This window comes from Rhizobium sp. GCM10022189, from assembly GCF_042656325.1.
Taxonomy (GTDB): Bacteria; Pseudomonadota; Alphaproteobacteria; order Rhizobiales; family Rhizobiaceae; genus Rhizobium.
In genome coordinates this window covers 340,835-451,784 of the sequence record NZ_JBHSOR010000039.1, presented here as the reverse complement: position 1 = coordinate 451,784, position 110,950 = coordinate 340,835, and the positions used below count along the sequence as shown (strand labels likewise).

Annotated in this window: 109 protein-coding genes (2 of these 109 cut by a window edge); 46 read left to right on the top strand and 63 right to left on the bottom strand. The window is 61.8% G+C overall.

Annotated features, from left to right (window positions below):
* A protein-coding gene (locus ACFPWW_RS17135) for a hypothetical protein (RefSeq protein WP_377312628.1) crosses the window boundary here: on the bottom strand, positions 1–213 show its 5' portion. 18 nt of this gene lie to the left of the window's left edge; 213 of the gene's 231 nt are visible here — the first part of the coding sequence; the start codon lies at positions 211–213; the stop codon falls past the left edge of the window.
* 111 nt (positions 214–324) lie between these two features.
* Between ACFPWW_RS17135 and treZ the strand changes: the two genes are divergently transcribed.
* From treZ to ACFPWW_RS17120, 3 genes are all read left to right on the top strand, one after another.
* On the top strand, positions 325–2,175 hold the full coding sequence (gene treZ, locus ACFPWW_RS17130; protein WP_377312627.1) for a malto-oligosyltrehalose trehalohydrolase: 1,851 nt from the start codon (positions 325–327) through the stop codon (positions 2,173–2,175).
* A gap of 55 nt (positions 2,176–2,230) precedes the next feature.
* Positions 2,231–3,694 carry a phospholipase D-like domain-containing protein gene (locus ACFPWW_RS17125; protein WP_377312716.1) on the top strand — a complete coding sequence of 488 codons (1,464 nt, stop codon included), beginning with the start codon at positions 2,231–2,233 and terminating at the stop codon, positions 3,692–3,694.
* Positions 3,695–3,784: 90 nt separating this feature from the next.
* On the top strand, positions 3,785–4,627 hold the full coding sequence (locus tag ACFPWW_RS17120; protein WP_112755244.1) for an endonuclease/exonuclease/phosphatase family protein: 843 nt from the start codon (positions 3,785–3,787) through the stop codon (positions 4,625–4,627).
* Here the strand turns inward: ACFPWW_RS17120 and tehA are convergent.
* Complete coding sequence (gene tehA / locus ACFPWW_RS17115) at positions 4,624–5,580, bottom strand: dicarboxylate transporter/tellurite-resistance protein TehA (RefSeq protein WP_377312626.1); 957 nt, start codon at positions 5,578–5,580, stop codon at positions 4,624–4,626. The genes ACFPWW_RS17120 and tehA overlap by 4 nt on opposite strands.
* A 61-nt stretch (positions 5,581–5,641) precedes the next feature.
* Positions 5,642–5,980, bottom strand: a complete 339-nt coding sequence (locus tag ACFPWW_RS17110) for a carboxymuconolactone decarboxylase family protein (RefSeq protein WP_112570434.1) — start codon at positions 5,978–5,980, stop codon at positions 5,642–5,644.
* A gap of 120 nt (positions 5,981–6,100) precedes the next feature.
* On the opposite strand from ACFPWW_RS17110, the gene ACFPWW_RS17105 reads away from it, so the two are divergent.
* Both ACFPWW_RS17105 and ACFPWW_RS17100 read left to right on the top strand, forming a co-directional pair.
* Complete coding sequence (locus tag ACFPWW_RS17105) at positions 6,101–7,042, top strand: AraC family transcriptional regulator (protein WP_112754008.1); 942 nt, start codon at positions 6,101–6,103, stop codon at positions 7,040–7,042.
* A 194-nt stretch (positions 7,043–7,236) separates the two neighbouring features.
* Complete coding sequence (locus ACFPWW_RS17100) at positions 7,237–8,130, top strand: LysR substrate-binding domain-containing protein (protein WP_377312624.1); 894 nt, start codon at positions 7,237–7,239, stop codon at positions 8,128–8,130.
* On the opposite strand, the gene ACFPWW_RS17095 is transcribed toward ACFPWW_RS17100, so the two are convergent.
* The 8 genes from ACFPWW_RS17095 to ACFPWW_RS17060 form a co-directional block, all read right to left on the bottom strand.
* The gene (locus ACFPWW_RS17095) at positions 8,127–8,669 is read right to left on the bottom strand and encodes a transcriptional regulator (protein ID WP_377312714.1); all 543 of its coding nucleotides are present in this window, start codon (positions 8,667–8,669) and stop codon (positions 8,127–8,129) included. The genes ACFPWW_RS17100 and ACFPWW_RS17095 overlap by 4 nt on opposite strands.
* Positions 8,670–8,801: 132 nt before the next feature.
* On the bottom strand, positions 8,802–9,881 hold the full coding sequence (locus tag ACFPWW_RS17090) for an ABC transporter ATP-binding protein (RefSeq protein ID WP_377312622.1): 1,080 nt from the start codon (positions 9,879–9,881) through the stop codon (positions 8,802–8,804).
* A 1-nt stretch (position 9,882) separates the two neighbouring features.
* Entirely contained in the window at positions 9,883–11,811 is a 1,929-nt protein-coding gene (locus ACFPWW_RS17085; protein WP_377312621.1) for a glycoside hydrolase family 127 protein, read from the bottom strand.
* Between the two features lie 27 nt (positions 11,812–11,838).
* Positions 11,839–12,702 (bottom strand): carbohydrate ABC transporter permease, encoded by an 864-nt coding sequence (locus ACFPWW_RS17080; RefSeq protein WP_377312620.1) that lies wholly within the window; start codon positions 12,700–12,702, stop codon positions 11,839–11,841.
* The gene (locus ACFPWW_RS17075) at positions 12,702–13,613 is read right to left on the bottom strand and encodes a carbohydrate ABC transporter permease (protein WP_112570421.1); all 912 of its coding nucleotides are present in this window, start codon (positions 13,611–13,613) and stop codon (positions 12,702–12,704) included. Before ACFPWW_RS17075 ends, ACFPWW_RS17080 begins: the two co-directional genes overlap by 1 nt.
* A gap of 82 nt (positions 13,614–13,695) precedes the next feature.
* Positions 13,696–14,934 (bottom strand): ABC transporter substrate-binding protein, encoded by a 1,239-nt coding sequence (locus ACFPWW_RS17070; RefSeq protein WP_112570419.1) that lies wholly within the window; start codon positions 14,932–14,934, stop codon positions 13,696–13,698.
* A gap of 40 nt (positions 14,935–14,974) precedes the next feature.
* Positions 14,975–16,048: a LacI family DNA-binding transcriptional regulator gene (locus ACFPWW_RS17065; RefSeq protein ID WP_377312619.1), complete on the bottom strand. Its 1,074-nt coding sequence runs from the start codon at positions 16,046–16,048 to the stop codon at positions 14,975–14,977.
* A gap of 134 nt (positions 16,049–16,182) precedes the next feature.
* On the bottom strand, positions 16,183–16,536 hold the full coding sequence (locus ACFPWW_RS17060) for a hypothetical protein (protein WP_377312618.1): 354 nt from the start codon (positions 16,534–16,536) through the stop codon (positions 16,183–16,185).
* A gap of 295 nt (positions 16,537–16,831) precedes the next feature.
* Here ACFPWW_RS17060 and ACFPWW_RS17055 point away from each other — a divergent pair, with 295 nt between their 5' ends.
* A complete protein-coding gene (locus ACFPWW_RS17055) occupies positions 16,832–17,803 on the top strand; it encodes an alpha/beta fold hydrolase (RefSeq protein ID WP_377312617.1) in 972 nt (323 codons plus the stop codon).
* Between the two features lie 57 nt (positions 17,804–17,860).
* On the opposite strand, the gene ACFPWW_RS17050 is transcribed toward ACFPWW_RS17055, so the two are convergent.
* Positions 17,861–18,757: a LysR family transcriptional regulator gene (locus tag ACFPWW_RS17050; RefSeq protein ID WP_113497255.1), complete on the bottom strand. Its 897-nt coding sequence runs from the start codon at positions 18,755–18,757 to the stop codon at positions 17,861–17,863.
* A 69-nt stretch (positions 18,758–18,826) separates the two neighbouring features.
* The gene (locus ACFPWW_RS17045; protein ID WP_377312615.1) at positions 18,827–19,165 is read right to left on the bottom strand and encodes a hypothetical protein; all 339 of its coding nucleotides are present in this window, start codon (positions 19,163–19,165) and stop codon (positions 18,827–18,829) included.
* Positions 19,166–19,480: 315 nt separating this feature from the next.
* Between ACFPWW_RS17045 and ACFPWW_RS17040 the strand changes: the two genes are divergently transcribed.
* Positions 19,481–20,584, top strand: coding sequence for an NADH:flavin oxidoreductase/NADH oxidase (locus ACFPWW_RS17040; protein ID WP_112703424.1), 1,104 nt, complete (start codon positions 19,481–19,483; stop codon positions 20,582–20,584).
* Positions 20,585–20,617: 33 nt separating this feature from the next.
* On the opposite strand, the gene ACFPWW_RS17035 is transcribed toward ACFPWW_RS17040, so the two are convergent.
* Positions 20,618–21,607: an aminoglycoside phosphotransferase family protein gene (locus ACFPWW_RS17035; RefSeq protein WP_112755260.1), complete on the bottom strand. Its 990-nt coding sequence runs from the start codon at positions 21,605–21,607 to the stop codon at positions 20,618–20,620.
* A gap of 312 nt (positions 21,608–21,919) precedes the next feature.
* On the opposite strand from ACFPWW_RS17035, the gene msrA reads away from it, so the two are divergent.
* Positions 21,920–22,432 (top strand): peptide-methionine (S)-S-oxide reductase MsrA, encoded by a 513-nt coding sequence (gene msrA, locus ACFPWW_RS17030; RefSeq protein ID WP_112570406.1) that lies wholly within the window; start codon positions 21,920–21,922, stop codon positions 22,430–22,432.
* Positions 22,433–22,547: 115 nt separating this feature from the next.
* On the opposite strand, the gene ACFPWW_RS17025 is transcribed toward msrA, so the two are convergent.
* Entirely contained in the window at positions 22,548–23,429 is an 882-nt protein-coding gene (locus ACFPWW_RS17025; protein WP_112755262.1) for an MBL fold metallo-hydrolase, read from the bottom strand.
* A gap of 267 nt (positions 23,430–23,696) precedes the next feature.
* On the opposite strand from ACFPWW_RS17025, the gene ACFPWW_RS17020 reads away from it, so the two are divergent.
* The 7 genes from ACFPWW_RS17020 (at position 23,697) to pepT (ending at position 31,183) form a co-directional block, all read left to right on the top strand.
* On the top strand, positions 23,697–24,419 hold the full coding sequence (locus tag ACFPWW_RS17020; RefSeq protein WP_112570402.1) for a FadR/GntR family transcriptional regulator: 723 nt from the start codon (positions 23,697–23,699) through the stop codon (positions 24,417–24,419).
* Complete coding sequence (locus ACFPWW_RS17015; RefSeq protein WP_112755264.1) at positions 24,416–25,582, top strand: PLP-dependent transferase; 1,167 nt, start codon at positions 24,416–24,418, stop codon at positions 25,580–25,582. The genes ACFPWW_RS17020 and ACFPWW_RS17015 overlap by 4 nt, the downstream gene beginning before the upstream one ends.
* A gap of 36 nt (positions 25,583–25,618) precedes the next feature.
* Positions 25,619–26,878, top strand: a complete 1,260-nt coding sequence (locus ACFPWW_RS17010; protein ID WP_112570398.1) for an ABC transporter substrate-binding protein — start codon at positions 25,619–25,621, stop codon at positions 26,876–26,878.
* Between the two features lie 93 nt (positions 26,879–26,971).
* A complete protein-coding gene (locus ACFPWW_RS17005; protein ID WP_112570396.1) occupies positions 26,972–27,907 on the top strand; it encodes a carbohydrate ABC transporter permease in 936 nt (311 codons plus the stop codon).
* A gap of 3 nt (positions 27,908–27,910) precedes the next feature.
* Positions 27,911–28,741, top strand: coding sequence for a carbohydrate ABC transporter permease (locus ACFPWW_RS17000; RefSeq protein WP_112570394.1), 831 nt, complete (start codon positions 27,911–27,913; stop codon positions 28,739–28,741).
* 4 nt (positions 28,742–28,745) lie between these two features.
* Positions 28,746–29,804 carry an ABC transporter ATP-binding protein gene (locus tag ACFPWW_RS16995; RefSeq protein ID WP_112570392.1) on the top strand — a complete coding sequence of 353 codons (1,059 nt, stop codon included), beginning with the start codon at positions 28,746–28,748 and terminating at the stop codon, positions 29,802–29,804.
* 146 nt (positions 29,805–29,950) lie between these two features.
* A complete protein-coding gene (gene pepT / locus ACFPWW_RS16990; protein WP_112570387.1) occupies positions 29,951–31,183 on the top strand; it encodes a peptidase T in 1,233 nt (410 codons plus the stop codon).
* A 90-nt stretch (positions 31,184–31,273) separates the two neighbouring features.
* Here the strand turns inward: pepT and ACFPWW_RS16985 are convergent, their stop codons facing one another.
* From ACFPWW_RS16985 to ACFPWW_RS16965, 5 genes are all read right to left on the bottom strand, one after another.
* A complete protein-coding gene (locus tag ACFPWW_RS16985; RefSeq protein ID WP_112753982.1) occupies positions 31,274–32,083 on the bottom strand; it encodes a cell wall hydrolase in 810 nt (269 codons plus the stop codon).
* Positions 32,084–32,242: 159 nt separating this feature from the next.
* Positions 32,243–33,283, bottom strand: coding sequence for a sulfate/molybdate ABC transporter ATP-binding protein (locus tag ACFPWW_RS16980; protein ID WP_112753980.1), 1,041 nt, complete (start codon positions 33,281–33,283; stop codon positions 32,243–32,245).
* A gap of 10 nt (positions 33,284–33,293) precedes the next feature.
* Positions 33,294–34,181: a sulfate ABC transporter permease subunit CysW gene (cysW, locus tag ACFPWW_RS16975; RefSeq protein ID WP_112755269.1), complete on the bottom strand. Its 888-nt coding sequence runs from the start codon at positions 34,179–34,181 to the stop codon at positions 33,294–33,296.
* The gene (cysT, locus tag ACFPWW_RS16970) at positions 34,171–35,028 is read right to left on the bottom strand and encodes a sulfate ABC transporter permease subunit CysT (protein WP_112570379.1); all 858 of its coding nucleotides are present in this window, start codon (positions 35,026–35,028) and stop codon (positions 34,171–34,173) included. Before cysT ends, cysW begins: the two co-directional genes overlap by 11 nt.
* A gap of 8 nt (positions 35,029–35,036) precedes the next feature.
* The gene (locus ACFPWW_RS16965; RefSeq protein WP_112570377.1) at positions 35,037–36,062 is read right to left on the bottom strand and encodes a sulfate ABC transporter substrate-binding protein; all 1,026 of its coding nucleotides are present in this window, start codon (positions 36,060–36,062) and stop codon (positions 35,037–35,039) included.
* Positions 36,063–36,417: 355 nt separating this feature from the next.
* Here ACFPWW_RS16965 and ACFPWW_RS16960 point away from each other — a divergent pair, with 355 nt between their 5' ends.
* Positions 36,418–37,434, top strand: coding sequence for a porin (locus ACFPWW_RS16960; protein WP_112753974.1), 1,017 nt, complete (start codon positions 36,418–36,420; stop codon positions 37,432–37,434).
* Between the two features lie 87 nt (positions 37,435–37,521).
* Here the strand turns inward: ACFPWW_RS16960 and ACFPWW_RS16955 are convergent, their stop codons facing one another.
* From ACFPWW_RS16955 to ACFPWW_RS16900, 12 genes are all read right to left on the bottom strand, one after another.
* Positions 37,522–37,977: a PTS sugar transporter subunit IIA gene (locus ACFPWW_RS16955; RefSeq protein ID WP_112703436.1), complete on the bottom strand. Its 456-nt coding sequence runs from the start codon at positions 37,975–37,977 to the stop codon at positions 37,522–37,524.
* Positions 37,978–38,006: 29 nt separating this feature from the next.
* Positions 38,007–38,699 carry a response regulator transcription factor gene (locus tag ACFPWW_RS16950; RefSeq protein ID WP_112703437.1) on the bottom strand — a complete coding sequence of 231 codons (693 nt, stop codon included), beginning with the start codon at positions 38,697–38,699 and terminating at the stop codon, positions 38,007–38,009.
* Entirely contained in the window at positions 38,696–41,407 is a 2,712-nt protein-coding gene (locus ACFPWW_RS16945; protein ID WP_112753970.1) for a DUF4118 domain-containing protein, read from the bottom strand. Before ACFPWW_RS16945 ends, ACFPWW_RS16950 begins: the two co-directional genes overlap by 4 nt.
* A 65-nt stretch (positions 41,408–41,472) precedes the next feature.
* A complete protein-coding gene (gene kdpC / locus ACFPWW_RS16940; protein WP_112570366.1) occupies positions 41,473–42,042 on the bottom strand; it encodes a potassium-transporting ATPase subunit KdpC in 570 nt (189 codons plus the stop codon).
* A 12-nt stretch (positions 42,043–42,054) separates the two neighbouring features.
* Positions 42,055–44,115, bottom strand: a complete 2,061-nt coding sequence (kdpB, locus tag ACFPWW_RS16935) for a potassium-transporting ATPase subunit KdpB (protein WP_377312613.1) — start codon at positions 44,113–44,115, stop codon at positions 42,055–42,057.
* 45 nt (positions 44,116–44,160) lie between these two features.
* Positions 44,161–44,316: a hypothetical protein gene (locus ACFPWW_RS16930; RefSeq protein ID WP_377312612.1), complete on the bottom strand. Its 156-nt coding sequence runs from the start codon at positions 44,314–44,316 to the stop codon at positions 44,161–44,163.
* Positions 44,317–44,326: 10 nt separating this feature from the next.
* A complete protein-coding gene (kdpA, locus tag ACFPWW_RS16925) occupies positions 44,327–46,030 on the bottom strand; it encodes a potassium-transporting ATPase subunit KdpA (protein WP_113497238.1) in 1,704 nt (567 codons plus the stop codon).
* Positions 46,031–46,082: 52 nt separating this feature from the next.
* Positions 46,083–46,172: a K(+)-transporting ATPase subunit F gene (locus ACFPWW_RS16920; protein WP_007825856.1), complete on the bottom strand. Its 90-nt coding sequence runs from the start codon at positions 46,170–46,172 to the stop codon at positions 46,083–46,085.
* Between the two features lie 350 nt (positions 46,173–46,522).
* The gene (locus ACFPWW_RS16915; RefSeq protein WP_162702903.1) at positions 46,523–46,795 is read right to left on the bottom strand and encodes a transposase; all 273 of its coding nucleotides are present in this window, start codon (positions 46,793–46,795) and stop codon (positions 46,523–46,525) included.
* Positions 46,796–46,802: 7 nt separating this feature from the next.
* On the bottom strand, positions 46,803–48,248 hold the full coding sequence (locus tag ACFPWW_RS16910) for an HlyD family type I secretion periplasmic adaptor subunit (RefSeq protein WP_377312611.1): 1,446 nt from the start codon (positions 48,246–48,248) through the stop codon (positions 46,803–46,805).
* Between the two features lie 14 nt (positions 48,249–48,262).
* Positions 48,263–49,978 carry a type I secretion system permease/ATPase gene (locus ACFPWW_RS16905; protein ID WP_377312713.1) on the bottom strand — a complete coding sequence of 572 codons (1,716 nt, stop codon included), beginning with the start codon at positions 49,976–49,978 and terminating at the stop codon, positions 48,263–48,265.
* Positions 49,979–50,081: 103 nt separating this feature from the next.
* The gene (locus ACFPWW_RS16900) at positions 50,082–50,657 is read right to left on the bottom strand and encodes a PE-PGRS family protein (RefSeq protein WP_112570354.1); all 576 of its coding nucleotides are present in this window, start codon (positions 50,655–50,657) and stop codon (positions 50,082–50,084) included.
* A gap of 562 nt (positions 50,658–51,219) precedes the next feature.
* Here ACFPWW_RS16900 and ACFPWW_RS16895 point away from each other — a divergent pair.
* Together ACFPWW_RS16895 and ACFPWW_RS16890 are read left to right on the top strand one after the other, a co-directional pair.
* Entirely contained in the window at positions 51,220–52,308 is a 1,089-nt protein-coding gene (locus ACFPWW_RS16895; RefSeq protein WP_377312610.1) for a hypothetical protein, read from the top strand.
* Between the two features lie 487 nt (positions 52,309–52,795).
* A complete protein-coding gene (locus ACFPWW_RS16890) occupies positions 52,796–53,575 on the top strand; it encodes a LuxR C-terminal-related transcriptional regulator (RefSeq protein WP_377312608.1) in 780 nt (259 codons plus the stop codon).
* A 102-nt stretch (positions 53,576–53,677) separates the two neighbouring features.
* Here the strand turns inward: ACFPWW_RS16890 and ACFPWW_RS16885 are convergent, their stop codons facing one another.
* On the bottom strand, positions 53,678–54,040 hold the full coding sequence (locus tag ACFPWW_RS16885) for a copper resistance CopC family protein (RefSeq protein WP_112703446.1): 363 nt from the start codon (positions 54,038–54,040) through the stop codon (positions 53,678–53,680).
* 74 nt (positions 54,041–54,114) lie between these two features.
* On the bottom strand, positions 54,115–54,315 hold the full coding sequence (locus tag ACFPWW_RS16880) for a hypothetical protein (protein ID WP_112570346.1): 201 nt from the start codon (positions 54,313–54,315) through the stop codon (positions 54,115–54,117).
* A 238-nt stretch (positions 54,316–54,553) separates the two neighbouring features.
* Between ACFPWW_RS16880 and ACFPWW_RS16875 the strand changes: the two genes are divergently transcribed.
* On the top strand, positions 54,554–55,597 hold the full coding sequence (locus ACFPWW_RS16875) for an NAD(P)-dependent alcohol dehydrogenase (protein ID WP_112570344.1): 1,044 nt from the start codon (positions 54,554–54,556) through the stop codon (positions 55,595–55,597).
* Between the two features lie 6 nt (positions 55,598–55,603).
* Here ACFPWW_RS16875 and ACFPWW_RS16870 read toward each other — a convergent pair whose 3' ends face one another.
* The 4 genes from ACFPWW_RS16870 to ACFPWW_RS16855 form a co-directional block, all read right to left on the bottom strand.
* On the bottom strand, positions 55,604–56,173 hold the full coding sequence (locus tag ACFPWW_RS16870; protein WP_112703447.1) for a DedA family protein: 570 nt from the start codon (positions 56,171–56,173) through the stop codon (positions 55,604–55,606).
* A gap of 34 nt (positions 56,174–56,207) precedes the next feature.
* Positions 56,208–57,569, bottom strand: coding sequence for an FAD-containing oxidoreductase (locus tag ACFPWW_RS16865; RefSeq protein WP_377312607.1), 1,362 nt, complete (start codon positions 57,567–57,569; stop codon positions 56,208–56,210).
* Positions 57,569–58,027 carry a DUF4126 family protein gene (locus tag ACFPWW_RS16860; RefSeq protein WP_112570338.1) on the bottom strand — a complete coding sequence of 153 codons (459 nt, stop codon included), beginning with the start codon at positions 58,025–58,027 and terminating at the stop codon, positions 57,569–57,571. The genes ACFPWW_RS16865 and ACFPWW_RS16860 overlap by 1 nt, the downstream gene beginning before the upstream one ends.
* A 96-nt stretch (positions 58,028–58,123) precedes the next feature.
* Complete coding sequence (locus ACFPWW_RS16855) at positions 58,124–59,311, bottom strand: acyl-CoA dehydrogenase (RefSeq protein ID WP_112570336.1); 1,188 nt, start codon at positions 59,309–59,311, stop codon at positions 58,124–58,126.
* A gap of 182 nt (positions 59,312–59,493) precedes the next feature.
* Between ACFPWW_RS16855 and ACFPWW_RS16850 the strand changes: the two genes are divergently transcribed.
* Positions 59,494–59,832: a cupin domain-containing protein gene (locus tag ACFPWW_RS16850; RefSeq protein ID WP_112570334.1), complete on the top strand. Its 339-nt coding sequence runs from the start codon at positions 59,494–59,496 to the stop codon at positions 59,830–59,832.
* On the opposite strand, the gene ACFPWW_RS16845 is transcribed toward ACFPWW_RS16850, so the two are convergent.
* The gene (locus ACFPWW_RS16845) at positions 59,833–60,780 is read right to left on the bottom strand and encodes a LysR family transcriptional regulator (RefSeq protein ID WP_112570332.1); all 948 of its coding nucleotides are present in this window, start codon (positions 60,778–60,780) and stop codon (positions 59,833–59,835) included.
* A 252-nt stretch (positions 60,781–61,032) separates the two neighbouring features.
* On the opposite strand from ACFPWW_RS16845, the gene ACFPWW_RS16840 reads away from it, so the two are divergent.
* The 7 genes from ACFPWW_RS16840 (at position 61,033) to mmsB (ending at position 68,219) form a co-directional block, all read left to right on the top strand.
* A complete protein-coding gene (locus ACFPWW_RS16840; protein ID WP_112570330.1) occupies positions 61,033–62,244 on the top strand; it encodes an ABC transporter substrate-binding protein in 1,212 nt (403 codons plus the stop codon).
* 3 nt (positions 62,245–62,247) lie between these two features.
* Positions 62,248–63,033, top strand: coding sequence for an ABC transporter ATP-binding protein (locus ACFPWW_RS16835; RefSeq protein WP_377312606.1), 786 nt, complete (start codon positions 62,248–62,250; stop codon positions 63,031–63,033).
* Complete coding sequence (locus ACFPWW_RS16830; protein ID WP_112703450.1) at positions 63,033–63,734, top strand: ABC transporter ATP-binding protein; 702 nt, start codon at positions 63,033–63,035, stop codon at positions 63,732–63,734. Before ACFPWW_RS16835 ends, ACFPWW_RS16830 begins: the two co-directional genes overlap by 1 nt.
* Positions 63,735–63,738: 4 nt before the next feature.
* Positions 63,739–64,626, top strand: coding sequence for a branched-chain amino acid ABC transporter permease (locus tag ACFPWW_RS16825; RefSeq protein ID WP_112570324.1), 888 nt, complete (start codon positions 63,739–63,741; stop codon positions 64,624–64,626).
* A gap of 1 nt (position 64,627) precedes the next feature.
* Entirely contained in the window at positions 64,628–65,617 is a 990-nt protein-coding gene (locus ACFPWW_RS16820; RefSeq protein WP_377312605.1) for a branched-chain amino acid ABC transporter permease, read from the top strand.
* Positions 65,618–65,732: 115 nt separating this feature from the next.
* Positions 65,733–67,328, top strand: a complete 1,596-nt coding sequence (locus ACFPWW_RS16815; RefSeq protein ID WP_377312604.1) for a GMC family oxidoreductase — start codon at positions 65,733–65,735, stop codon at positions 67,326–67,328.
* A 9-nt stretch (positions 67,329–67,337) separates the two neighbouring features.
* The gene (gene mmsB, locus ACFPWW_RS16810) at positions 67,338–68,219 is read left to right on the top strand and encodes a 3-hydroxyisobutyrate dehydrogenase (protein ID WP_377312603.1); all 882 of its coding nucleotides are present in this window, start codon (positions 67,338–67,340) and stop codon (positions 68,217–68,219) included.
* Positions 68,220–68,226: 7 nt separating this feature from the next.
* On the opposite strand, the gene ACFPWW_RS16805 is transcribed toward mmsB, so the two are convergent.
* The 14 genes from ACFPWW_RS16805 to ACFPWW_RS16740 form a co-directional block, all read right to left on the bottom strand.
* Positions 68,227–69,276, bottom strand: a complete 1,050-nt coding sequence (locus ACFPWW_RS16805) for a DUF2218 domain-containing protein (protein ID WP_377312602.1) — start codon at positions 69,274–69,276, stop codon at positions 68,227–68,229.
* On the bottom strand, positions 69,273–71,270 hold the full coding sequence (fhuB, locus tag ACFPWW_RS16800; RefSeq protein WP_377312601.1) for a Fe(3+)-hydroxamate ABC transporter permease FhuB: 1,998 nt from the start codon (positions 71,268–71,270) through the stop codon (positions 69,273–69,275). Before fhuB ends, ACFPWW_RS16805 begins: the two co-directional genes overlap by 4 nt.
* Entirely contained in the window at positions 71,254–72,129 is an 876-nt protein-coding gene (locus ACFPWW_RS16795; RefSeq protein ID WP_377312599.1) for an ABC transporter substrate-binding protein, read from the bottom strand. The genes fhuB and ACFPWW_RS16795 overlap by 17 nt, the downstream gene beginning before the upstream one ends.
* Before the next feature lie 3 nt (positions 72,130–72,132).
* On the bottom strand, positions 72,133–72,912 hold the full coding sequence (locus ACFPWW_RS16790; RefSeq protein WP_112703455.1) for an ABC transporter ATP-binding protein: 780 nt from the start codon (positions 72,910–72,912) through the stop codon (positions 72,133–72,135).
* A gap of 90 nt (positions 72,913–73,002) precedes the next feature.
* The gene (locus tag ACFPWW_RS16785; protein WP_377312598.1) at positions 73,003–75,165 is read right to left on the bottom strand and encodes a TonB-dependent siderophore receptor; all 2,163 of its coding nucleotides are present in this window, start codon (positions 75,163–75,165) and stop codon (positions 73,003–73,005) included.
* Positions 75,166–75,327: 162 nt separating this feature from the next.
* Complete coding sequence (locus tag ACFPWW_RS16780; protein WP_377312597.1) at positions 75,328–76,212, bottom strand: helix-turn-helix domain-containing protein; 885 nt, start codon at positions 76,210–76,212, stop codon at positions 75,328–75,330.
* A 116-nt stretch (positions 76,213–76,328) separates the two neighbouring features.
* Positions 76,329–77,084 carry a fumarylacetoacetate hydrolase family protein gene (locus ACFPWW_RS16775; protein WP_377312596.1) on the bottom strand — a complete coding sequence of 252 codons (756 nt, stop codon included), beginning with the start codon at positions 77,082–77,084 and terminating at the stop codon, positions 76,329–76,331.
* A gap of 78 nt (positions 77,085–77,162) precedes the next feature.
* Positions 77,163–78,530 carry an FGGY-family carbohydrate kinase gene (locus ACFPWW_RS16770; protein ID WP_377312595.1) on the bottom strand — a complete coding sequence of 456 codons (1,368 nt, stop codon included), beginning with the start codon at positions 78,528–78,530 and terminating at the stop codon, positions 77,163–77,165.
* Positions 78,527–78,847 (bottom strand): L-rhamnose mutarotase, encoded by a 321-nt coding sequence (gene rhaM, locus ACFPWW_RS16765; RefSeq protein WP_112753938.1) that lies wholly within the window; start codon positions 78,845–78,847, stop codon positions 78,527–78,529. Before rhaM ends, ACFPWW_RS16770 begins: the two co-directional genes overlap by 4 nt.
* Entirely contained in the window at positions 78,844–79,854 is a 1,011-nt protein-coding gene (locus ACFPWW_RS16760; RefSeq protein WP_112753936.1) for an ABC transporter permease, read from the bottom strand. Before ACFPWW_RS16760 ends, rhaM begins: the two co-directional genes overlap by 4 nt.
* Positions 79,851–80,840, bottom strand: a complete 990-nt coding sequence (locus ACFPWW_RS16755; protein WP_007825791.1) for an ABC transporter permease — start codon at positions 80,838–80,840, stop codon at positions 79,851–79,853. Before ACFPWW_RS16755 ends, ACFPWW_RS16760 begins: the two co-directional genes overlap by 4 nt.
* Positions 80,841–80,849: 9 nt before the next feature.
* Positions 80,850–82,385: a sugar ABC transporter ATP-binding protein gene (locus ACFPWW_RS16750; RefSeq protein ID WP_112703564.1), complete on the bottom strand. Its 1,536-nt coding sequence runs from the start codon at positions 82,383–82,385 to the stop codon at positions 80,850–80,852.
* A gap of 73 nt (positions 82,386–82,458) precedes the next feature.
* Positions 82,459–83,454 carry a rhamnose ABC transporter substrate-binding protein gene (rhaS, locus tag ACFPWW_RS16745; RefSeq protein WP_112570298.1) on the bottom strand — a complete coding sequence of 332 codons (996 nt, stop codon included), beginning with the start codon at positions 83,452–83,454 and terminating at the stop codon, positions 82,459–82,461.
* A 46-nt stretch (positions 83,455–83,500) separates the two neighbouring features.
* Positions 83,501–84,313: a DeoR/GlpR family DNA-binding transcription regulator gene (locus tag ACFPWW_RS16740; protein ID WP_112570296.1), complete on the bottom strand. Its 813-nt coding sequence runs from the start codon at positions 84,311–84,313 to the stop codon at positions 83,501–83,503.
* A gap of 197 nt (positions 84,314–84,510) precedes the next feature.
* Between ACFPWW_RS16740 and ACFPWW_RS16735 the strand changes: the two genes are divergently transcribed.
* Both ACFPWW_RS16735 and rhaI read left to right on the top strand, forming a co-directional pair.
* Positions 84,511–86,607 (top strand): bifunctional rhamnulose-1-phosphate aldolase/short-chain dehydrogenase, encoded by a 2,097-nt coding sequence (locus ACFPWW_RS16735; protein WP_377312593.1) that lies wholly within the window; start codon positions 84,511–84,513, stop codon positions 86,605–86,607.
* A 49-nt stretch (positions 86,608–86,656) separates the two neighbouring features.
* Positions 86,657–87,949 (top strand): L-rhamnose catabolism isomerase, encoded by a 1,293-nt coding sequence (gene rhaI, locus ACFPWW_RS16730; protein WP_112570292.1) that lies wholly within the window; start codon positions 86,657–86,659, stop codon positions 87,947–87,949.
* Positions 87,950–87,967: 18 nt separating this feature from the next.
* Here rhaI and ACFPWW_RS16725 read toward each other — a convergent pair whose 3' ends face one another.
* The 3 genes from ACFPWW_RS16725 to ACFPWW_RS16715 all read right to left on the bottom strand — a co-directional run bounded on the left by ACFPWW_RS16725 (position 87,968) and on the right by ACFPWW_RS16715 (position 90,006).
* Positions 87,968–88,426 (bottom strand): carboxymuconolactone decarboxylase family protein, encoded by a 459-nt coding sequence (locus ACFPWW_RS16725; RefSeq protein WP_112570290.1) that lies wholly within the window; start codon positions 88,424–88,426, stop codon positions 87,968–87,970.
* Between the two features lie 186 nt (positions 88,427–88,612).
* Positions 88,613–89,311: a RibD family protein gene (locus ACFPWW_RS16720; RefSeq protein WP_377312592.1), complete on the bottom strand. Its 699-nt coding sequence runs from the start codon at positions 89,309–89,311 to the stop codon at positions 88,613–88,615.
* 32 nt (positions 89,312–89,343) lie between these two features.
* Positions 89,344–90,006: an HAD-IA family hydrolase gene (locus tag ACFPWW_RS16715; RefSeq protein ID WP_377312591.1), complete on the bottom strand. Its 663-nt coding sequence runs from the start codon at positions 90,004–90,006 to the stop codon at positions 89,344–89,346.
* 165 nt (positions 90,007–90,171) lie between these two features.
* On the opposite strand from ACFPWW_RS16715, the gene ACFPWW_RS16710 reads away from it, so the two are divergent.
* The 7 genes from ACFPWW_RS16710 (at position 90,172) to ACFPWW_RS16680 (ending at position 96,419) form a co-directional block, all read left to right on the top strand.
* Positions 90,172–91,041, top strand: coding sequence for a sigma-70 family RNA polymerase sigma factor (locus tag ACFPWW_RS16710; RefSeq protein WP_112755319.1), 870 nt, complete (start codon positions 90,172–90,174; stop codon positions 91,039–91,041).
* Between the two features lie 246 nt (positions 91,042–91,287).
* On the top strand, positions 91,288–92,004 hold the full coding sequence (locus ACFPWW_RS16705; RefSeq protein ID WP_112755321.1) for a c-type cytochrome: 717 nt from the start codon (positions 91,288–91,290) through the stop codon (positions 92,002–92,004).
* 8 nt (positions 92,005–92,012) lie between these two features.
* Complete coding sequence (locus ACFPWW_RS16700) at positions 92,013–93,263, top strand: c-type cytochrome (RefSeq protein ID WP_377312590.1); 1,251 nt, start codon at positions 92,013–92,015, stop codon at positions 93,261–93,263.
* A 7-nt stretch (positions 93,264–93,270) separates the two neighbouring features.
* Positions 93,271–93,438, top strand: coding sequence for a hypothetical protein (locus ACFPWW_RS16695; RefSeq protein ID WP_377312589.1), 168 nt, complete (start codon positions 93,271–93,273; stop codon positions 93,436–93,438).
* The gene (locus ACFPWW_RS16690; RefSeq protein ID WP_113497205.1) at positions 93,438–93,995 is read left to right on the top strand and encodes a cytochrome C oxidase subunit II; all 558 of its coding nucleotides are present in this window, start codon (positions 93,438–93,440) and stop codon (positions 93,993–93,995) included. Before ACFPWW_RS16695 ends, ACFPWW_RS16690 begins: the two co-directional genes overlap by 1 nt.
* Positions 93,985–95,607: a b(o/a)3-type cytochrome-c oxidase subunit 1 gene (locus tag ACFPWW_RS16685; RefSeq protein WP_377312588.1), complete on the top strand. Its 1,623-nt coding sequence runs from the start codon at positions 93,985–93,987 to the stop codon at positions 95,605–95,607. The genes ACFPWW_RS16690 and ACFPWW_RS16685 overlap by 11 nt, the downstream gene beginning before the upstream one ends.
* Positions 95,607–96,419, top strand: a complete 813-nt coding sequence (locus ACFPWW_RS16680) for a c-type cytochrome (RefSeq protein WP_377312587.1) — start codon at positions 95,607–95,609, stop codon at positions 96,417–96,419. The genes ACFPWW_RS16685 and ACFPWW_RS16680 overlap by 1 nt, the downstream gene beginning before the upstream one ends.
* Positions 96,420–96,487: 68 nt before the next feature.
* Here ACFPWW_RS16680 and ACFPWW_RS16675 read toward each other — a convergent pair whose 3' ends face one another.
* Both ACFPWW_RS16675 and ACFPWW_RS16670 read right to left on the bottom strand, forming a co-directional pair.
* Positions 96,488–97,321, bottom strand: a complete 834-nt coding sequence (locus ACFPWW_RS16675) for an IclR family transcriptional regulator (RefSeq protein WP_112570273.1) — start codon at positions 97,319–97,321, stop codon at positions 96,488–96,490.
* 512 nt (positions 97,322–97,833) lie between these two features.
* Entirely contained in the window at positions 97,834–98,049 is a 216-nt protein-coding gene (locus ACFPWW_RS16670; RefSeq protein WP_112570271.1) for a hypothetical protein, read from the bottom strand.
* 130 nt (positions 98,050–98,179) lie between these two features.
* On the opposite strand from ACFPWW_RS16670, the gene ACFPWW_RS16665 reads away from it, so the two are divergent.
* Together ACFPWW_RS16665 and ACFPWW_RS16660 are read left to right on the top strand one after the other, a co-directional pair.
* Positions 98,180–98,803: a TetR/AcrR family transcriptional regulator gene (locus tag ACFPWW_RS16665; RefSeq protein ID WP_112570269.1), complete on the top strand. Its 624-nt coding sequence runs from the start codon at positions 98,180–98,182 to the stop codon at positions 98,801–98,803.
* Positions 98,804–98,877: 74 nt separating this feature from the next.
* Entirely contained in the window at positions 98,878–99,063 is a 186-nt protein-coding gene (locus ACFPWW_RS16660) for a hypothetical protein (protein WP_377312586.1), read from the top strand.
* Here the strand turns inward: ACFPWW_RS16660 and ACFPWW_RS16655 are convergent.
* Positions 99,060–99,500 carry a DUF1810 domain-containing protein gene (locus ACFPWW_RS16655; protein WP_377312585.1) on the bottom strand — a complete coding sequence of 147 codons (441 nt, stop codon included), beginning with the start codon at positions 99,498–99,500 and terminating at the stop codon, positions 99,060–99,062. The genes ACFPWW_RS16660 and ACFPWW_RS16655 overlap by 4 nt on opposite strands.
* 76 nt (positions 99,501–99,576) lie before the next feature.
* Positions 99,577–99,870 (bottom strand): hypothetical protein, encoded by a 294-nt coding sequence (locus ACFPWW_RS16650; RefSeq protein WP_377312712.1) that lies wholly within the window; start codon positions 99,868–99,870, stop codon positions 99,577–99,579.
* 272 nt (positions 99,871–100,142) lie between these two features.
* Between ACFPWW_RS16650 and ACFPWW_RS16645 the strand changes: the two genes are divergently transcribed.
* Entirely contained in the window at positions 100,143–101,513 is a 1,371-nt protein-coding gene (locus ACFPWW_RS16645) for an amidase (RefSeq protein WP_377312583.1), read from the top strand.
* A gap of 70 nt (positions 101,514–101,583) precedes the next feature.
* Positions 101,584–102,444 carry a sugar phosphate isomerase/epimerase family protein gene (locus ACFPWW_RS16640; RefSeq protein ID WP_377312711.1) on the top strand — a complete coding sequence of 287 codons (861 nt, stop codon included), beginning with the start codon at positions 101,584–101,586 and terminating at the stop codon, positions 102,442–102,444.
* Here ACFPWW_RS16640 and ACFPWW_RS16635 read toward each other — a convergent pair.
* Positions 102,441–103,331: a helix-turn-helix domain-containing protein gene (locus ACFPWW_RS16635; RefSeq protein ID WP_377312582.1), complete on the bottom strand. Its 891-nt coding sequence runs from the start codon at positions 103,329–103,331 to the stop codon at positions 102,441–102,443. The genes ACFPWW_RS16640 and ACFPWW_RS16635 overlap by 4 nt on opposite strands.
* Positions 103,332–103,447: 116 nt before the next feature.
* Between ACFPWW_RS16635 and pobA the strand changes: the two genes are divergently transcribed.
* The 6 genes from pobA (at position 103,448) to ACFPWW_RS16605 (ending at position 109,277) form a co-directional block, all read left to right on the top strand.
* Positions 103,448–104,620, top strand: a complete 1,173-nt coding sequence (gene pobA, locus ACFPWW_RS16630; protein ID WP_112703474.1) for a 4-hydroxybenzoate 3-monooxygenase — start codon at positions 103,448–103,450, stop codon at positions 104,618–104,620.
* Positions 104,621–104,688: 68 nt separating this feature from the next.
* A complete protein-coding gene (locus ACFPWW_RS16625; RefSeq protein WP_377312581.1) occupies positions 104,689–105,861 on the top strand; it encodes an ABC transporter substrate-binding protein in 1,173 nt (390 codons plus the stop codon).
* 93 nt (positions 105,862–105,954) lie between these two features.
* Positions 105,955–106,818, top strand: coding sequence for a branched-chain amino acid ABC transporter permease (locus ACFPWW_RS16620; RefSeq protein WP_377312579.1), 864 nt, complete (start codon positions 105,955–105,957; stop codon positions 106,816–106,818).
* Positions 106,815–107,819 (top strand): branched-chain amino acid ABC transporter permease, encoded by a 1,005-nt coding sequence (locus tag ACFPWW_RS16615; protein WP_112753900.1) that lies wholly within the window; start codon positions 106,815–106,817, stop codon positions 107,817–107,819. Before ACFPWW_RS16620 ends, ACFPWW_RS16615 begins: the two co-directional genes overlap by 4 nt.
* Positions 107,816–108,580, top strand: a complete 765-nt coding sequence (locus tag ACFPWW_RS16610) for an ABC transporter ATP-binding protein (protein WP_377312578.1) — start codon at positions 107,816–107,818, stop codon at positions 108,578–108,580. Before ACFPWW_RS16615 ends, ACFPWW_RS16610 begins: the two co-directional genes overlap by 4 nt.
* Positions 108,561–109,277, top strand: coding sequence for an ABC transporter ATP-binding protein (locus tag ACFPWW_RS16605; protein ID WP_377312577.1), 717 nt, complete (start codon positions 108,561–108,563; stop codon positions 109,275–109,277). The genes ACFPWW_RS16610 and ACFPWW_RS16605 overlap by 20 nt, the downstream gene beginning before the upstream one ends.
* A 7-nt stretch (positions 109,278–109,284) precedes the next feature.
* On the opposite strand, the gene ACFPWW_RS16600 is transcribed toward ACFPWW_RS16605, so the two are convergent.
* Positions 109,285–109,974, bottom strand: coding sequence for a GntR family transcriptional regulator (locus ACFPWW_RS16600; RefSeq protein WP_377312575.1), 690 nt, complete (start codon positions 109,972–109,974; stop codon positions 109,285–109,287).
* 144 nt (positions 109,975–110,118) lie between these two features.
* Positions 110,119–110,950, bottom strand: partial view of an ABC transporter ATP-binding protein gene (locus ACFPWW_RS16595; RefSeq protein WP_112753896.1) — the 3' portion only. The gene runs 260 nt beyond the window's last position; 832 of the gene's 1,092 nt are visible here — the last part of the coding sequence; its start codon lies beyond the right edge, outside the window; its stop codon occupies positions 110,119–110,121.

The window sequence follows — 110,950 nt, the reverse complement described above, 5'->3', positions numbered from 1 at the left end:
CGAACGCGATACTTGTAGAAAAGTTCCAGACTCCGGAGCCGGTTTCAAGCGTATTTGCCAAGTACATCGGGAATATTTTTGCGTTGCGGCATTTATAGGCAATAACAAGTCCTGGTTGCCTTGATATTGCGCAATTCGAGGCAGAGTGGGGGCGCTGGCGCTTTCGCCTGCGAAGATGCGGCCGAATTTTGGCGCGACGCCGCTGGCCGCCATTCCTCCGTCTTCCTCCTCAAGCGCTCCTGCTGCGGCTTGCCGCTCATCCTTCGGAACAACCCGCGGCTTCAGGAATTTGATGCTGATTGGAAATCGCACGGGGCACGAGGGATGAACCAGATTTCGAAGACCGGCACGAAGGCGCAAGGCGCGGGACGCTGGGGCGCAGAACCGCTTGCTGGAGGAGGCGTGTGTTTTCGCCTCTGGGCGGAGGGCGAGAATGCCGTCGCGCTGCGGCATCGCGGCCGCGATATCCCGATGCAGGATGCCGGTGACGGCTGGTTCGAGGCCAGGGTGGCGCAGGCCTTCGCCGGCGACGACTATATGTTCGTCCTCTCCGACGGAAGGGCCGTGCCGGATCCGGCCGCGCGGGCACAGGCCGGCGACGTGCATGGCCCGTCATTGATCGTGGATCCCGGCTACCAATGGCGGAATTCGAACTGGCGCGGACGCCCGTGGGAGGAGGCCGTCATCAGTGAAATCCATATCGGCACCTTTACGCCCGAGGGGACATTCCGTTCTGCGGCGGAAAAGCTCGAACATCTTGCGCAAACCGGCATCACGGCTGTCGAAATAATGCCCGTCGCGCAATTTGCCGGCAATCGCGGCTGGGGCTACGATGGCGTGCTCCACTATGCCCCGCATTCGGCTTACGGCACCCCGGCCGATTTCAAGGCCTTCATCGATGCGGCGCATGGCTTCGGCATCATGGTGCTGCTCGACGTCGTCTACAATCATTTCGGACCCGAGGGCAATTATCTCCACAGCTACGCACCGGGTTTCTTCCGCAAGGATCGGGAGACGCCCTGGGGCGCGGCGATCGATTTCGGGCGGGAGCCGGTGCGGCGTTTCTTCATCGAGAATGCGCTCTACTGGATCGGTGAGTTCCGACTGGACGGGCTCAGGCTCGATGCCGTTGAGCAGATCCATGATACGTCCGAAAAGCACGTGCTCCTGGCGATCGCCGAAGACGTGAAAGCCGCCTTCGCCGACAGGCAGGTCCATCTCGTCGTCGAAGACCAGCGTAATCTCGTGGAACTGCTGGCTCGTGACGAGAACGGCGCTCCCCGAGCCTACGAGGCCGAGTGGAACGATGATTTCCACCATGCGGTCCATATTATCGCAACCGGAGAAACCGGCGGCCATTACAAACCTTTTGCCGGTCAGCTCTGGCATAAGCTTCGCCTGGCGCTCCAGCATGGCTTCATCTATCCGGATCGCGCCGATCCGCCGCAACTGCCTGCCGGCGCGCGTCGCTACCTGCCGCCGACCGCCTTTATCGATTTCCTGCAGAACCATGACCAGATCGGCAACCGTGCCTTCGGCGAGCGGCTGGTCAGCCTTTGCGATCCCGATATGCTGGATGCGCTGACGGCGATACTCCTGCTTTGCCCGCATATCCCCTTTCTCTTCATGGGAGAGGAATATCGGGAGAGGCGCCCTTTCTTTTTCTTCACCGATTATACGGGAGAGCTCGCCAGAATGGTCCGCGAGGGCCGCGTGGCGGAAGCCGAGGGTTTTGGTGGGTTGAAGGCCGGCCGGACTGCGGCCGATCTGCCCGATCCCAATGCCCTTTCGACCTTCGAAGGTTCGAAACTCGACTGGCAATGGCGCGAGAGCGAAGAGGGCCGGAAAGGCCTGGCTTTCGTCGAAAGGCTCCTGGATGTGCGCAAGACCTATATCGTGCCGCTCTTGCGACAAAGCTGGGCGATCGAAAGCGGCGCGCTGGAAGTGCCCGAAGGCGCGGTCGCCATCTGGTGGAAGTTTGCCAACCTGACGCTGGCGCTGCGCGCCAATCTGTCCGGGCAGGCGCTGGTCTTGCCGTCGCTCGCAGGCACCGTGATCTACGAGCGCTACGGCAAGGAAGAACGGCCGGCCGAAAATGGCGCGCTGTCGCCGCATTCGGTCGTCTTCGCCATCGATATCGAGCCGGCAAACCGGACATCTGAAAGATTCGCGTAGAAAGCGAAGCGCGGGCTGATTGAACGCAGACGATTCACGGCTATATCCTGTGGCGATGTTTCAGCTGCTGTCGATCTACTGGCCGCATATCCTTTTCGTCATCTCGATTGCCATGGGGGCAGCCGCGGCGATCCACGCCACCATGACCAAGGAAGAGGTCCGGGCGGCGACCGGCTGGGTGGGCGTCATCATCCTGTCGCCGATCGTCGGTGCGCTGCTCTACATGATTGCCGGCATCAACCGCATCCGCCGCAAATCGCTGAGCCTTCGCCGCGATGCCCTGCTGCCCGCCGCCGATCTGGACGAGCTCGAGAAATTCGACGCGGAGACCGATTGCGTCATCAGCCAGTTCGGCCGGCGTTTTGCGGCCCTGCAGACGCTTGGCGATCGCGTCACGCGCTACCCGCTGACGACCGGCAACACCATCGACATGCTGGAAAACGGCGACGAGGCCTATGCGGCGATGAAGACGGCGGTCGAAACCGCCGAACGCAGCATCCTGCTCGAAACCTATATTTTCGACCGCGACAGGGTCGGGCTTCGCATCGCCGATGCACTGATTGCGGCCGTCAGGCGCGGCGTGGAGGTGCGCGTGCTGATCGATGCGGTCGGCGCGCGCTATTCGGTGCCGAGCATTCTCGGATACCTGCAGGAGGGCGGGGTAACGGTCGACGTCTTCAACGGCAACGTCATCATGGGCCTGAGGCTGCCCTATGCAAATCTGCGCACGCACCGGAAGATCCTGATCGCGGATGGAAAGACCGCGCTGACGGGCGGTATGAATATTCGCGAAGGCTTCAGCGAGGAAATGGTCGGAGCGAATTTTGCCCATGACACGCATTTCAGTATCAGTGGCCCGGCCGTTGCCGATCTCTTCGACGTCGCGGCCGAGGACTGGCGTTTCACGACGGGCGAGATTCTGAACGGCGAGGCCTGGCGCATCGACCGGCCGGAGCGCAAACGCGGCGATCCGGTCTTCATGCGTATCGTTGCTTCCGGGCCGGACCGGAGCGTGGAAACCAACCACAAGATGCTGATGGGTGCCTTTTCCGTGGCGCGCCAGTCGATCCGGATCATGTCGCCTTACTTTCTGCCGGATCGGGAACTGATCAGCGCGCTGACGACGGCAGCCCGGCGTGGCGTGGAGGTTGATATCGTCGTGCCTGCGGCCAACAATCTCGTTCTGGTCGACCGGGCGATGACGGCGCAGTTCGACCAGATCGTCAAGAACTACTGCCGTATCTGGCGTTCGACCGGCAGCTTCAGCCATTCCAAGCTTCTCTCTATCGACGGAACCTGGGCCTATGTCGGCTCCTCGAATCTCGATCCGCGCTCGCTGCGGCTGAATTTCGAGGTCGATCTCGAAGTGCTGAATGCCGGTTTTGCTGCCGAAATAGACGAGCGCATCGACGATGCCATCAAGTCGGCCACGCCGGTCACGCTCGAGGGCCTGTGGTCGCGGCCCTTTCTGGTGCGGCTGCTCGAAAGGGTGTTGTGGCTGGGTTCGCCATATCTTTGAGTTTTGACAATTGCGGCATGGCAAGTTTTGCTGCGCTGCCTATAATCCTGGAAAAGAGCTTTTCGAGCTACGGAGCCGGCGTTCCTTCCGATGCAAGCCAAGAAGAAAGACAGTCTCCCCGCCAGTATCATCGCTTCCATCAAGAACAGGAAGAAACGCGCCGAGGCCTGGCGTGCGGGGCCGAAGCCGCGCAGTGACGGCACGCTGATCGCCTCCTACAATGTCCATAAATGTGTCGGCACCGACCGGCGCTTTGATCCCGAACGCACCAGCCGTGTCATCCATGAGATCGATGCCGATGTCATCGCGCTGCAGGAGGCCGATACGCGCTTCGGCGAGCGCACCGGTATTCTCGATCTCGCCCGGCTGGAGCGCGAAACCGGGCTCGTTCCGGTTCCGATCTCGGGGGCGGTGAAGGCGCATGGCTGGCACGGCAATGTGGTGCTTGTGCGCAAGGGACTGGTGCATGATGTGCATCAGGTGAAGCTGCCGGGGCTGGAGCCGCGCGGTGCGCTGGTTGCGGAAATAGAGCTGGAAGCCGGCGGGAAGCTGCGCATTATCGCGGCCCATTTCGGCCTGCTGCGCCATTCGCGCGCGCAGCAGGCAAAGACGCTGGTCGATCTCATCAGCGACCGTCACGAAATGCCGACCATCCTGCTTGGTGATCTCAACGAATGGCGGCTCGGCGACCGCTCGTCCCTCAATACGTTCCAGATGGCCTTCGGTCCGCTGCCGCCCGCCGTTCCAAGCTTTCCTGCGGGCCTGCCGGTCCTGGCGCTCGATCGCATCATTGCCAATCGCGAAGGCATCATCTCCGCCGTGGAAGTGCACGACACCCCGCTCGCGCGCATGGCATCCGACCACCTGCCGATCAAGGCGGTGGTCGACCTGCAGCAGGAACTGGCGAAAGCGGCCGTCGGCCCGGGCGTCTAGGCCCGGACGGGTGCAGGAAGAAGCTTGCCTCTGATCAGCAGCCACAGCGTACCGATTGCAACCAGCGCAAGCGCGATGTTGACGAGCACGAAGATCACGGGAGCCAGATGGCCGATCGCTCCGGTATCGCCGCGCGCCGTCATCCGCAAGGCGGCAGTCGAAAGTGCCGTCAGTCCGAAGGTGAAGGCCCAGTAGGACCCCGCGAAAGGCTGCTGCATGATCCATGGCAACTGACGGGCGATGACCAGCACCTGCAGGATGGCATAGCCGAACATCGCATGCGCGAGCATATCGGGTGCTCCGGTCGTGACACTGAGATAAGCGACGCTGCCGACAGCAGGCGGAGCGATCTGGATGCCGAGCGTCGGGCGCAGCGGCGCCGCAAGCTCAGGGGCCATCAGCAACCGGTGCAGAAGCACGGATTCGACCGCGAGCCAGGAGAAGAAACCGGCCCCGAAGGCGAGCTGCCCCCAATCGGCATAGCCAAGCGTGCCGGCTGCGATAGCCGTCACGAAAGAACCGGCAACAGTCGGCAAGTAAAGAACCGGCGTGTTGCTGGCCGGATCACGTCCGCCACGCCACAGAAGCCCGGTCCGCCACAGCAGGAAGAACAGTGCGATGGCGAAGCCCGCCAGGGCAAGCGCTTCGGCTCCGATACGCGAATAGGGAAGGATGGAAAGCCCCGCCAGCATGGTCGCAACGCCGATCAGGCCGACGAAGCAGCATTGGATCGGATGTTCCAGCTCCGCCGTCGCCTCCTTCGGCGCGACAAGCCACTTTGCGGCATAGAGAACGATGAGGACGAGCCATATGGCAAAGCCGACGAGGTTGATCGCCTCGCCCACATCCGGTGCGATGGGCCAGACGGCAGCGGCGGCGCGCCAGCTGTTGCCGAGCCCGGCAACACCGAGAACAATGCCAAAGAATGCAGCGGGTATGCGGGGCAGCGACATTTTCGTTTCTCCGTGTTGGTCCGGCAGGATCAGGGTCCTGCCGGCGAGAGGGGCGGTCCGTTCACTTTGCGATGGCGTCCGCAGCGTCCATGACGCGGGCAGAATAGACAAGGGCTGCGCCGGCATTCACCGAGATCGCCACGCCGAGGGCTTCGGCAATTTCCTCCTTGGTGGCGCCTGCCTTCTGGGCCTCGGTCGTATGCACCACGATACAACCGTCGCAACGGACGGTCACGGCTACGGCAAGGGCGATCAGTTCGCGCTGCTTGGCGTCGAGATGATTGGTCTTCTGCCCGGCAGTGGAGAGGGTCTGGTAGCCCTTGATCGTCTCAGGCACGACCTTAGAGAGTTCGCCGATCCGGCCGAAGAGTTCGCCCCGATATTCCTTCCAGTCCAACATGACAGTCACTCCTTCTGAAATCAGCGACGGCATCATTGCCTCGGCTGTTGGAAGCGACTATGACCTTGGGTGCCGATACTTTGAATGCTTGGGAAGCTCAATTTCTAGCGCGATCGTCTCATGGATGTTTTAAGCCGCCTTATCGAACTTGCCCGCCTGAAGCCAACGCTCGACATCCGCTGTCGCCTGCAGGGCACATTCGCGATCGATCATGAGCCGGCGGCGACCGGCACGCTGCCGTTCCACCTCATCCTTGGCGGAGATTGTCTTATTCGTCTCCGCTCCGGTCGCGAGATCACCCTGCGTTCCGGCGATTTCCTGCTGCTGCCGCGAGGGGATGCGCATGTGATCGTCGGTTTGCGGCCACGGGGCGAGACAGGGCCTTTGCGTGTTACGACGGGCGGCATGTTGCCTTTGCGCGAAAACGGCGACGGCGACGCCGACCTTGACCTTCTTTGCGGTCATTTCGATTGCGCCCCGGGATCGGCAGCCCTGCTGCTCGACAGCCTGCCTGACGTCTTTCACGTATCGCTCGCCGCGGAATCGGAGGAATTGCTGAAGACCCTGGTCGCCATGCTTTACAGGGAAACGGCTGAGGAGAAGCCGGGAGCATTGGCGATCATCACCGCAACCTGCCTTTCGCTCTTCATCATGGCGGTGCGGGCAGGCAGGGCGTCGCCCGTCGCGTCGTCTGGGCTGCTGCAATTGCTCGGCGATGCAAGGCTCGGCAAATCCGCCGCGGCAATGATGTCCTCGCCCGCCTTTCCCTGGACGATTGATGAACTTGCTCGCCATTCGGCCATGTCGCGGGCCACCTACGCCCGACAATTTCGTGAGCGCGCAGGAATGACGGTGGGTGCATTCCTGACCGATATCAGGATGATGCTGGCAAGCGACCTGCTGGTCCGGACGCGGCGGACGATTGCGGATATCGCTGCGGAGGTCGGCTATGAATCGGAAGCCGCATTCGGCAAGGCTTTCAAAGGTCGCCGCGGCATAACGCCGGCCCGATACCGTTCTGCGGAACTGGCCGCCCGCATGGAGGATCCAGGCGAGCGCTAGGTTCGCGTTCAGCAGTCCGGCCGCCGACGGTTGTTCTTGCCGTGCGATGTGAAGGTGACGAGCTGAAGGGCATCGATCAGGACGGAGATGATCTGCTTCCACATGGCTATTCTCCTTTCCCAACTGTTCTCCTCCCCTTGCGCCCGGTCTTCAAACGAGCTTATCGTTCGCTTCGAATGACTTGAGGTTATAGGATGAAGCGTGGTCGGCTGCCTCTGACGGCATTGCGCAGCTTCGAGGTCGCGGGGCGGCTCGAAAGCTTCACGCATGCGGCCGAGGAGCTGTTCATCTCGCAGGCGGCCGTCAGCCGTCAGATCCGTGAGCTGGAACACCTGTTGGGTGAGCCGCTCTTCGAGCGCCGGCATCGGAGCGTCGCCCTGACGGCCAGTGGCCGGACGCTGCTATCCGTGCTGACATCGTCCTTCGACCGGATCGACGAGTGTCTGGAGGATATTCGAGGCACTTCACGCTCCACCGATCTGAAGATCAGTGTGGAGCCTTCCTTTGCCGCATGCTGGCTGGTGCCGCGCCTGCCGGAATTCCGCAGGCTTCACCCGGATATAGAAGTCTTGCTCGATGCGGATTCGCGGCTTGTCGAGTTCCGCACCGGCCAGGCACAACTGGCGATCAGGCACAGCGCCACCGTCACGGCATGGCCGCGGACAGAAAGCCGGCACTTGCTCGATGTGCGCATGCTGCCGGTGATTGCCTCTGATCTTCTGGAGCGCGGCCCGCCGATCTCTTCTCCGCGCGACATTTTTGCTTACGGGCTTTTGCATGAGGAAAACCGCGACGCCTGGAGCCGGTGGTTTGAGGCGGCCGGTATCGCCATGCCCGAGACGGCGAGGGGGCCGGTCTATGCCGATGATGGGCTGGTCCTGCAGGCGGCGCTGCGTGGCCAGGGCGTTGCACTAATGGATGCGGCCTTTGCAGAGGAGGAAATCCGTGCCGGCCGCTTGCGCCAGCTCTTCGACCTTACAGTTCCGAACGGCGCCTATTGGCTGGTTGCCCGCAACTTCGACCGGCTTGCGCCCCCGGCTGCGGATTTTGCGCGCTGGGTGCTTCAATCCAATCAGGAAAGGCTCTAGCTGCCTGTCGCCATCCGCTTTCTGGCCGCCTCGCGCACAAGCTTCCATCGGGTAAGCTCAAGCATGGCGTCCGCCAATGCCCGATGCACCGGGACGGCCTCCTTGCTCTCCTCGACGATGTCATCGACGAGCGCCGATAGTTCTGTCTCCGTGACGGCCGCTCCGGCTACGTCGCGCGCTGTGGCCATAAAGGCATCGCGCGATTTGCCGAGCCGCAGCGCATGCCGAGGAAGGCCGGCGGCGCGCAGGAGAACGCTCAGCCATTTTCCATCCCACGAAGGGGCGCTCGCATAAAGATCGTGGCCGGTCAGGACCTCGACCATTTCACGAGCGACCTGCTCCACCGGCACGCCCTCCGAGGCAAGCAACTCTCGCGAAATCCCGTGAATTGCTTCTGCATCTGCCGCCCAGTCGTCCCAATCGGCGGCGGGCCGGATCAGGGCGGAGTGAGAACGGCCGTCTTCGAACACCCAGGCAATTTCGATCGGAACGCTCTTCTTGCTGAGGGACGAGGCCTCGAAATCCAGGAAAACGATCAAGGCGACACGACAGACGGGGCTGTCCTCCAGCGAAAGACCCGTTCCCATCGACCGGCATCTGTCGCCTCGAAACCTGTTTGGGCATCGGGGACCGGTTCGAGCGAACGGGGCGCAGCCTACAGCTGCCCGTGTTTATTTGTCGAGCCGCATGCCATCGGCATCGAACACATGCAGATGGGCGGGATCGCTGCTGAAGGCGAGCTGGCTGCCGGTCTCGATATCGGAGGATCCCCTATATTCGACGGTCAGGGGCTGACCGTCACTAAGCTGGCAATAGAGAAATTGGGTGCCGCCGAGATATTCGTCGAAATCGACCCTCGCCAGCAGCGCCTCATCCTGCGGTCCGGCGACGATAGCAAGATGTTCCGGCCGCGCGCCGAGGGTGATCTTCTGGCCCGGTGTCAGGCCGGCACCGCCGATCGGAGAGCGAATGCGGTTGCCGGCCACCAGAATGCTGCCGTCGCCTGCCCAGCTTGCCTCCAGAAGGTTCATGCGGGGTGAACCGATGAAACCGGCGACGAAGACATTGTTGGGTCGCTCATAGATCTCGCGCGGTGTCCCCGCCTGTTCGATCCGCCCGTCACGCAGCACGACGATCTTGTCGGCAAGCGTCATGGCTTCGGTCTGGTCGTGCGTGACATAGATCATCGTATTGCCGAGCTCACGGTGGAGCCTGGCAATTTCGATGCGCATCGAGACACGCAGTTCCGCATCGAGATTGGACAGCGGTTCGTCGAAGAGGAAGACCTCCGGCTTGCGCACGATCGCGCGGCCGATCGCCACGCGCTGCCGCTGCCCGCCCGAGAGCTGTCCCGGCCGGCGGTCGAGCAAGTGGTCGATCTTCAGGATGGCCGAGGCCGCCTTGACGCGGGCCTCGATCTCCGAGGCCTGCGTCCTTGCCATTTTCAGGCCGAAGGCGAGGTTGTCGCGCACGCTCATATGCGGATAAAGCGCGTAGGACTGGAAGACCATGGCGATGCCGCGATCGGAAGGATCGAGATCGGTGACATTGCGGCCCTTGATCTCGATTTCCCCGTCCGTGACATCTTCCAGCCCGGCAATCATGCGCAGGAGCGTCGATTTTCCGCATCCCGAGGGGCCGACGAAAACGACGAAGGATCCCTCCGTTATGGTGAGGTCGATGCCATGGATGACCTGCAGATTGCCGAAACTCTTGCGAATTTCGGTCAGCACAACGCCCGTATCCGCCATGTTATTCACCGCACGCCTCGCCGGCTCTCACCCAGACGAGCATCTCGCCCGGCTCGCGATTGTCCCAGAAAGGATAGGGCACGAAGCGCGCGCTTGCCTGCTTTGTCGCCGGCGGAGAGGTGCGGTAGAGCGCCGAACCCCAATCGGCCGTGTCGCGGTTGACGGGAAGCTCGAGGGCGACTGCACCGCGGAGGCCGGACATTTCCGACGTTTTCGCCTGGGACACATCGCCCGACAGCGAAATGCCGTTCAGTCCGGCGCCGTTATCGGTCTCCTCGATGCAATAGACCATCGGGCCACGCATCAGCGCGGTGCGGCCGGCATCCTGGCGGACCAGCGGATTGGCGAAGAGCTTGCGGGCCGTCAGCGGGATCGACAGATCGACCCTGTCGCCGCTCTTCCAGTCGCGTTCGATGCGGGCATAACCATCGGCCAGCACCGATGGCAGATCGAGCCTCTCGCCGTTGACGGAGAGCGCAGCACCGTCGGCCCATTCCGGAATGCGCAGCGACAGCGCGAAGTGAGCGGGGCGGTCGAGCGCAAGGTCGAAACGGATAGCGCCATCCCAGGGGTAACGGGTCTGCTGTGAAAGCTCGACCTTGGCGCCGGCAAGATCGAAGCGCGCCTTGCTTTCTCCGTAGAGGTGGACGGCAATCTCGTCCTCGGCGATCGCATACATGTAGGAGCCGACGGAGGCGAGCAGGCGGGCGATGTTCGGCGGGCAGCAGGGGCAATGGTGCCAGATCCAGCGATGGTGCTTGCCGGCGCTCTCCAGCGGGTTCTCGTAGAAGAAGCGCGTGCCGTCGAGCGAAAGCCCGGCCATGGCGCCGTTATAGAGCGCCTGTTCCATGATATCCGCATAGCGCCGGTTCGGGCCGCGGCCGAGCATGCGGTTCGCCCAGAAGACGAGGCCGACCGAGGCGCAGGTTTCGGCATAGGCGCTTTCGTTCGGCAGGTCGTAATAGTCGGTAAAACCCTCGTTGGCGGCGGCCGGGCCGATGCCGCCGGTGATGTACATCTGCTTGGTCGTCAGGTCGTCCCAGAGCGTTTCGAGGGCTGCCGTCAGCGTGTCGTCGTTATATTCCGTGGCAATATCGGCCATGCCGGCATAAAGGTACATGGCGCGCACCGCGTGACCGACCACCTTCTTCTGCTCGCGCACCGCCACATGCGCCTGGCCGTATTCATAGGTCTTCTGGTGAAAATCGGCCGCGCTGCGGCCGTCGCGTATGGCCTCTTCGGTGAAGAAATGCGGCTCGGTGCCGCGCTCGTCGATGAAGAATTTGGAGAGGTCGAGATATTTCTTCTCGCCGGTCACACGCGCCAGCTTGACGAGCGCCAGTTCAATCTCCTCATGGCCGCAATAGCCGGGGATCTGGCCAGGGCCATGGCCGAAGACGGTGATCAGGTAATCGGCGTAACGGCACATGATGTCGAGCAGTTTCCGCTTGCCGGTCGCCTGGTAATAGGCAACGGCGCCCTCGATCAGGTGGCCGGCGCAATAGAGTTCGTGATGGTCACGCAGGTTCGTCCAGCGCCGTCCCGGCTGCACGCGCTGGAACCAGGCGTTGAGATAGCCGTCCTCGTCCTGCAGTTTCTCATACATGTCGATGATCTGATCGACGCGTGCCTCAAGCTTCGGATTGGGCCGGCGGTAGAGCGAATAGGCCACGGTCTCGATCGATTTGCCGAGGTCGCTGTCCCAGAACATCTGCGTCGACCCGCCCCAGGGACCGATCGGGATGACCACGCCGGGGCTCGGCTGGGTGACGTCGATCGCCTGCAGCATGCCGGCCTCGACGCAGCGGTCGAGCAGCGTTTCGGCGGTGGAATCGCAGATTGTATCCTGGCGATCGCCAAACAGACCGTGCAGCTCGACGCTCGGCACGGGCAGGGGACGGAACTGGCGGTCTCTCTTCAGCTTGTTCATGGCTTCATCCATTTCGTTGAAAGGTCGTTATTTCACCGCGCCGGCCATCAGCCCGCGTATGTAGTAGCGTTGCAGGAGCAGGAAGACGATCAGGCAGGGGATCGTCATGACGATGACGCCGGCCTGGACCGCGCCCCAGTTGATGGCGCCGAGGCGACCGGCGCGCACCGCCGTCATGAGAACGGGAAGCGTGTATTTCTCGTTGCTGGAGAGCAGCACGAGGGCGGCCAGGAACTCGTTCCAGGCATTGAGGAAGGCAAAGATCGCGACCGTTGCAATGCCTGGCAGCACCAGCGGCAGCAGCACACGGATCAACAGCTTAAGGTCCCGTGCGCCATCGATGCGCGCCGCCTCTTCGATCTCCTTCGGCACGGCGTCGAAGGCGTTGCGCATCATGAAGACGGAGAAGGGCAGCTGCAGCGTGACATAAACGAGGGTGAGGCCGAGCAGGGAATTGTTGAGTCCGAGCCTCGCCAGGATGATGAAGAGCGGCGTCAGGATCGATTGGAACGGGATCATCAGCGTTGCGATGATCAGCACGAAGAGCGCGTTCTTCATGGGAAAGCGGTAGCGCGAGAAGCCGTAGCCGGCGAGCAGGCTCACCGTGACCGTCAGCAGCACGGTTGCCAGCGAAACGAAGAGCGAGTTGATCATGTGCTGCCAGATGCCGGCGCCGAACGTATCGAGCAGCGCATAGGCGTCGAAGCTGACCCCGGTCGTCGGCCATGGCGGCAGCGGCGGCAGGCTGGCCTCCGTACCGTGCCGGAAAGAGGCGAGCAGTGTGATGATGAAAGGCGCCAGGAAGAAGATCGAGATCGCGATCCCGGCGACATGATAGGCCGATTGCGACCTGAAACGCTTGCGAGCGCGACGCTGCCTGGAGGAGACCATCAACGTTCCTCCCCGACACGCAGCAGCCAGAGCTGGACGATGGAGATCGCCACCAGGATTGCCAGAAGCACGATCGAAAGGGCGGATCCGTAGCCCAGATTGAAGGACACGAAGGACTGGTTGAAGATATAGTAGACGACCGAGATCATCTTGTTCTGCGGCCCCCCGGAGGTCATGATGTAGAACTGGTCGAAGGCGAGGATCGAGCCCGTGACCGAAACGATCAGCGCCAGCGCAATCGTCTTGCGCATCAGCGGCAGCGTCAGGTGCCGGAAGCGCTGCCAGCGGCCGGCGCCATCGATGCGGGCGGCCTCCGTCAGTTCGGACGGAATGGCCTGCAGGCCGGTCAGCAGAATGATCATCGTGAAACCGGCGATCTTCCAGACGACCATCACGATGATCGTCGCGAAGGCGGTATCGAAGCTCGCCATGATATTGGGGCTGCGCTCGACGAGGCCGAGGGCGCGAAGGGCCGGGCCGAAGAAGCCGCTATCGACATTGGCAAGCCAGACCCAGAGCAGCGATGCCGTTGCGAGGCCGACCACGACGGGCAGGAAGATGATCGTCCGGTAGGTGCTGACGAAGCGGCGTTCCTTCTCGACGAAGATCGCCAGGGGGAAGGCGACCGCAAAGATCGCGATTGTCACGATGACGGTGTAGTAGGCGGTGAAGTTCAGGGCCGCCATGAAGCGGCTGTCGTTCCACATGCGGATATAATTGGCAAAGCCGATCCAGCGCGCCGCACCCATCAGCGGCCAGTTGTGCAGGCTCATCCAGCCTGTGAAGAGAACAGGCATCACGAAGAAGACGATGACGAGCGCCATGGCCGGCGCGATATAAAGAAAGCCGCGCCATTGCGACCTCCGCCGTTTTCGGGCAGCGCGCGTACGCTGTGGACCGGAACCGGTCATCGAAACCTCCGCATCTTAAAAAAGCTCAGTCTGTGGATCGGCCGGGGAACAGCCACCGTCCCCCGGCCCACGGCCGGGAGAGTTATTGGCCGCTGTCGATGATGGACTGCATCTCGGACTGAGCGTTCGAGAAGGCGCCATCGACGTCATCGCCGAAGATTGCGGCGTTGGTGAAGGTTGCCCAGGGGCCGTTGGCGCTGTTGATCAAGTCGTTGAACTGCAGCGTGTAAGGTGTCTTGGCAATCGAGATTGCCTTGAGGCCCACTTGCATGCGCGGATCGAGGCCGGCAAGGACCTGGTCGGCAATGTCGCCGCGCGTCGGCAGGCTGCCATATTTCGCCATGACCTTCTGGCCGTCCATCGAATAGATATATTCGAGGAATTCCTTGACGGCATCGATCTTCTTCGTGCCCTTGGTGATGACGAAATTATCGCCGCCGGCAAAGGAGGAAGCCTTGCCGTCGACGCTCGGGATCAGCGTCACGCCGAAATTGATATCGGGATATTGCGTAACCAGCGTGCCGATGGCGAAGGCGCCGAGGCTCTGCTGGCCGATCTTGCCGTTGGTGAAGGTCAGGAAGTTCGTGCCGTTATCGCTTGCCGCACTTGCGGGGACGAGATCCTTCTTGACCATGTCGCGATAGTAGCCGACGGCCTTGCGCATCTGCGGCGTATCGAGCGTCGCCGTCTTGCTGTCTTCGGAGAGAATGTCGGCGCCGGCGCCCCAGACAAGCGGGGTGAAGGTGAAGATCATGCAGCCGCCGCAGCCGCCGCCGGAGAAATAGAAGCCGTAAGTATCGTCCCCGAGCTTGCGGATCTTCTCCGCATTGGCTTCGATTTCCTCCCAGGTCGTGGGCGCCTTGTCCGGGTCGAGACCGGCCTTCTTGTAAAGGTCCTTGTTCCAGGCAAAGACAGAGGTTTCGACAGACAGCGGCAGACCGTAGATCTTGCCCTCGTAGGTGCCGAGTTTGACATGCGACGGCGACAGCGAATTGAAATAGGGCAGGCTCTTGGCCCAGTCGGTCAGATCTTCCAGCTGGCCGGCGGCGGCGAAGGCCGGGTTATAGATCAGGTCCATCGACAGGGCGTCAGGCGCCTGGCCGCCGGCAATTGCGGTCGCGTATTTCTGCACCAGTTCGCTGAAGGGCACTTCGGTTGCGACGACCTGGTTCTCATGGCTTGCATTGTAGGACTCGACGACCTTCTTGAAGGCGTCGCCGATTCCGGACCGGACCCACATTTCGATCTTCTCGGCAGCCGAGGCCGTCGAGACCAGGCAGAGTGTGGCAAGGCTCGTTGCCACCAATAGACGCTTCATCATGGCTCTCCTCCCAAGTTGGCGCGTCTCCTTCGCGCCGTTGCTATATTCCGAGGGTGTCACCCCCGCACGATTGCCGCACGACGAGACGGCATGGCAGTTTCCTGATGCCGGGCTCCACCGAGCGTCCCTCCGCAAGCGCCAGAACCGTCAATCCGGCCTGCCGCCCCAGTTCCTTCAATTCCATGTCCACCGTTGTCAGCGGCGGCCGGGTCTGGGCGGCGACGATCTCCCAATTGTCGAATCCCACCACCGAAACATCCTGCGGCACCCGGACGCCGCGCTCGCGCAGCGCGTCGATGACACCGCGTGCAATCTGGTCGTTGCCGCAGAAGATGCCGTCGGGCCTCTCGCCGCCGCTCCACAATTTCGCCACCGCCTCGTGGCCCCAGCTTTCGGACCAGACCCCGAAAAGCACCTGCTGCTGCCCGCCCGCCACCTTGCGATAGGCATTGGCGCGCTCGCGCACCGAGAAGAAACTCTCCGGCCCCGTGACATGCACAAGGCGTTTGCGTCCAAGCTTTGCCAACCACTCGACGGCAAGCTGCGCACCCTGCGCATCGTCGGAGCGGAAGGTTACGCTTCCCGGCGCCCCCTCCGTGAAGGCGTAGACGACGGGTACGTTCAGGTTCGACAGATCGAGCGGCAACCGTCGGTCCAGACGCTTTCCTGTCGCGATAATGCCGTCAACCTGTTTGTCGAGCATCGCCTCGACATGAATCTGCGCCAGCGCCGGGTCCTCTTCGATGGCGCACAGAAAGACCGAAACACCGTGGTCGACGAGAGCATCGGATATGCCCGCCATGACCGGCAGCGTGAAGCGGCCATAAGTATCGTTGGTCAGAAGTCCGATCGTGAAACTGCGTTTGCTGAGCAGACCCCTTGCCAGTGCGTTCGGCCGATATCCGATCTCTGCCGCGATGCGCTTGACCCGCTCTCGCGTCTCCAGCCCCATCCGGCCCGTGTCGTTCAGCGCTTTCGATGCAGTCGAGATGCTGATGCCGGCCGCTGCCGCGACATCGTGGATGGTGATCCTGCCTCTTTTTCCTCCCGTCGTGTCCAGTCGCTCCTCCCTAGAACTTGCGGTGAGAAAAGCTTTTCCCAGAAAAATTGTCAAGTGAGAAAAGGTTTTCTCACATGTAAAAGACTTTGGCCGGGAGCAATCGGAAGGGCAATTGCGGCAATAATGATGAGCCGGCTTTCGACCGAAGGCGGGGCGCGGGGAGCCTGTCAGCGTGCGATCGCAATCACTTACAGATATCCGGTGTGCTCGCCGAACGGTACATCCTCATCTAGGTTGCCGGTACCGATGCGGTCGCTTTCGCCGGAGAGGCGTTCCTCATCCCGGCTGGTCTCGTCCGGGTGCGACTGCGTGGAATGATGGTCGAGATGCCGATCGGCGGCAGGATCCTCGTTGCCGTCGGTGCGCTCTTCGTCGCCGGCATTGGCGTGATGCCCGCCTTTTCCCTCTCTGCCGGCGGTGATTTCCGCCTGCCGCCCGGCGACCCAGGCATTGTCCGGCTCGGAGCCGATGGACGTACTATGGTTTATGTGCGTCGCCGAGGAAGCCGTGGCCGGTGAGGTGGGGGCAATCTTTTCGACCATTTAAATCCCCTGATCTGGCATCGGGGTGGGTGGGCTCCGATGCCGCTATGCATATAACACATCATGACCGAGTGGAACTGCACGACAGTCCGGGACTGATAGGGCGGATCGTGTTGTCGTCTGCGTGTCGACCCCGGATTTGGATAACGTCGTGGCCTGGGTCTTGGGAACAATTATTCCAGTAATCGGAATAATAACTTCCGCATTCTGTCGATTAACGGATTCCGGTGAGTAGCTATTGTTGGCGGCGGGCCAGCAAGGATTGTTGGCGGATTTCGTTAAAAGGAGAATTGAGATGAACCGACTGATCCTTTCCCTGATGCTGGCAACCGCCAGCTTCGCTCCTATTTCTCACGCAGTTGCCGCCCCTGCCAAGCAGGCTGCCGTCGTCCGGCAAGCACCGGTAACGGTCCACTATCGCACGACCGAGATCGACGGCGTGAACATGTTCTACCGCGAGGCCGGGCCGGCCGACGGCCCGGTCGTCCTGCTCCTGCACGGCTTTCCGACATCCTCGCACATGTTCCGCAATCTCATTCCGCTGCTTGCCGATCGCTATCACGTGATCGCCCCCGACTATCCCGGTTTCGGCCAGAGCGACGCACCCGATCACACCAAGTTCGCCTATACGTTCGGCCATTATGCCGACATGGTCGATACGCTCATGACGCAACTCGGCGCCAAGTCGTATGCCATGTATGTGATGGATTACGGCGCCCCGGTCGGCTACCGACTGGCTCTCAAGCATCCGGAACGGGTAAGCGGGCTGATCGTCCAGAACGGCAACGCCTATGAAGAGGGCCTGCGCGAATTCTGGGATCCGATCAAGGCTTACTGGGCTGACGGCTCCAGCAAAAAGCGCGAGGCGCTGTCGAATCTCGTGGTCCTCGAGACGACCAAGTTTCAGTATACGGATGGCGTCAAGGATCTCACCCGCATCAGCCCCGACAATTGGGTCCACGATCAGGCGCTGCTCGACCGGCCGGGAAACAAGGATATCCAGCTCGATCTCTTCCACGACTACGGCACCAATGTTCCGCTCTACCCGCAGTTTCAGGCCTTCTTCCGTGAACGCAAGCCGCCGACGCTGATCGTCTGGGGCAAGAACGACAAGATTTTCCCGGAGGAAGGCGCGCATCCTTATCTGCGTGATCTGCCGGATGCCGAAATGCATATCCTCGATACCGGCCATTTCGCCCTGGAAGACAAACTGGACGAGATGGCGCCACTCATTCACGACTTCCTCGACCGCAAGGTCGCGAAGTAACAACCGCCTGTATGAAAGACCCGCGTATTCGCTGATGAATACGCGGGTCTTTCGCTTCTAGTTGAAGTGCCTGTTGGACCTCAGCCTTGCTACGGCAAAGTCGATGAAACTCCGCACCTTTGCCGAAACATGGCGTCCTTCCGGATGAACGACATGGATCGGCAAGGCTTCCTCTTCATAGTCGGACAGGATCGTGCGCAGCTCACCAGCCTCAAGCTGCGGCGCAATCTGATAGGACAGGACGCGCGTCAAACCCCAGCCGCCAGCCGCCGCCGCAATCGCGGCCTCATTGGTGCTGCAGAAGAGACGGGGGGTGACGCGGATGGTCGACTTCTTCTGCACCCCGAAACGCCATTCAAGCGACGTCCACGCGCTGGTTGAAGCGACAATGCGATGGTCCGACAGATCGTCGGGGGTCATCGGCACGCCATGCTTCTCGAAATAGGAAGGGGATCCGCAGATGACGCGTCTCACCTTGCCGACGCGTGTCGCGGTAAGTCCGGAATCGGGCAGATGGCCGATGCGGATCGCAACGTCGATGCCTTCGTCAACCATGTTTACGACCCGATCGACGAACAGGCCACGACCGGTCACATCGGGATGGAGATCCAGATATTCGCTCATCAGCGGCAGGACGAACATCGTGCCGAACATGGCCGAGGTCGTGACGGTGAGCGTGCCAGTCGGTTTGCCGTAGGCGCCGGCTGCGGCAGCTTCCGCCTCCGAGAGGTCGGCGAGAAGCCTCTGGCAATCTGCAAGATAGCGGGCACCGGCTTCCGTCAGTTTGACGGACCGGGTCGTGCGCGTCAGTAGGCGTGCGCCGATAACGTCCTCCAGCGCGGACACGATGCGCGTCACTGCCGGAGGGCTCATGTGGAGTTGTCGCCCTGCCTCTGCAAAGCTCTCGGCCTCCGCGACCTTCACGAAAACCCTCATTGCCTGCCATCGGTCCATGCGGTTCACGTCGTCCAGAAAAGCTCAAGTCAAAGACAGAGGTTTAAACGCTTCTGTTCCGATCGCAATCTATCGGTCCGATCGGACCAAGCCGCTGAATGGCGGTCTTTCGTTCGCCGGCGACAGTTCCGGTCTCGTGACCAGGGCGCGCAGTTGCGAAGCTATGTCGGGAATGCCGAAAGCTGCAAGTCGCCGCCTGGCGGTCGCGCCCGCTTCTTCGTCACCCACGTCGATCGCCAGCGCGAATTTGACGGCGATGTCGGCAAACAGGTCGAAACTGCCTCCGCGTTTTGCTGCATCGATTTCCGCACCGCTGAGCGCCATGTGTTTCGCCTCGATCTCGAGGGATCGAAGAGCGGCGAAATCGCGTCTCGAAACGGCAAGTGCAAGCTCGATCTGGATGCGCATGAGCGGGGTCACGAGGTCTTTGCGCATATCATTTTCCGAGGCTGCCAATAGCATCGTCTCTTCCGCACTGTTTCGAGCCCGCGGGACACTCCCCCGACACGATATAGCCGGCCGCAACGCGACTGAACCGACGTTCTGCTAAAGGCTTTGTTGCATGTGACGCAACAATCGGACGAAGCTGTATCGCGGGGCCTTTTCGCAATAGGGACCCACACCAAAGAACAGTTCCTGACGGCGGGAAGCTCTGCTAACCGTCGTAAAGATCCGACAGAGTGCTATAAGCCGAGACAACCGAATTCCGCTTGGAGGAACGCCATGTCCCAACCCGTCCTGTTTTCTCCCTTCGCCGTGCACAATCTCGAACTCGCCAACCGTATCGTGATTGCGCCCATGTGCCAGTATTCGGCCGTCGACGGCTGCATGACGGATTGGCATTTGATCCATCTCGGGCAGCTGGCGCTTTCCGGCGCGGCACTCCTGACCATCGAGGCGACCGCCGTCGTTCCAGAGGGACGCATCACCTTTGCCGATGTCGGCCTCTATGATGACGCTTCCGAAGCCGCAATGGCCCGCACGCTCGAGAGCATCAGGAAGTGGTCGGACATGCCGATTGCCGTGCAACTGGCGCATGCCGGCCGCAAGGCTTCGACAGAGGTTCCCTGGAGAGGCGGCGGCCAGTTTCCGCCGACCGATCCGAACGGATGGCAGACCGAAGCGCCTTCCGCCATCGCCTTCAACCCGAACTACGTGCCGCCGACCGCACTTGACCGGGATGGCATGAAGCGCGTGCGTGATGCCTTTGCCGCTGCCGCGCAGCGGGCGGCCAGGATCGGCATCGACGCCGTTCAGATCCACGGTGCCCATGGCTATCTGTTGCACCAGTTCCTGTCGCCCTTGTCTAACCGGCGCACCGACGAATATGGCGGTTCGCTGGAAAACCGCGCCCGGTTCCCGCTGGAAGTTCTCGAAGCTGTAAGGGATGCCTTTCCCTCCGACCGGCCGGTGACGATGCGCGTTTCCGCCACCGACTGGGTCGAAGGCGGTCTGGAGATTTCAGAGAGTGTCGAATTTGCCGGGATGCTCGAGGAAAGGGGCTGCAGTGCCATCCACGTCTCGAGCGGCGGCCTGCATCCCTCTCAGGCGATCCCGGTCAGCCCGAGCTACCAGGTGCCGCTCGCCCGCGCGATCAAGAGCGCCGTCAAAATGCCGGTCATTGCCGTTGGCCTGATTACCGAACCGACGCAGGCAGAGGCTATCGTTGCAACCGGTGATGCGGACCTGATCGCGCTTGCCCGCGCCATCCTTTACGATCCGCGCTGGCCGTGGCACGCCGCCGCCGAGCTCGGCGGACAGGTGAAAGCGGCCAATCAGTATCTCCGCTGCCAGCCGACACAATTCAAGACGTTGTTTGCCAGGTAAGGCGAGGCCCGCCCGCGTTGACTGCACGGACTGTCATGCCTCATCGTAACAACGGCCAGGCCGCGTTGTCATCTTGCGAATATCCCGTATAAGCTCGCCAGGGCCGTTGTCGCTCTTCGAATCGAGACCGAGCTTCGTCAGCCAGCACCACATGCTGAGCCGGTGGAAAAGCGTATACAGCCAAAGAGCCCGTTCGATATCGGGATGATCGGTTGGACCATAGCCTTGAAGAATGGAGCGATAGCTGCGCGGATCTTCGTGTGCGGAGCAGAAGAGCGCCTTGGCAAGATCGAAGAACCTGTCCGCTGCCCGCGCATTGCCGAAATCGATAAGTCCGCTGAGCCGAAGTCTGCCCGTGCCGTCGCGAAGGGCAAGCACGTTACCCTGGTGAAAGTCGTCATGACAGAGCACGGCACCGCTGCTTTCCCGCAAAAGGTCGAAACTTCCTTCCGCCAGCAGTTGGAGATGGCGCCCGAGATCGGCATCGCCGCCGAAGTCGCGGAACCGCCGGAACACATCTTCGAACGCTGAAGTGATATATTCCGTATTCGTGGATTTTGGTCTGTCGATCCCTTGGCCAACTATATAGCCATAGGCCGGCATCGGCATCTCATGAATACTTCTCAGCAGCTCGCCCATCTGTTGATAGGCTTCTTCAATATCGGGTGCGACCATCCAGTCGCGCAAGGAGCGGCCGGGCAGCAAAGGCAGCAGGGCGTAGCGCAACGGCAGGAGGGTTCGCGACTGGTCGATCTCTAGCCAGTTTGGCGCAAGTTGTGTCAGCTGTGAGAACCAGCCTGCCACAAGTTTCTCCTTCGCCGGTCCCCATTCGGGTTCGTCAGGATAAATCTTGAGCACCAGCGATTCGCGGCCTGTGTTGGCAAGATCGATCCTGTAGACCTCCGTGCTGCCACCGTGCAGGCGGGCAAAACCACTCGCGACGAAGCCGGGATTGAGGTCTTGGATGATCTGCTGAACGGTTTCGCTATCAAGCTCTAGGGTCGTCCGTCTTACCGGCGCCATGTCAAAAGCCTTTTTTGCGCGACGCCGCAGCCACTCTTGAGGAGCCGCGCCAGAATCTGCGAACAGGACGCCTTCCGGGGAGCTGGGTCACGGAGACTTAGCTCAGAGTGATTTGATCTATCTCGCCAGTCAAGCTCGCTCGGTGAAGCTCGAACCTTGAGGGGGCGAACTGTTGGAGGTTGGAATATGTCCCGGGAGGATGCCGATACCGCTGTTGCGGACTGGCGATCATTGGGCCGAGTACCCATATACGCGTCAGCGAAGCGCACCTGACGATTCACGTCCATCTCGCGCATCAGGAAAGGACATTCTATGACGACAGAACGTGCGGTACTTGCTGGCGGCTGCTTCTGGGGAATGCAGGACCTTATTCGACGGTTTCCCGGCGTCGTTTCCACGCGCGTCGGCTATACGGGCGGCGAAGTTCGCAACGCCACCTATCGTAATCACGGCAGCCATGCCGAAGCGATCGAAATCATCTTCGATCCGCAAAAGACGAGCTATCGCGACATCCTGGAATTCTTCTTCCAGATTCACGATCCGACCACGGTCAATCGCCAGGGCAATGACATTGGCACCAGCTATCGATCGGCGATCTTCTATGTCGATGAAAATCAGCGGCAGACGGCCGAGGATACGATCGCCGATGTAAATGCCTCCGGCCTCTGGCCGGGCAAGGTGGTGACGGAAGTCGTTCCCGTCAGCGATTTCTGGGAAGCCGAGCCGGAACATCAGGATTATCTCGAACGCATCCCGAACGGCTATACCTGCCATTTCGCACGTCCGGGCTGGAAGCTGCCGAAGCGGCAGTCGAACGTCGCTTAAGCCTGCTACCTGTCAGGCATATTCACCGGATTTGATCGGCGGCGGCCCCTTGGGCCGCCGTTTCGATTTGAGATCACGTGGCCTGCTTCGGCGTTTGCCTTGCAAAGCCCATTGCTCACTTACCGGCCGCAAGTGTCGGATCCCACTTGAAGTGGTCGCCGTCCGACTGGATATGGCCGACCCCTGGGAAGGGGAAGTGAGGGGCAAAGATGAGTTCCTGCGACTGTGCAAGGGTCGTCAGCGTCCCGATCCGGTTCTTTTCACCAGTCGGCGCGTCGGTGTCGAAGCCAATTGGCCAGTCCGGCTTGGCCAAAGAGACAATAGAGCTGTGTGCCGTGTCGCCGATATCGAGCATCTTCTCGTCCCCCGAGGCAATCTGATAGCCGACATGGCCGGGCGTATGGCCCGGCAATTCCACCGAAGTGATGCCAGGGACCACCTCGGCACCCGGCTCGAACGTCTTCACATGGCCCTCGACCGTCTTGACGACATCGGCAAGCTTGTCGTTCTTCCTGGCGAATTCCCACTCGGCGGCTGACAGGCGTATGGTCGCGTTCGGAAAGGCCAGTTTGCCATCCTTTACCAGTCCCCCGACATGGTCGGGATGCGAATGGGTGATCAGCACGTCTGTGACGTCGGCGGATTTGTAGTCGGCCTGCGAGAGGCTTTGCTGCAGCGCGCCGCCGACGCCGGTGTCGATCAGCACCAGTCGCTCCGGCATCTTGACGAGCAGCGCATCGACGCTGAGCGTCACGGTGTCCGTCGGTGCGCCGGCGCCTTTGAGGACTTCGGCCGTTTCTTCCGGACTGTGACCGACCCCGAAGACCTTGCCGTCGTTCGGCAGGACGAACTGGGCGTCATGCAAGGCCACGAGATCGAAGGATCCCAATTTGAAGGCTTTGGCATCGGGCTGTTGCGCCGGCATCTGCGCGAAGGCTGCACCGGCCAGCATGGTCGCGCCCGCGACTATGGCAAGGGACGCTCTGTGGATGGACATGATGGCGATCCTTTCAATGGGTCTTGGTGGTGAAAGCGGTGATGTCCATTCATAGGGCTCCTGCCTTCCAAGGTCATCTCAAACTATCGTCAGCATTGACGGTCCGGAGGAATTCGGTGCGGCGTCCCGTTGTGTCGCGGATGCTCAGGCGAAAGGGAATTGCCTTTTCCACACACGACCGCCTTGACGGCGCCGGCCCTTTGAGAAATGCTAAGATGTCAGACCAATTTTGAAGGTCGGCTGCCTTGGAAAAGAATTTGGGGAACCATGAAGGCAAATGACAGCGACAGGCCGGTGATCCGGCCGCTTCCGGCGATCGACCGCGCCCGGCAGGTGACGGACGCTCTGGCGCATTATGTCGAGGATGCCCGGCTTCAGGCGGGTGATCGGCTACCGGCCGAACGCGAGTTGATGGCCGCCCTTGCCGTCGGGCGCTCCACCATTCGCGAGGCAATCCGGCATTTTCAGGCGCTCGGCGTAATCGAGACGCGCAAGGGCAGCGGGACTTATCTGCTGAAACCGGTTTCTCGCGACACGATCCATGTGCCGCTTTCCTTCGAGACGCCGCATCTGCGCGATGTGCTGCTGCAGACGCTGGAGGTGCGCCGCGGCATCGAATGCGAGGCCGGCATGGTGGCTGCGCGGCGGCGCACGGCGGAAGATCTCATCGTCATCGAGGAAAAGCTTGACGAGATGGAACGGGTGCATCTTTCAAAGGGAGCATCCGGCCCGGAAGATCTGGCCTTCCATCTGGCTGTCTACGATGCCACGCACAATCCGCTGTTCCGGCAGCTTCTCGAGCAGATGCGCGAGACCTTCGAGCGGTTCTGGACGCATCCTTTCGACCGGCAGGATTTTGCCCGCCGGTCCTTTCCCTTCCACCGCACCCTTTTCAACGCCATCGCCGCCCAGGATACCGAAGCGGCGCGGCGTGAGACATTGAAAATCCTCGACGTGGTCGAGGAAGACATCAAGGAAATGTCCCGATGACTGACGGCCTCGAACCGTTCGACCTCGCCTCGCTGATCACCGCCCATGACGAAGGCAACTTCGCCGAAGCGGTCGTTCCGCCGATCTTCCAGACCTCGCTTTTCACGTTTTCCGACTATGACGACATGATCGCCTCCTATCGCGGCGAAAAGGTGCGGCCGATCTATACGCGCGGCCTCAACCCGACCGTGCGCATGTTCGAGGAAATGCTGGCAAAGCTCGAAGGTGCCGAGGATGCGCTGGGTTTTGCAAGCGGCATGGCGGCGATCTCGTCTGCCGTCTTGAGCTTCGTGGAGCCGGGCGACCGCATCGTCGCCGTCAAGCATGTCTATCCGGATGCCTTCCGCCTGTTCGGTACCATCCTGAAGCGCATGAAGGTCGACGTGACCTATGTCGATGGCCGCGACGAGGAGGCTGTCGCCAAGGCGCTGCCGGGTGCGAAGGTCTTCTACATGGAGAGCCCGACGAGCTGGGTGATGGAAACCCATGATGTCGGCGCGCTGGCAGCGCTTGCCAGAAAGCACGGCGTCGTCACCATGATCGACAACAGCTGGGCAAGCCCGATCTTCCAGCGGCCGATAACGCTCGGCGTCGACCTCGTCATCCATTCGGCCTCCAAATATCTCGGGGGACATAGTGACGTCGTGGCCGGCATTGTTGCCGGCTCGAAGGAGATGATCGCCCGGATCAAGGCCGAATCCTATCCCTATCTCGGCGGCAAGCTTTCGCCCTTCGATGCCTGGCTGCTGATCCGTGGCTTGCGCACCCTGCCGATCCGCATGAAGGCGCATGAGGCAGCCGCCATGACGATCGCCCAGCGCCTGCAGGCGCTCGACGTGGTCGAGCAGGTCTGCCATCCGGGCCTTGCCAACCGTCTGCCAGCCGGCCTGAACGGCACGTCCGGACTCTTCTCCTTCATATTCCGCGAAGGCATCGATGTCAGAGCCTTCGCCGATCACCTCAAGCTTTTCAAACTGGGTGTAAGCTGGGGTGGACATGAAAGCCTGATCGTACCGGGCGAAGTGGTGCTGCAGCAGAAAGCGCAGCCGAATTCCGCGCAGGCCTTCGGCATCAGCCCGCGATCTGTGCGCCTCCATATCGGCCTCGAAGGAACCGAGGCCCTGTGGAGGGATATCGAGGAAGCGATCGCGGTCGCTTCATAACCAAACCTCACAAACAACGACGGAGGGGAACCGAAAATGAAAAAGCTCATTCTTTCAACGCTCTTTGCCACGATGATGGCAGGCACGGCTTTTGCGGACACGACGCTGAAGCTCGTCGAAGTCATCACCAGCCCGGAGCGCACCGAGACGCTGAAATCGATTGTCGGCAAGTTCGAGGCCGCCAATCCCGGCACGAAGGTCGACATCATCTCGCTGCCCTGGAACGAAGCCTTCCAGAAGTTTGCGACCATGGTTTCGGCCGGCGACGTGCCTGATGTGATGGAAATGCCGGATACCTGGCTGTCGCTCTACGCCAATAACGGCATGCTCGAAAGCCTCGAGCCCTATCTTGCAAAGTGGGAACACACCAAGGAGCTGACGCCGCGCGCCCTCGACCTCGGCCGTGACGTCAACAACACGGCCTATATGCTGCCCTACGGCTTCTATCTGCGCGCCATGTTCTACAACAAGAAGCTGCTTGCGGAAGCCGGCGTCAAGGAACCGCCGAAGACGATGGAGGATTTCACCAAGGCCTCCGAAGCCGTGTCCAAGCTGCCGGGCAAATACGGCTACTGCATGCGCGGCGGTCCGGGCGGTCTGAACGGCTGGATGATCTTTGCCGCCTCCATGGCCGGCGACAACACATACTTCAAGGAAGACGGCACCTCGACCATGAACAGCGAAGGCTGGGCAAAGGGTATCGAGTGGATGGTGGACCTCTACAAGAAGGGCTATGCGCCGAAGGACAGCGTCAACTGGGGCTTCAACGAAGTCGTCGCCGGCTTCTATTCCGGCACTTGCGCCTTCCTCGACCAGGATCCGGACGCGCTGATCGCGATCGCCGAGCGCATGAACAAGGACGATTTCGGCGTCATTCCGCTGCCGAAGGGCCCGGCCGGCAAGTCCTATCCGACCATCGGCTATGGCGGCTGGTCGATGTTCACGACGAGCCAGAACAAGGATCTCTCCTGGAAGCTGATCGCTACTCTTGAGGGGCCGGAAGGCAATATCGAGTGGAACAAGAAGATCGGCGCGCTGCCGGCCTACACGGCTGCGGAAAAGGATCCGTTCTACGCCGGTGATCAGTTCAAGGGCTGGTTCGAGGAACTGGCCGACAAGGACACCGTTCCGACGGTCATGCCGACCTATCTCGAGGAATTCGCCTTCTTCAAGGATTCTCTGGCGATCAAGACCTCGCAGCAGGCGCTGCTCGGTGACATTTCCGCCAAGGATCTCGCCGACCAGTGGGCCGACTATCTCACCAAGGCCCAGCAGAAGTTCCTGGCAAAGAAGTAGGGCCGACACCGCAAACGGCGGCGGAGACTTTCCGCCGCCGCTCATGCAACGACAGACGGCGCGCCGAAGCGCTGCAAGGGGAATTATCGGGTAATGACCATCACCGCCGAAACGCTTCAGATGCGCCACGACCGCCGGCCATGGCTGCGTCGTCTGGCCGAGGCTTCCGAGCCCTATCTCTATAGCGCGCCTTCGCTGATCCTGATCATTGCGGTCATGCTGGTGCCGCTTGTCGTCGGCGTCTCCTATGCCTTCCGCGACATCCAGCTTCTCAACCCCTTCTCCGGCGGATTCGTCGGCATCGAGCACTTCCGCGCGCTTTCCCAGGACAAGGCCTTTTACGGCGCGCTTCGCAATACGCTCTGGTGGACCGGTGCTTCTGTCATCCTGCAATTCATCTTCGGCCTCATCCTGGCTCTGCTGCTCGACAAGCCGTTCTGGGGCAGGGGTGTCATCCAGGCGCTGGTCTTCCTGCCCTGGGCCGTACCGTCCTTCCTTGCGGGCCTCAACTGGGCCTGGCTTTTCAACCCGGTCATCGGGCCGATCCCGCACTGGCTCTTTGCACTGGGATTGATGAGCGAACCGGGCAATATTCTTTCCGATCCGCAATATGCGATGTGGGGGCCGATCATCGCCAATGTCTGGTGGGGCATTCCCTTCTTCGCCATCACGCTGCTTGCTGCGCTGCAGGCGATCCCGCGCGATCTCTATGAAGCGGCGTCCATCGACGGCGCCGGCTGGTTCCAGCGCTTCTGGTCGATTACCTTGCCGTTCCTGGCGCCGACCATCGCCATAACCGTGATGCTGCGCACGGTCTGGATCTCGAATTTCGCCGATCTCATCGTCGTCATGACCGGCGGCGGGCCGGCGGACAGGACGCAGATCGTCGCCAGCTACATTTTCACCCAGGCCTTCAAGCGGCTGGACTTCGGCTATGCCTCGGCGATCGCGCTGGTGCTGCTGGTCCTGCTTCTGGCCTATTCCATGCTGATTATCCTGCTGCGGCAGAGCCTGCTTGCAAAGGATTGAGCCATGAGACGCTCCATTCTCCCCGTTGTCGCGCACCGTCTGGCGATCCTCGCCTACGTCGTTTTCGCACTCTTCCCGCTCTTCTGGCTTCTGAAAGTCTCGGTCACGCCGAACGACCTGCTCTACACGGAGGGTGTGCGCATGTGGCCGTCGCGCACCACATGGGAACATTACAGCTTCGTGCTGGAACACAGCGCCTTCCCGACCTTCTTCAAGAACAGCCTGATCGTCTCGGCTTCGACGGCGGTCACGGTGACGATCTGCGCCTCGCTGTCCGGTTATGCGCTGTCGCGTTTCACCTTCCGGGCGAAATACTGGATCGTGGCGCTGATGCTGCTGACCCAGATGTTTCCGCTCGTCATGCTGGTGGCTCCGATCTTCAAGATCCTGTCGCCGCTGCACCTGACGAACAGCCTGACCGGTCTCGTCATCGTCTACACCGCCTTCAACGTGCCCTTCGCGACCTTCCTGATGCAGTCCTTCTTCGACGGTATCCCGAAGGATCTCGAAGAGGCGGCGATGATCGACGGCGCCACCCAGTTCATGGCTTTCCGCCAGATCATCCTGCCGTTGACGCTGCCGGGTATCGCGGCGACCCTCGGCTTCGTCTTCACCGCGGCATGGAGCGAGCTGCTCTTCGCGCTGATGCTGATCAACGGCAATGATGCGGCGACCTTCCCGGTCGGCCTTCTTACTTTCGTTTCGAAATTCTCCGTGGATTTCGGGCAGATGATGGCGGCGGGCGTCATGGCGCTCATTCCAGCCGGCCTCTTCTTCCTCCTCATCCAGCGTTATCTCGTCCAGGGCCTGACGGCCGGCGCGGTCAAGGGTTAGTCACATGGCATCGATCGACATCAAGAATATCCAGAAATCCTACGGTCATTTCCCGGTGCTGCACGGCGTCGATCTGGAGATCAAGGACGGCGAATTCGTCGTTCTCGTCGGCCCCTCCGGCTGCGGCAAGTCCACCCTGCTGCGCATGATCGCGGGCCTCGAGGACGTGACCGGCGGCGAGATCCGCATTGCCGGCAACCGTGTCAACGAGCTGCATCCGAAGGATCGCGACATCGCCATGGTGTTCCAGTCCTATGCGCTCTATCCGCACATGAATGTCGCCGGCAACATGAGCTACAGCCTCAAGCTCAGGAAGACGGCCAAGGAGAAGATCGCGAGCGCCGTTGCGGGTGCTGCCGCCAAGCTTGGCCTCGATCCCCTGCTCGAACGCCGGCCGAAGGCATTGTCCGGTGGCCAGCGCCAGCGCGTGGCCATGGGCCGCGCCATCGTGCGCCAGCCGAAGGCCTTCCTCTTCGACGAGCCGCTGTCGAACCTCGACGCAAGGCTGCGCGAACAGATGCGCGCCGAAATCAAGAAGCTGCATGGCGACCTCAAGGCGACCTCGATCTACGTGACCCACGACCAGATCGAGGCGATGACGCTGGCGGACCGCATCGTCGCCATGCATGGCGGGGTCGTGCAGCAGGTCGGCAGCCCCCTGGAGCTCTACGACCGCCCCGCCAACCTTTTCGTCGCGGGCTTCATCGGTTCTCCGGGCATGAACTTCCTGGAGGCGAGCTATGAGACGGGCGGCGTGAAGCTGAAGGACGGCACGATCGTGCCGCTCGACAAATCGCTCTCCTTGTCGAACGGCGAAAAACTCACGCTCGGTATCCGGCCGGAGCATGTCGTCATGACGGACAACGGAGCCGGGATCGCCGCCGATGTCGAGCTCGTCGAGCCGACCGGCTTCGGCATCATCCTGCATCTTTCGCTGCACGGCCTTCCGTTCAAGATATTCACGCTCGATCGCGAGGCCCTGAGTGCCGGGCCGAAGGTCAAGGTTGCCTTCCCCGCCAAGCATCTGCATGTCTTCAACGGCGAGGGCAATCGCGTCGACTGAACGCAGCAAGGCGATAGAGCATCGCCGTCGCTGCCGACATATTGCCTTCCTCGTGGATGTCCGTCTGCCTGGAGTTGAAAAGAGCTTTCATCACAGGACCTTCGGTGGCTATATGATCGGACGATGATCATGCTGGACTGGACAATATGACAAACGCCGTTATCGACCGCTTTCTCCGCTATGTCGTTATCGATACGCAATCCGATCCTGCCTCGTCCACGCAGCCGACCACCGAAAAGCAGAAGGATCTCGGCCGGGTCCTGGTTGCGGAACTCCTGGAGATCGGCCTTTCGGATGCGCATCTGGATGAGCATGGTTACGTCTATGCGACCATCCCGGCCAATACCGACAAGAAGGTGCCGGTCATCTGTTTTTGCTCGCATATGGACACGGCGCCTGATTTCACCGGCAAGAACGTCAAGCCGCAGATGGTAAGAAACTATGCCGGCGGAGATATCCAGCTGCCGGGCGATCCGAGCCGGGTGATCCGTGTTTCCGAACATCCGGAACTCAAGAACCAGATCGGCAACGACATCGTCACGACGGACGGAACGACGCTGCTCGGCGCCGACGACAAGGCCGGCCTGGCCGAAATCATGGCCGCAGCGCAGATCCTCGTCGATAATCCGCAGATCAAGCACGGAGTGATCAAGATCCTCTTCACCCCTGATGAAGAGGTTGGCCGCGGCGTCAACAAGGTCGACCTGAAGAAGCTCGGCGCGGATTTCGCCTATACGATGGATGGCGAAACCGCCGGTCATATCGAGGACGAGACCTTCTCGGCTGATAGTGTCGATATCGTTATCGCCGGCGTGGCGATTCATCCGGGTTTTGCCAAGGACCGGATGGAAAACGCCATCAAGATCGCCGGCGCGATCATCGACCGGTTGCCGAAAGAGATCGCCCCGGAAACGACTGAGGGCAAACAGGGCTTCATCCATCCGACGGGTGTGGCGGGTTCCATGGAAAAGGCTGCGATCAGCCTCATCATTCGCGATTTTACCGACGAGGGCCTGACCGAAAAGGAAGCCATGCTCGAAGCGATCGTCAAGGATGTGATGAAATCCTATCCGGGATCGACCTACCGTTTCGACGTGAAAGAACAGTACCGCAACATGAAGGTGGTGCTCGACCGTCATCCCGAAATCGTCGAAAATGCCGTCGAGGCGGTGCGCCGGGCGGGCATGACGCCGGTGCGCGGCAGCATTCGAGGCGGCACTGACGGCTCCCGTCTTTCCTTCATGGGCCTGCCGTGCCCCAACATTTTTGCCGGCGGCCACGCTTTCCACTCCCCGCTCGAATGGATCAGCCGTCAGGATATGGAAAAGGCTGTCAGCACGATCGTGGAGCTTGCGAAAGTCTGGGAAGAGCGCGCCTGAAGCGTCTCGCCATCCTTTCAGATCCGCCTGCCACGCCTTGGCTTCGCGTTTTTGCGATGACGCGCTTTCGCGCTCTTTGATCTTCCCGGGTCAGCCGCCGTTTGCCGGAATGCTCGGTCGCAGCATCACGCTGTCATAAGCAGGGCGCGGCGTCGGGATGGCGATGGGCGTGCCGGGTTCGGGCACGATCGCGGTCGCCGCTGCCGGCATCGGCAAGGGGCTGATGCTTGCCGTCGGTGTTGGGTCGGGAGACGGGAGCGGTACGGGAACGTCCGAGGGAATCAGCACCTCGAACTGCGGCGGGAGCATGCTCTCGCCGGGTATGTAGTTCATTGCAACTTCGTAGGAGGGCAATGGCGGCGGCGTTTCGAGCGTGCCGTCCTCGTCGCGCTTCTCGTAGAAGGCGTTGCCGCCGGCGACCGTCACGTAGTGCATGTTGTTGTAGGGAAATTTCAATCCTGCCGTGTGGAAGAACATCGCGTCTCCGACTGCCGGATGGCGTTCGCCGCTCAGGATAGCATCGGCTGCGGTCGTCAGCTCCGGTTCTGCCTGGGGCTTGACCTCGCGCGTCATGACGCCGGGCGCGAATTGTTTCCTCTGGGCTACGACGCCGCAGATGGAGTCGGCATAGGCGCCGGAGGTCAGCCGGTTCATGACGACGCTGCCGACGGCCATGTACCCGGCCTCATCCGAAGGCCGCGATTCGAAATACATGGCCCGCTTCAGGCAGTCGCGATCCTTGGTGGTGTAATTGAATGTGACCTTTGCCGGTTGAACCTGTTTCGGTTTGGTTTTGACCGACGCAGTTGCCGGTTTCGGTGTCGTCGTGCAGCTCGCGGCTGCCAGTCCTACGAACAAAATCCCAACCAGGGATTTTCCAAAGGAAATCTCCGCCCTCAACGCCAGGTGCCTCCTATTGGATTAGTCCAGCCCTTTTCGATCCAAGCGAAAACGTTTTACCCGGCATGTGACAAAAATACAAACAACCGGAGATCACAAAAATAACAAAGGGTTCCCGCCGGAAATACGATTCTGGCGGGAACCGTTGTTGCGGCAATATCAATGCCGGAAAAGCTTCCAGCGCGTCGGCTTGAAGGCAACGCGCGAGCGATCGAGCCTGTCGGCCTCGCTCGGCGGAAGCTCGATCTCGATATGCGGGCGGTCCTTGCCGATGTCGAGTTCGATATGGCGGGTGCCCGCGACGCGCCGGCTGGAGACCGGCTGGCCGGCAATGCAGTTCTCGGCCGATTCGCAGAGCCGGACGTCGTGCGGGCGGAAATAGAGCTGTGCCGCTCCATCTGCCTCACCTTCGGCGTTGAGACCCAGTGAGCGGCCTTCGAAGCGGATATCGCCGCCGGCGATTTCCACCTGCAGGCAGTTGGACTGGCCGACGAAGCCGAAGACGAAAGGCGAGTTGGGGCTGTCGTAGACCTGGTCCGGCGTGCCGACCTGTTCGATTGCGCCCTGGCTCATGACGACGACACGGTCGGCAAGCTCCATTGCCTCGTCCTGATCGTGGGTGACGAAGACGGTTGTATGGCCGGTGCGATCGTGGATTTCGCGCAGCCATTTGCGCAGGTCCTTGCGCACCTGCGCATCGAGCGCGCCGAACGGTTCATCGAGCAGCAGCACGTTCGGCTCGACCGCCATGGCGCGCGCCAGCGCCACGCGCTGGCGCTGGCCGCCGGAAAGCTGTGCCGGATAGCGTCTTTCGAGGCCGGAAAGCTGCACGAGATCGAGCAGTTCCAGCGCCCGCTTGCGGATCTCCGCCTTCGGCGGACGGCGCGACGCATTGCGCACCTTCAGGCCGAAGGAGACGTTGTCGAGCACCGTCATATGCCGGAAAAGCGCATAATGCTGGAACACGAAGCCGATATTGCGCTGCTGGACCGTCTTTCTCGACGCATCTTCCTCGCCGAAGAAGATCTGGCCTTCGGTCGGGCTTTCAAGGCCGGCGATGAGGCGCAGCAGCGTGGTCTTGCCGGAGCCCGACGGGCCGAGCAGTGCGATCAGTTCTCCGGAGCGGATGCTAAGCGAGACATCGTGCAGGGCCGGAAAGCGATCGAATTCCTTGCGTAGGTTTTGGACGCGTACTTCCATTCTATTTCCTTCAGTGCCGCCGGCTGGCGGCGATTTCCGCGCTGTAGCGCATTTCCAGCAGCGTCTTCAAAACAAGGGTGACAAGCGCAAGCAGGGCCAGAAGCGAAGCGACCGCAAAGGCCCCGGTGAAATTATACTCGTTATAGAGGATTTCGACCTGCAACGGCATCGTGTTGGTCTGGCCGCGGATGTGGCCGGAGACGACGGATACGGCGCCGAACTCACCCATGGCGCGCGCGTTGCAGAGGAGCACGCCGTAGAGCAGGCCCCATTTGATGTTGGGCAGCGTGACGTGCCAGAAGGCCTGCCAGCCGCTCGCGCCGAGCGAAAGGGCAGCCTCTTCGTCCTGTGTCCCCTGTTCCTGCATGAGCGGGATGAGTTCGCGCGCCACAAAGGGAAAGGTGACGAACATCGTCGCCAGGATCAGCCCCGGCGCCGCAAACAGGATCTTGATGTCGTTGGCGCTCAGCCACTGGCCAAGCCAGGTATTGGCGCCGAAGAGCAGCACGAAGACGAGGCCCGAGATAACAGGCGAGACCGAGAAGGGCAGGTCGATCAGTGTCGTCAGAAACGCCTTGCCCTTGAATTCGAATTTGGCGATCGCCCAGGCAGCGGCGATGCCGAAGACAAGGTTCAAAGGTACGCTGATGCCCGCCACGATCAGCGTCAGGCGGATTGCCGAAAAGGTCTCGGCATCCTGAAGGGCTGTCAGGAAGGAGCCGGCTCCCTTGCGGAAGGCCTCGACGAAGACGGCTGTCAGCGGCAAGAGCAGGATCAGCAGCAGGAAGACGAGCGAGATGACCACGAGTGTGATGCGGGCGATCCTGCTTTCGGTGACGGCCGAGTGGACCTTGCGAGGCTCGGCGGCAGAAGCGCTTGCGAAACGATCAGACGCCATAACCGTACCTCCGTCTGCTCCAGCTCTGGATAAGGTTGATGACGAGCAGCATCGTGAAAGAGATGATCAGCATGATCGCGGCAATGCCCGTCGCTGCCGCGTAGTTGAACTCTTCGAGCTTGATGACGATCAAGAGCGGCGCGATCTCCGATTTGAACGGCAGGTTGCCGGCGATGAAGATGACCGAGCCGTATTCGCCGACGGCGCGGGCGAAGGCGAGCGCGAAGCCCGTGAGCACGGCCGGGGCAAGGCCCGGCAGCAGCACGCGGGTGATCGTCTGGAAACGGTTGGCGCCAAGCGTGGCGGCAGCCTCTTCGACTTCCTTGTCGATCTCTTCCATGACCGGCTGCACCGTTCGCACGATGAAGGGCAGGCCGACGAAGATAAGGGCGACGACGATACCGGCCGGCGTGAAGGCGATCTTGATGCCGAGCGGCGTCAGGAACTGTCCTACCCAGCCGTTCGGCGCGTAGAGGGTTGTCAGCGCAATGCCGGCGACGGCCGTCGGCAAGGCGAAGGGCAGGTCCACCATGGCGTCGATGATGCGCTTGCCGGGAAACCGGTAACGCACCAGCACCCAGGCAAGGACGACGCCGAAGACGGCGTTGAGACAGGCAGCGATGAAGGCGCATCCGAAGCTGATGCGCAGTGCGCTCAGCGTTCGCTGGTCGAACGCAATGCCGAAGAACTTTTCCCAGCCGAGTGTGCTCGACCGCCAGGCAAGGCCCGACAGCGGGATAAGGACGATGAGGGTCAGCCAGATCAAGGTAAGGCCGAGCGCCAGTCCGAAACCCGGAATGACGCTCGGCCGCTTGAACCGCCACCGTGTGGGGTTATGTGCGCTCATAAGACCTATTATTGGGCAGGCTTGTAGATCTGGTCAAATATGCCGCCATCGCCGAAGAATTTCGGCTGTGCATCCTTCCAGCCGCCGAAGTCGTCGATCGTGGCAAGCGTCAGCTTCGGGAAGCGGGCAATATCGGCCGGGTCGGCAGCTTCCGGCTTGATCGGGCGGTAGTAATGCTTGGCCGCGATCTTCTGGCCTTCATCCGAATAAAGGTAATTCAGATAGGCTTCCGCGACCTTGCGGGTCCCCTTCTTGTCGACGTTGCCATCGACGATTGCGACAGGCGGGTCGGCGCGGATGGAGAAGGTGGGAGTCACGATCTCGAACTGGTCGGGGCCGAGTTCCTCGAGCGAGAGATAGGCCTCGTTTTCCCAGGCGAGCAGCACATCGCCGAGACCGCGCTGCACGAATGTGGTGGTCGCACCGCGTGCGCCGCTGTCGAGAACCGGAACGTGCTGCAGGAGCTTGGTCACATAGTCCTGCGCCTTGGCTTCGTCGCCGCCGTTTGCCTGCTTGGCCCATGCCCAGGCGGCAAGGAAGTTCCAGCGGGCGCCGCCCGAGGTCTTCGGGTTCGGCGTGATGACCTGGACGTCGTCCTTGATGAGATCAGCCCAATCCTTGATACCCTTGGGGTTGCCCTTGCGCACGAGGAAGACGATCGTCGAGGTGTAGGGCGTCGAATTGTTCGGGAATTTGGTCTTCCAGTCGGCAGGGATCTTGCCCGTCGCCTTGGCGATCGCGTCGATATCGCCTTCGAGAGCCAGGGTCACGACGTCGGCGTCGAGACCGTCGATGACCGAGCGCGCCTGCGCGCCGGACCCCCCGTGGGAGGCCTGGATCGTTACGGCTTCGCCAGTGTCGGTCTTCCACTTCGCAGCGAAGGCAGCGTTGAAATCCTTATACAATTCGCGCGTCGGATCATAGGATACGTTCAGAAGCGTCTGGTCGGCGAATGCCGGTGCGACGCTGCCGATCGCAAAACTGCCCGCCATGACCGCGGCCGCGATGAGCCGGGTGAACCGTAAAGTCTGCATAGGAACCCTCCGTGGTTATACGCTAAACTCTATCAACTAAGTCGTATAATGAAACGAAGATTGTTTCGGTTCCGGGGACCAACCTTAGAAAGCCATCCCATTTTCAGCGGGTGATTGCGAACGGGACATGCTGTCAGTTGGCCGCGGCCAATTAAGGCGCTGCGCCACAGCCGTGATTTTTCTGCCACAGTTCGACCCCGAAAGTGTCATTGGTGTGTCGATTTTTAGTCTTCTTTTGCAGCGCTGACGTTTTCGAATGCCTACATGGACTTCCGGTCGTTGGGATTCGGCGACCGATGGCAGGGGTGCCCTTGAAGCATTGCTTGCCTCTTTCAAACCGTAAAAGGTCTTTCTGATGTCTATTAAAACTATCCTTCTTGGCTCTGTTGCCGCCCTTGCAGCGGTTTCCGGAGCACACGCAGCAGACGCTATCGTCGCAGCTGAGCCGGAGCCCGTAGAATATGTTCGCGTTTGCGACGCCTACGGGACTGGCTACTTCTACATCCCCGGCACCGAAACCTGCCTCCAGATCAGCGGTTACATCCGTTTCCAGTTGAATGCTGGTCCGGGCCAGAGCGGCGACGCTGACTGGGATGCCACTACCCGCGGTCAGGTCACCTTCCAGACCAAGAACGACACCGAGTACGGCACGCTCACGGGCGTTATCACGCTGCGTACCAACGCTGACAACGCTACCGACCAGGTCACCACGCTCGACGAAGGCTACATCGACATCGCCGGCTTCCGCGTTGGTAAGCAGTACAGCTGGTGGGATGACGATCTGAGCGGCGAGACGGACACGCTCTCGAGCAACGAAACGACTCACAACTCGATCCGTTACCAGTACGAGACCGACACGTTCGCGGCCGGTGTCTCGCTCGACGAACTTGAATATACCTACGACGAGAAGCCCGGCGAAGGCCCGAACAACTTCGGCGTCGCAGGTCAGGTTTCGTTCAAGAGCGGCGCATTCAGCGGCTACCTGCTCGGCGGTTACGATACCGACAACGAAGAAGGCGCCATCCGCGCAATCCTCTATGCCGACATCGGCCCCGGCACCCTCGGCCTCGCTGGCATCTGGGCTAGCGGCGCTAACTACTACTACGAAGAGTCCGAATGGACGATCGCTGCCGAGTACAAGGTCAAGCTCACCGACAAGTGGGCCGTTACCCCGGCCTTCCAGTACTTCGACAAGATCGAACTCGATGCTGACGGCAAGGGCTTCAGCGGCGGCAGCGCCTACACGACCGGCGTCACCGTCGATTACCAGATCGTTGACAACCTGCGCAGCAAGCTCAGCGTTCAGTATCACGACGAAGAAGACGGCGACGACGAAACCTTCGGTTTCCTGCGTCTGCAGCGCGACTTCTAATAAAAAGGGGCCGAAGTGGCCCCTTGTTTCCGCTTTGCCTTCTCCCCGCCACGGCGGGGAGAAGGTCGAAAGTTAAGCGAATTTTCCTCAGACGCGCGAATCCGCGATGAAATCCGAATAGAATTCATCGGTGCTTCTGGCCTTGCGCATGGCCGCCAGCACGCCATCCGATTGAAGCCTGCGGGCGATGGCGGCGAGCACGTTCAGATATTCCCCGCGATTGTTTTCCCCGAAAAGCAGCACGACGGCGATATCCGTCGGGATGTCGTCGATCGCATCAAAATCCAGCGGCTGGGCAAAGCGGATCAGGAGACCGCGCGGGCTTGTCATGCCGTCGATGGCTGCATGGGGAACGGCAATGCCGTTGCCGATGCCGGTGGAGCCGAGCTTCTCCCGGGATTCGAGCGCTTTCAGAACGGTCTGGCCGTCAATTCCGAAGGCGTTGCCGGCCTTTTCGGCGATGGCCTGCAGCGCGCGCCACTTGGTCGTCACCGACAGGCCAATGAAGGTGTGCTCCGGCCGGATGATGTTGGGGAGGTTCATTTCATTCTCGATGCTATTCTTGGCAGGTATCAGTCGGGCTCGCGGAGCCGATAGCCGACCCCGGTCTCTGTGGTGATATAGTGCGGCTGGTCGGGAATCTGCTCGACCTTTTGCCGCAGCTGGCGCACATAGACGCGCAGGTACTGCACGTCCGCCGCCGGACCCCACACCTGCTTCAGAAGAAATTGATGTGTCAGTACCTTGCCGGCATGCTGGGCGAGCACGCGCAGGATGTCGTATTCCTTCGGTGACAGCTTGATCTCCCTGCCATCGACCTTGACGATGCGCTTGACAAGGTCGATCGAAAGGCCGCCGGTCTGGAAGATCGCCTTTTCGCCCTGCTGCTGCAGCCGGTGGCGGAGCGCGACGCGGATGCGGGCGCCGAGTTCGTTGATACCGAAAGGCTTGGTCACATAGTCGTCGGCTCCGGTTTCCAGGGCCTTGACGATGCCGGCTTCGTCGGTGCGGCTCGACAGGATGACGACGGGCATGGTCAGCCCGTCCTCGCGCCATTCCTGCAGGAGATCGTGGCCCGGCATGTCGGGAAGGCCGAGATCGAGCACGATGAGGTCGGGCTGGTCGTCCTTGACAGACTGGCGGGCCGCACCGGCGTTCGGCGCCTCGTGGACTTCATAGCCTTGCGCGGTGAGGCCGACACGCAGGAGCTTGCGGATGGGTGGCTCGTCATCGACGACGAGGATCTTGACGGCTGAACCGGTCATTTGAGTTCATCCAGTTTGGGAATGTCATTCGGTTTGGGAAGGCGGATGGTGAAGACGGCGCCGGACCGGTCCGTCCGGTTGCCGGCGGTGATCGTCCCGCCCATCGCCTCGATGAAGCCCCGGCAGATCGAGAGGCCGAGGCCGGTGCCGGCGCGCACCTGATCGCCCTTGCGCACGCGGTAGAAGGTATCAAAGACACGGGTAAGGTCTGCAGGCGGGATGCCCGGGCCTTCGTCGGAGACCTGTACGACGACGTTGTCGGCATCCGCCCAACCTTCGATGCGGATGACGGAACCTTCGGGCGCATATTTCGCGGCATTGTCGAGCAGGTTGAAGAGCACCTGCTCGAAGAGAACAGGATCGACGCGGACCATGGGCAGGTCGGCCGGGATCGCCATCTCCGTCCTGTGATGATCGAGGATCTTTGCGGCGCGGCGCAAGGCGCTGCCGGCGATGTCGCCGGCATAGTGCAATGCATAATTCGGTTCCATGGCGCCGGACTCGATCTTCGTCATGTCGAGCAGGTTGGCGATGAAGCGGTTGAGCCGTTCGGATTCGTCGACGACCGTCGAGAGAAGGTCGGCGCGATCGTCTGCCGACATGGAATCGAAATAGTCGCGCAGCGTGCCGGACGCGCCGAGAATTGCCGCAAGCGGCGTTTTCAGATCATGCGAAATCGAGGTCAGCAGCGCAGACCGCAGGCGGTCGGCCTCGGCTGCAAGTTTCGCCCGGTCGACATCGGCGACGAGCTGGACGCGCTCGATGGCGAGTGCCGCCTGGTCGGCAAGAGCATCCAGAAGACGCTGCTGCTCGGGCGTCAGCAGCGGGCCGTCACGGCGGTCGCTGTCGAGGCCGATGACGCCGACGGCGGTGCGGCCGGTGCGCAGCGGTACATAGAGGCGCTTGGCGCCCGGCAGCGTATCGGCGCCGCGACCGGCGGCATGATTGTGCTCCCATGCCCAGCGGGCGGCGGCAATATCGGCATCGTCGAGCGTATCGTCGGGCGGATAACCGGCCTTGACCGCAATGGAATTGTCCTCCGGCAGCAGCAGAACGACACGCACCTTCAGCATCGAGGCGATCTGGAAGGCAGTGGCCCAGAGAACGTCGTCCAGCGTGCCGGTGCCGGCGAGCTTCTTGGAAAAGAGGTAGAGATCTTCCGTCGTTCGCGCCCTCTGTCGGGCCGCGGCCGCCTGCCTCTGCACGGTTGCCGTCAGGTTGGAGGCGATGACGGCGACGCCGAGGAAGAAGAAGAGCGCCAGCACGCTCTCGGGGTCGCTGATCGTCAGCGTATAGCGCGGCGGCAGGAAGAAGAAGTTGAAGGAGAGAGCACTGGCGATACAGGTGTAGAGCGCCGGCCTTAGCCCGTGGATGACTGCCGATGTCAGCACCGCCATCAGGAAGACGAGCGCCAGATTGCGCACGTCGAGGACCTGATCGAGCACGACGCCGACAGCCAGCGCAATGGCGACATAGGCTGTCGAGACGATATAGGCCCTGAAATTCAGCGCCGGGGCAGCCGCCGCGGCCTTGACGCCACGCTGGGAGCTTGTGTCCTTCTCGTTTCCGGAGATGACGTGAACGCTGATGTCGCCGGCCCGCCGGATCAGCTCGTCGGTCGTCGAGCGGCTCCACCACCATTCGCGCCATGTCGGCGTCTTCGGCGCGCCGATGACGATGTGGGTGACGTTGTTGGCGGTGGCGTGACGCACCAGCTCCTCGGTTACTTCGCGGCCGGGAATGGTGATCGCTTCGCCGCCAAGCTGTTCGGCCAGCCGGAGTGTCGCGGCAATCGTATCGCGCTGTGTTTCCGAAAGATTGATCGAGCGGTTGGTCTCGATATAGACGGCTGCCCAGGGTGCGCGCAGCCGCGCGGCCATGCGGGAGGCGTAGCGAACCAGCGAGGCGGAGCGGGGATGATCGTCGATCGATACCAGCACGCGCTCGCCGGCCGCCCAGGGACCGGAAATGGCGTGCGCCTGCATATGGTTGAGCAGCTGGTCGTCGACGCGCTGGGCGGTCTTGCGGAGCGCAAGCTCGCGCAGCGCCGTCAGGTTGCCGGGCGTGAAATAGTTGGTCAGCGCCCGCTCGGCGGTCTTTGCCACATAGACCTTGCCATCGTGAAGGCGCTTGATGAGGTCGTCGGGCGTCAGGTCGATGATCTCGATATCGTCGGCCATATCGATCACGGAGTCCGGGACGGTTTCGCGCACCCGGATGCGGGTGATCTGCGAAACGACGTCGTTCAGGCTCTCCACATGCTGGATGTTCAGGGTCGAATAGACGTCGATGCCGCGGTCGAGCAGTTCCTTGACATCGAGATAACGCTTCGGGTGGCGGCTGCCCTCGGCATTGGTATGGGCAAGCTCGTCGACGAGAACGAGATCGGGCTTGCGGGCGAGAATGGCGTCGAGATCCATCTCTTCGAGCGACTGGCCGCGATAGGCGATCTTCACACGCGGTACGATCTCGAAACCGGCAAGCAGCGCCTCGGTCTCCTTGCGGCCATGGGTTTCGACGACGCCGATCACCACATCGAGGCCGTCGGCCATCTTGGCGCGGCCGGAGACCAGCATTTCATAGGTCTTGCCGACGCCGGGGGCGGCACCCAGAAAGATTTTCAGGCGCCCGCGCGACTCCGCCCGGGCCTTTTCGAGAAGCGCATCGGGCGAGGGCCTGCCGGCCTGGTCGCGGTTGTCGTCTGGCATGCGGTTCGGTCTTTCTTCGCAAGCAAGCCCCGGCGCGCCTTGCAGCGCTCCGGGGCTCTCAACCTTCACTGAGTCATAGAAGCATCAAGGCTCTGGTTCAACGCCAGAACATTGACGGTCGGCTCCCCGAGCAGGCCGAGTTCGCGGCCGGTGACGGCCGCATCGACCAGCGCCTTGACCTTAGCTTCATCGACGCCGCGGGCCTTGGCGACGCGCGGCACCTGGAAATAGGCGGCATCCGGCGAAATATGCGGATCGAGCCCGCTACCCGAGGCGGTCACGAGGTCGGCGGGAACCGCGGCATTCGGGTTGGCTGCTTTCGCCGCTTCATAGTCGCCCTTCACGCGGTCGATCAGTTTCTGGCTGGTCGGGCCGAGGTTGGAGCCGGAGGAGGAGGCGGCATTGTAGCCGTCGCCGGCAGCCGAGGGGCGGCCGTGGAAATACTTGTCGCTGGTGAAGGCCTGGCCGATCAGCTCGGAACCGACGACCTGGCCGTTCTTTTCGACAAGGCTGCCATTCGCCTGGAAGGGGAAGAGAGCCTGGGCGGCTCCCGTCATCGCAAGCGGGTAGAGAAGGCCGGTGATGGCGGTAGTGGCAACGATCATGACGATTGCCGGGCGAAATTCTCTAAACATTGTCTGGACTCCTTAGGCGAGGCCGACGGCCGTGATGACGATGTCGATCGCCTTGATGCCGATGAAGGGGACGATGATGCCGCCGAGGCCGTAGATCAGCAGGTTGCGGGAAAGCAGCGCGCCGGCACCGATCGGGCGGTAGCGGACACCCTTCAGCGAGAGCGGGATCAGCGCGATGATGATCAGCGCATTGAAGATGATCGCCGACAGGATGGCGCTCTGCGGCGTGGCAAGCCCCATGATGTTGAGCACGCCGAGCTGCGGATAGAAAGTGAGGAACATCGCCGGGATGATGGCGAAATACTTGGCGATGTCGTTGGCGATCGAGAAGGTCGTCAGCGCGCCGCGGGTCATCAGGAGCTGCTTGCCGATTTCGACGATCTCGATGAGTTTCGTCGGGTCGGAGTCGAGGTCGACCATATTGCCGGCTTCGCGGGCAGCGACCGTGCCGGTGTTCATGGCGACACCGACGTCGGCCTGGGCGAGAGCCGGGGCATCGTTCGTGCCGTCGCCGCACATGGCGACGAGCTTGCCCTTGGCCTGTTCCTCGCGGATCAGCTGCAGCTTGTTTTCAGGCGTTGCCTGGGCAAGGAAGTCGTCCACGCCGGCCTCGGCTGCGATGGCGGCCGCCGTCATCGGGTTGTCGCCCGTGATCATGACGGTGCGGATGCCCATGCGGCGCAACTCGTTGAAGCGCTCGCGGATGCCGCCCTTGACGATATCCTTGAGCTGGATGACGCCAAGCAGCCTGCCGTCGCGGGCAACGGCGAGCGGTGTGCCGCCGGCCTTGGCGATCTCGTCTGCGATCGACTGCAGTTCGCGCACGACTTCGGCGCCGTTCTTCGCGGAGGCATCGCCGTTCACATAGGCGAGTACGGCATCGACGGCGCCCTTGCGGATGGCAGAACCTTCGAGATCGACACCGCTCATGCGGGTCTGGGCGGTGAAGGGCACGAAGGTAGCCCTCAGGCCGGCCATGTCGCGGCCGCGGATGGCATATCTTTCCTTGGCGAGCACGACGATCGAGCGTCCCTCCGGCGTCTCGTCGGCCAGCGAGGCGAGTTGCGCCGCATCGGCGAGATCCTGTTCGGAGACGCCGCGCACCGGGCGGAAGCTGGTGGCCTGGCGGTTGCCGAGCGTGATCGTGCCGGTCTTGTCGAGCAGCAGCGTATCGACGTCGCCGGCAGCTTCGACCGCGCGGCCGGACATGGCGAGAACGTTGAAGCGAACGAGACGGTCCATGCCGGCAATGCCGATCGCCGAGAGAAGGGCGCCGATCGTGGTCGGGATCAGCGTGACGAAAAGGGCAACGAGCACGATGATCGGGATCGAGCCGCCGACATAGGCCGCAAAACTCGGGATCGTCGCGGTGGCGAGCACGAAGATCAGCGTCATGCCGGCAAGCAGGATGTTGAGCGCGATTTCGTTCGGCGTCTTCTGGCGTTCGGCGCCTTCGACGAGCGAAATCATGCGGTCGAGGAAGGTCGAACCGGCAGCCGCGGTGATGCGCACGCGGATCCAGTCGGAGAGAACCTGCGTGCCGCCGGTGACGGCCGAGCGGTCGCCGCCGGATTCGCGGATGACCGGGGCGGACTCGCCGGTAATCGCCGCTTCGTTGACCGAGGCGACACCCTCGACGACTTCGCCGTCCGAAGGGATGATGTCGCCGGCTTCGACGAGAACGAGGTCGCCGACTTTCAGGCTGGTGCCGGGCACCATGCGGTAGCCGCTGCCGTTGTTGGCGGTCAGAAGCTTGGCCTGGGTTTCGGTGCGCGCCTTGCGCAGCGAATCTGCCTGCGCCTTGCCGCGGCCTTCGGCGACGGCTTCGGCGAAATTGGCAAAGAGCACGGTGAACCAGAGCCAGAGGTTGATCTGGAAGGAGAAGCCGAGATTGCCGTTTCCGGCGATCAGGTCGCGGACGAAGAGGATGGTGGTCAGTGCCGAGACCGTGGCCACGACGAACATGACCGGGTTCTTGGCGAGGGTGCGCGGGTTGAGCTTGGTGAAAGCAGCACCCACGGCCGGAATGAGGATGCGAGAATCGAGGATACTCGCGGATTTTGCCTGGCTCATGAGAGACTCCAGCTTTGAAACGAGGATGGCGAACCGGACGGCCGGTCAGCCCTGTAAAATTCTGAGGGCGCAGACGATCACGAGCAGGCCTGCCATCATCACCAGGATGATGTCGGAGGCGCGCGGCGCCCGCTGGGCTCCACGCCCCGGCAGACCGGGACGTGGATGGAAGGCTTTTCGGAGCCTGTGGCGGATGAGCATGATGCTTACCTCAGAAGGTCTGGCCGGCGATCATGACCAGGTGCTCGACGATCGGGCCGAGGGCCAGCGCCGGGAAGAAGGTGAGACCGCCGACGATCAGGATCGTGCCGATCAGCAGGCCGACGAAAAGCGGCCCGTCTGTCGGGAAGGTGCCGGCAGAGGCCGGAACCGTTTTCTTCGCAACCAGCGAGCCTGCGATGGCGAGCGCCGGAATGATGACGAGGAAGCGGCCCATCAGCATGCCGATACCGAGCGTGACGTTGTACCAGGGCGTATTGCCGGTCAGGCCACCGAAAGCCGAGCCGTTATTGGCCGCAGCCGACGTATAGGCATAGAGGATTTCGGAGAACCCATGCGGGCCGGCCGTGCCGATCGAGGCAACGGCGGACGGCAGCACTGTCGCGATGGCCGTGAAGACCAGCATGGCGAGCGGCAGGCAGAGGATGGCGAGAACGGCCATCTTCATCTCCTTCGCCTCGATCTTCTTGCCGAGATATTCCGGCGTGCGGCCGACCATGAGGCCTGCCACGAAGACGGCGACGATGATGAAGAGCAGGATGCCGTAGAAGCCGGCGCCGACGCCGCCGACGATGATTTCGCCGAGTTGCATGTTGATGAGCGGGATCAGGCCGCCGAGGGCGGTGAACGAACCGTGCATGGCGTTGACGGCGCCGCAGGAGGCGGCCGTGGTGATGACCGCAAAGAGCGAGGACATGGCAACGCCGAAGCGGACTTCCTTGCCTTCCATGTTGCCGCCGGCCAAGCCGAAGGCATGCATCAGCGGGTTGCCGGCAGCCTCTGCCCAATAGGTAATGCCGACGCCGACGATGAAGAGAACGCCCATCGTGGCGAGGATTGCCCAGCCCTGCCGCTGGTTGCCGACCATGCGGCCGAAGACGTTGGTCAAGGCGGCGCCGATCGCGAAGATGGAGACCATCTGGATGAGGTTGGAGATCGCATCCGGGTTTTCGAAGGGATGGGCGGAGTTGGCGTTGAAGAAGCCGCCGCCATTGGTCCCCAGCATCTTGATGGCGAGCTGGGAGGCAACAGGGCCGACGGCGATCGTCTGCTTGGCGCCCTCAAGCGTCGTTGCGTCCACATAGGGGCCGAGGGTCTGCGGCACGCCGAGCCAGACATAGACGAGCGTCAGCACGATGCAGAGCGGCAGCAGCACGTAGAGCGTGGCGCGGGTCATATCGACCCAGAAATTGCCGATCGCCTTGCCCGATGCGCGCGAGAAGGCGCGGATGAAGGCAACGGCGATCGCTATGCCGGTCGCGGCAGACACGAAGTTCTGAACCGTGAAGCCCATCATCTGTGTCAGATACGACATGGTGCTCTCGCCGCCGTAGTTCTGCCAGTTCGTGTTGGTCACGAAGCTGACGGCGGTGTTGAACGTGAGCTGTTCGGGCACGGCGGCCATGCCGGCCGGATTATAAGGCAGAACCCCTTGCAGGCGCATCAGCGCGTAAAGCACGATGACGCCCATCAGGTTGAACATCAGAAGAGCGAAGGCGTAGGAGGTCCAGTGCTGGTCTTCGCGCTCGCTGGTGCCGGCAACGGCATAAAGTCCCCGCTCGATCGGAACGAGGACCGGTGAAAGGAATGTGCGCTCGCCGCTGAACACGCGCGTCATGTAGCCGCCGAGCGGTTTGACGAGCACAAGGACGATCCCGCAATAAAGCAGGATCTGAAGCCATCCGTTGAGGGTCATGGGAGGAAACTTTCAGTACCCGGCCGCTTCCACAGGAGAAGCGCCGGCGCTTTCAGAAACGTTCTGGGCGGATGAGAGCGTAGGTGAGGTAGACGGTGAGAAACACGGTTACGGCACCGCTCAAGACATAATCGAGGGTCATCGGTTCTCTCCTGTCAGAGCCTGTCACAGGCGCGCGTATAGGCAAAGCAAAGGCCGAAGAATATGATTGCAGTGCCGAGTAGAATTATATCCATCATCGATCGTGACTCCGGTTTGTTATTCTTGGAGTCAGACAAGACAAAGGGCGCCGGCTCCTGGGAGGCGGCACCTTTTATGCTTTCTGGCGTGGAGATGATCTTTGCGATCTCTCGGACATTAATATGCAGCCGAAGCGCATAAAGGTTCGAGATTGAGCCGGAGGCATCAATATAAAAATCTTATAAATGTCTTTATGCGGCAAGGACCAGCCCGGCGCTATCCGGCGACAAGCCCTCTGTCCGGAGGCTCGCCTCACCCTTTCGGTGTCTTCGCCAGCATTTCGCTCAGCGTTGCCGCCGACAGCATGGCTTCGGCCAAAAGCTTCTTGAGCTTCTGGTTTTCTTCTTCCAGTGCCCGCACCCTCTTGGCGTAGAGACCGACATTTCCGGACTGGAGGGATTGCCACCGATAGAAGGTCGGTTCGCTGATGCCATGCTTGTGGCAGACATCCGCCACCGTCACCCCGGCCTGGTGCTCCTTCAAGATGCCCGTGATCTGGTCGTCGTCGAATTTTCTCTTGCCCATCACCGCGTCAGTCCTCACGAAATGCTCTGTTGAAACTGTCGAGGAGCGGTCTGATGGCATAGAGCGCCACGCTGCTTTGGCCGGTTTCGATCAGTGTCTGTGCGGGCATGCCCGCGATCAGTTCGACATTCCTCATTTTCGCCAGCCGTGCGTCCGTCACACGGATCGTCGCGGCAAAGTAGGGCTGGCCGCTCTGCGTGTCGGTGAGACGGTCCGCTGACACATACTCGACCCGACCTTTCAGGAGAGGAACGCGTCGCTGATTGTATGGAAGCAGGTGAACCTGTGCCTCAAGCCCCGCACGCACGAGGTTGATGTCTTCCGGCCTGACATGGGCGGACACGATGAGGCGATCGGCGCGCGGCAGAAGATCGACAAGCGGTTCACCCGCGCCGATCACGCCACCGGTCGTGTGGACGCGCAGGTTCATGATCGTCCCATCTTCGGGGGCACGGATATCGGTTCTCAAGAGCTGGTCGTCGATTGCCCGCAGGCGTTCGCGCAGTTGCATGATCCGGCTTTCCGTATCGCGCATGCCCTGGGCGATTTCGCTCAACCGGTCGCTTTCGAGTTTCGCGATATCGGCCTGTGTCTCGCTGATAACCTGATGGGCGCGAGAGATCTGTGCTTCAATTTCACCCTGCCGACCATCGAGGTCGGCTTTTTCCCGCTGGAGGTTGAGAAGCCTGCTCTTTTTTTCCAGTCCCTTCGTGTTGAGGGTTGTTACCTGAGCCAGTTCCTGCTGCGAGATTGCGGCTCTGTCGGCCAGCGACGCCTTCTGCGCACCAAGCCCGATGATTTCCTGCCGCACCTGCGCGATCTTTTCATTGGCAATCTGGATTTCAGCCTGCATGACCCGGCGACGGGCTTCGAATATTTTCTGCTGGCCGGTCAGGATCGTCCCGACGGAAGGATATCTGTCCATCGCCGCCCTGAGCTCTTGCGGATAGGCGACATGGTCGGCGCCTGTCTGCTCCGCAAGCAGGCGGGCGCGGCTTCCTTCGGCGTCCCAAAGTTGCCCTAGAATGCTGTCGCGCTCCGAGCGAGCCTTCGTGTCGTCAAGTTCAATCACAATCTGCCCGGCCATGACCGTATCGCCGTTTCTGACGAGTATCCGTCGCACGATGCCGCCCTCCAGATGCTGAATGGTCTTGCGGCTGGACTCCGGTTCGATAACGCCCGATGCGATCGCAGCACTTTTTAGCGGTGCCATGGCCGACCAGGTTCCCAATCCGATTATGAAGACCAGGATCAGCATGTTTCCCGTCCAGGCGACGCCCCTGAGCCTCGACATCGGCGACGCGGGGGCGGGCGCGCGCTGTTCCGGTTCGATGACCGGCCAATGGGTCGTCTGCCGTCTGGCTGCCGTTGCCGACCGTCGAGCCAAACGCAGACCCGTCCTCGGCAGGCTTGAAAGTCTCGCCAGCATCGGCTCCAGTTGAACAAGGGTCATGGCGGCCTCGCTCCCTATGTTCCTGTTCGAGACGGTGGCTGAAGGTAGGTTTCATAAATTCGCTCACTGTCCCCGAAGGCGGCCACCGTCCCATTGCGCATGATGGCAATCTTGTCGGTGACGGACAGGATTCCCATCCGGTGGGTTATGATAACGACCGTCATCCGTCTCGATTTCATGCGCTCGATCGCCTGGAACAGCATGCGTTCGCCGTCATAATCCAGGCTTGAATTCGGATCGTCGAGAACGACGAGCGACGGATTGCCATAGGCTGCCCGTGCCAGCCCGAGTTGCTGGCGTTGTGCTCGAAGGAGCAGGTTGCCACCTTCGCCGATATCGGTCTCGTAGCCTCGGGGCAGCCGCATGATCGCCTCATGCAACCCAACCAGCTTTGCGGCGTCGATCGCTTTGCCGGGATCTCCACCGTCCAGCCGACCAATCACATCCTTGATGGCGCCGCCGAAGAGTTCGATGTCCTGCGGCAGGTATCCGACGTGGCGGGTTCCGCCGCAAAGGCGCAGGGCTGAAATATCGACCCCGCCGAGAAGAACGCATCCGCTCGTTGCCGGCAGGACGCCCGCCAGGATGCGGCCGAGTGTCGATTTTCCCGACCCCGACGGGCCGATGAGCGCTATGCATTCGCCTGGCGCGAGGCGCAATGTGATATCAGTCAGTATCGGCCGATTGGCGAATGGCTGAATATAGCTGACATGGTCGAGAACGAGTCCGTTGGGTTCCGGCATCGGCACCATTCGGGCGTCCTGCCCGGATGCGACTGTTATCAGCATTCTGTTCAGGCGATCGAAGGCGCTGCGGGCAAACGCAAAAGAGCGCCATGCGCCGATTGCGCCCTCAATCGGTGCGAGCCCGCGGCCGAGCAGCAAGCTCGCAACGAAGATGATACCCGGACTGCCGTTGCCGGCGAGCACCAGCCATGTGGCGGATCCCATCATGAGGATCTGCGCGAGCGTGCGGATCGACTTGGAGAAACCAAGAATGATCTCCGTCCGGTGCATCGCGACGTCCTGCGATCTTCTTGCCATTTCCGCATCGCGATAGACGATCAGCGCTGCACCGTCCTGCATGCCCATTGCCCGGATCACCTCGATGTTCTTGAGGGCGGTCGCAAACCGCAGGTAGCTCCTTGAAAGGGCGAGATTGGCATGGGCAAGCGGCTCTCGCGTCGCCAGCTCCGTCAGGAGCGCAAACAGAAGGAGCGCAGTTGCGCTCACTAGGCCGATGGTCCCCAGCAGCGGATGAACAAGAAAGAGCAGGAGCAGGAATACCGGCGCCCAGGGAACGTCGAAAAAAAGCGAGCTGGCCGGTGAATCGAGGAACTGGCGCAATGCGGCCAAATCTCGGTAGCATTCCGAGGCGGCCCCCGTATCGGCGCGAGCGGCGTATTCGAATGACGCGGTGAGCACCATCGGCCGCAGCCTGTGGTCCAGCCAGCTGCCGATACGCGAAAGCGCTGCCCTGCGAACGATGTCCAGGGTGGATCCGACCAACACGGCGATGGCAATGATGATCGTCAGCATCAGCAGCGTGTCGGCGCTTCGGCTCGACAGGACCCTGTCATAGATCTGCAGCAGATAGATGGAAGGCGCCAGAAGAAAGAGGTTGTAGCCGCAGCTGTAGAGGAAGACCAACCCGAAGGCTCCGGCGCACGCCCGGAGCGCAACGACCAGATGTGTCTGAGGGTGCGACGGCTTTGTGGAATTCGTTGTCATTATCAGATCTCGCTGCACTTGATACTGACAAGAAGAGGCTGCCTGCTCGTTCGGCAACCTATCGGGGTCGCCGGCCGGAACCGGCGACCCTCGGCACTTGAGTTCATGAGCCAATATGGCTGAGATCGATGTCGCCGAAGGCGTTTACGAAATGATCGAGAGCGTTGTTCACCGTCGTCGTTTCCGGATCCGTGTGAACCAGAGCTGATGCGATATCGCCGCCCCGGGCCATGTTCCCGTTACCACCGTTGCCGCCGACGCCGGCGAGAATCGTGGCATGCTGATCGGCCATCAGTTGCGTATATTGTGTCGCGGTCGTTGCCGCATTCACCGTAGCGGTGTCGCCGCCGCTGGTGTTTCCCTGGTCGCCGTTGGAGTTGGAATCTCCCCCCGCGCCGCCGGAACCGCTGTTCGTGACCGCCGCCAGGAATCCGTTCTGGGCCTGGGCAAAGCCACCGGCTCCGCCATCGCCAGAGCCCCAGCCTGCCGACTGCCAAACGTGATCGCCGTTGTGCAGATCGGTATATGCTCCCTCGACCGTTTGCACGGGCGAGACATACGCGACCGGGTTGTAGTCAATGTTTCCATAGTTGAAGCCATCACCACCGTTGCCGGCATTCGCGTCGCCAGCATCCGGGTTGTTGAGGTGAATCGTGTCAGATACTTGTGGAATAGGCATCGATGTTACTCCTTCTACTCCGTTTCGTCCGTGATTGTTCTACGGCGTTCCCCCTACGGTGTGGGTGTTCATCATGTCACCGCCAGCCAATACAACCGCGGGTGAATATTGCTCGCAATTTAATCTGCGAACTATCTAGATATTCGGCGACGTTCCTTCGGGTGTATGCTTGGGGCGGGCCGTTGTTTTGCAATGATACTTGGCGGCTGGCGCCGGACGGCGTGAACAAGGTCATGTCTGCGATCGCCTCGGTCCGGACAAACCCAGGCAAACCGCCTGAATTTCAAGGTCCCGATCATGGGGCGCCCGGCGGAGGAAATCCTGTTCGGGACCAAGAAACATATCCAGGATGTCTGCCCCAGAAGGGGGCCGTCCGCTGCCGACCTCCCACAAAGGGACGCTGCGGCCATGACAGCCAAACGGCTACAGAACTAGCCGACAGGGCGTAGACGAATTGCAGGCTCTGCTTTTTTCCCGTTCAGATGCAAAATGCCGGAGCAATTCAGGTGCAAGCCGCTGCGCACACGATGGCCGTGTGGCTGCCGGCAGACTGGAGACGGTAATGACGGAAGCTCGTCCCTTGCTGGAAGACCCGCCCAAAGCGGGCACCGACCAACACCTCGCCTCCAACGTGGCTGCGGGGCATTTGGCGCTGGTGCCGACCTGGCTTCCATTGGATGTCGCTTCCGGCCCGAGCTACAATTCAGCCGGCAGCGGAGGGGATGGAATAAGCGAGGGCGTGATCAGCAGCAACGCGTTGGCCGTCTTCATGCCGTCCAACGCGGCTATTGCGGGACCTCATTCGGCTGCGGATGCCTTCCAGGGCAACGACGCGCTCATCAACCAGCATCCCACCGAAATGGCCGGGATCGGCGGAAATGGCGGAAGCGGTAACGTTTCCATCGGCGGCGGCGACGGTGCCAACCATGCCGGCGCCGGGGGTGACGGTCTCTTCTACGGCGGCCTCGTAAGCACCGCGGTCGCGGTGTTCACCCCCGTCAATACTGCGGTGGCCGTTGGCCCCGACGCGGTGGCGCATTCCGAGCAATCGAACAACGCACTGTTCCTGCAGGGGGCAACCCAGATTGGTGGTGTCGGCGGCGCGGGCGGGGACCATAACATCGCAAGCCACGGCCCGTTGATGAGCCCCGGAACGGCGCTCACGTTGACCGGCGACAATTATGCAGGCCACGGCGGCGATGGATATTTCATCGGCAGCATGGTCGATGTGAGTGTCGCCATATTCTCACCGATCAACATTGCCATAGGCGCCGCAGGCGGCTCTGCCGAGGCTCATCAGACGAACAATGTGATTTTCGACCAAGGTACGGTGCAGATTGCGGGTATCGGCGGCGATGGCGGCGGCTTCAACCTGTCGTCGGACACGATTTTTACCGGCAGCCAGGCGGGCGGCGGTGGTGGTGTCGGGTCGTCGACCGGAAGCATGCTGGACGTCAATTTCGCCTATTTCCATCCCATCAACATCGCCGTTCCCGCCGGAGGGACGGCGGACGCCCAACAGATCGACCACGTTCTCTACGACCAGCATGCGCTTCAACTGGCCGGCATCGCGGGCCACGGCGGAGATGGCAACCTTACGGACGCCCATTCGGCTCTCGTAGATGACATTCTAGGCTTCATGCACAGCTAGCGGATCGCCTCCGGCCGGCAAAAGCCATGTTGAACGGTATCAACACGTTATCGGAGCGTCCGGTTTCCCTAATCATAATGGGCGATTGTCAGCCCCGTGCCCTTGTCGCTTTTCCCGTTGACCGACTTGCTGTCAGGGTCTGCGACTGCTTTGGGTTGAAATATCGAAACAAATCCGGGCTGATCGGCATCTCGCCATATTCCGCGGCTTCTTCCTGAACGGGTCCGTAATAGATCGGTTGTATTTTCAGTGCCTTTGAAAGCTTTGTTGACTCCGCTTGCCATACGTGAATTCGGCGGGGAATGGAAAGTTTGCGCCGATAAGTCGAACCGGTGGCCCTCATAGTAAGCTCGTGAACGCGCTCCGCAGCCCCAGCTATCTCTCGCCGAGATCTCATAGACTATAAGAATTATGCTGAGAGATCAGACTATTGATATGGATAATACACTCGCTTTTTATCATGACATGAAGCGAGAACAGGAATAATATGGATCGCTGTTGGGTCGCACATATTCGGGGGAGCACGCAAGTGTCCGACAGTGCTGGAACTAAGCGCCGCATGGGGCGCAATACACCAACTGTGATCATCATTGAGCATTCTACTCTGGCGCGCACCACCGTGGTGAAGCTTCTTGAGCGAGAGCTTGCAGGGTGGAACTTCATCGATCTGGTCTCGACCGAGAGTCTCGATAGGGCTCTTGGAGCGGAAGTGCGTCTGATTGCATTGGATCTGGCCGGCAGGAGCGTTGAGAGCGCCAGCCTGCGTGGTGATCTGGCAGCGATTGCCGCGCGGTTTCCTGAAGCTCCTATCACGTTGCTCTCAGGTACGGATGACGTCGACATAGCCCGTCAGGCGCTGAAGATCGGCATCCGCGGCTTTTTCTCGACCTCACTTCCCGTTGACATCGCCCTTGCCGGACTTCGTCTCGTGCTGGCAGGGGGAACATTCTTCCCGCAACTGCTGGGCGCTGTGACAAACGGCTCAGACGAGCACGCTCCGGCCAGAAACGAGGCCGAGAAAAGCCTGGAGGACAGGACGCAGTACCTGGCGATCGCCGATTTTACCCCTCGGGAAGCGGATGTCCTTGCGGAGTTGCAATGCGGCTGCTCAAACAAGGTCATTGCGGGAAAACTCAATCTGTCGGGCCATACGGTGAAGATGCATCTGCAGCACATAATGCGCAAGTTGCAGGCGCAGAACCGTACCGAAGTGGTCGCCCGTCTCGGTCAGCGCGCCGCCGGGGGCCACGACGCTTCGCCGAGTTAGGCAGCGCCGTCGGTATCGGAAGTGTCGCACCATTGTGCTCGGGTTCGCAGCACGGTTTGATTTCTCCGTGGGCGCGACAGTTGCCGCCGCACGCCCGAAGGTTCAGGGCTCGACCCGGAACTGGTAGCGGCCTTCGGCGCTACGGCCATCCATCGACAGTACCCGCCAGTTAAGCGTGTAGATGCCGGGCGCCATCGCCGGATCGAGCGGAACCTTGAAAACGGAACCGTCCGGTCCCGACAGGAAGGGTTTTCCGGTGGGCAAGGTAAGCCCCTGCTCGTCGAGCAGGGTCGCGGTCGAGCGGGCAAGATCGACAGGGCCGGTGAAGGTGAGTTCGAGATTGGCCGGCACCAGCTTTTCTTCCTGTTGCGGCGGCGGAAGCGATGCTTCTTCGATTGCCGCAGACGCCTCGTTTGCAGCAAGGAAAAGGGATGCGAACAGGCAGAATGACACAATCGATTTCATGACGGTCTTCCTTACGTTGCCGTCCGCATGGTGCCGGGCGCGTCATGCTCCCGCCACGCCATGCCGGCGCATGCCTAATAACGCTGCGGCGGGCGATTTCGATCCCGCGCCCGTGCAATAACCCGCACCGGCTGAAGCAGGGGCTGCGCCTGGCGGTCCGGCTGGAGGAGAGCAATTGCCTCGTCGAGCACGTTGCGCCAGAATTCGCGGAGTTGACGCGTGATCTGTGCGTTTGATGACGGGTTTCTGCGGATGTTGTCGTTGTCGTGCTTCATCGCTTTTCTCCTTCCGCCTTGTCGTCGCCGTTGTTGATAAATGTAGTCCTCGCCGGGCTTTTCCGGAATCATACGGATGTCTAGGCCGGGTTTATCTTTCGGGTGATGCCCATGTGAGCATTTCGTCACACGGCGGGCAAAAGCCTCTCGGATATGATTGAACTGCGGGGCCATGCGGTCCTATAGTCGCAGCAACGGCGCCCATGAATCGCGGGAGCCATAGGGAAGGAAACCGATCATGACCAAAGTCCGCGCGCTCGTACTGGAGCGTCAGCATGAGCTTGCGCTTCGCGAAATCGATCTGCCTCTGGAGACAGGCCCCGGGCAGGTGAAGATCAAGATCCATACCGTGGGGGTCTGCGGCTCCGACGTGCATTATTATACGCATGGCAAGATCGGCCCCTTCATCGTCAACGAACCGATGGTGCTCGGCCATGAAGCGGCAGGCACGGTCGTCGAGGTCGGCGCCGGTGTGACGCATCTGAAGGTCGGCGATCGCGTCTGCATGGAGCCCGGCATTCCCGATCCCAATTCCAAGGCAAGTCGCCTCGGCATGTACAATGTCGATCCGGCCGTGACCTTCTGGGCAACGCCGCCGATCCATGGCGTGCTGACGCCCGAGGTCGTCCATCCCGCCAACTACACGTTCAAGCTGCCGGACAATGTCAGTTTCGCCGAAGGCGCCATGGTCGAGCCTTTCGCCGTCGGCATGCAGGCGGCAACCAAGGCGAAGATCGCGCCTGGTGATACCGCTGTCGTGCTCGGCGCCGGCCCGATCGGCACGATGGTGGCGATCGCTGCCCTTGCCGGCGGCTGCGCCCGCGCCATCGTCGCCGACCTTGCCCAGCCGAAGCTCGACATTGCCGCGCAATATCAGGGTGTTATCCCGGTCAATATCCGCGAGAAGAACCTCGCCGAAGAAGTCGCTCGCCTGACCGACGGCTGGGGGGCCGACGTCGTGTTCGAGTGCTCGGGCTCGCCGAAGGCCTGGGAGACGATCATGGCCCTGCCGCGCCCGGGCGGTGTCATCGTCGCCGTCGGCCTGCCGGTCAATCCGATCGGCTTCGACGTCTCGACGGCTTCGACGAAGGAAATCCGCATCGAGACGGTATTCCGCTACGCGCACCAGTACGAGCGCTCGATCGCGCTTCTCGGATCGGGTCGTGTCGATCTGAAACCGCTGATCTCGGAGACCTTCACCTTCGAGGATTCGATCAAGGCCTTCGATCGCGCCGTCGAGGCACGTCCCACGGACGTCAAGCTGCAGATCGTCATGGAGTAAGGTGCCTTACGGGTGCCTGACGCCGGGTTTCATCTTGCGAAGCATCAGCGCCGCGCCCGCCACAAGGGCGCCGGCGCCGAGGGCGATGAGCAGATGATGATGCAGCGGCAGGCGGCCGAATATCTGGTGGATTCCATGGCCGAAGGCATAGCCGAGCGCTGTGAAGAGCTGACCCCAGATGAGTGCCGCAAGCAAGTTAAGGACGAGGAACTTCTGCGTCGATATGCGCGTCGTGCCGATGACGATCGGGCTGATCGTCCGCAACCCGACCAGAAAGCGGAAGGCGAAGATGAAGCCGGTCGGATATTTTTCGAGAAGCTGCGTGACGCGTGCGAGCGCCGGCGTCTCCATAACGCGGCGAACGAAGGTCCAGTGGGCGGCATAGCGGCCGGCAAAGAACCACATCTGATCTCCAGCGAAGGATCCAGCCGAGGCTGCCATCGAGGCCGCCCAATAGGTCAGAAGGCCGCGATGGGCGATGACGCCGCCGAGAAAAGCGGCGGTTTCGCCCTCGAACGCGGTGCCGAGAAAGATCGCCGGAAGGCCGTAGTTCTCGATCAGCAGTTCGATATTCAATGGCTGGCCTCCGGCTGATTGCAGTTCCGGCGGATCAGACCGCCTTCAGGTCACCCAGCAGCGTCGGGATCAGTTCTGAAACCGTCGGGTGGATCGGCACGGACCATTGCAGTGCCGGATAGGTCGTGCCGGCATTCATGGCGTCGATGAAGCCGTGAATCGCTTCGTCGCCCTCGATGCCGAGGATGGCGGCACCCAGGATTTCCTTGGTTTCTGCATCCGCAACCACCTTCATGAAGCCCTTGGTTTCACCGCGCTCGTTGGCGCGGCCGACACGGCTCATCGGGCGGGTCGAGACCATGATCTTGCGGCCGGAGGCGCGCGCCTGCTTTTCCGTCATGCCGACGCGGCCGAGCGGCGGGTCGATATAAAGGGCGTAGGCGAGAATGCGGCTCGAAACCCTGCGGTCGCCGCCGTCGAGCAGATTGGCAGCGGCAATCTCGAAATCATTGTAGGACGTATGGGTGAAGGCGCCGTGGCCGTTGCAGTCGCCAAGCGCCCAGATGCCTTCTACGTTGGTGGCCAGCCGGTCGTCGACGGTGATGAAGCCGCGCTTGTCGACGGCGACGCCCGCGGCATCGAGCCCGAGGTCGTCGGTATTCGGCGTCCGGCCGGTGGCGACTAGCACGTGGCTTGCCTCGATCGTCTTGGAATCGATCGTTACGGTTGCGCCATCGGCGCTCCTGGCGAAGCGGATGTCCTTGACGTCGGTATGGATTTTTATGCCCTCGGACGTCAGGATATCGGCGATCGCGTCGGAAATGTCCTCATCCTCGCGGGCGGCGAGCTTCGGGCCGCGCTCGATCACCGTCACCTCCGCACCGAAGCGCCGATACATCTGTGCGAATTCCAGGCCGATATAGCTGCCGCCGACGATGACGAGATGGCTCGGCAGGCTGTCGAGATGGATGATGCCGGTGCTGGTCAGATAGTCGATATCGGCAAGGCCCGGCATGTCGGGGATGGTCGGGCGTGCGCCCACATTGAGGAAGATCTTCGGCGCCGTCAGCGTCTCGCCGTTGACGACGATTTCTTTCGTGCCCGTGAAGCGGGCATGGCCGTAGATGACGGTCATGGTTTTCATGCCGGCGAACCAGCCGCCCAAACCGTTGCGGGCATTCGCGATGATCGTCTCTGCCCGATTGCGCACGGTCTTCATGTCGATTGCGATTTCGCCCGGGATCTGCACTCCGTATTCGGCGCCGCGTCGCGCCACATGGGCGGCGCGCGCGCTGGCGACCAGCGTCTTCGTGGGCATGCAGCCTGCATTGACGCAGGTGCCGCCGAGGAACTTGCGTTCGATCAGCGCCACCTTCATGCTTTTTTCCGCCATGCGGGCGGCGAGGAACGGGCCGGACTGGCCGGCGCCGATGAAGATTGCGTCAAAGCTCTTCATCAGACTGCCCACGCGATAATAAGGGCGCCGATGACGGCGACGGCATCCTCGATCAGGGCTGCCGGGCGATCCTGGCCGAAGGAGGCTGCGAGCCTGGCGCGGGCGGCCGCACCGCCGAGCGTGCCGATGACGGCACCGATGACGCCCGCGATCAGGCCGCCGAAGAGCAGACTGTTTGCGGCACCGATGACGGCGCCGCACAGCGCGCCGACGATGATGCGGGTGCCGAACTGGATCGGAACCTTGCGCGAAGGCGTGGTCGGCAACTGATCTGTAATGAGTTCAATGACGGCAAGCGCCGTAAAGACCCACGGCGTCCACCGGTAGCCCATGAAGGCGAGCGGCGTCTGAGAGATATCGAACCAGCCGAGTGCCGCGCCCCAGGCGATGGCTGCAGGCGCGGTCATGGCGCGAAGACCGGCAACGATGCCGATCAGAAGTGCGAGCAGCAGAAACATGCGCAGATCCCCCTTGAACCGCCGGCCTCTCTGCCGCGGCAAGGGAAGGTTTGCACATTGTCATCCAGGTTGCAATTCGCCTTGCGCGCGATTGAATCAGTTGGAGAAGGCCGCAATGCCCGTGATCGCGCGGCCGAGGATGAGCGCATGAATGTCATGCGTTCCCTCGTAGGTATTGACCACTTCGAGATTGACGAGGTGGCGGGCGACGCCGAATTCGTCGGAAATGCCGTTGCCGCCCAGCATGTCACGGGCCGCACGGGCAATCTCCAGTGCCTTGCCGCAGGAATTGCGCTTGAGGATGGAGGTCAGTTCCACAGGCGGATGGCCCTCTTCCTTCATGCGTCCCAGGCGCAGACATCCCTGCAGCCCAAGCGAGATTTCCGTTGCCATATCGGCAAGCTTCTTCTGGATCAGCTGGTTGGCGGCGAGCGGCCGGCCGAATTGCTGGCGGTCCAGCGTATATTGCCGGGCCGTGGCATAGCAGGCTTCAGCCGCACCGAGCGCACCCCAGGCGATGCCGAAACGGGCGGAGTTGAGGCAGGTAAACGGCCCCTTGAGGCCGCTGACCTTGGGCAGCAGGTTTTCTTCCGGTACGAAGACATTGTCCATGACCACTTCGCCCGTGATCGAGGCGCGAAGCCCGACCTTGCCCTGGATCTTCGGTGCCGAAAGGCCCTTCCAGCCCTTTTCCAGAACGAAGCCGCGGATGAGGCCATCCTCGGTCTTTGCCCAGACGACAAAAACGTCGGCGATCGGAGCGTTGGAGATCCAGGTCTTGGAACCGGTCAGGCTGTAGCCGCCATCGACTGTCTTGGCCCGTGTTGCCATGGAGCCCGGATCGGAGCCGTGATTGGGCTCGGTGAGGCCAAAGCAGCCGATCCATTCGCCGGTCGCAAGCTTGGGCAGATATTTCTTCTTCTGCTCCTCGGAGCCGAATGCGTCGATCGGCACCATGACGAGCGAAGACTGCACGCTCATCATCGAACGGTAGCCGCTGTCGACGCGCTCCACTTCGCGGGCGATCAGGCCGTACGCGACGTAGCCGAGGCCGGCGCCGCCGTATTCCGGAGCGATCGTCGGGCCGAGCAGGCCGAGTTCGCCCATCTCGCGGAAAATCCGGGGATCGGTCTTCTCGTGCCGGAAGGCTTCGAGCACGCGCGGTTCAAGCTTTTCCTGCGCATAGGCATGGGCTGTTTCCTGCACCATGCGCTCCTCGTCGGTCAGCTGCTCCGCCAGCCGGAAGGGATCGGCCCAGTCGAAAACCTCGCGCGTATGCTGCATGTCCAGTCTCCTCGCCGCTGTTCAGGGGCCATTGTTCAGCCATGCCTGATTGAAGGTCGCATAGACCCGCCCGTTTGCGGCGTCAACAAGGCGGCGATCGCGCCGAAGATGCAAAACCCATCTTTTCAAACGGCAGCAGCTGCGCCAGTTTGCGCGCGACAGATTCTTGGAGGAGGCAGACAATGTCAGCGAGCGATCTTTTCGTATCGGCCGAAGGCGCCGAATGGGTGAACCCCGAGCCGGGCGTGACGCGCCGCATCATGACCTATCTGCCGGAGATGATGATGGTAGAGGTCGCCTTCGAATCCGGCGCCGTCGGTGCGGCCCATTCCCATCCGCATATCCAGGCAAGCTATGTTGCCGAAGGCAGCTTCGAGGTCACGATCGACGGGCGCACCGAAGTGCTGCGGCAGGGCGGCAGCTTCATCGTGCCGCCCAATCTTGTGCATGGCGTCAAGGCGCTGGAAAAGGGCCGGCTGATCGACACGTTCACGCCCCACCGCGCCGAATTCCTGAAATAGTCAGCCTTCGGCCTTCGTCTTTCGAGCCGCCGCGCCGATATAGGGCGGGATGAAACGCGCGTCCTCGCTGCGCACGGCCTCACGCAGGAAATCGATCACGGCGCGCACCCGCGGCGCCTGCCTCAAATCCTTGTGGCAGGTGATCCAGTAGTGGCGCTTGAGATCGATCTCGTCTGGCAGCACGCGCACCAGCTCGGGATAACGGCAGGCAAAGAAATAGGGCAGGATGCCGAGGCCAAGGCCGTTTCTGGTGGCCGTCAGCTGCGCGAAGATGCTGGAGCTCTGGAATTGCGGTTTGATGCGCGGATGCACGTCGCCGAGATAGTCGAGCCCCGGTGCGAAGATCATTTCCTCGATATAGCTGATGAAGGGGTGGTTCAGCAGGTCGCCACGTGTCCTGATCGGCTCGGAGCGCGCAAGATAATCGCGCGAGGCATAGACCTGCAGATGATAGTCCGTCAGCTTTTCCGCGAAATAGGGGCCGCCCTTCGGCTCGTCCAGGACGACGGAAATATCCGCCTCCTTGCGGGAAAGCGACATGATCTGCTGGATGGTGACGAGTTCCAGCGCCAGATGCGGATGACGGGCGGCAAATTGCGGCAGGACGGTCGCAAAGAAGAAATTGGCGAAACCTTCCGGAGCGCTGAGGCGCACGAGGCCGCGCTGGCTGAGCGATCCGTCGGCGAGATCGGCCCGCAGCCGTTCCGTTTCCTGTTCCATCCTCTCGGCGGTTTCGACAAAGCGCGTGCCCATGGCGGTCAGCACATAGCCGCGCGGATTGCGCTCGAAGAGCTTGACCTTCAGCGCAAATTCCAGCCGGTCGATGCGTCGCGAGACAGTCGCATGGCTGGAGCGCAGCTGCCGCGCGGCGGTCGACAGCTGGCCGGTGCGGGCGACGGCTAGAAAAAACTGCAGATCGTCCCAAGTAAATTGCGATGCATGGCTCATCGGCGTCGTCCATCGGTCTACGTCTTTGGTCTAATGCCGCCCGGCAAGCAGCGCGTCGGGACTGTCGCTGGAGCGGCGTTATGACGGGTTCTGTTCAAAAACGAACAGATACTGTTTGGAATTAGATGTAAACCGCCAGTTGCCTCGTGGAGGAAATTCCGTGATCGTAGGGGCGGAGCGGCCGCTTTGAGGAGGGTTGGTCGCCAAATTTGAACAGATTCGCAATCTGGCCAATCTCTGGGAGGAGAGACTATGCGAAAGAATCTCATTGCGTCCGTTGCATTTCTGCTTGCAAGCAGCACCGCCGTGTTTGCCCAAAGTGCTGCCATTTCCGATGGCAAGGTCAAGATTGGCATTTTGAACGACCAGTCGGGCGTCTATGCCGACTTCGGTGGCAAGTCCTCTGTCGAGGCTGCGAAAATGGCCGTCGAGGACTTCGGCGGCAAGGTGCTCGACATGCCGATCGAGATCGTCGATGCCGACCACCAGAACAAGCCCGATATTGCCTCCAACATTGCCCGCCAGTGGTATGACACCGAGCAGGTCGATGCCATCATGGAACTGACGACCTCCTCCGTGGCGCTTGCCGTGCAGGCCATCGCCAAGGAAAAGAAGAAGATCGACATCGTGACCGGTGCCGCGACGACCGACCTCACCGGCAAGGCCTGCTCGCCCTACGGCTTCCATTGGGCCTATGACACCCATGCTCTGGCCGTCGGCACCGGCGGGGCGCTCGTCAAGCAGGGGGGCGACAGCTGGTTCTTCCTGACGGCGGACTACGCTTTCGGCTATTCGCTGGAACAGCAGACCACCGACTACGTGAAGGCGAGCGGCGGCACGGTCGTCGGTTCGGTGCGCCATCCCCTGTCCACGCAGGATTTCTCGTCCTTCCTGCTGCAGGCGCAGTCGTCAGGCGCCAAGGTCATCGGCCTTGCCAATGCCGGTCTCGATACGTCGAACGCCATCAAGCAGGCGGCCGAATTCGGCATCACCCAGGGCGGCCAGCACCTGGCAGCCCTGCTCTTCACGCTTGCCGAAGTTCATGGTCTTGGCATGGAAGCGGCGCAGGGCCTGACGCTGACCGAAGGCTATTACTGGAACCGGGACGACCAGAGCCGCGAATTCGGCAAGAAGTTCTTTGCCCGCACCGGCAAGATGCCGAACATGGTCCACACCGGCACCTACTCGGCCGTGCTGCAATATCTGAAGGCGATCCAGAAGGCCGGCACGGATGAAACCGAAGCCGTCGCCAAGCAGCTTCACCAAATGCCCGTCGACGACGTTTTCGGCCGTGGCGGCACGGTTGGTCCGAACGGCCGCATGATCCACGACATGTACCTGCTGCAGGTCAAGAAGCCGTCGGAAAGCAAGGAGCCGTGGGACTATTTCAATGTCCTGGCCACCATTCCGGGTAAGGAGGCTTACATCGATCCCGCCAAGAGCGGTTGCAATCTGGTGAACTGAGCGATGGCGGTTTCCGCGATTGAAACTGGGGCCAAGCCGCGGGTGGTGCTTTCCGCCCGCGGCCTGCGCCGTGATTTCGGCGGCTTCACGGCCGTCAAGAATGTCGATCTCGATGTGCATGATGCGAGCGTGCATGCGCTGATCGGGCCGAACGGCGCCGGCAAGACGACCGTGTTCAATTTGCTCACCAAGTTCCTGCAGCCGACATCGGGCACAATCACGCTGATGGGGACGGATATTACCCGAACGCCGCCTGACCGCGTGGCGCGCATGGGTCTTGTCCGCTCCTTCCAGATCTCGGCTGTTTTCCCGCATCTTTCCGTACTCCACAATGTCCGGGTTGCCCTGCAGCGGCCGAACAATCTTTCCACGCAGTTCTGGCGGCCGATTTCGGCGCTCGACAGCCTCAACGACCGGGCCGAGCAATTGCTTGCCAGCGTCGGGCTTTCCAAGGAGCGCGATCATATTGCCGCCGACCTCTCCTATGGCCGCAAGCGCGTGCTCGAAATCGCCACCACGCTGGCGCTTGATCCGAAAGTGCTGCTGCTCGACGAGCCGATGGCCGGCATGGGGCAGGAGGATGTCAGCGTCGTTTCCGCCATCATCCGAGACGTCGCGCGTGACCGCGCGGTGTTGATGGTCGAGCACAATCTCTCGGTCGTCGCCAATATCTGCCAGCAGGTCACCGTGCTGCAGCGCGGCGAAATCCTTGCCGAGGGCGACTATGCGACCGTCAGCCAGGACGAGCGCGTACGCGAGGCCTATATGGGGACGGAGGAACACCACTGATGGCGGCCCTTCTCGAAGTCCAGGGCCTGAACGCCTGGTATGGCGAGAGCCATATTCTGCACGGTATCGACATGACTGTCGGCGAGGGCGAGACGATCACCATTCTCGGCCGCAACGGCGTCGGCAAGACGACGACGCTGCGCACCATCACCGGCATCGTGCGTTCCCGCAGGGGAAAGATCAGCTTTGCCGGCACGGACATGATGCAGGTGCCGCTGCACAGGACGGCGCACAAGGGCATTGGTTTCGTGCCGGAGGAGCGCGGCATCTTTGCGACGCTGACGGTTTCGGAAAACCTGATGCTGCCGCCCGTCGTCGCACCCGGCGGCATGAGCCTCGACGAAATCTACGAGCTTTTTCCGAATCTCTATGAGCGGCGCACGAGTTCCGGCACCAAACTTTCCGGCGGCGAGCAGCAGATGCTGGCAATCGCTCGCATCCTGCGCACCGGCGTGCGCATGCTGCTGCTCGACGAACCGACGGAAGGGCTGGCGCCCGTTATCGTGCAGCGCATCGGCGAGGTGCTGAAGGCATTGAAGGAGCGCGGCATGACCATCGTGCTCGTCGAGCAGAATTTCCGTTTTGCAAGCCGTATTGCCGATCGTTTCTATCTGATGGATCATGGCCGGATGGTCTCGGAGTTCCCTGTCGGTGAACTGCCGCAGCGCATGGATGTGCTGCACAAGGTTCTGGGAGTGTGACGCGATGACGACGATCTTCGGCATTCCCCTGCAGGCGCTGTTCGGCCAGCTGCTGATCGGCCTGATCAACGGCTCCTTCTACGCGCTGCTGAGCCTCGGTCTTGCGATCATTTTCGGCCTGTTGCGCGTCATCAACTTCGCGCACGGCGTCCAGTATATGCTCGGCGCTTTCGTCGCCTATCTGCTCCTGAACTACCTCGGCATCGGCTACTGGCCGTCGCTGATCGTGGCGCCCGTCATCGTCGGGCTTGCGGGCGCCGTCGTCGAGCGGCTGTTCCTGCGTCGGCTTTATGATCTCGATCCGCTCTATGGCCTGCTTTTCACCTTCGGCCTGGCGCTCGCGGTCGAAGGCACCTTCCGCTATCTCTACGGCTCCTCCGGCCAGCCCTACGCAACGCCGCCTGCTTTGGCGGGCGGGACGAATCTCGGCTTCATGTTCCTGCCGATCTATCGCGGCTGGGTGGTGGTCGTCTCGCTTGTCGTCTGCATCGGTACCTGGCTGCTGATCGAAAAGACCAAGCTCGGCGCCTATCTGCGTTCGGCAACGGAAAATGCCACGCTCGTACAGGTCTTCGGCGTCAACGTGCCGGTCCTTCTGACCTTCACCTATGCGCTCGGAGCGGCGCTTGCCGCCTTCGCCGGCGTACTCGCCGCACCCATCTATCAGGTCTCGCCGCTGATGGGTTCGAACATGATCATCGTCGTCTTCGCGGTGGTCGTCGTCGGCGGCATGGGCTCGATCATGGGCGCCATCATCACCGGCTATGTGCTCGGCATCGCGGAGGGCCTGACCAAGGTCTTTTATCCGGAAGCCTCCAACATCGTCATCTTCGTCATCATGGCGATCGTGCTTCTCATCAGGCCGGCGGGCCTTTTCGGCCGGGATGCGTGACATGGCTGACATTACCGAAACCATCCGCACGGAAAAAAGCCGCACCGCACTTTCGGTGCAGACCGGGTTCCTGATCATCGGGCTCTTGCTTCTGCTGCTTGCGCCCTTCGTCTTCTATCCGATCTTCCTGATGAAGCTGCTCTGTTTTGCGCTTTTTGCCTGCGCCTTCAACCTGCTGCTCGGCTATACGGGGCTGCTGTCCTTCGGCCACGCGACGTTTTTCGGCGGGGCGGCTTATTTCACGGCCTATACCGTGAAGAGCTGGGGTTTCCCGCCGGAACTCGGCATTCTCGTCGGCGTTGCCGGGGCGGCATTGCTTGGCCTCGTCATGGGCTTCTTCGCGATCCGCCGGCAGGGCATCTATTTCGCCATGATCACGCTGGCGCTGTCGCAGATGTTCTTCTTCTTCTGCCTGCAGGCGGAATTTACCGAAGGCGAGGACGGTATCCAGTCGGTGCCGCGCGGCCACCTCTTCGGCTTCATCGATCTCAACAGCTCGACCAACATGTATTATTTCGTGCTGGCGGTGTTCCTGATCGGGCTGCTCATCATCTGGCGCTTCATCAATTCGCCCTTCGGCATGATTTTGAAATCGATCCGCGAGAATGAGCAGCGGTCGATTTCGCTCGGCTATTCGGTCGCGCGCTACAAGCTCGGCGCCTTCGTCATGTCGGCGGCGCTTGCAGGCCTTGCGGGATCGGTGAAGGCTCTCGTCTTCCAGTTTGCGACGCTGACGGACGTCGCCTGGCAGATGTCGGGCGAGGTGATCCTGATGACGCTGCTCGGCGGTATCGGTACCCTGATCGGACCGGTCTTCGGTGCCGGCCTCGTCGTGGCGCTGCAGAATTATCTGGCGACCTCGGAATTTCCGGTGACCATCATCACGGGCGTCGTCTTCATGATCTGCGTGCTGATCTTCCGCCGGGGCATCATCGGAGAATTCTACGCCTCCCGGCTCGGGCGCATGTTGGGCTTTGTCTATCGCCGCTGAACGGGCGGACCTTCTTTCCTGCAACGGGAAAGATGTGCAGCGGCGCCGCGAAATCCCACCTCCCTCTGCCTCGGACGGGGGAGGCGGGATGCAGCCATTTCGGAGTGCATGATCCATGGATCGTTATGACTATATCATCGTCGGGGCAGGCAGCGCCGGCTGCGTCCTCGCAAACCGGCTGTCGGCCGACCGTAACGCAAGGGTCCTGCTGCTGGAGGCGGGCGGCAACGACAATTACCACTGGATCCACATTCCCGTCGGGTACCTCTATTGCATCAACAATCCGCGCACCGACTGGTGTTTTACGACAGCGCCCGAGGACGGCTTGAACGGGCGGGCGCTGAACTATCCGCGCGGCAAGGTGCTCGGCGGCTGCTCGTCGATCAACGGCATGATCTATATGCGCGGCCAGGCCCGCGACTACGATCTCTGGCGGCAGATGGGCTGCATCGGCTGGGGCTGGGACGACGTGCTGCCGTTTTTCCGCCGGTCGGAAGACCACTACAGGGGCGGGGACGACATGCATGGCGCCGGCGGCGAATGGCGCGTCGAAAAGGCGCGCGTGCGCTGGGATGTGCTCGACGCCTTCCAGCAGGCAGCCAAGGAGGCCGGCATTCCCGAAACGGCGGATTTCAATCGCGGCAGCAACGAAGGCTCCGGCTATTTTGACGTCAACCAGCGCTCGGGCATCCGCTGGAACACGACCAAGGCCTTTCTGCGACCGGCCATGAAACGCGGCAATCTCCAGGTGCTGACCAAGGCGCAGGTGCGCCGGTTGCTGATCGAGGAGGGAGCCGTCGTCGGCGTCGAATTCCAGCACGGCGGCGCGGCCAAACGCGCCTATGCGACGAAGGAAACCGTGCTGTCGGCCGGCTCCATAGGCTCGCCGCATATTCTGGAACTGTCGGGCATCGGCCGTGGCGAGGTTCTGCAGCAGGCCGGCATCGACGTGCGGACGGAAGTGAAAGGCGTCGGCGAGAACCTGCAGGATCATCTCCAGCTTCGGCTGGCCTATAAGGTGACGGGCGTGTCGACGCTCAACGAAAAGGCATCGAAGCTGATGGGCAAAGCGGCGATCGGGCTCGAGTATCTCATGCGCCGCTCCGGCCCGATGGCGATGGCGCCCAGCCAACTTGGCATTTTCACGCGTTCCGGTCCCGACAAGGAAACGCCCGATCTGCAATATCATGTCCAGCCGGTCTCGCTCGACAAGTTCGGCGATCCCGTGCACCCCTTTCCGGCGATCACGGCGAGCGTCTGCAATCTGCGGCCGGAAAGCCGCGGCTCAGTGCATGTCTCCAGCCCGGATTTTGCCGCCCAGCCGACAATTGCGCCAAAATACCTCTCGACGCAGCGCGATCGCGACATAGCTGTTCGATCGATAAAGCTGACACGCCGGATCGTGGCGCAACCGTCCTTCGCCCGGTTTCGTCCGGAGGAATTCAAGCCGGGGCCGAGCTATCAGAGCGAGGCCGAGCTGGAAAAGGCGGCCGGCGATATCGGCACGACGATCTTCCATCCTGTCGGCACCTGCCGCATGGGCATCGACAGGGAAAGCGTCGTCGATCCGCGGCTGAGATTGCGGGCGCTGGCAAAGCTCCGGATCGCCGACGCTTCGGTGATGCCGGCCATCACCTCGGGCAATACCAATTCGCCGACGATCATGATCGCCGAAAAGGCGGCGGCCATGATCCTCGAAGACAACAGATAGGAGATGACCATGGCAAGGATCGGATTTATCGGGCTCGGCAATATGGGCGGGCCGATGGCGGCCAACCTCGTCAAGGCCGGCCACGAGGTGCTGGGTTTCGATCTGGCCGCTCCCGTGCTGAAGGCGGCCGAGGAAAGCGGCGTGAAGCCCGCCAGCCACGCCAGCCAGGCGGTCAAGGAGGCAGCAGTGGTCATCACCATGCTGCCGCAGGGCAAGCACGTGCTGACCGCCTGGACCGATATCCTGCAATCGACCGCGCAGGGCACGCTCGTCATCGATTGCTCGACGATCGATGTCGAAAGCAGCCGCAGGGCGCATGAAATGGCAAAAGCCGCGGGCTGCCTGTCGCTCGATGCGCCGGTTTCGGGCGGCACGGGCGGCGCGAGCGCCGGTACGCTGACCTTCATGGCCGGCGGCTCGGAAGAGGCTTTCGCCCAGGCGAGGCCGATCCTCGAGGCCATGGGCAAGAAGATCGTCCATTGCGGCGAGGCGGGGGCCGGACAGGCGGCAAAGATCTGCAACAACATGATCCTCGGCATTTCCATGGTCGGCGTCTGCGAAGCTTTCGCGCTTGCGGAAAAGCTCGGCCTCTCGCATCAGGCGCTCTTCGACGTCGCCTCCACCTCATCCGGCCAATGCTGGTCGATCAACACCTATTGTCCGGTGCCGGGGCCTGTGCCGACCTCGCCGGCCAACAACGATTACAAGCCGGGCTTTGCCGCCGCACTCATGCTGAAAGACTTAAGGCTTTCCCAGGAGGCCGCACTTGCGAGCGGGGCGTCCACACCGCTTGGCGCGCAGGCCGCGCAGCTCTACGCAATCTTCGAAAAGCTCGGCAATGGCGGCCGGGATTTCTCCGCGATCATCGAGATGTTCCGCGAAAAGGCGTAAGACGGATCTACCGCTCCCAATAAGCGCCGATGCTCATCCTGTGGCGGTCGTGGCCGCGCTCGGTCTTCAGGAAATCCCGGATGCGCTTGGCCTCGGACCGTTCGCAGCCGGCCCAGACGAAAGTGTCGCCATCAGCGTCCGCCAGCGCGTTCCTGATGGCGCCTTCGACCAGGCCGAGCGTGCCGGCGGGTGCGCCATTGCGATGCATCCAGGTGAGGTCGACGATACCGGCGGAGACCAGCGGCAGCTCTTCCGAAGGACTGTCGACTTCCAGGAATATCCGCAGCCGTGTTCCCGCGGGAATTTCCGCGGCCATGCGGGAAATAGCGGGCAGCGCCGTCTCGTCCCCGGCAAGGATCATCGATGTGGCGTCCGGAACCCCGCCGCCACCGGGACCGAGCGCACCGGCGATGTCGCCGGGCCTGGCATTCACGGCCCATTCGGCGCCGGGCATGTTTTCTCCCTCGTGCAGCACGAAATCGATATCGATCTCGCCACGCTCCAGGTTGATGTTGCGGAACGTGTAGATGCGCACGGTCAGCGCATCCTCGCCCTTTGCCCATTCGATGCGGCCGTCTGCGCGCAGTTTCGGCCAGACCGGAACACGGCCCTTCGGCGGGATCAACAGGCGGAAATGCAGGCCGCCGTGCGCGAAATGTCTGGCATCGTCGCAGGCAACGGTCACCCGCCGCATATGCGGGCTGATATTGCGGGCGCTGACCACGCGGATTTCGCGCAGGTCCGGCAGGCGGTCGGCTTTCGGCGCGTCCGACCACGTGAGTTCCAGCCTGTCTTCGCCGGCAAACTCGAAGAGATGTTCGGCAAGAACCGATCGCACGTTCTGGAGTGCCCGGGCGCTTCGGCAGGAAAGCTCGATAGCAAGCGCGCGCCCCTCATGGCGGATATCCGCCTTGCCGATTGTCATCTCCAGTGTCACGAGATCGCCGTCGCGATTGACGGTGCTGTGTTCGACGAAATGGGCGCAAAGCTCGTCGAGCATCTTGCCGGGATCGACGGCGATCGCGACGCCGGATGCGGTAAAACGTTCAGCCATCATTGCATGATGTCCTTTCGCGAGAGCAGCCAGATGAGGTAGGGGCCGCCGATCAGGGCCGCGAAGAGACCGACCGGCACCTGATAGGGGTAGATGACGATGCGCGAGAGCCAGTCCGCCGTCATCAACACACCGGCCCCGAAGAGCACGCTGGCGGCAAGCTGCTGGCCCGGCCGGTGGAAACCGGCAAGGCGGGCAAGATGCGGTGCGATGAGCCCCGTGAGGCTGAGCGGGCCGACGAGGAAGGAGGCGATCGCCGTCATCAGCGCCGCCAGCGTCGCCAGCGCCAGACGGCTTGCCCCGACGCGAAGTCCGAGCGCCCGGCTGGAATTGCCGCCGAGCGGCAGCATTGTCAGCCAGCGGCCGAGGAAGGGCAAGGGTGCCACCAGCACAAGGAGCGAGATCACTGCCGTCCAGGCTTCAAAGGCGCCGGCGCGATTGGTCGAACCGGAGAGCCAGGCGAGCAGGACGTAGCCGCGCATGTCGCCCTGCGCGAGCACCATCGTCACGATTGCCATGGCAAAGGCGCCGATGCCGACACCCGCAAGCAGCATGCGCTCCGGCGAAAATTGCGCGCGGGCGGACATGGCGATCATGGCCGCAAAGGCCGCGAGCGCGCCGAGCGCCATGGCAGGCAGCATGACGACCGGCGGGGGAAAGCCGAACAGGAAGAGCGCGACCGTCAGGCCTGCGCCTGCACCGCTACTGATACCGAGCACTTCCGGGCTTGCGATCGGATTGCCCGTCACCCGCTGCATGATGAAACCGGCCGCCGCGAGCATGCCGCCGGCACCAGCCGCGACGATGAGGCGGGGCAGGCGGAAGGGCAGAAGGTCGGTGAATAGCGGGCCGGTTGCGACATGCCAGCCGTCGTCGGCCGGCCCGAGCGCGAGGAAAGTGACGAAGAGCAGCAGGATGGCGACGCAAAGTGCGGCCAGTACGGCAAGCGGCTTTGTGAGCCGCCTCAAGCTCGGTGCCGGCTCTGCGCCAGCGGAGGAAACGGAATGCAGACGCGGCAGCAGGAAGAGCAGCAGGGGGCCGCCGAGCAGGGCGGTTGCAGCTCCCGTCGGCGCGAGATCGGTAAAGCCGGGACCGAGGATCTGCATCAGGCAATCGGTGAAGAACAGCAGACCGGCGCCTGTTATCGGCGCCGATATCATCAGAGTAGCGGTGCTGCGCGCGCCGAAAAGCCGGGCAATTGCAGGGGCGGCCAGCCCGAGAAAGCCGATCACGCCGACCTCTGCCGTGACCGAGGCCGCAAGCCAGACCGCGAGCGCGAGGATGGCAAATCGTGCCGAGTGCAGCGCCAGCCCGAGGCTCCTGGCGCTGGTGTCGTCGAGCGTCAGAATGCGAAGTGGCCGCACGAGAAGCATTGCCGCCGCAAAGCCGAGGATGAGGCGGGGACCGAGCGAAAGCACGCCGCTCCAGTCCTGCTGGCTGAGCGAGCCGGCGCCCCAGATATAGATCGACATGGCGTATTCGCCGCGCGCCAGAATGAGCGTGACGCTCAAGGCTGCGGCGATCATGCTGACGATCATGCCCGACAGGGCCACGGTGACGGGGTCGAGCCCGCGTCGCCAGCTGAGTGCCAGCACGATCGCGACCGCACCGAGCCCGCCGCCAAAGGCAACGATCTCCCGCGGGAAGCCAATCAGCAGCGGCGAGACGCTGAGCGCCGCCGTCATCGCCAGCTCGGCGCCCGACGCAATGCCGAGCGTCGAGGCATCGGCAATCGGATTGCGCAGCACCTGTTGCAGCAGCGCGCCGGAGAGGCCGAGTGCGGCACCGGCAATCAGCGTCAGGACGGCCCGCGGCATGATACTGTTCCAGAGCAGGATGCCATCGAGGGTGGCGGCCTGAGCCCCATCGCCCGGAACCTGTGGGCGCGTCGCGATCAACAGCACGAAGGCGGCGATGCACAGGGCCGGAAGCGCAACCGCGGCAAAGGGAATGCCGGCGCTGCGGGCTGGCCTTGCGTGACTAACCGTTCCATGCATGGGCAAGCCCCTCCCGAAGAAGATCGGCAAAACGCATGGCAGCTGGCAGTGCGCCATAGGGATTGATGGAGCCGAGCACGAGTACCCGCTTCTCGCGCACGGCCGGCAGCGCATTCCAGAAGGCACTTGTCGAAAGTGCGGCAAGCGCATCGGCAGGATGCGGCGGGATCATGACGATCCAGGCATCCGGCATCGAGGCCAGCGTCTCGATGCCGACAGGAGCGGCGGCCGAATAGCTGGTCGCGCCCTGCCAGGCATTGGTCAGGCCGACGCGTTTCAGAACCTCGCCGAACATGCTGTCGGAGCCGAAGACGCGGAAATGCCTGCTGTCACCGAGATTGATCGGGATCACGGGGCGGCCGTCGCCTGCAGCAAAGGTTGCCCGGCAGCGGTCGAGCCTGTCGGAAAGCTCTTCTGCGAGCTGCCTTGCGGCAGCCAGCTGCAGCCGTTCGCCGATCGCGAGCGTTGCCTGTTCGGCAAGCGCGTAAGGGCTTTCGCCCGGTTTATAGATCGCATGGCTTTCCACGGGGGCGATCGGCCGCATGCGGGCATCCGCCCAGGCGTAGAAATTCGAATTGAAGATCAGGTCCGGACGGACGAAGCGCAGCGCCTCGAAATTCGGCGTGCCGCGCAGGCCAAGATCGGCAATGTCATCGCGAGCAACAGGTGTCACCGCCACTTCGCGGAACTGTCGCAACTCCGTTCCGGCAACGACATTGGCGCCGATCGCCAGCAGGGTCTCCAGCAGAGCCCAATCAAGGGTCGCCACGCGCGGGCTTTCGCCCGCCCGCAGAAGTGCGGGGGCCGACAGCGTGGCCGCCGCAGCGGCGAGAAACTGCCTGCGCGAGAACAATGCCATGGTCTACAAAAGGTAGCTGACCGGCTCGTTGCGAACCGGATGCGGGAAGACGCCCATGCCGACGCCGAAGATCGACTGCAGCTTGTCGGCCTGCATGATATCGACGGGCTTGCCTTCGGCGCTGATCCGGCCACGGTTGAGCGCGATGATGGCATCGCAATAGCGTGCGGCGAGATTGATGTCGTGCAGCACGATGATCACAGTCAGCCCGCGTTCATGGCTGAGTTCCTGCACCAGCGAGAGCACGCTCGCCTGATGGGCAAGGTCGAGTGCCGAGGTCGGTTCGTCGAGCAGCAGGCAGCGGGCGTTCTGGGCCAGCATCATGGCGATCCAGGCGCGCTGACGCTCGCCGCCGGACATGCTCGCGACAAGGCGGTCTGCGAAATCCTCCAGCTCCGTGCGGACGATCGCTTCCTCGACCATGTCGCGGTCGGTGGTGCTGAAACGGCCGAGCGTGCCGTGCCAGGGGAAACGGCCGAGTGCCACGAGCTCACGCACGGTCATGCCGTCGGTCGCCGGCGTAAATTGCGGCATGTAGGCGACGTGGCGGGCAAAAGCGCGGCTGCCCCAATCGGCGGCGGCCTTGCCGTCGAAAGAGATCGAGCCGCTCTTCGGGGCGATCTGCCGGGCAATGATTTTCAGAAGCGTGCTCTTGCCGGAACCGTTCGGGCCGACAAGCCCGTAGATGCGGCCGGCCTCAAGCGTCAGATCGATGCCGTTGAGAATGGATCTGCTGCCGATCGCATAATCGATCCCGGCAAGGTTCAGGAAGGGCGTGGACACGAGGAAACTCCGGCTTTGCTGCAAAGGTTCGGGAGGGCCGAGCCCTCCCTTTATCGCAGCTTCCTGAAAAACTGAACTCGATTTGTCAACTTACCATTTCTTGCTGAGCTTGAAAGTGACCGTGCGGGCATCGCCGTAACCGCAGACCGTCAGGCCCTGGCAGCTTGAAACATATTCCTTGTCGAAGAGATTGGCGACGTTGAGCGAGGCGGCCCAGTTTTCCTTCTCGTAGCGGATTGCGGCGTCGAATACGGTCGCGGCCGGCACCTTCTCGGTGTTGTTTTCGTCTGCCCATGACCAGCCCTGATGCCGGACGCCGGCACCGAAGCTCAGGCCCTCCAGCGTGCCCGTCGTGACGAGGTAATCGACCCAGAGCGAAGCCTTGACCTTCGGCGTGATATAGGGGGATTTGCCGATGAGGAGAGGATTGGCTTCGTTTTCCAGCACTTCCATATCGGTATAGTCGAGGCCGGCAGTGACCTTCCAGTTGTCGTTGACGTTGACTTTGCTCTCGAGTTCGAAGCCGCGCGAGCGGACCTTGCCGAGCTGGCTCTGCTCGAACGTGAGCGGATTGGTCACGGCATTGTTGCGCTTGTCGATCTGGAACACAGAGGCGGTGATCGTTCCGTCGAAGAAGGTCGGCTCGTATTTGACGCCGCCTTCGATCTGATAGCCTTCCTCGGGCTTGAGAGGACCGGAAATGCCGGTGCCGATCAAGGGGTTGAAGAAGCTTGCGACACTGACATAAGGGGTCAGGCCGTTGTCGAACTCGTAGGCAAGGCCGGCACGACCGCTGGCTGCGCCGTCATCGAAGCTGTAGCTCGTTCCGATCGCGGCATCGGAATCGATATCGACATGGTCGTAGCGGCCGTTCAATGTCAGCAGCCAGCCATCGCCGAAATGGATCTGGTCCTGAGCGTAGATGCCGATCTGTTTCATGGTGACGATGCCATCGGCATAGACGAAATTGGCGCCCTGGGGCGTGCCGTAGACCGGATCGATTGCGCTGATCGGGTTGGAGCCGCAGCAGGCCTGCCAGTTGTCCAGCCGGTAGTACTTGTAGTCGATGCCGGCCAGCAGGTTATGAGTCGCGCCGCCGAGTTCGGCCTCGCCCTCCAGGCGGTTGTCGATGCCGACGGAATCGACGCCGGAGCGGCCTTCGAAGCCGATGCGGGCAAGGTTGTAGTCCGGTGCTGTCGGCGTCCCGCCGACATAGCCGTTGAGATATGGGCCTTGCTCATGCTTGTCGAGGTGGCCGTAGCGGAAGTTCGAGGTGAATTTCACGCCGCCGTCGAATTCATGCTCGAATTCGTATCCCACCATCTTCTGGACATAGCTGCCGTCGTCGAGGTCGGGCTCGCCGTAGAAGGCGTCGCGCGGGATCTTGCCGAAGGGTGCGTCCACGACCGTGCCGACATAGGGGAAGAAGCCGTTGCCGGTATGGACCTGGTCCAGGCCGCCCAGATAACTCCAGACGGTAAAGCTCGTCGCGTCGTCAGGCGCGATCTTCAGCTGCGGCATGATGAAGCCGCGGAAATCATGCGAGAAATCTGAGTAATTGTCGCCGCCCGCGACCTTGCCGGTGAGGCGATAGGTCATCGTATCGCTGGAGCCGACCTTGTCGGAAATGTCGAATCCGGTAAAGGCATTGCCGTTACTGTTTATGCCGATATCTGTGTAATACAACGGCTCGTCCAGCGGGCGCTTGCGCACGAGATTGATGATGCCGCCGGGATTGGAGCCGCCGTAAAGCACGGAGGCCGGGCCTTTGAGAACTTCCACACGCTCGAGCATGAACGGGTCGATCTGGAAGCCGCCGAAGCCGTAGCTGAAGAGGTTGAGGTTGTCGAAGAAAACGCCGGTCTGCGTGGCGTTGAAGCCGCGAATGTAAAACCAGTCGGTATCAGGATCGTTGCCGAAGGGCTGGGTCGTGACACCGGGCGTATAGAGCAGCGCCTCGTCGACCTTGTTGGTGATGCCGCGATCGTCCATTTCCTGCCTGCCGATGACGGAGACCGACTGCGGGATTTCCTTGAGTGGCGTATCGCTCTTGGAGCCGGTAGACGAGTTCTTCGCGACATAACCTTTGACCGGGCCGGTGGCACTGCCATCGCCGTCCTGGATGACGATCGGCGCCAGTTGCGTCGGATTGGCATCCTGAGCAGGAGCGGAGGATGCCGCCATGATGCCGGCGACGGCCGTTCCTGCCAGTAAACATGTCCTGAAGATGAGCCCTTTGGTCTGCGCTCGCATAGATTACCCCACTCGTGCCACGGCCCTTGCTGCCGCGGTATGGCCTTGAATAAGTCGAGTGTTTAACTCAAATTTAATCAGGCGGATTGTCGCGATCGGGTGGAAATTGAACGTTCTTGGGCAATTTTCCGCATTGCAAGCAAATGCCCGGAAGTGTTGCAATCAGGCAAGCTGCGCCTTTTTCCAGTTCGCCGGCGTGGTTCCGAGATGCTTGCGAAAGACTCGGGTAAAATGCGCCTGATCGGCAAAGCCGGTTTCCACGGCGATGGTCGTCAGGGGATATTCGCTCGTGAGGAGCAGATGCTTTGCGCGCTCGAGGCGCGTATTGGTCTGATACTGATGCGGCGCCACGCCCGTCGAAGCCTTGAAGGCATGGCTGAAATGCGATTGCGACAGGCCGGTGACGGCGGCCAGTTCTTCGAGGCGGATATTGCGCAGGCAATTCTCTTCGATGAACTCCGTGGCGCGCCGCAACTGCCAGGCGGCAAGCTTGCTGCGCTTGCGTGGCTGCACTCTTGTGAGTTTCAGGACATCGATGATGAGGGCGAGCGACAGCCCGTCGCCATAGAGATCATGCAGCGGCTGCGGATTGACGCATTCGGCGGCGATCAGCTGGGCGAGCGACAACAGGCGCTCGTCGGAAAACAGAAGTTGCGCGCTGGCAAGCCGCTGGGGATCAAGGTCGTCGCCGAGCCGGCGGCTGATGGTCTCGACGTCGAAATGGATGTCGAGATGGCGCACGGAATGCACATCCACCAGATCGGCCCAGACTTCCATGTCGGCAGGAACGTAGGAGATCGGCCGCTTTTCTGCGTCCTGCACCGTGCCGTGCGCACGCGGCGAAAGTTTCACCCGCGAATCGCCCGGCCCGCGCTTTTCGAGGAGGATGAAAAGCCGCGGGTCCCGGGATACATAATAGCCGCCGGACCGGGGAGCGCAGTCCACATCCCAGACATCGGCCACGATACCGTTCCATACCCGGCGGTTGACGCCCTTGGTGACGGAAAAGCCGTGGATCCTGTTCTGCATGCGCGGTTGAAACGTCATTTCTACTTCCGCCTCCGGCCAGATGGCCGGCATAAACCTTCGTCATAAACTCAAGTTTAATACAAGAAGCGGGGCAGCATGACAATCACCCAGTTTGGGCGTGAAAAATGCCGAGGTCAAACGACGGAGAACACCAGCCGTGCGCCGTCGCCAAAGCGGATATCGATCTCGCCGGGTTCGGCGAGTTCGACGGCGCCGCTGAGCGTGCCGGTGGTGACGAGCGCGCCTGACTTCAGTGAACTTTCCGGCCGCAGAGGATCGTTGGCATAGTCGACCAGCCAGGACAGGACGTCGCCCTTCGGGTGCTTGGCGAGGCCGTCATAGATCGTCCTGCCGCCATGAGTGACCGTCAGCGGCGTGCTTGCGGCGGTATCGATGATACTCTTGGATATGGAGGGACCGAGCACGTAGCCGCTGTTGCCGAGGCGGTCTGCAAGGAAAAGCAGGAAGGAGACGGCGCCGCTTTCCTTGACCGCGCTGACCAGCAGTTCGGCGCCGAGATAGGCGGTGGAAATCGCATCGAGAACTTCGGCGCGGCTGTAGGGGGCGCCTTTGCGATAGGGCAGGTCCCTGCCGAAGCGGACGGCAATTTCGGTTTCGAATTTCAGGCCCGGATACCAGGCAATAGTGGCGCCGGAGACAGTCTCGGCATAGGGATGGAGGGGCGCAGTGACCGGCTGCCCCTCGGGAGAAACCGTCACCTTCCAGGCGTTGCTTGCAACACCTTCTTCGGCCTTCAGGGCATTCTGCGTTTCCATCGCCTGCTGCAGGTCGGCCGGCAGCGGGAAGGCGCTCGTCGGTTCCTGCTTTCCGGCCTGGCGCAGGCCGTGGAGCTTGGTGGCCACGGCGCGCGGGTCGAATGAATCAGTCATGCTCTTTCCTCCATCAGATCGGGAGGTGCCACACTAGCGGCGCAGCCGACTTGAACAAGGCCACTCTTGGAAAGACTGTTATTCCATCGCGGCGTACCAGCGCTTCCGGTAGTCGGGAAGGCCCGGAATCGGCCGAGGCGGGACGTGTTTTTCAACCCCGGATACCGGCTTGATGCCGGCAAGAAGGGCCGCTCCCTGGCTGGTGCCGGTCGATCCCGGCAGCGCCATCGTGTCGCGGCCGGTGATGGCGGCAAGCAGCGACAGATAGGTTTCGTTCAACGCGAAGGGACCCTCGACGATGATCGGGCCTTTGGCGCCGATCAGGCCGAGGCAGGCCTCGGTCATCAATGCGAGATAGAGGCAGGCGGCGGCAAAGCGCTGCTCGCGGCTGGCGCTTTCCGCACCGATCCAGCGACTGACCTTGCCGGGAAAGGGACCGGAGCCCGGTGCCACATTCGGCAGCAGCATGATGCCCCTCGCCACAACGTCATTGATGACCGCACTCGCTGCCGCATCCCCGACCTGGCCGATCTCGGCCGACAGCATTTCGAATTCACGGCCGCCCATGAAGCGGGAGGAGGGCACGGCACGGCCATAGGCATCGACATTGGCAAGCGCGTCGCGCGTCGCGTCGAGATGGTCGAGATCGCCGCCGACGCCGAAATTGATGACCCATGTACCGGTCGAAACGACGGCAAACGGCGATTTGCGGCCGACGAGATGCGGCAGCAGCGAGGCATTGGAATCATGGATGCCGCAATAGACAGGCACGGAAACGCCGATCTCTTCGGCGATCTCCGGCAGAACGGGGCCAAGCGCATCGAAGGCCGAACGGATCGGCGCCATCCGGTCACGAATGGCAAGTGTGTCGACCAGGGAGGAATAGGCGCCGGTTTTCGGGTTCCAGAGATCCGTATGGCAGCCGAGCGAGGTCGTCTCGTTTGCGGCGACACCGGTCAGGCGCGCCGACCAATATTGCGCATAGGTCAGGATCACAGCCGCATTCGCGAATTCTTCGGGGAATGCAGTCTTCTGGTAATGAAGCTGCGCACCGATGTTCAGCCCCATCGACAGACGCGGAGAGAAGGTCTCGGCAAAAGGCGGGCGCAGCGCATCATAGGCCTCGCGGATCTCCTGCGGATATTCGTGCTCATAGTCGATGACCGGCATGGCAAGCTTGCCGTCAGCCCCCAGCAGGGCAGCGGCCGCACCATGTGTGGTAATCGAGATCGCGTCGAAGCCTGGCTCGCTGGCAAAAGCCTTCAGAGCGGCAAGCGCGAAGCGCCAGAGCGCTTCGATATCGTAATGCGGATAGAGGCCGTCGCGGATGACCGTATTCGGCTGCTTGCGGACCGCGATTTCAGCACCTGTCGCGCTTTCCAGCACGACGACCTTGGCGTTTGTCTTGCCGATGTCGAGAACGGCGATGTGGCGGTAGTCGCTCATGGCATGTGGAAGACGGTCACGAGGTCGCTTTGGACGGGCGAATTGTCCGGATTGGTTTCCATGATGTCGGCCATATGCGCCCACCACTTCTTCATGACGGGATGGTCCGGCAGGTTTGCCATCGTGTGATCCTTCGGCCGGGTCAGCACGCCGAAAAGCGTGTTGGTCTCGCGGTCGAGGTGGATGGAATAGTCGCTGGCGCCGGACTGGTGCAGAAGATCGACCAGTTCCGGCCAGATCTCGTCGTGCCGCTTCCTGTATTCGGCTTCCATGCCGGGATTGAGCTTCATCTTGAAGGCGTGTTTTTCCAGGGTCATTTGGCGCTCATGGCTTTGATGCGGCGGGCGATGATCGGGATGGCGATGGTGATGATCAAAAGCAGGCCGATGAAGATCGACATGACGATGCCGGGCACGTTCAACAGGCCAAGCCCGAAGGTGACGAGCCCCATGACGAAGGCGGCAATGACGACGCCGCCGATTGTGCCGGAGCCGCCGAGGATCGAGATGCCGCCGAGCACCACCATGGTGACGACTTCAAGCTCCCAGCCTTGCGCGATCGACGGACGGGTGGAGCCGAGGCGCGAGGTCAGGCAGACGGCGGCCACTCCGCTCATCACGCCGGTCAGCAGGAAGAGGATGAATTTCACGCGCTCGACCGGGATGCCGGAGAAGCGGGCGGCGAAATCGTTGTTGCCGATCGTATAGACCTGCCTTCCGAAGTTCGTCGCATGCAGCAGGATGGCAAAGAGGATCGCCAGAACGATGAAGAGCACGAATTCGAAGGAGAAGACCCAGACGACGTAACCCTGGCCGAAATAGGCGAAATCCGCCGGGTATTTGCCATAGGCCTGATCGCCGAGCACGATGTAGGAAATGCCGCGGAACAGGCTCATCGTGCCGATCGTGACGACGATCGACGGCAGCTTCAGCACCGAGACAAGGAAGCCGTTGAAGATGCCGCAGAGCAGGCCCGTGCCGATGCCGATCAGCACGAGGCCCGGCGTGCCGACGCCGACCTGAGCCGCAGCCCCCATCGCCGTCGAGGCAAGCGCAATGATGGCGGCAACCGACAGGTCGATCTCGCCGGCAATGACGAGCAGCGCCATGGCAAAGGCGATCATTGCCTTTTCGGTGAAGTTGAAGGTCGCGTCCGAGAGGTTCCAGGCATCGAGGAAATAGGGCGAGGCCACGGAATTGAAGATGAAGATCAGGACGGCCACGCCGAAAAGCAGCACTTCCCAGCTCGCCATGATGCGCCTGAACGGCGTGCCGAGACGATCGGGAATGACGCGCTTTTCGGGACTGGAGGAAACCATGCTCATGCTGCGACCTCCGCTGCTGCGCGGTCACGCAGGATGATGCGCCCGCGATTGCGCTCGCGCCTTGCGTTGAAGACGACGGCGAGGATGATGACGGTTCCCGAGATCGCCATCTGCGTGAAAGGCGAAATGCCGATGACGGGAAGGGCGTTCTTGATGACGCCGAGGAAGAGTGCGCCGAGCACGGTGCCGGCAACCGAGCCGACGCCGCCGGCAATGGAAATGCCGCCGATCACGCAGGCCGCGACGCTGTCGAGTTCGAAACCGTTGGCGATATCGACATAGGCGACTGCGTAGCGCGAGACCCAGAGATAGCTGGAAAGGCCGGCAAGCGCGCCTGACAGCACGAAGGCCAGGAATTTCGTCTTGCCCGTATCGATACCGGCATAGACGGCGGCCGTCGGGTTGCCGCCGGTCGCATAGGCTGAGCGGCCGAACTGGCTGTAGCGCAGCAGCATGTACATCAGCGCGACGATGATGATCGCAACCCAGCTCAGGACCGGCAGGCCGAGGATCGGCGTGCGCGGAACGGAGAGGAAGATGGGCGTCATCTGGTGTGCGTTGACCCAGGCGCCGCCCGACAGCACGAAGGCCATGCCGCGATAGATGGTGAGCGTGCCGAGGGTGACGACGATCGGCGGGATTTCGAGGCGCCAGACGAGGAAGCCGTTGATCGAACCGAGAGCCGCGCCGATCACGACTGCGGCAAGGATCAGCACGATCAGCGGCAGTCCGGGAAAGGCCGCATTCATCATCGCGATCGCCATGCCGGTGAAGGCGAGGTTGGCCGCAACCGAAAGGTCGATCGATTTCGTCAGGATCACCGTCATCTGGGCAAGCGCCAGGATGATGAGGATCGCCGTATCGTTGAAGATGCCGGCGAGATTGTCCGGGGTCGCGAAATCTGCCGCACGCGTCGAGAAGACAGCGATCATCACCACGATGATGGCAAAGAGCAGGGTTTCGCGTTTTCTGATCAGTCTCATCATGCCGTCACCTCACGCATTTCCCGTCGCCGCGCGCACCAACGCTTCCGGCGAAAGCTGATCGCGCTCGAAGAGTCCGGCCGACAGGCCTTCCTTCATGACCAGCACACGGTCCGACATGCCGATGATCTCGGGCAGTTCGGAGGAGATCATGATGATGGAGAGGCCTTCGGCCGCAAGTTCGCTGATAAAGCCATGAACGGCAGCCTTCGAGCCAATGTCGATACCCTTGGTCGGCTCGTCGAGGATGATGACCTTCGGTTTGGTCGCCAGCCACTTGCCGATGACGACCTTCTGCTGGTTGCCGCCCGAAAGTGTACCGACCGGCACGGAAAGGGCAGCGGCACGCAGGTCCAGCCGCTCGGCATATTTGCGCGCGAGCGCGAATTCTTCGGCCGCCTGCAGGAAGCCCTTGCGCGACGTGCGCGCCAGCGATGGCAGCGTCATGTTCTGGTAGATCGGCATCGGAAGCGCCAGGCCGTGACGGCCGCGTTCTTCCGGCACATAGACGATACCGGCGCGGATGGCCTCATGCGGCGAGTTGATCGAAATCTCCTGGCCTTCAAGCGTCAGCCTGCCAGAGAGCGGCCTGGTGATGCCGAAGAGCGATTGGGCGAGTTCCGAGCGTCCGGCGCCAATCAGGCCGTAGATACCGAGGATTTCGCCCTTGCGCAGCGTCAGCGAAATATCGCGGAATTCGGTGCGGTGGCTGTATTTCTCGACCTGGAGCACCGGCGCGCCGATTGCCACGTCGATCTTCGGGAAGGCGTTTTCAACGTCGCGGCCAACCATCATGCGGACGATTTCGTCCTGCGGCGTTTCCTTGAGCTTGCCATGACCGACAGCGCGGCCGTCGCGGAAGACGACATAATTGTCGGCGATCTCGTAGAGTTCGTCGAACTTGTGACTGATGAAGAGAATGGCCTTGCCACTCGCCTTCAGGCCCTCGACGATCCGGAAGAGGTCGTCGATCTCCTTGCGCGAGAGGGCGGCAGTGGGTTCGTCCATGATGACGATGCGGGCCTCGATCGACAGGGCGCGAGCGATCGCCACCAGATGGCGCTGCGCAATCGAGAGGTCCTTCAGGCGGATCGTCGGATCGATATTGCTTTCGAGCGAGGTCAGCAACGCCCGGGAGCGGTTGTTCATCTCGCTCCAGTCGATCGTGCGCCAGCGGGTGCGCGGCGCGTGACCGAGGAAGATATTTTCGGCAACCGAAAGCTCGTCGAAGAGCACGGTTTCCTGATGGATGGCAGTCACGCCGGCGTCGATGGCGGCCTGCGCCGTCGCAAAATGTGCCGGTTTGCCATCGACGATGATTTCGCCCTCGTTGGGGCGGTAGATGCCGGTCAGGATCTTGACGAGCGTGGACTTGCCGGCGCCGTTTTCGCCGATCAGTGCCGTCACCTTGCCGGGATAGAGCGCGATGCTGACATTATCGAGCGCTTTGACGCCCGGAAAGATCTGTGAGATGCCGCGCATTTCCAGAATGGCGGGTACGTCATCGGCTTTTGCGTCCGGGACGGGGTGTTGAAGGGCAGGGGTCATCAGCAAGCTTACCACCATCGAAAGAGAAGCCCGGCGGTAGGGCCGCCGGGTGTCTGTTCATGATCTCTGAAAATCAGAAGACCTTGGAGAACTGGTCGATGTTCGAGGCATTGTAGACGAAGGGATCGGCCATGGCAGCTTCGCCGTTGTCGCCAACCTTGATCTTGCCCATGCGGCCGGCTTCGATTTCGCTGCCGGGCTTGCCGTCGGTATCACCCTTCACAAGGCGATAGGCGATCTGGGTTGCGGAGTAGCCGAGGTCGATCGGGTTCCAGATGGCGAATTCCTTCGTCGCACCGGACTTGATCGCACCGGCCATTTCGGACGGCAGGCCGAGACCGGTCACGTAGACCTTGCCGACCAGACCCTTGTCTTCGACGACCTTGGAGGCGGCCAGAACGCCGACCGTCGTCGGAGCGACGATGACCTTGACGTTCGGGTTGGATTTCAGCAGGCCTTCGGCTTCACGATAGGACTTGTCCGAGAGGTCGTCGCCGTAAACCGTGGTGACGAGGTTGAGGCCCGGGAAGTCCTTGAGCTGCTTCTTCATCTGGTCGATCCAGATGTTCTGGTTGGTCGAGGTCGTCGTCGCCGACAGGATGGCGAAGTCGCCCTTGCCGCCGTCCAGATGATCCTTGGCGAGCGTCAGGCACATCTTGCCGATCAGCTCGTTGGAAGACGGGTTGAGCTGCAGGATGCGGCCTTCCGGAGCAACGCCGGAGTCCCAGGAGATGACCTTGATGCCGCGCTGGGCAGCCTTCTTCAGAGCCGGAACGACGGCGTCCGGGTCGTTTGCCGAGATCGCGATGGCGTCGACGCCCTGCGCGATCAGCGAGTTGATGACTTCGATCTGGCCTTCGGCCGTCGTCGTCGTCGGGCCGGTGTAGATCACCTCCACGCCGCCGAGTTCCTTGGCTGCTTCCTGAGCACCCTTGTTGGCGGCGTCGAAGAAGCCGTTGCCGAGCGACTTCACGACGAGGCCGATCTTGATGTCCTTGGCGCTGGCGTTGCCGGCCATCATGGCGACGGCGAGCGCTACGCCGAGCGCAAGTGTCTTTGCAAGTTTCATGTCATGTCCTCCCACTAAGATTAGACTTCCACACCCCGGCGGCGCCTCATGCGACCGACGAGGAATCCTCCTTCACAACCTGGGCCACCGGGCTTGCGACAACGAGCCGGATGCCGGCATTCTCGATCATGCGCGCCGCTTCCTCCGAGATGCCGTCATCGGTGATGACCACAGAAACGCGGTCGAGCGGGCAAAGAATGAGGCTCGACCGGCGATTGAATTTGCTTGAATCGACCATGACGACAAGCTCGTCGGCCTGGTGCATCAGTTTCTGCTCGCTCTGGATGATGAGGGCGTCCGCCTCCATGATGCCGAGCGGGCCGACGCCCTGGGCGCCGATGAACATGCGCCGCGCATAGAAATTGCGGATCGCATCATTGTCGAAAGGCGACAGGATCAGGCTCTGCTCGCGATAGATCGCGCCGCCCGGCACCGTCACCGTGTTCTTGGAATGCTTCACCAGATGTTCGGCGATAGCAAAGGAATTGGTCATGACCTGCATGCGATGGCCGGCCATATAATGCACCATCTGGAAGGTCGTGGTGCCGCCATTGATGATGATGGCGTCGCCCGCTTCGCAGAGATCGACGGCTGCGCGCGCGATTGAGCGCTTTTTATCGATGTTGACGGATTCTGAAACCCTGAAGGGCCGCCCCGCGAGATTGCCGAGCTGCGGCGGGTGGACGGCCTCCGCGCCGCCACGCACGCGCCGGATCTTGCCCTGCACATGAAGAGCCGCAATGTCGCGCCTTATCGTCGCTTCAGAAGCATCCGTCAGTTCGGAAATGTCCTGAATCGTAACGACGGACTTTTCCTGAACGGCGCTTAAGATAATGCGATGGCGTTCGCGTTCGTGCATTGGGCTCCTCCTCTTGTCATATTTATTTCGTATCCGTTAAAGCCTGTCAATCAGAAACGATCATAAATTTTCATATTGCGATGCAACATAATCGATTTTGATCGTTTTCGATTGACAAGCGCCATTTCGATGCGCGATACCGTGAGCGAAAGGGCGCGCTCATCGCCGCGCCCCGCAAGCCTATATGGGAGGATGACATGGCGGCAAAGGTTCGACTTCTCGAGAACCGGTGGGATGATGCTTACGCGGCGGGCCTTGATGAGCCCGGCAAGCTCCTCTATCGCTCGAATCTGCTCGGCGCCGACAAGCGCATCACCAATTACGGTGGCGGCAATACCTCGGCCAAGGTCATGGAAACCGATCCGTTGACCGGCGGCAAAGTCAAGGTTCTCTGGGTCAAGGGTTCGGGCGGCGACGTCGGCACGATCAAGCTCGACGGTTTCGCAACGCTCTATCAGGACAAGCTGGAATCGCTGAAGGGCATCTACAAGGGTGTCGAGGACGAGGACCGCATGGTCGGCTTCCTGCCGCATTGCACCTTCAACCTGAACGGCCGCGCCGCCTCGATCGACACGCCGCTGCACGGTTTCGTGCCTTATACGCATGTCGATCACATGCATCCGGACGCGATCATCGCGATTGCCGCCTCCAAGAATTCCCGGGAATTGACCAGGCAGGTCTTCGGTGACGCGATCGGCTGGCTACCCTGGCGCCGCCCGGGCTTCCAGCTCGGCCTCGACCTCGAAGCCTTCGTCAAGGCGAACCCGAACGCCAAGGGTGTCGTCCTCGAGAGCCACGGTCTCTTCACCTGGGCTGACGATGCCAAGGCCTGCTACGAACTGACACTCGATATCATCAACAAGGCGATCGAATGGTTTGCCGGCCGGACGGAAGGCAAGACGATCTTCGGCGGTGCTGCCGTCGAAAGTCTGCCGGTCGCCGAGCGTCGCGCCATCGCTGCCCGGCTGATGCCGGAAATTCGTGGCCGCATCGGCAAGCAGGAGCGCAAGCTCGGTCATTTCGACGATCAGGACGCGGTGCTGGAATTCGTCAATTCCAGGAACCTGCGCCCGCTCGGCGCGCTCGGCACCAGCTGCCCGGACCATTTCCTGCGCACCAAGATCCGCCCGCTGATCGTCGATTTCGATCCGGCAAAGCCTGACGTCGATGCCATCATCGCCGGCCTCGACAAGGCGCTCGAAGATTATCGTGCCGATTACGCCCGCTATTACAATGCCTGCAAACATGACAATTCGCCGGCTATGCGTGACGCCAATCCGGTCATTTTCCTGGTGCCGGGCGTCGGCATGCTTTCCTTTGCCCGCGACAAGGCGACGGCCCGCATTGCCAGCGAATTCTACGTCAACGCCATCAACGTGATGCGTGGTTCCTCGACGGTCTCCGAATACCAGGGCCTGCCGGAGCAGGAAGCCTTCGATATTGAATACTGGCTGCTCGAAGAGGCCAAGCTGCAGCGCATGCCGAAGCCGAAGAGCCTGGCCGGCAAGGTCGCCTTCGTCACCGGCGGCGCCGGCGGCATCGGCCGCGCAACAGCCGCGCGTCTGGTCGGCGAGGGCGCCTGCGTGGTGCTTGCCGATATCGATCAGGCGGCACTGGAATCGACCGAAGCGGAATTCGTCAAGAAGTACGGCGCTGACGCTGTGCGCACGGTAAAGCTCGACGTCACCAAGGAAGATGCGGTCATCGCTTCCTTTGCCGAATCCTGCGTCGAATTCGGCGGTATCGACATTCTCGTCTCGAATGCCGGCATCGCTTCCTCGGCGCCGATCGAAGTGACCGAGCTTTCGATGTGGAACCGCAATATCGACATTCTCGCGACCGGCTATTTCCTGGTTTCTCGTGAAGCCTTCCGCCTGTTTCGCCGTCAGGCGCTCGGCGGCAATGTCGTCTTCATCGCGTCGAAGAACGGTCTTGCCGCTTCGCCCAACGCGGCTGCCTATTGCACCGCAAAGGCCGCCGAAATCCACCTTGCCCGTTGCCTTGCGCTCGAGGGCGCAGAAGCCGGTATCCGCGTCAATACGGTCAATCCGGATGCGGTGCTGCGCGGCTCGAAGATCTGGAGCGGCGAGTGGCGCGAACAGCGGGCGGCCTCCTCGAAGATCGAGGTGGACGAGCTCGAGGAACATTACCGCAAGCGCTCCATGCTGAAGCTCAACGTCTTCCCGGAAGACATTGCCGAAGCCGTCTACTTCCTGGCGTCCGATCTGTCTGCCAAGTCGACCGGCAACATCATCAATGTCGATGCGGGCAACGTTCAGAGCTTCACGCGCTGACAGCAAGCGGCGGGCTTTGCCCACCGCCATAAATCTCTGGGAGGAAGACATGGCTGAATTCAGGATTGCGCCGGATCTGGTCGCGACGGAAAACGACAGGCGCGCCGCCGCGCTGAAGGCTGACTACGAGGCGCTGGGCGCAACGCTCGCCCGCCGTGGCGTCGATATCGAGGCGATTACCCGCAAGGTCGCGGAATTCACCGTCGCGGTCCCCTCCTGGGGTGTCGGCACCGGCGGCACGCGCTTTGCCCGCTTCCCCGGCACGGGCGAGCCGCGCGGCATTTTCGACAAGCTCGACGATTGCGCCGTCATCAACCAGCTGACGCAGGCAACGCCGACCGTGTCCCTGCATATCCCCTGGGACAAGACCGATGTGAAGGAGCTGAAGGCGAAGGGCGACGCGCTCGGCCTCGGCTTCGACGCGATGAATTCCAACACCTTCTCGGACGCACCCGGCCAGAAGCTGACCTACAAATTCGGTTCGCTCAGCCACACGGATGCGGCGACCCGCCGGCAGGCAGTCGAGCATAATCTCGAATGCATCGAGATCGGCAAGGCGCTCGGCTCCAAGGCGCTGACCGTCTGGATCGGCGACGGTTCGAACTTCCCGGGCCAGAGCAATTTCACCAAGGCTTTCGAGCGCTATCTCGCCTCGATGGCCGATATCTACAAGGCGCTTCCCGACGACTGGCGGCTGTTCTCCGAGCACAAGATGTACGAGCCGGCCTTCTATTCGACGGTCGTACAGGATTGGGGCACGAACTATCTGATCGCCCAGACGCTTGGTCCGAAAGCCTATTGCCTCGTCGATCTCGGTCATCATGCGCCGAACACCAACATCGAGATGATCGTTGCCCGCCTGATCCAGTTCGGCAAGCTCGGCGGCTTCCATTTCAACGATTCGAAATATGGTGACGACGATCTCGATGCCGGCGCGATCGAGCCCTACCGGCTGTTCCTCGTCTTCAACGAGCTCGTGGACGCCGATCAGCGCGGTGTGAACGATTTTCACCCGGCCCACATGATCGACCAGTCGCACAATGTGACCGACCCGATCGAAAGCCTGATCAACAGCGCCAATGAGATTCGCCGCGCCTATGCGCAGGCCCTGATCGTCGACCGCAAGGCGCTCGACGGATACCAGCAGGACAATGACGCGCTGATGGCGTCGGAGACACTGAAGCGGGCCTACCGTGCCGATGTCGAGCCGATCCTGGCCGAGGCCCGCCGCCGCGCCGGCGGCGCGATCGACCCGGTCGCCACCTACCGTGCCAGCGGCTACCGCAAGAAGGTCGCCGCCGAACGCCCCGCCTCCGTTTCCGGCGGCGGCGGCATCATCTGATTGAAGGCAAGCCGCCAGTTACGGCTTCCACTGACCTGCAACCTGCCGGGTGGCAACGTTCAGCCGGTTCCAGACGTTGATATTGGCGATTGCGATGACGAGGGCCGCAAGGCTCTTGCCGTCGTAATGGCGGGTGCACTCGTCCCACACCTCGTCCGGCACCGGATCGGCGCGGTCGCCGAGACGGGTGACGGCCTCCGTCAGTGCCAGTGCCGCGCGTTCGGCATCGCTGTAATAGGGCGCGTCGCGCCAGCCGGCGACGGCAAAGAGCCGTTCGTCGGTCTCTCCGTGTTTGCGGGCGATGCGCCAATGCCCGTCAATGCAAACGCTGCAGCCATTGATCTGGCTGGCCCGAAGATAGACGATTTCCAGAAATCCCGGCGCAAGTCCGGCTGCGGCCGGCAGTTTGCCAAGTGCATTCAGTGCCTGCATGGCTTCCGGGATGACGAGGGCCGGATTTCCCATTCTCTCTTGCATGTTCGATCTCCTGATAACGTGGTCCGTTTGACGCGCAGCCCGCTGGTTGCTGGCTTTCGTTCGTCATGGCGTTGACGGATCGGGATGAGAGAATGTGACGAGGACGGGGAAAAGCTGAGAAGCAAACCGCGGCAGCTGCCCCTCGGGAGGCAAAGGGCTTGTTCGGACGCGCACCGCCGATTTCCATCATTCCCGTCGGGCGTGGACCTTATAGCGCAGGGCAACGGCGCCGTTGTCTTTCGTCTCTGCCGAGAGCAGCGAGAGCTGTGTTCTGCCGGCCAGTCCGCCCTCGAAGGTGACGACAGGCTGGCCGCCGCTGCCGTCCAGGGCCGGGGCGACAAGCAGATGGAATTCGTCGATCAGCCCCGCGGCAAAGAAGGCGCCGTTGATCGCCGCTCCGCCTTCGAGCAGCAGTTTGCGGATGCCGAGTTCCTTCCCCAGCACGTCGAGCGCTGCGGCCAGGTCGATCTCGGCAGATGGCGAGACGATGTAGGAGATGCCGTCGGCGGCAAGTTCCGCAAGATGCCGGTCCGGCACGCTATTGCCGAGGATGACGACGATATGGTCGCCATCGATGTCGGGCTGCGTGAAATGCAGCTTGCCCGACGTGTCGAGGGCTATCGCGTAGCTGCCGGCCTTGCGATCGGCAAAACGGTGCGGCCGTTCCACCGCCCCGGCAGATTGCGGCGGATGCGGCTCGCCTTTCGCCATTTCGGCCATCGTGACACGCCCGACGATCCAGGCATCGCCTTGGAGTTCCTCATGCGTCTTCTGATAGAGCGCCGTCCATTCCTTGCGGCCGCCATCAGGGCTTTCCGTCCACTTGCTCGGGTGCAGGCCACCGTCGAGCGACGACATCATCAGGCAGATGACTTCCGGTTTCATGGCACTTCCTTTCCGGCAGGCGCGGCAGGCAATCAGAACTTGATCGAAAGGTGGCCGCTGTCAGCAATGACAACGGTCGCGTCGGCATAATGTTCGATCTCGGGATATCCTCGCAGCGAATGTTTGTGGCCTGCCGCCGTGATCAGCATGACATCGGCGCCCGCTGCCGTCCCGGCCTTCACGCCGGCTTCGACGTCTTCAAAGACCAGGCATTCATGCGTCGCGAAGCCGAGTTTCTCCGCGCCGAGAATATAGCATTGCGGGTCGGGCTTGCCGATCGTCACGTCTTCCGCGGTCACGATCGCCTGCGGCAGAGGAAGCCCGGCGGCCTCGAGGCGCCGCTCCGCAAGGCGGCGCGGGGAGGAGGTGACGATCGTCCACCGGTTCGGCGGAAGCGAAGCCAGGAAATCGGCGGCACCCGGCAATGCCACGACGCCCTCGACGTCGCGGATTTCCTCTTCGGTGATCTCCGCTGCTTCCGCTTCGGCATCGACACCCGGAAGGTTCAGCCGGCGGATCGTGTCGATCCCGCGCGATCCATGCATGGTCGGCAGGAATTTCTCCACATCCAGCCCGTGTCGCGCAGCCCAGCGCCCCCAGACGCGTTCTGCCGACGCAGTCGAACTCAGGATCGTCCCGTCCATGTCGAACAGGAAGGCGGCATATTGTTTGGAACTGTCAAATCGGAGGGACATCGGGAAACACCATTGGGAGGGATAGGCGCGCCATCAGCCAATGAAAAACGCGGCAGGTCAAGTCGCCGGCAAAATTTCACCGGGCTTGATGTGATGCCTTTCCTGTCACATCGTCCCGCTTCCGTTCGTCATGGTCTTTGACGCAACAGGATGAGGAATGGGCAGATGGGCGAGAAAAGATGGCTGGCCGACGAATTCGAGGCGAACCGCGGGCATCTGCGGGCTGTCGCCTTCCGCATGCTCGGCTCCCGCTCGGAGGCGGAGGATGCGGTACAGGAGGCGTGGCTGCGCCTGACACGATCCGACAGGAACGATGTCGATAATCTCAGCGGCTGGCTGACGACGGTCGTGGCACGCATCTGCCTCGACATGCTGCGCTCGCGCAAGACGCGCCGCGAAGAGCCGCTCGACCTGCCGGCGCATGGCGCGATCGTCGATATCGCCAGCAATCCGGAACGGGAAGCGGCCTTTGCCGATTCGGTCGGCCTTGCGCTGCTCGTCGTCCTGCAAACACTTTCGCCGGCCGAACGCGTCGCCTTCGTGCTGCATGACATGTTCGATCTGCCCTTTGAAGAGATTGCCACGGTCATCGGGCGAAGTGCCGCCGCCGCCCGCCAGCTTGCCAGCCGGGCTCGCCGCAGGGTGCAGGGGCAGCCGGAAACCCCGGACGTCGATCTCGCGCGCAAGCGGAGCATCGCCGAAGCCTTCCTCACCGCCTCCCGCAACGGCGATATCGAGGGGCTGATCGCAGTCCTTGCGCCGGACGCCGTGTTCCGTCCGGATGCAGCCGCCACTCGTCTCGGCAACGTCGTTCCGCTTCGCGGCGCCGCTGCCGTCGCCGAAAGCTTCAAGGGACGGGCGACGTCGGCACGAGTGGCGCTTGTTGACGACGAAGTGGGCCTTGTTGTCTTCATCGAGGGCCAGTTGCGCGTTGTGCTGATGCTGAGCTTCGAGGGCGACCAGATATCGACGGTCGATGCGATCGCCGATCCGGACCATCTGCGCGACATGGCCTGGTCGATCTTCGAAGGCTGAGGGATTTCGATCGGCTCTCCTTTCCAGACAGGCGACCTCCGGCGGGTCGCCTGACCCCATGAAAAAATCGCTAATGTCAAGCAGATCGTCCGCTTTCTTGACTTCTGTCAAGGCGAGGGCCGTCGAATACGGCTACTTATTCGGCGCGGACCGGAGACAGATTCTCCAGCTCGCAGATTTCAAGCCTTTCTGGGCTCCGCCCAACGAGATTTTCGCTGTTCTGTGATTGTGCTTCGGAGAAACGTAGTGCCCATACGAGAGGCCTTCCTGGCATGCTGTCTTTTCTTCCTGGGCGCAAGTCTTGCCTCTGCCCAGGAAGCCAGACCCTATCCGGCCGATATGGCGGAGCGCGTCCAAGCCTGCACGCCCTGCCATGGCGTTGAAGGGAAGGGCACGAACGACCCTTATTTCCCGCGGCTTGCGGGCAAGCCGGCCGGATATCTCTACAACCAGCTGGAAGCCTTCAAATCCGGCCGGCGCAAATATCCGCCGATGAACTATCTGCTCGCCTATTTGACCGATGATTATCTGCGACAGTTTGCGGAATATTTTGGCGACCAGCGTCCGGCCCTGCCTGAGCAATCTCCGCCTGACGTCAGCCAGGCGGTCCTCGATCATGGCCACGCGCTTGTCACGCAGGGCGACCTCGACCGTTCGATTCCGGCCTGCGTGAGCTGTCACGGCGGCGCGCTGACCGGACAGGCGCCCGGAATTCCCGGCCTGCTCGGATTACGGGCGAGCTATATCAGCGCGCAGCTCGGCGGATGGCGCTACGGCACGCGCACGGCGATCGCACCGGACTGCATGCAGCTCGTGGCCGGGCACCTGACCGAAGACGACGTGCGTGCCGTCGCCGCCTATCTCGCCAATCAGCCCGAGCCGGCAGATCCCGCGCCGTCTCCTGCGGGATCCTATTCCCTGCCTTTCGCATGCGGCAGCCAGCCGGAGGGCAACAAGCCATGAGCGCATATATGAGAGTTCTGTCTGCCCTCGCCCTGTCGTCGATCGTGGCACTCACGGCAGCTCTGTCGCCGGTTGCGGCGCAGTCCCCGCAGCAGGCTCCCTCCGACGTGGTCAAAAAGGGGGAATATCTCGCGCGCGCCGGAGACTGCGTGGCCTGCCATACGGCGCCCGAAGGCAAGCTCTTCGCGGGTGGCCGCGCCATGCCGACACCGTTCGGCACGCTTTATACGTCAAACATCACGCCGGATGAAACCGGCATCGGCAGATGGTCCGCCGACGACTTCTATAATACGATGCATCATGGCCGCTACCCGGATGGAGGCCTGCTTTATCCGGCCATGCCGTTTGCCTCCTATACCAAGGTCACGCGCGAGGACAGCGACGCGATCTTCGCCTATCTGAAGACGATCGCGCCCGTGCGTCAGCCGAACCGCGCGCATGAACTCGACTTCCCCTACAACAACCGCTCCCTCATTCTCGGGTGGAGGACGCTCTTCTTCAAGGAGGGCGAGTTCAAGCCGGATCCCAAGCAATCCGACGAATGGAACCGGGGCGCCTATCTGGTCGAAGGTCTCGGACATTGCGGCATGTGCCACACGCCGATCAATGCGCTCGGCGGAAGCCGTGAATCGGAAGCTTTCCAGGGCGGGCTGATCCCGATGCAGGACTGGTATGCGCCGTCGCTGACCTCCAACAAGGAGGCCGGGCTGGGCGAATGGTCGATCGAGGAGATTTCCGATCTCCTGCAAAAGGGCATTTCGACGCGTGGCGCTGTCTACGGCCCGATGGCGGAAGTGGTCTTCAACAGCCTCCAGTACATGACGGACGAGGATATCCGCGCCATGGCGGTCTACCTCAAAAGCATCGCGCAGGATGAGCCGACGCCGCCTCGATCATCTGTCCGGACCGAGGAGGCGAGCCTTCTCATCAGTCTCGGCAAGTCCGTCTATGACAAGCAGTGCGCCAGTTGCCACGGCGCCCAGGGCGAAGGCCGGCCGCCGCATTATCCGCCGCTCGCCGGAAACCAGTCGATCCAGATGGAATCGGCCGTCAATGGCATCCGCATGGTGCTGAACGGCGGCTATCCGCCGGCGACGGAAAAGAACCCCATGCCGCACGGCATGCCGCCCTTTGCCGTGACGCTGTCCGATGACGAGGTCGCCGCGGTGGTGTCCTACATCAGGACGGCCTGGGGCAATCGCGGCACGCCGGTCAGTGCGGCCGAGGCAAACAAACTCCGTTCCGCTCCACTCCAATGAGGACGTCATGATCAATTCGGAAGATCCTGCAGGCGCTCCTGACGATGCTCTCGTCGAACAGATCGTCGCCGAAGGGCCGCGTGGTGCCGTCGTCGTCGCGGGTATCGCGACCGCGATCGTCGTTCTCATGTGGATCCTTTTTTATCTGCTTGTCTTCGTGCCCAGGAGCGGTTGATGACCGATATGCATAATCAGGCAGTGGCAGTTTCCGAGCGCGTCGAACGGCGCTGGGCGACCGTTGCAGTCCTCATCATCGTGTTTCTGGCGGGAATGGCGGCTTATGCCGGTGTTCACAACGCGACGATGCCGCAGACGACCGTCGAGACGATCGACCCGACCACGATCCATCTCGCGGGCGAATTCGTCGAATCCAATCTCGGCAGCGCAATCGAATCCGATGGCTCGGTAACGGTACGGGCGATCGGCCAGCAATATTCCTTCTCGCCGCCCTGCATCGTGGTTCCTGCGGAAACGCCGGTCACATTCCGCGCAACCAGCGCAGACGTGGTGCACGGGTTCCTCATCCAGGGCACGAACATCAACACGATGCTGGTGCCGGGCTACGTCTCGGTCCAGAAAGCGAGTTTCGCAGCACCGGGGGACCACCTGATGCCTTGCCAGGAGTTCTGCAGTGTCGGCCATGAAGGCATGTGGGCAAGGGTGAAGGTCGTGGACAAGCAACAGTTCCTCTCGGAAATGGCGGACAAGAGGAGGCTTTCCTGTGCTCCATAATCGCAGACTGATCCTCGCGCATTTCTGGCTGGCCTTTGCGGTATTCGGCGTCGCACTGCTGCTCGGCGCCTGGCAGATGTATGTGCGCAGCCCCCTGTCGCCCTGGGTCAACAATCCGGAATGGTATTACCGCTCGCTGACGGCGCACGGCACCGTCATGGGCTATGTGTTCCCGACCCTTGTGGCAATGGCCTTCGGCTATGCGATCAGCGAGTCCTCCCTGAAGCAGCATCTGATCGGCGTGCGCTGGGCGTGGGCCGGATTCTGGCTGATCGCCGTCGGTTCGGTCATCGCGATGATCCCGGTGGCCCTGGGCATGGCTTCTGTTCTCTACACCTTCTACCCGCCGCTGATCGGAAGTCCCTTCTACTATATCGGCGTCGTGATGGTCGTCGTCGGTTCCTGGATCTGGGTGGCGCTGATGTCCGTCAATCTCGCGGCCTGGAAAAAGGTCAATCCCGGTGTTCCGGTGCCGCTGCCGATGTTTGCCAATGTCGCCGGATCGTATCTCTGGGGCTGGACTGCGGTCGGGGCAGCACTCGAGCTTCTGCTGCAGATCATTCCGGTGGCGCTCGGCTTCAAGTCAACGATCGATGCGGGTCTTGCCCGCGTGTTCTTCTCGTGGACATTGCATGCCATCGTCTACTTCTGGCTGATGCCGACCTATATCGCTTACTATACGATTGTCCCGCGTTCGATCGGCGGGCGAATCTACAGCGATACGATGGCGCGGATCTCCTTCATTCTGTTCCTGGTCGTCGCAATGCCGATCGGCATCCACCACGCCTTTGCCGATCCGCAGGTGGGCGCAGGCTTCAAGTTCATCCATTCCGCCTTTACGGCCCTCGTCGCACTGCCGACGCTGCTTACGGTTTTCACTATCTGTGCGTCGGTGGAGATCGCCGCCCGCGCGCGGGGCGGCCGGGGCATATTCGGCTGGCTGAAGGTGCTGCCCTGGCGCAATCCGATCATGCTGGCGGTGACGTTCTCCTTCATCATGCTCGGCTTCGGCGGTGCGGGCGGCCTCATCAACATGAGCTACCAGCTCGACGCGTCGATCCACAATACGCAGTGGATCACCGGGCACTTTCATCTCATCTTCGGCGGCGCGATCGTCATCATGTATTTTGCGATCGCCTACGATCTCTGGCCCCATCTGACCGGTCGCCCGATCGCAAGCCTCCGGCTCGTCAGGCTGCAGCTCTGGCTGTGGTTCATCGGAATGATCGTGACGACATTCCCGTGGCACTATGTCGGCATCCTTGGCATGCCGCGCCGAATGTCGTTCTTCGACTATACGGATCCGGCGCTTGCCAACGAGGCTTTGTCCGTCGTGTTCTCGGCATTCGGCGGGTTCATTCTGGTTGCGGCCGGCATTCTCTTCATCGCCATTCTGGTCCGTACGCAGCTTGCAGAGCCGCAACAGGCCGAGGAATATCGTTTCGCGGTTGCTGTTCATCCGCCGACCCGGGTGCCTGCGGCACTCAACAGCTATGGGCTGTGGATCGCGCTCATGATCGGGCTGACCATCACGAATTACGGATATCCAATTCTTCAGCTTGCCGTCCGTGACGACACGTCCGTGCCTGCAGTCTATGTCGGAGAACGGTGATGGCCGGGGAAAAACTGATCAGCTTCCGCAATCGCTGGACAGTCGTGAGCGTCAGCCTCACGGCCGGGATCTTCATCGTCGCGGCAGGTCTGGGTTTCGTGCTGCTGCCGCGCCTGGAAGCAGGAGAGCAGGTGGCCGGCATTTGGGATTCCATCTGCAAGGCCGCCGGATTGCCGCGACCGGGAGCGCCTTCCGAAACGGTCAAGCCCGATTACAGGACGTCCCTGGTCAAGGTCGCGACGGCGGTGCCGAGAAAGCGGGACGAGGAGGCGATCGGGCGAGGCGCGACCCTGGCCCAGCAATGCGCGATCTGTCATGGCCCGACGGGCGTCAGCCGCGCCGACTCTCCCAATCTTGCCGGTCAGTATGCAAGCGTCATCTACAAGCAGCTTCGTGACTTCAAGGACGGTGTGCGCGTCAACACGGTCATGAGCCCGTTTGCCGTGAAGCTGACCGAGCAGGAGATGCAGGACCTGGCCGCATATTATTCCTACCTGCCGCGACTGCCGGGTTTCCATCCGCCCGGCGGCAATCCCGTTCCGCGGATCGTCGCCAGCGGCGCGCCGACACGCGGCATCGCGCCTTGCGGTTCCTGCCACGGGAGCATCGAGAACAAGCTCGGCAGCCCCTGGCTGGAAGGCCAGTCGGAATTGTACCTGAAGACGCAGCTTCTGGCCTTCGTATCCGGTTCGCGCCAGAACGATATCAGCAGCCAGATGCGCAATGTCGCCCGCGCCATGACGCCGGAGGAAATCGACGCGGCGGCGAAATATTACGCGAACAAGGAGCCGCCTTATCTGGCAGGCGAATAAGCCGGTAGCGCGGGGCGCCAGGGCCGATCTCGAGAAGATGGCGGCGCTTCGCCCCCTTTAGGCAGAGCTCAGTGGCCGCGCCAGCCCATCAGCTTTTCGATGCGTTCGGCAGAACTGCGCACATGCGCGGTATAGTGGCTTTCGTCCGAAAAGGCCTTCTGCTCCGGGAGAACGATGGAAATGGTGGCAACACACTGGCCGTCGCGATCGCAGATTGGTGAGGCGATGCAGGCGACCGCATAGTCGGATTCGCCAGCCTGGATCGACAGGCGCGATTCGAAGGCTTTACCCGCCGCTTCAGACAGGGTTGCCGCGTCGATTTCGGCGCGCCCCGTCGGCGACGAGCGGGCGCAACGCTTGAAGAGTTCGATGCGCTCCTCTTCCGGCAGATGGCCGACGAGAAGACGGCCGGATGCCGTCCAGTTGAGCGGTACGCGTGTGCCAACGCGCGAGGCGACCTGAAAATGGCTCGGACCGTCCGCCATGGCGAGAACCAGCATGTAGTCGCCGTCGCGGCCGCACACCTGCACGGTCTCCCCGGCCTGACGGCAAAGGTCATGCATTTCATGCGTGGCAACGCTCATGAAATCGAGCGAACGGGCATAGGCAAGGCCGTAGTGGTAGAGCCGCGAGCCGAGCCAGATCGAACCGTCGGACTGGCGTGTCAGCATGTTCTTTTCGACAAGATCGTCAACGATGACATAGACCGTCGAAAGCGGTGCCTTCACCGCCTTGGCAATGGCATAGACGCCCGCCGGCGATCCCGTTTCATAGAGGTGGTCGATCACCTGCAGCGCGCGGTCGATGCCGCTGACGCGCGCGCGGCGCGCACCCTTGGCGCCGTTCTCTTCAGCCTGGCTTTCGTCTTCGGGATAGACTGCGGGGGATGTTTTGCCGTCCAATTCAACGCACCTCTGATATCACGCGAACTTGTTACATTACTATGGCATAGCGGCTCGCGAAGCAAATCCCAAAATCTTTGGAGACAAAAACCGCCGTCCGATGCGCGATCGCTCGCCGGCGCAATACGTCCCGAGCTTATGCCGGAACAACCAGCCGCAGCGCGAGTTTTGTTTCATCAGAGCAGGTACCGGCTGATCGGATGCAGGCTATGTCTCCGGCCAGGCATGGCGGTCAGCGGCGGCAAGCTGGCGCCCCCTCTGCGGCCTGCCGAAGCCACCGCCGGTGGGCGTCGTCATGATGACGGCGTCGCCGGCGGCGAGCGTCGACTGACCGCGGCCGGCAGAACCGTTCGGATTGTCAGGGTTGCCATCGGACAGGTCCGTCTTGACGGGAGCGACAAGCGTGAACCGGTATCGCCATATCGCAAGGGCTGCCGCTTGCTAGCGGCAGCCCGTCTGGGGCAGGGCTTAACCCCAGTGCCGATCGGGCCTTGTTGAGGCCAGCGGTCAGATCAGCCGAAGCAGGGCATCGCCGGCAGATTGGCGCGGCTGGCAAAGGACCCGATCATATCGCTCACCGTGGAGGAACGCGGCTCGCGTTTACGTGCGGCCGTCTCAAGGAGCTGCTTGAAATCGTCAAGCTTCACGCCATCGGCGCGCAGCACCATGGCGATCAGCGGGTCGCGAAGGGCTTCGGAAATGGTCAAGTCTTCTCTGGTCTTTCTCATGGTGCAGTCCTCCTTTCGTGGGCGGTCGCCCGTGTTCCACTCCCGCTGCCAAACGCTCCTGGCATTGACTTCTGCAGAGAGTGGTGTTACCGGTAAGTAACAATAGACTTGTTACCGATCGGTCACATCGATGTCAAGGACTTCGTCCGCGAAAAAAGCAGAATCATTGAACGAAATCTCCGCAGTTGTTTCAGACGATCGAATCCCTCCGCGGGAGCGGATCGTTTCGACCGCTTCGGAGCTTTTCCGCGAGCGGGGCATTCGCGGCATCGGCGTCGATGCCATTGCGGATGCGGCGGCCACCAACAAGATGACCCTCTACAGGCATTTCGGCTCCAAGGACGAGCTGGTCTGCGAAACACTGCGCCGCGCTTCCGAAAAGGCCGAGAGCATATGGCGCGATCTCGAGGCAGCCCATCCCGGCGATGCCCGCGGCCAGCTGCTTGCCTGGGTCGAGAACCGGGCGCACTGTCTGAACGGCGAGCCCGCAGGTTGCGATCTCGCCAATGCCGCAATCGAACTGAAGGGCGAAGGCCATCCGGCACACGAGTTGATCGAGCGCCACAAGGCGATGCAGCGCAACCGCCTCGCGGCGCTGTGCGTGGCAGCCGGCGCGCGCGAGCCGGAACTTCTGGCCGATACGCTGACGCTGTTGCTCGAAGGCGCGCGCGTCACCCGCCAAGCCATGGCGGATGGCGGCTGTTCCTGTCATTTCGAAAAGGCCTGCAACGTGGCGATCTCCGCCTTCGGCTGAGATCGACGCGGCGGGGGAACCTTGTGGTTGCCAGGCCGTTTTTCTGCTGATCTGGAAGCAATCTGGAGGCAGAGATGAACTACACTTATCTCCGGCGCCTATATGCCAGACGTGCCGAGCTTGAAGCCAAGCTCGAACTGTACGACGCGCGTTATTGCTTCGGCGAGGAAGAAGTGGATGACGGTACGGAAAACGAGCTGAAACAGCGCATCGAGGAAATCTCCGAGGAGATTGCCGCGCTGGAGCATTCCCCCCGCTAATCCTTGCCGGCGCTCAGGATGGAAATCGTCCGTTCGTCGAATTTTCCGTCGTAAAAGCGATCGATCGCCTTGTGAAAGGGCGAGCCGTGATCGCTGACCGCGGCAAACAATGTCATGGACGAACGCAGCTTCAGGTCATCCGGGGAGCCCATGATATCGTGAGCGCTTCGACCGTTGACGGAGAGGACTGCCTCGACACAGCGCAAAAGACGGCTGCCGAGGATCGGATCACCGAGATAGGCTGAGGCCTCCTCCGCGGAGCGAATGGCATATTTCTCCGCCATGGAAGACGTTCCGAGACCGGCGATCTGGGGGAAGATGAACCACATCCAGTGAGAGCGCTTGCGACCGGCTCGCAACTCCGCAAGAGCCTGTTCGTAGATGCCGTTCTGCGCGTCGATGAAGCGGTGGAGGTCGTAATCTATGTCACCGGTCATGGCTCTTTCCCTTTTCTATGCTTCTCATGCACGTCAGACGAAAGATTTCCATGCCCGGCGAAAATCGCTGTGGCTCTTAGCAGACCTTGTCTGCGTAGGGGCTCGTTTCACGGCAATGGCCGTAGCGCTGGTGGTGCGGTACCAGACTATCACCCGGAGGTGTCGGCTCTTCAATAGCCGAGGTCGTCATCGGATCGGTCGTCGATGTCTGTGCCGAAGGTGCTGTGAAGCCGACAAAGCTCAGCAGTACGAGGGCACCCACGACGACGACCCGCTCCAGGACCGACAGCTTCTGTGCGCTGACGTGGTCGGCGTAGTCGCGTTCAGCTTCGCCGGAACTCACGTCCTCCTTCACATGCTGGTGCACCATATCCTGGTGACCGGAGGTCCAAGTTTCAGATTGTGTCATTTCAAGTCTCCTGCAATGCACCGGGATGCGGCTTGGGAAGGCAAGCTTGTGGCGCGCCTGTCCGCTCCCCGCGTGCAGCACCGCATGTGTGTCTTAACTGCGGTAAATTGAAGGGTGCTAAATCAAACTCAGTGTTCACAATATCGTACCAATCATTGTGAAAAGCCGTGCAAGGGCTGGTCCTGCGAAACGATAGGCGGTAAATCCTGTGTGATATCCACAGGACTCTCCCCATGCCCCTTACTTTCGGTGCGATGTCCATCGCTCAGCTTTCCCTGCTCATCCAGAGCGGCAAGGCCGATCCGGTCGACGTTGCGGAGGCGATCTTCGACGGAATCGATCGATATGCCGACAAGGCCGTCTTCACCGTGTTGCTGCGCGAACGGGCGATGCGGGAGGCGCATGCGTCTTCAAAGCGCGTTCGTGACGGTCGTTCGCTCGGTGCTCTCGATGGCATTCCGATTGCGTGGAAGGACCTTTTCGACGTCAAGGGTCTTGCCACAACGGCCGGATCGGTGGTTCTGGCCGACAATGCGCCGGCAAGTCGGGACGCCGCCATCGTCACGACGCTGCAGAATGCCGGCATGGTGGCGGTCGGCCGCACCAATATGAGCGAGTTTGCTTTCTCCGGCCTCGGCATCAATCCCCACTACGGCACGCCTGAAAATCCCCACAGCAAGGACGAACCGCGTATTCCCGGCGGCTCGTCGTCCGGCGCGGGCGTGGCGGTCGCCGCCGGCCTGGTGCCGGTCGCCATGGGCACGGATACCGGCGGCTCGGTGCGTATTCCAGCCGCCCTGAACGGTATCGTCGGCTACAAGGCGACCCGCGGCCGCTACGCCATGGAAGGCGTCTATCCGCTGGCGACGAGCCTCGATTCGCTGGGCCCTCTCTGCCGCTCGGTGCAGGACGCCGTCTGGATCGATGCCGCCATGCGCGGTTTGACGATGCCGACCGTCGCCCGGCGACCGTTGCAGGACGTCGAGATCGTCATTCCCCGGAATGTCGTCTTTGACGGTCTGGGTTCGGGTGTTGCGGACGCCTTCGAAAGCGGTATTTCGCGGCTGCGCGCCGCTGGCGCGCATATCAGCCCGATCGAAATCCCGGCCTTTGACGAGATCCTGTCGTTGATGGCGAAACATGGTGCGCTCGTCACTGCCGAGGCCTTTGCTCTTCACCGCGAGCGGCTGGCGGGGCCGGAAGCTGCGCGCATGGACCACCGCGTCGTCATGCGCACTCGACTTGGCGAGAAGACGAGCATGGCCGACTATATCGCCATTCTTGCCGCGCGTGCCCGGCTGGTCGCCGATACGGAGCGGCTGGTCGGCAGCCGCCTGGTCGCCTTCCCCTCGGTCGCCCATGTCGCACCGCCGATTGCTGCTCTGGAGCGGGACGACGAACTGTTCGTTGCCACCAATGGCAAGACCCTGCGCAACACCGCGCTCGGCAATTTCCTGGACTGGTGCGGCGTTTCCATTCCCTGCGGCACGGGCGAGGCGCACATGCCGGTCGGTTTCCTGTTGTCGGCCCCGGCAAACCGGGACGAGGCGCTGCTCGCTGTCTCGCTGGCAGCGGAAACTGTCATTCGCGGCGAACGGATCTAGGCCGTTGCGGGCTTGATGCCGCGCACCATTCTTGCCAATCTCCTCCTGAGGAAATGGGAGGAGTTGAATGATGCAGGTTTTGCAGAACGGCCGATTTGCGGTTTCCACATGGTCGCTTCACCGGATGCTGGGGCCAACCTACCCCCATAGTCCCGATCCGCAGAAAAGTGCTGCGCGCCAGGAGCCTTACGGGCCAGGCACCGTGAACCTCCTTGATGTACCCGCTATGCTGGCCGAGCGTGGGCTTGGCCGGCTTGAGGTCTGCTCCTTCCACCTGCCGAGCCTCGATGTTTCCTATCTCGCCGAATTCCGCGATGCGCTGAAAGCCTCGAACATCCTTTTCCAGACGCTCCTCGTCGAGGATGGCGATCCCAGCAATCCCGAGACGGCGGAGCGTGATATCGGCTGGATTGCCGGCTGGATCGATATCGCAAAAGCTCTCGGTGCCGAGCGTATCCGCGTCATCGCCGGCAAGCAGGCGCCGAATGGGGAAAATCTCGAGCGTTCCGCAAAACATTTGAAATGGCTGGCCCGGCAGGCGGAGGGAAGCGGCGTGCGCGTCGTCACCGAAAACTGGTTTGCGCTTCTGCCCTCACCGAAGGAAATGAATTGGCTGCTCGATGAACTCGACGGCAAGATCGGGCTGAACGGCGACCTGGGGAACTGGGCGGCGCCGGCGAAGTATGAAGGGCTCGCCAATATCATGCGCCGTGCCGAAATCTGCCATGCCAAGGCCGATTACAATGCCTCCGGACTTGATGCCGAAGATTACCGCCATTGCCTGGAAATGTGCGAAGAGGCTGGTTATGCCGGTCCCTACACGCTGATCTACGACTCGCCGTTCCTTGCCGATGAATGGGACGGTATCCTGCTGCAGAAGCGCTTCATCGAGGAGTTCCTGCAGGGGGCGCCGGCCCGCCGCACGGCCTAGGCGCGCTCCAGGCTGCTTTTCTGCCGTTTGCGCCAGTCCTTGGGTGTCTCGCCTGCATGTTTGAGAAAGAAGCGTGAGAAATAGGCCGGGTCGGCAAAGCCCAGCCGGTAGCTGATCTCCTGGACGCTCGCCAGCGTGAAGACCAGTTCCCGCTTGGCCTCGTCGACGAGCTTGCCGGCGATCAGGTCGTGGGCGGTCCTTCCCGTCATCGAGCGGACGATGCGGTTGAGATGGGTCGGCGAAACGCCGATTTCCCTGGCGTAGAACGAAGCGGGTCTGTGCGAACGGAAATGTCGCTGGATAAGGCCGGTCAGCTGCTCCATCCGCTGTTCGTTCTCATCGGCGGGAGACTGGCTGATATCCTCCTGGTAGGAGATTCTCGCCGTCAGACGCAGCGCCAGCGCGACATAGGAGGCGAGAAGCTCGCTGCGACCGCTGCGGTTGCTCCGATATTCTTCGCCGAGCCGCTTGAGGCTCTGCATGAGATAGGCGGCGTCGGGATCATCTGGATCGAGCGCCGTCAGGTGAGGGGCTGCAAGCCACTCGCCGAGCCGGCTGCGGTCGCTGGGAAGGTGGCTGAGATTGGCGCTCAGCATGGTGATGACGATACCGTCGATATCTCGCGAGAAACGAAAGCCGTGGTCGAGCCCCGGAGGAACGGTGACGACCGCCGGCGGCTGGATGGCATGGCTCCGATCACCGAAAATGGCATCGCCTGCGCCGGCATCGATGTACAATATCTGAAAGAAACTCGCGTGCCGATGCAGCTTGATCTCCCAATGATGCAGGCTGCTGCGCGAGGGAATTGTCTCGCAGTGCAGCCAGAAATCGGGCTCCTTGCCCGATGTTTCGCCGTAGAGCTCATAGGTCGGTACGTATCGCGTCATGGGCTTCCTCCCGTTCCCATGTTCGATTTGTGCAATTTTTCGGTCGGAAAGTCCATTGTCGCCCCGCGGCCGGCGGTTCAAAATTTGGCAAAAGGCAAATTGCAGGGAGGAAGCAATTGCGCACGCAAATCGCCATCATCGGCTCGGGACCCTCGGGTCTGCTGCTCGGTCAGTTGCTGAGCGGCGCCGGTATCGACAATGTCATCCTCGATCGCGTGGGCAAGGACTATATTCTCGGGCGCGTACGCGCCGGTGTTCTGGAAGAGGGCACGGTCGGCCTCCTGGACGAGGCGAAGTCGGCCGAGCGCCTGCATGCGGAAGGCCTGCCGCATGACGGTTTTTCACTGGCCTTCGACGGACGCGATCACCGCATCGACCTCCACGGCCTGACCGGCGGCAAGCGGGTGACGGTCTACGGGCAGACGGAAGTGACGCGTGACCTGATGGCCGAGCGGGAGGCAAGTGGCGCGCTGACGATCTACGACGCCGCCAATGTGACGCCGCACGATTTTGATGGCAGCGCGCCCTATGTGACCTACGAGAAGGACGGCGCCACCCACCGCATCGATTGCGATTACATCGCCGGCTGTGACGGCTTCCACGGCGCAAGCCGCAAGGCGGTCCCGGAAACGGCGATCAGAACCTTCGAGAAGCTCTATCCCTTTGGCTGGCTTGGCCTGCTTGCCGATGTCGCGCCGGTCAATCACGAGCTTATCTATGCCAATCACCCCCGCGGTTTTGCGCTCTGTTCCATGCGCTCGGAAACCCGAAGCCGTTATTACATCCAGTGTTCGCTCGGCGAGAAGGTCGAGGACTGGAGTGACGATCGCTTCTGGGACGAGCTCCGCCGCCGCCTGCCGGCCCATCACGCCGAAGCGCTGAAGACTGCGCCGTCCTTCGAGAAATCAATCGCGCCGCTGCGTTCCTTCGTCGCCGAGCCCATGCGCTTCGGCCGCCTGTTCCTGGTTGGCGATGCCGCCCATATCGTGCCGCCAACCGGCGCCAAGGGGCTGAACCTTGCTGCGAGCGACGTCCACTATCTGTTCGAGGGCTTGCGGGAATTCTACCGGGAGCGCTCCGGCGCCGGCGTCGACGCCTATTCGCAGAAGGCTCTCGCCCGCGTCTGGAAGGCGGTGCGCTTTTCCTGGTGGATGACGACGATGATGCACCGTTTCCCGGATACCGGCGATTTCGACCAGAAGATCCAGGAAGCCGAACTCGACTATCTCACCCATTCCCGCGCCGCCTCGACGGCGCTTGCGGAAAACTATGTCGGATTGCCGTTCTGACGGGATGATTTAAGACCGGTGTAATGCCATGGAGGGCTGCACCTTTGACAAAGGGAGGAATTGTCACAATGAAAAAGCTGCTAATCGCCGCCGTCGCGGCCATGGTCCTTGGCGGGACTGCCTATGCCGACACGATCAAGGTCGGCGTGATCGGGCCGTTCTCCGGTCCGTTTGCCCTGCAGGGCAAGAATTTCAAGGCCGGTATCGACGCCTATATGGCGCTGAACGGCAACAAGGTCGGCGATGATACGGTCGAGGTCGTCTATCGCGACGTGCCGCAGGCCGACCCGGCCCAGTCCAAGGCGCTGGCGCAGGAACTGATCGTCAAGGAAAAGGTGCAGTATCTCGCCGGCTTCTATTTCACGCCTGACGCCATGGCGGTGACGCCGATCCTCAAGCAGGGCAATGTGCCGATGGTGATCATGAACGCCGCGACCTCGGCGATCGTCACCAAGAGCCCGCTCGTCGTGCGCACATCCTTCACCACCTGGCAGACCTCGACCCCGATCGCCAAGGTCGCCTTTGATTCCGGTGTGAAGAAGGTGATCTCGGTCGTCAGCGACTACGGTCCGGGCATCGATGCCGAAAACGCCTTCAAGGCCGGTTTCGAAAAGGCGGGCGGCCAGGTGGTCGAGGCGATCCGCATGCCCCTTGCCACCAACGACTTCAGCCCGATCATGCAGCGCATCAAGGATTCCGGCGCGCAGGGCGTCTTCGCCTTCCTGCCGTCCGGCCCGACGACGCTCGGCTTCGTAAAGGCTTACAATGAAAACGGCCTGAAGGCCGCCGGTATCAAGTTCTTTGCGCCTGGCGACCTGACGCAGGAATCCGACCTGCCGGCGCTTGGCGATGCCGCTCTCGGCATCCAGACGACCTTCCACTATGCGGTGTCGCATGACTCGCCGGAAAACAAGGCTTTCGTCGATGCGGCTACCAAGGTGATCGGTAACAAGGCCGAACTCTCCTTCCCGGCTGTCAGCGCCTATGACGGCATGTATGTCATCTACAAGATGATCGAAGCGACTGGCGGCAAGCAGGATGCGCAGAAGGCCGTTGATGCGGTGAAGGGCCTCTCATGGGTCAGCCCGCGCGGCCCGGTTTCCATCGATCCGGAAAGTCGTCACATCACGCAGAACATCTATCTGCGCGAAGTCGCCAAGGCTGACGATGGGACCTACATCAACAAGGAAGTCCAGACCTTTGAGAAGCAGGGCGATCCGGGCCTCGCTGCCGCGAAGTAAGGTCACCGACGTCGAAAAAGACATGCGACGGGCCTGGCGGAGATTTTCCGCCGGCTTCGGGCCGGGTTCGTCGCATCAAAGCAGGGTAGTTCCATGCAGACAGTCTTCAGCATAGCCGTGGATGCGCTTGCCTATGGCATGGTGCTCTTCGTCATATCGATAGGTCTCTCGGTGACGATGGGCTTGATGCGCGTCGTTAACCTGGCGCATGGCGCCTTCGCGATGATCGGCGGTTATGTGGCCTCCTACGTCGCTCGCGATCTTGGGCTTGGCTATGCGGTCGCGATCATTGCTGCGGTGGCGGTAACCATCATCATTGCCATTCCGATCGAGCGCTTCCTCTATCGGCGCATCTATGGCGCTCCGGAGCTGACGCAGGTACTGATGACGATCGGCATCACCTTCTGCGTCATTGGCATCGCCAATTATCTGATGGGGCCGACGCTGAAGACCATTCCACTTGCCGAGACGCTGCAGGGGTCGGCCGATCTTGGCTTCCGCACCATTCCTGTCCACCGGCTCTTTGCCATCATCTGCGGTCTCGCCGTCGCTCTCGGCCTCTGGTTCGTGATCGAGAGGACGAGTTTTGGCGTGAAGCTGCGCGCCTCGGTCGATAATGCGGCGATGGCGGCTGCCCTCGGCGTGCGCACCGAGATCATCTATGCCGTCAGCTTCGACGTTGCGGTCGGCCTTGCCGCGCTCGGCGGCGTCGTCGGCGCGGAATTGCTGCCGGTCGAGCCTTATTATGCGCTGCGCTACATGGTGACCTTCCTCGTGGTCGTCTCGGTCGGCGGTGCGGGCTCCATTCCCGGCGCGCTGATCGCTTGCCTTCTGCTTGGCGCAATCGATACGACAGGACGTTATCTCATGCCGGAATTCGGCGAATTCTTCTTCTATCTCGCTGTCATCGCCATCATCTGCATCTTCCCGCGCGGCCTTGCCGGGAGGGCGAAATGACGCTTGCCCTGCAAGACAAGGAAATCCTGATCCAGCGTCGGCGCACCGCGTTGAGCCGCGATCTCGGCGGCATCGCCGTCATCATCGCCGCTGCCGTCATCGGCTATTTCGCCTTTCCGGACAATCTGGCGCTCCTGACCCGCATCATCGCCATTGCGCTTCTGGTCCTGTCGCTCGATCTCGTCACCGGTTATGCCGGCATCGCCACGCTCGGCCATGCGGCGCTGTTCGGCTCGGGCGCCTATGCGGCCGGCATCTTGTCGGCCCATTACGGCATCAACGATCCGTTGCTGATGACGCTTGCCGGCATTCTCGGCGGGGCGATCGCCGGCCTCCTTTGTGGTGCCGTCATCCTTCGTGCCCACGGCCTGCCGCAACTCGTGCTTTCGATTGCGCTCATCAATCTCTTCCATGAGTTTGCCAACAAGGCCTCCTCCTGGACGGGCGGCAGCGATGGTCTTTCGGGCATTTCGCCCGATCCGATTTTCGGCTTGTTCGAGTTCGATCTCTACGGCCATACGGCCTATGTCTTCGCCGTCGCGCTGCTCCTGATCGTCTTCGTGCTGCTGCGTCTGCTCGTGCGCTCCCCCTTCGGCATGCTCTGCCGGGGGATCAAGGAGGATCCGCTGCGCATCCGCGCCATGGGCGCGTCTCCGCAAGCGGCGCTTGCGAAAATGTATGTGCTGTCAGGAGCAGTCGCCGGCGTCGGCGGCGCCTTGAACGCGATCTCCACGCAGGTCGTCGGCCTCGACAGCCTCTCCTTCACCCAGTCGGCGGAAGCGCTGGTCATGCTGGTGCTCGGCGGCACCGGTTCGCTGTTTGGGGCGCTGTCGGGCACTGTCATCTTCATGCTGTTTGAAGATTATGTCTCGGCTGCCAATCCCTTCCACTGGCTGACGATGATCGGCGCCTTGCTGATTGCGGTCGTGCTTTTCGCGCCCAAAGGCCTTTACGGCACTGCCGCAGCCTTCGTCGCCCGCCGCAAGGAGGCCCGCCCATGAGCCCCGTTTTCGAAGTCGCCCATCTTAAAAAGGCTTTCGGTGGCCTTGCTGTGACCAACGATGTCTCGCTTTCGCTGTCATCAGGCGATCGTATTGCCCTGATCGGCCCGAACGGTGCGGGAAAGACGACCTTCGTCAATCTCGTCACCGGCAATCTGGCGCCCGATTCCGGCGAGGTGCGGCTTGCCGGCGAAACGGTGACGAAAGTGGATGCGATCGGTCGGGTGAGGCGAGGGCTGGTGCGTTCGTTCCAGGTCACCCGCCTGTTCCAGGATATGACGCCCGCAGAACATGTGGCGCTCGCCGTTCTGCGCCGCAAAGGCCGGACCGGCCGCCTCATCGGAAACTTCCTGGCCATGCCTGACGTGATGACAGAGGTGGACGATTTGCTGGACAAACTCGGCCTTGGACCACTCATGCACCGCAAGGTGGCGGAAATCGCTTACGGCCAGCAGCGGCTTCTTGAAATCGCGCTCGCACTTGCGCTCAAGCCCAAGGTACTGCTGCTCGACGAACCGGCGGCCGGCGTGCCGCAGAGCGATACCGGCCGTATCGAACAGGCGCTGGCCGATCTTCCGGCCGATCTCGCCGTCCTGATGATCGAACATGACATGGACCTCGTTTTCCGTTTCGCCAAGCGCGTCATCGTCCTCGCGGCCGGCGCGATCATCTTCGACGGTGCGCCGTCTGAGGTGACGAAGGATGCGCGCGTCCGTGAGGCCTATCTGGGGAGCTATGCCAATGCCAGCCATGTCGCTTGAGGTCGAAAATCTCTCTTCCGGCTATGGTCCGACAAAGGTGCTTGAAGGCCTCTCCTTCTCCGCACCCTCGGGCTGTCGGCTTGCCGTGCTCGGGCGAAACGGCATGGGCAAGACGACGTTGCTGGCAACGCTCGCCGGCCAGACGAAACGCTATGAGGGGCGCATCCGGCTTGGCGAGACGGATCTGACGGATGCACCGAGTGCTGCGCGTGCGCATCGCGGCCTTGGTTATGTGCCGCAGGCGCGCTGCGTCTTCCCGACGCTGACAGTCGAGGAAAATCTGTTCGTCGGCCTGAAAGGCCGGCCGAAGTCGGCATTGGAAGAAGCTTACGCGATGTTTCCGCGGCTGAAGGAGCGGCGCAGGAACCTCGGAAACCAGCTTTCGGGCGGCGAACAGCAGATGCTTTCGACGGCCCGCACCATTCTCGGTCGTCCGTCCGTGCTGCTGCTCGACGAACCGCTGGAAGGATTGGCGCCCGTCATCCGCGAGGAATTGATGGCGGCTTTCACCGAGCTCGCCGAGGCCGGCGACATGACCATCCTGCTCGTCGAGCAGCGTATCCAGAGCGCTCTCGATTTTGCCGATCGCGTCATCATCCTTGAGCGCGGGCGGCTTGCCTGGAGCGGTACACCCTCGGAACTGTCAGCCGATCACGATGCCGTGGAGCGGCTGCTTGGAGTCGGCGGCCTGCACTGATTGAGACCTAGCGGAAGGGACGCGCCCATTGCGTGCTCGCCAGCCGCAGATAGGCTTCCTTCGATGGCTGGATATGGCGGCCGACGATCTCGACGAGTTTTTCGCGGTCGCCTTTCTCCATATAGTCGATCATCAGTCCATGCTCCTCGCGGGCGCGGTTGACGAGCCTTTCGTCGGTGATCGCATGGAAGCGGATCGCATGGGCGCGCGAGGCGAGCGCATCGATCTGTTCGGCCAGATAGGGATTGCCGCAGGCGCCGAAAAGCACGCGGTGGAATTCCAGGTTGGCGCGGAAAACCGTGCGCGGTTCCTGGTCGTCGACCGCCTTGCTGTGGCGGGCGTGGATGAGGCGCAGCTTCTCCAGCACCTCGGGTGCCGCCGGCAGCGGCATGATCGAGGCGGCGTGGCCTTCAAGCAGCAGCCGCACGTCATAGATCTGCTCGACCTCCAGAGGCGAGAAATCGCGCACGGCCGCGCCCTTGTTCGGCTGGCGGACGATGATGCCCATCGTCTCCAGTTCGGCGAGCGCTGCGCGGATCACGTGGCGCTTGGCATCGAAATGCTTGGCCAGTTCCTCCTCAAGCAGGCGCTCGCGTGGTCTCAGCCGCCCGAGTACGATTTCTTCCTCAAGGCTGCGCACGATCCGTTCGATGGGGGCTACAGATGAAGTGTCATCCTGCGTCTCGATCTGATCCACGCTGTCTCCTGTCGCATATTCATAGTCTTCCGCGCCCTACACGCGTGCGGCGAATATCGCAACAATATTGTCGAGAATCTTGGCTTCGGGTGCAAGAACTGAGCGGCCCTGTTGCGCCGAAAGTTCAATGCCGCGGCTGATATTTCAAATCCGCACGCCGTTTTCGGCTTCGAAGAAGCTTACGCGTTCCGGCGGAAAGTGGAAGTCGACCGTATCGCCAGGCGCAACGGTCGGATCGCCGGCAATGCGCATGCCGCGCAGATCGCCGCCGAAATCGACCCAGACGACGGTATCCGCCCCCATCGGCTCCACCACTTTCACGGTTGCCTTGCCCGCATGCATGCGGGTGTCGGTGGCAGGCCCAAGAACCATGTGCTCCGGACGAATGCCGAGAATGACCGGCTTGCCGGCATGGGAAGCGATATTCGCATGGGAGCTGACGTCGAAACGGGCCTCGGCCGTACCGATGAAGGTCAGGGTATCGCCGGTCCTCTCCAGCGCGCCCTTCAGGAAGTTCATGGTCGGCGAGCCGATGAACCCGGCAATGAAGGTGTTGGCGGGGCGGTGATAGATCTCGTGCGGTGTCGCAAACTGCTCGATCACGCCCTTGCGCATGACGGCGATGCGATCCGCCAGCGTCAGCGCCTCGATCTGGTCGTGGGTGACATAGATCATCGTGTTGCCGAGTTCCTGATGGAGCCGCTTGATCTCGACGCGCAGTTCGTTGCGGAGCTTGGCGTCGAGGTTGGACAGAGGCTCGTCGAACAGGAAGACATCGACATTGCGCACCAGCGCGCGGCCGATCGCGACACGCTGGCGCTGGCCGCCCGACAGTTCCGACGGTTTGCGGTCGAGCAGGGCTTCGAGCTGCAGCATGGATGCGGCCTTGCCGACGCGCCGTTCCGTTTCCTCTCGCGGCAGGCCGGCGACCTTCAGGCCGAAGGAGAGGTTCTGGCGCACGCTCATCTGCGGGTAG

Bases quoted from the DNA above. Each gene is read 5' to 3' on its own strand.
- ACFPWW_RS17105 (WP_112754008.1), top strand. From the start codon at position 6,101: ATGGATGTTTTAAGCCGCCTTATCGAACTTGCCCGCCTGAAGCCAACG.
- kdpC (WP_112570366.1), bottom strand. From the start codon at position 42,042: ATGTTTAGAGAATTTCGCCCGGCAATCGTCATGATCGTTGCCACTACC.
- ACFPWW_RS17040 (WP_112703424.1), top strand. From the start codon at position 19,481: ATGTCCCAACCCGTCCTGTTTTCTCCCTTCGCCGTGCACAATCTCGAA.
- ACFPWW_RS16950 (WP_112703437.1), bottom strand. From the start codon at position 38,699: ATGACCGGTTCAGCCGTCAAGATCCTCGTCGTCGATGACGAGCCACCC.
- rhaS (WP_112570298.1), bottom strand. From the start codon at position 83,454: ATGAAACTTGCAAAGACACTTGCGCTCGGCGTAGCGCTCGCCGTCGCC.
- ACFPWW_RS17055 (WP_377312617.1), top strand. From the start codon at position 16,832: ATGAACCGACTGATCCTTTCCCTGATGCTGGCAACCGCCAGCTTCGCT.
- ACFPWW_RS16635 (WP_377312582.1), bottom strand. From the start codon at position 103,331: ATGACGCGATACGTACCGACCTATGAGCTCTACGGCGAAACATCGGGC.
- ACFPWW_RS16815 (WP_377312604.1), top strand. From the start codon at position 65,733: ATGGATCGTTATGACTATATCATCGTCGGGGCAGGCAGCGCCGGCTGC.
- ACFPWW_RS16965 (WP_112570377.1), bottom strand. From the start codon at position 36,062: ATGCAGACTTTACGGTTCACCCGGCTCATCGCGGCCGCGGTCATGGCG.
- ACFPWW_RS17090 (WP_377312622.1), bottom strand. From the start codon at position 9,881: ATGGCGGATACGGGCGTTGTGCTGACCGAAATTCGCAAGAGTTTCGGC.
- ACFPWW_RS16805 (WP_377312602.1), bottom strand. From the start codon at position 69,276: ATGATGGCTGAACGTTTTACCGCATCCGGCGTCGCGATCGCCGTCGAT.
- ACFPWW_RS16645 (WP_377312583.1), top strand. From the start codon at position 100,143: ATGCCCCTTACTTTCGGTGCGATGTCCATCGCTCAGCTTTCCCTGCTC.
- cysW (WP_112755269.1), bottom strand. From the start codon at position 34,181: ATGGCGTCTGATCGTTTCGCAAGCGCTTCTGCCGCCGAGCCTCGCAAG.
- ACFPWW_RS16690 (WP_113497205.1), top strand. From the start codon at position 93,438: ATGACCGATATGCATAATCAGGCAGTGGCAGTTTCCGAGCGCGTCGAA.
- ACFPWW_RS16625 (WP_377312581.1), top strand. From the start codon at position 104,689: ATGAAAAAGCTGCTAATCGCCGCCGTCGCGGCCATGGTCCTTGGCGGG.
- ACFPWW_RS17015 (WP_112755264.1), top strand. From the start codon at position 24,416: ATGACTGACGGCCTCGAACCGTTCGACCTCGCCTCGCTGATCACCGCC.
- mmsB (WP_377312603.1), top strand. From the start codon at position 67,338: ATGGCAAGGATCGGATTTATCGGGCTCGGCAATATGGGCGGGCCGATG.
- fhuB (WP_377312601.1), bottom strand. From the start codon at position 71,270: ATGCATGGAACGGTTAGTCACGCAAGGCCAGCCCGCAGCGCCGGCATT.
- ACFPWW_RS17010 (WP_112570398.1), top strand. From the start codon at position 25,619: ATGAAAAAGCTCATTCTTTCAACGCTCTTTGCCACGATGATGGCAGGC.
- ACFPWW_RS16785 (WP_377312598.1), bottom strand. From the start codon at position 75,165: ATGCGAGCGCAGACCAAAGGGCTCATCTTCAGGACATGTTTACTGGCA.
- ACFPWW_RS16775 (WP_377312596.1), bottom strand. From the start codon at position 77,084: ATGACTGATTCATTCGACCCGCGCGCCGTGGCCACCAAGCTCCACGGC.
- ACFPWW_RS16620 (WP_377312579.1), top strand. From the start codon at position 105,955: ATGCAGACAGTCTTCAGCATAGCCGTGGATGCGCTTGCCTATGGCATG.
- ACFPWW_RS16665 (WP_112570269.1), top strand. From the start codon at position 98,180: ATGTCAAGGACTTCGTCCGCGAAAAAAGCAGAATCATTGAACGAAATC.
- ACFPWW_RS17125 (WP_377312716.1), top strand. From the start codon at position 2,231: ATGTTTCAGCTGCTGTCGATCTACTGGCCGCATATCCTTTTCGTCATC.
- ACFPWW_RS16610 (WP_377312578.1), top strand. From the start codon at position 107,816: ATGAGCCCCGTTTTCGAAGTCGCCCATCTTAAAAAGGCTTTCGGTGGC.
- ACFPWW_RS16995 (WP_112570392.1), top strand. From the start codon at position 28,746: ATGGCATCGATCGACATCAAGAATATCCAGAAATCCTACGGTCATTTC.
- ACFPWW_RS16695 (WP_377312589.1), top strand. From the start codon at position 93,271: ATGATCAATTCGGAAGATCCTGCAGGCGCTCCTGACGATGCTCTCGTC.
- ACFPWW_RS16835 (WP_377312606.1), top strand. From the start codon at position 62,248: ATGGCGGTTTCCGCGATTGAAACTGGGGCCAAGCCGCGGGTGGTGCTT.
- ACFPWW_RS16650 (WP_377312712.1), bottom strand. From the start codon at position 99,870: ATGGTGCACCAGCATGTGAAGGAGGACGTGAGTTCCGGCGAAGCTGAA.
- ACFPWW_RS16880 (WP_112570346.1), bottom strand. From the start codon at position 54,315: ATGAAGCACGACAACGACAACATCCGCAGAAACCCGTCATCAAACGCA.
- ACFPWW_RS16740 (WP_112570296.1), bottom strand. From the start codon at position 84,313: ATGCACGAACGCGAACGCCATCGCATTATCTTAAGCGCCGTTCAGGAA.
- msrA (WP_112570406.1), top strand. From the start codon at position 21,920: ATGACGACAGAACGTGCGGTACTTGCTGGCGGCTGCTTCTGGGGAATG.
- tehA (WP_377312626.1), bottom strand. From the start codon at position 5,580: ATGTCGCTGCCCCGCATACCCGCTGCATTCTTTGGCATTGTTCTCGGT.
- ACFPWW_RS17075 (WP_112570421.1), bottom strand. From the start codon at position 13,613: ATGACCGGTTCCGGTCCACAGCGTACGCGCGCTGCCCGAAAACGGCGG.
- ACFPWW_RS16780 (WP_377312597.1), bottom strand. From the start codon at position 76,212: ATGACGTTTCAACCGCGCATGCAGAACAGGATCCACGGCTTTTCCGTC.
- ACFPWW_RS17000 (WP_112570394.1), top strand. From the start codon at position 27,911: ATGAGACGCTCCATTCTCCCCGTTGTCGCGCACCGTCTGGCGATCCTC.
- ACFPWW_RS16725 (WP_112570290.1), bottom strand. From the start codon at position 88,426: ATGCAAGAGAGAATGGGAAATCCGGCCCTCGTCATCCCGGAAGCCATG.
- rhaM (WP_112753938.1), bottom strand. From the start codon at position 78,847: ATGACCCTGGAAAAACACGCCTTCAAGATGAAGCTCAATCCCGGCATG.
- kdpB (WP_377312613.1), bottom strand. From the start codon at position 44,115: ATGAGCCAGGCAAAATCCGCGAGTATCCTCGATTCTCGCATCCTCATT.
- ACFPWW_RS16750 (WP_112703564.1), bottom strand. From the start codon at position 82,385: ATGACCCCTGCCCTTCAACACCCCGTCCCGGACGCAAAAGCCGATGAC.
- ACFPWW_RS16640 (WP_377312711.1), top strand. From the start codon at position 101,584: ATGCAGGTTTTGCAGAACGGCCGATTTGCGGTTTCCACATGGTCGCTT.
- kdpA (WP_113497238.1), bottom strand. From the start codon at position 46,030: ATGACCCTCAACGGATGGCTTCAGATCCTGCTTTATTGCGGGATCGTC.
- ACFPWW_RS17050 (WP_113497255.1), bottom strand. From the start codon at position 18,757: ATGGACCGATGGCAGGCAATGAGGGTTTTCGTGAAGGTCGCGGAGGCC.
- ACFPWW_RS16960 (WP_112753974.1), top strand. From the start codon at position 36,418: ATGTCTATTAAAACTATCCTTCTTGGCTCTGTTGCCGCCCTTGCAGCG.
- ACFPWW_RS17080 (WP_377312620.1), bottom strand. From the start codon at position 12,702: ATGGTCTCCTCCAGGCAGCGTCGCGCTCGCAAGCGTTTCAGGTCGCAA.
- ACFPWW_RS16920 (WP_007825856.1), bottom strand. From the start codon at position 46,172: ATGACCCTCGATTATGTCTTGAGCGGTGCCGTAACCGTGTTTCTCACC.
- ACFPWW_RS16735 (WP_377312593.1), top strand. From the start codon at position 84,511: ATGGCGGCAAAGGTTCGACTTCTCGAGAACCGGTGGGATGATGCTTAC.
- ACFPWW_RS17100 (WP_377312624.1), top strand. From the start codon at position 7,237: ATGAAGCGTGGTCGGCTGCCTCTGACGGCATTGCGCAGCTTCGAGGTC.
- ACFPWW_RS17060 (WP_377312618.1), bottom strand. From the start codon at position 16,536: ATGGTCGAAAAGATTGCCCCCACCTCACCGGCCACGGCTTCCTCGGCG.
- ACFPWW_RS17005 (WP_112570396.1), top strand. From the start codon at position 26,972: ATGACCATCACCGCCGAAACGCTTCAGATGCGCCACGACCGCCGGCCA.
- ACFPWW_RS16865 (WP_377312607.1), bottom strand. From the start codon at position 57,569: ATGAAGAGCTTTGACGCAATCTTCATCGGCGCCGGCCAGTCCGGCCCG.
- ACFPWW_RS16655 (WP_377312585.1), bottom strand. From the start codon at position 99,500: ATGACCGGTGACATAGATTACGACCTCCACCGCTTCATCGACGCGCAG.
- ACFPWW_RS16860 (WP_112570338.1), bottom strand. From the start codon at position 58,027: ATGTTTCTGCTGCTCGCACTTCTGATCGGCATCGTTGCCGGTCTTCGC.
- ACFPWW_RS16795 (WP_377312599.1), bottom strand. From the start codon at position 72,129: ATGGCATTGTTCTCGCGCAGGCAGTTTCTCGCCGCTGCGGCGGCCACG.
- ACFPWW_RS16945 (WP_112753970.1), bottom strand. From the start codon at position 41,407: ATGCCAGACGACAACCGCGACCAGGCCGGCAGGCCCTCGCCCGATGCG.
- ACFPWW_RS17070 (WP_112570419.1), bottom strand. From the start codon at position 14,934: ATGATGAAGCGTCTATTGGTGGCAACGAGCCTTGCCACACTCTGCCTG.
- ACFPWW_RS16825 (WP_112570324.1), top strand. From the start codon at position 63,739: ATGACGACGATCTTCGGCATTCCCCTGCAGGCGCTGTTCGGCCAGCTG.
- ACFPWW_RS17020 (WP_112570402.1), top strand. From the start codon at position 23,697: ATGAAGGCAAATGACAGCGACAGGCCGGTGATCCGGCCGCTTCCGGCG.
- ACFPWW_RS16890 (WP_377312608.1), top strand. From the start codon at position 52,796: ATGGATCGCTGTTGGGTCGCACATATTCGGGGGAGCACGCAAGTGTCC.
- ACFPWW_RS16770 (WP_377312595.1), bottom strand. From the start codon at position 78,530: ATGAGCGACTACCGCCACATCGCCGTTCTCGACATCGGCAAGACAAAC.
- ACFPWW_RS16900 (WP_112570354.1), bottom strand. From the start codon at position 50,657: ATGCCTATTCCACAAGTATCTGACACGATTCACCTCAACAACCCGGAT.
- treZ (WP_377312627.1), top strand. From the start codon at position 325: ATGAACCAGATTTCGAAGACCGGCACGAAGGCGCAAGGCGCGGGACGC.
- ACFPWW_RS16760 (WP_112753936.1), bottom strand. From the start codon at position 79,854: ATGAGCATGGTTTCCTCCAGTCCCGAAAAGCGCGTCATTCCCGATCGT.
- ACFPWW_RS16830 (WP_112703450.1), top strand. From the start codon at position 63,033: ATGGCGGCCCTTCTCGAAGTCCAGGGCCTGAACGCCTGGTATGGCGAG.
- ACFPWW_RS16930 (WP_377312612.1), bottom strand. From the start codon at position 44,316: ATGCTCATCCGCCACAGGCTCCGAAAAGCCTTCCATCCACGTCCCGGT.
- ACFPWW_RS16980 (WP_112753980.1), bottom strand. From the start codon at position 33,283: ATGGAAGTACGCGTCCAAAACCTACGCAAGGAATTCGATCGCTTTCCG.
- ACFPWW_RS16700 (WP_377312590.1), top strand. From the start codon at position 92,013: ATGAGAGTTCTGTCTGCCCTCGCCCTGTCGTCGATCGTGGCACTCACG.
- ACFPWW_RS17045 (WP_377312615.1), bottom strand. From the start codon at position 19,165: ATGCGCATCCAGATCGAGCTTGCACTTGCCGTTTCGAGACGCGATTTC.
- ACFPWW_RS16845 (WP_112570332.1), bottom strand. From the start codon at position 60,780: ATGAGCCATGCATCGCAATTTACTTGGGACGATCTGCAGTTTTTTCTA.
- ACFPWW_RS16855 (WP_112570336.1), bottom strand. From the start codon at position 59,311: ATGCAGCATACGCGCGAGGTTTTCGACTGGGCCGATCCCTTCCGGCTG.
- ACFPWW_RS16850 (WP_112570334.1), top strand. From the start codon at position 59,494: ATGTCAGCGAGCGATCTTTTCGTATCGGCCGAAGGCGCCGAATGGGTG.
- ACFPWW_RS16670 (WP_112570271.1), bottom strand. From the start codon at position 98,049: ATGAGAAAGACCAGAGAAGACTTGACCATTTCCGAAGCCCTTCGCGAC.
- cysT (WP_112570379.1), bottom strand. From the start codon at position 35,028: ATGAGCGCACATAACCCCACACGGTGGCGGTTCAAGCGGCCGAGCGTC.
- ACFPWW_RS16605 (WP_377312577.1), top strand. From the start codon at position 108,561: ATGCCAGCCATGTCGCTTGAGGTCGAAAATCTCTCTTCCGGCTATGGT.
- ACFPWW_RS17085 (WP_377312621.1), bottom strand. From the start codon at position 11,811: ATGAACAAGCTGAAGAGAGACCGCCAGTTCCGTCCCCTGCCCGTGCCG.
- ACFPWW_RS16660 (WP_377312586.1), top strand. From the start codon at position 98,878: ATGAACTACACTTATCTCCGGCGCCTATATGCCAGACGTGCCGAGCTT.
- ACFPWW_RS16715 (WP_377312591.1), bottom strand. From the start codon at position 90,006: ATGTCCCTCCGATTTGACAGTTCCAAACAATATGCCGCCTTCCTGTTC.
- ACFPWW_RS16820 (WP_377312605.1), top strand. From the start codon at position 64,628: ATGGCTGACATTACCGAAACCATCCGCACGGAAAAAAGCCGCACCGCA.
- ACFPWW_RS16905 (WP_377312713.1), bottom strand. From the start codon at position 49,978: ATGACAACGAATTCCACAAAGCCGTCGCACCCTCAGACACATCTGGTC.
- ACFPWW_RS16885 (WP_112703446.1), bottom strand. From the start codon at position 54,040: ATGAAATCGATTGTGTCATTCTGCCTGTTCGCATCCCTTTTCCTTGCT.
- ACFPWW_RS16875 (WP_112570344.1), top strand. From the start codon at position 54,554: ATGACCAAAGTCCGCGCGCTCGTACTGGAGCGTCAGCATGAGCTTGCG.
- ACFPWW_RS16915 (WP_162702903.1), bottom strand. From the start codon at position 46,795: ATGGGCAAGAGAAAATTCGACGACGACCAGATCACGGGCATCTTGAAG.
- ACFPWW_RS16840 (WP_112570330.1), top strand. From the start codon at position 61,033: ATGCGAAAGAATCTCATTGCGTCCGTTGCATTTCTGCTTGCAAGCAGC.
- ACFPWW_RS16910 (WP_377312611.1), bottom strand. From the start codon at position 48,248: ATGACCCTTGTTCAACTGGAGCCGATGCTGGCGAGACTTTCAAGCCTG.
- ACFPWW_RS16955 (WP_112703436.1), bottom strand. From the start codon at position 37,977: ATGAACCTCCCCAACATCATCCGGCCGGAGCACACCTTCATTGGCCTG.
- ACFPWW_RS16680 (WP_377312587.1), top strand. From the start codon at position 95,607: ATGGCCGGGGAAAAACTGATCAGCTTCCGCAATCGCTGGACAGTCGTG.
- pepT (WP_112570387.1), top strand. From the start codon at position 29,951: ATGACAAACGCCGTTATCGACCGCTTTCTCCGCTATGTCGTTATCGAT.
- rhaI (WP_112570292.1), top strand. From the start codon at position 86,657: ATGGCTGAATTCAGGATTGCGCCGGATCTGGTCGCGACGGAAAACGAC.
- ACFPWW_RS16615 (WP_112753900.1), top strand. From the start codon at position 106,815: ATGACGCTTGCCCTGCAAGACAAGGAAATCCTGATCCAGCGTCGGCGC.
- ACFPWW_RS16710 (WP_112755319.1), top strand. From the start codon at position 90,172: ATGGGCGAGAAAAGATGGCTGGCCGACGAATTCGAGGCGAACCGCGGG.
- ACFPWW_RS16755 (WP_007825791.1), bottom strand. From the start codon at position 80,840: ATGATGAGACTGATCAGAAAACGCGAAACCCTGCTCTTTGCCATCATC.
- ACFPWW_RS17110 (WP_112570434.1), bottom strand. From the start codon at position 5,980: ATGTTGGACTGGAAGGAATATCGGGGCGAACTCTTCGGCCGGATCGGC.
- ACFPWW_RS17035 (WP_112755260.1), bottom strand. From the start codon at position 21,607: ATGGCGCCGGTAAGACGGACGACCCTAGAGCTTGATAGCGAAACCGTT.
- ACFPWW_RS16720 (WP_377312592.1), bottom strand. From the start codon at position 89,311: ATGAAACCGGAAGTCATCTGCCTGATGATGTCGTCGCTCGACGGTGGC.
- ACFPWW_RS17120 (WP_112755244.1), top strand. From the start codon at position 3,785: ATGCAAGCCAAGAAGAAAGACAGTCTCCCCGCCAGTATCATCGCTTCC.
- ACFPWW_RS16895 (WP_377312610.1), top strand. From the start codon at position 51,220: ATGACGGAAGCTCGTCCCTTGCTGGAAGACCCGCCCAAAGCGGGCACC.
- ACFPWW_RS17025 (WP_112755262.1), bottom strand. From the start codon at position 23,429: ATGTCCATCCACAGAGCGTCCCTTGCCATAGTCGCGGGCGCGACCATG.